This window comes from Glaciihabitans sp. UYNi722 (genome assembly GCF_040549465.1).
Classification (GTDB): domain Bacteria; phylum Actinomycetota; class Actinomycetes; order Actinomycetales; family Microbacteriaceae; genus Lacisediminihabitans.
Map to the genome: position 1 here is coordinate 57376 of NZ_JBEPTL010000003.1, position 113999 is coordinate 171374.

At 63.9% G+C, this 113999-nt stretch carries 115 protein-coding genes, 1 tRNA gene and 3 pseudogenes (2 of these 119 only partly in view); 79 read left to right on the forward strand and 40 right to left on the reverse strand.

What is annotated here, in order from left to right; translation table 11 throughout:
* On the reverse strand, positions 1-68 hold the beginning of the coding sequence (locus ABIB56_RS02800; RefSeq protein WP_354567351.1) for a DsbA family protein. It extends 826 nt beyond the left edge of the window; only the first 68 of its 894 coding nucleotides appear in the window; the start codon lies at positions 66-68; its stop codon lies off the left edge, out of view.
* Positions 69-139: 71 nt separating this feature from the next.
* Positions 140-1114: a vitamin K epoxide reductase family protein gene (locus tag ABIB56_RS02805; protein WP_354567352.1), complete on the reverse strand. Its 975-nt coding sequence runs from the start codon at positions 1112-1114 to the stop codon at positions 140-142.
* Positions 1115-1510: 396 nt separating this feature from the next.
* On the opposite strand from ABIB56_RS02805, the gene ABIB56_RS02810 reads away from it, so the two are divergent.
* Genes ABIB56_RS02810 through ABIB56_RS02830 form a run of 5 tightly spaced genes read left to right on the forward strand, consistent with a single transcriptional unit; the run spans position 1511 to position 6446 of the window.
* Entirely contained in the window at positions 1511-4120 is a 2610-nt protein-coding gene (locus ABIB56_RS02810; RefSeq protein WP_354567353.1) for an Rne/Rng family ribonuclease, read from the forward strand.
* Positions 4121-4165: 45 nt separating this feature from the next.
* Positions 4166-4567, forward strand: coding sequence for a hypothetical protein (locus tag ABIB56_RS02815; RefSeq protein ID WP_354567576.1), 402 nt, complete (start codon positions 4166-4168; stop codon positions 4565-4567).
* Positions 4468-4752: a permease gene (locus ABIB56_RS02820; RefSeq protein ID WP_354567564.1), complete on the forward strand. Its 285-nt coding sequence runs from the start codon at positions 4468-4470 to the stop codon at positions 4750-4752. Before ABIB56_RS02815 ends, ABIB56_RS02820 begins: the two co-directional genes overlap by 100 nt.
* Positions 4640-5053 carry a TIGR03943 family putative permease subunit gene (locus ABIB56_RS02825; RefSeq protein ID WP_354567354.1) on the forward strand — a complete coding sequence of 138 codons (414 nt, stop codon included), beginning with the start codon at positions 4640-4642 and terminating at the stop codon, positions 5051-5053. The genes ABIB56_RS02820 and ABIB56_RS02825 overlap by 113 nt, the downstream gene beginning before the upstream one ends.
* On the forward strand, positions 5034-6446 hold the full coding sequence (locus ABIB56_RS02830) for a hypothetical protein (protein WP_354567355.1): 1413 nt from the start codon (positions 5034-5036) through the stop codon (positions 6444-6446). Before ABIB56_RS02825 ends, ABIB56_RS02830 begins: the two co-directional genes overlap by 20 nt.
* Positions 6447-6452: 6 nt before the next feature.
* On the opposite strand, the gene ABIB56_RS02835 is transcribed toward ABIB56_RS02830, so the two are convergent.
* Positions 6453-6731 carry a DUF4031 domain-containing protein gene (locus ABIB56_RS02835; protein WP_354567356.1) on the reverse strand — a complete coding sequence of 93 codons (279 nt, stop codon included), beginning with the start codon at positions 6729-6731 and terminating at the stop codon, positions 6453-6455.
* A gap of 32 nt (positions 6732-6763) precedes the next feature.
* Between ABIB56_RS02835 and ABIB56_RS02840 the strand changes: the two genes are divergently transcribed.
* The 12 genes from ABIB56_RS02840 (at position 6764) to ABIB56_RS02895 (ending at position 16173) form a co-directional block, all read left to right on the forward strand.
* Positions 6764-7327, forward strand: coding sequence for a hypothetical protein (locus ABIB56_RS02840; protein WP_354567357.1), 564 nt, complete (start codon positions 6764-6766; stop codon positions 7325-7327).
* A gap of 139 nt (positions 7328-7466) precedes the next feature.
* Positions 7467-7775, forward strand: coding sequence for a 50S ribosomal protein L21 (gene rplU, locus ABIB56_RS02845; RefSeq protein ID WP_354567358.1), 309 nt, complete (start codon positions 7467-7469; stop codon positions 7773-7775).
* A gap of 51 nt (positions 7776-7826) precedes the next feature.
* Complete coding sequence (rpmA, locus tag ABIB56_RS02850; protein ID WP_354567359.1) at positions 7827-8084, forward strand: 50S ribosomal protein L27; 258 nt, start codon at positions 7827-7829, stop codon at positions 8082-8084.
* Positions 8085-8194: 110 nt separating this feature from the next.
* On the forward strand, positions 8195-9745 hold the full coding sequence (gene obgE, locus ABIB56_RS02855; protein ID WP_354567360.1) for a GTPase ObgE: 1551 nt from the start codon (positions 8195-8197) through the stop codon (positions 9743-9745).
* Positions 9738-10535: a glutamate 5-kinase gene (proB, locus tag ABIB56_RS02860; protein ID WP_354567362.1), complete on the forward strand. Its 798-nt coding sequence runs from the start codon at positions 9738-9740 to the stop codon at positions 10533-10535. The genes obgE and proB overlap by 8 nt, the downstream gene beginning before the upstream one ends.
* A 132-nt stretch (positions 10536-10667) precedes the next feature.
* Positions 10668-11936, forward strand: a complete 1269-nt coding sequence (locus ABIB56_RS02865; protein ID WP_354567363.1) for a glutamate-5-semialdehyde dehydrogenase — start codon at positions 10668-10670, stop codon at positions 11934-11936.
* Between the two features lie 69 nt (positions 11937-12005).
* Positions 12006-12197 carry a hypothetical protein gene (locus tag ABIB56_RS02870; RefSeq protein WP_354567365.1) on the forward strand — a complete coding sequence of 64 codons (192 nt, stop codon included), beginning with the start codon at positions 12006-12008 and terminating at the stop codon, positions 12195-12197.
* A gap of 14 nt (positions 12198-12211) precedes the next feature.
* Positions 12212-12802, forward strand: a complete 591-nt coding sequence (gene nadD, locus ABIB56_RS02875) for a nicotinate-nucleotide adenylyltransferase (RefSeq protein ID WP_354567367.1) — start codon at positions 12212-12214, stop codon at positions 12800-12802.
* A complete protein-coding gene (locus tag ABIB56_RS02880) occupies positions 12799-14616 on the forward strand; it encodes a hypothetical protein (RefSeq protein ID WP_354567368.1) in 1818 nt (605 codons plus the stop codon). The genes nadD and ABIB56_RS02880 overlap by 4 nt, the downstream gene beginning before the upstream one ends.
* Positions 14617-14658: 42 nt before the next feature.
* Entirely contained in the window at positions 14659-15036 is a 378-nt protein-coding gene (gene rsfS / locus ABIB56_RS02885) for a ribosome silencing factor (protein WP_354567369.1), read from the forward strand.
* Between the two features lie 17 nt (positions 15037-15053).
* Positions 15054-16004 (forward strand): hypothetical protein, encoded by a 951-nt coding sequence (locus ABIB56_RS02890; RefSeq protein WP_354567370.1) that lies wholly within the window; start codon positions 15054-15056, stop codon positions 16002-16004.
* A gap of 95 nt (positions 16005-16099) precedes the next feature.
* Positions 16100-16173: transfer RNA gene (locus ABIB56_RS02895), tRNA-Ala, on the forward strand.
* 127 nt (positions 16174-16300) lie between these two features.
* Here ABIB56_RS02895 and ABIB56_RS02900 read toward each other — a convergent pair.
* Positions 16301-17371, reverse strand: a complete 1071-nt coding sequence (locus ABIB56_RS02900) for a polyprenyl synthetase family protein (RefSeq protein ID WP_354567371.1) — start codon at positions 17369-17371, stop codon at positions 16301-16303.
* Positions 17372-17475: 104 nt separating this feature from the next.
* Entirely contained in the window at positions 17476-18258 is a 783-nt protein-coding gene (locus tag ABIB56_RS02905) for an SDR family NAD(P)-dependent oxidoreductase (RefSeq protein WP_354567372.1), read from the reverse strand.
* An 86-nt stretch (positions 18259-18344) separates the two neighbouring features.
* Here ABIB56_RS02905 and ABIB56_RS02910 point away from each other — a divergent pair, with 86 nt between their 5' ends.
* Positions 18345-19202 (forward strand): helix-turn-helix transcriptional regulator, encoded by an 858-nt coding sequence (locus tag ABIB56_RS02910; protein WP_354567374.1) that lies wholly within the window; start codon positions 18345-18347, stop codon positions 19200-19202.
* Between the two features lie 59 nt (positions 19203-19261).
* On the opposite strand, the gene ABIB56_RS02915 is transcribed toward ABIB56_RS02910, so the two are convergent.
* From ABIB56_RS02915 to ABIB56_RS02925, 3 genes are read right to left on the reverse strand one after another with little or no spacing between them, the layout of a single operon-like run.
* Complete coding sequence (locus ABIB56_RS02915) at positions 19262-20926, reverse strand: FAD-binding oxidoreductase (RefSeq protein WP_354567375.1); 1665 nt, start codon at positions 20924-20926, stop codon at positions 19262-19264.
* Positions 20923-21693, reverse strand: coding sequence for a lysophospholipid acyltransferase family protein (locus tag ABIB56_RS02920; protein WP_354567376.1), 771 nt, complete (start codon positions 21691-21693; stop codon positions 20923-20925). Before ABIB56_RS02920 ends, ABIB56_RS02915 begins: the two co-directional genes overlap by 4 nt.
* Positions 21690-22469 carry an SDR family NAD(P)-dependent oxidoreductase gene (locus ABIB56_RS02925; RefSeq protein ID WP_354567377.1) on the reverse strand — a complete coding sequence of 260 codons (780 nt, stop codon included), beginning with the start codon at positions 22467-22469 and terminating at the stop codon, positions 21690-21692. The genes ABIB56_RS02920 and ABIB56_RS02925 overlap by 4 nt, the downstream gene beginning before the upstream one ends.
* A 75-nt stretch (positions 22470-22544) precedes the next feature.
* Here ABIB56_RS02925 and ABIB56_RS02930 point away from each other — a divergent pair, with 75 nt between their 5' ends.
* The 5 genes from ABIB56_RS02930 (at position 22545) to ABIB56_RS02950 (ending at position 27922) form a co-directional block, all read left to right on the forward strand.
* A complete protein-coding gene (locus tag ABIB56_RS02930; RefSeq protein ID WP_354567378.1) occupies positions 22545-23381 on the forward strand; it encodes a hypothetical protein in 837 nt (278 codons plus the stop codon).
* Complete coding sequence (locus ABIB56_RS02935; RefSeq protein WP_354567379.1) at positions 23381-25693, forward strand: HAD-IB family hydrolase; 2313 nt, start codon at positions 23381-23383, stop codon at positions 25691-25693. The genes ABIB56_RS02930 and ABIB56_RS02935 overlap by 1 nt, the downstream gene beginning before the upstream one ends.
* A 28-nt stretch (positions 25694-25721) precedes the next feature.
* Positions 25722-26516, forward strand: coding sequence for a ferritin-like domain-containing protein (locus ABIB56_RS02940; RefSeq protein WP_354567380.1), 795 nt, complete (start codon positions 25722-25724; stop codon positions 26514-26516).
* Positions 26517-26627: 111 nt separating this feature from the next.
* Positions 26628-27437 carry a thymidylate synthase gene (locus tag ABIB56_RS02945; RefSeq protein WP_354567565.1) on the forward strand — a complete coding sequence of 270 codons (810 nt, stop codon included), beginning with the start codon at positions 26628-26630 and terminating at the stop codon, positions 27435-27437.
* Positions 27434-27922: a dihydrofolate reductase gene (locus ABIB56_RS02950; RefSeq protein WP_354567381.1), complete on the forward strand. Its 489-nt coding sequence runs from the start codon at positions 27434-27436 to the stop codon at positions 27920-27922. The genes ABIB56_RS02945 and ABIB56_RS02950 overlap by 4 nt, the downstream gene beginning before the upstream one ends.
* A 13-nt stretch (positions 27923-27935) precedes the next feature.
* On the opposite strand, the gene ABIB56_RS02955 is transcribed toward ABIB56_RS02950, so the two are convergent.
* Positions 27936-28652, reverse strand: a complete 717-nt coding sequence (locus ABIB56_RS02955; RefSeq protein WP_354567383.1) for an AAA family ATPase — start codon at positions 28650-28652, stop codon at positions 27936-27938.
* A 27-nt stretch (positions 28653-28679) separates the two neighbouring features.
* Positions 28680-29978, reverse strand: a pseudogene (locus ABIB56_RS02960) (AMP-binding protein); the annotation flags it as partial.
* A gap of 5 nt (positions 29979-29983) precedes the next feature.
* Here ABIB56_RS02960 and ABIB56_RS02965 point away from each other — a divergent pair.
* Complete coding sequence (locus ABIB56_RS02965) at positions 29984-30229, forward strand: MarR family winged helix-turn-helix transcriptional regulator (RefSeq protein WP_354567384.1); 246 nt, start codon at positions 29984-29986, stop codon at positions 30227-30229.
* Between the two features lie 89 nt (positions 30230-30318).
* On the opposite strand, the gene ABIB56_RS02970 is transcribed toward ABIB56_RS02965, so the two are convergent.
* Both ABIB56_RS02970 and ABIB56_RS02975 read right to left on the reverse strand, forming a co-directional pair.
* A complete protein-coding gene (locus ABIB56_RS02970; RefSeq protein ID WP_354567385.1) occupies positions 30319-31230 on the reverse strand; it encodes an SDR family NAD(P)-dependent oxidoreductase in 912 nt (303 codons plus the stop codon).
* Positions 31227-31868: an NAD(P)-dependent oxidoreductase gene (locus ABIB56_RS02975; RefSeq protein ID WP_354567387.1), complete on the reverse strand. Its 642-nt coding sequence runs from the start codon at positions 31866-31868 to the stop codon at positions 31227-31229. The genes ABIB56_RS02970 and ABIB56_RS02975 overlap by 4 nt, the downstream gene beginning before the upstream one ends.
* A 57-nt stretch (positions 31869-31925) precedes the next feature.
* Between ABIB56_RS02975 and ABIB56_RS02980 the strand changes: the two genes are divergently transcribed.
* The 6 genes from ABIB56_RS02980 to ABIB56_RS03005 all read left to right on the forward strand — a co-directional run bounded on the left by ABIB56_RS02980 (position 31926) and on the right by ABIB56_RS03005 (position 36713).
* A complete protein-coding gene (locus ABIB56_RS02980) occupies positions 31926-32489 on the forward strand; it encodes a TetR/AcrR family transcriptional regulator (protein ID WP_354567388.1) in 564 nt (187 codons plus the stop codon).
* A gap of 185 nt (positions 32490-32674) precedes the next feature.
* A complete protein-coding gene (locus ABIB56_RS02985; RefSeq protein WP_354567566.1) occupies positions 32675-33100 on the forward strand; it encodes a carbohydrate ABC transporter permease in 426 nt (141 codons plus the stop codon).
* 119 nt (positions 33101-33219) lie between these two features.
* On the forward strand, positions 33220-34293 hold the full coding sequence (locus ABIB56_RS02990) for a glycoside hydrolase family 38 N-terminal domain-containing protein (RefSeq protein ID WP_354567389.1): 1074 nt from the start codon (positions 33220-33222) through the stop codon (positions 34291-34293).
* Positions 34294-34418: 125 nt separating this feature from the next.
* Positions 34419-35111, forward strand: a complete 693-nt coding sequence (locus ABIB56_RS02995) for an ABC transporter ATP-binding protein (protein ID WP_354567391.1) — start codon at positions 34419-34421, stop codon at positions 35109-35111.
* Entirely contained in the window at positions 35108-36409 is a 1302-nt protein-coding gene (locus ABIB56_RS03000) for an ABC transporter permease (RefSeq protein ID WP_354567392.1), read from the forward strand. The genes ABIB56_RS02995 and ABIB56_RS03000 overlap by 4 nt, the downstream gene beginning before the upstream one ends.
* A 7-nt stretch (positions 36410-36416) precedes the next feature.
* Complete coding sequence (locus ABIB56_RS03005) at positions 36417-36713, forward strand: hypothetical protein (RefSeq protein WP_354567393.1); 297 nt, start codon at positions 36417-36419, stop codon at positions 36711-36713.
* A gap of 564 nt (positions 36714-37277) precedes the next feature.
* Here ABIB56_RS03005 and ABIB56_RS03010 read toward each other — a convergent pair.
* Complete coding sequence (locus tag ABIB56_RS03010; RefSeq protein ID WP_354567394.1) at positions 37278-37715, reverse strand: ester cyclase; 438 nt, start codon at positions 37713-37715, stop codon at positions 37278-37280.
* 113 nt (positions 37716-37828) lie between these two features.
* On the opposite strand from ABIB56_RS03010, the gene ABIB56_RS03015 reads away from it, so the two are divergent.
* Complete coding sequence (locus tag ABIB56_RS03015) at positions 37829-38401, forward strand: TetR/AcrR family transcriptional regulator (RefSeq protein WP_354567395.1); 573 nt, start codon at positions 37829-37831, stop codon at positions 38399-38401.
* A 230-nt stretch (positions 38402-38631) separates the two neighbouring features.
* On the opposite strand, the gene ABIB56_RS03020 is transcribed toward ABIB56_RS03015, so the two are convergent.
* Positions 38632-39540 (reverse strand): LysR family transcriptional regulator, encoded by a 909-nt coding sequence (locus ABIB56_RS03020; RefSeq protein ID WP_354567396.1) that lies wholly within the window; start codon positions 39538-39540, stop codon positions 38632-38634.
* 109 nt (positions 39541-39649) lie between these two features.
* Between ABIB56_RS03020 and ABIB56_RS03025 the strand changes: the two genes are divergently transcribed.
* Positions 39650-40480, forward strand: coding sequence for an SDR family NAD(P)-dependent oxidoreductase (locus ABIB56_RS03025; protein WP_354567397.1), 831 nt, complete (start codon positions 39650-39652; stop codon positions 40478-40480).
* A gap of 259 nt (positions 40481-40739) precedes the next feature.
* On the opposite strand, the gene ABIB56_RS03030 is transcribed toward ABIB56_RS03025, so the two are convergent.
* On the reverse strand, positions 40740-41951 hold the full coding sequence (locus tag ABIB56_RS03030; RefSeq protein WP_354567398.1) for an ROK family transcriptional regulator: 1212 nt from the start codon (positions 41949-41951) through the stop codon (positions 40740-40742).
* A gap of 255 nt (positions 41952-42206) precedes the next feature.
* Between ABIB56_RS03030 and ABIB56_RS03035 the strand changes: the two genes are divergently transcribed.
* From ABIB56_RS03035 to ABIB56_RS03080, 11 genes and pseudogenes are all read left to right on the forward strand, one after another.
* On the forward strand, positions 42207-43562 hold the full coding sequence (locus tag ABIB56_RS03035; protein ID WP_354567399.1) for an ABC transporter substrate-binding protein: 1356 nt from the start codon (positions 42207-42209) through the stop codon (positions 43560-43562).
* Positions 43562-44506 carry a carbohydrate ABC transporter permease gene (locus ABIB56_RS03040; RefSeq protein WP_354567401.1) on the forward strand — a complete coding sequence of 315 codons (945 nt, stop codon included), beginning with the start codon at positions 43562-43564 and terminating at the stop codon, positions 44504-44506. Before ABIB56_RS03035 ends, ABIB56_RS03040 begins: the two co-directional genes overlap by 1 nt.
* A 1-nt stretch (position 44507) precedes the next feature.
* Positions 44508-45398, forward strand: a complete 891-nt coding sequence (locus tag ABIB56_RS03045) for a carbohydrate ABC transporter permease (protein WP_354567402.1) — start codon at positions 44508-44510, stop codon at positions 45396-45398.
* A gap of 5 nt (positions 45399-45403) precedes the next feature.
* The gene (locus tag ABIB56_RS03050; RefSeq protein WP_354567403.1) at positions 45404-46564 is read left to right on the forward strand and encodes a Gfo/Idh/MocA family protein; all 1161 of its coding nucleotides are present in this window, start codon (positions 45404-45406) and stop codon (positions 46562-46564) included.
* Positions 46561-47379, forward strand: a complete 819-nt coding sequence (locus ABIB56_RS03055) for a ThuA domain-containing protein (protein WP_354567404.1) — start codon at positions 46561-46563, stop codon at positions 47377-47379. The genes ABIB56_RS03050 and ABIB56_RS03055 overlap by 4 nt, the downstream gene beginning before the upstream one ends.
* A gap of 59 nt (positions 47380-47438) precedes the next feature.
* Positions 47439-47870 (forward strand): annotated as a pseudogene (locus tag ABIB56_RS18465) (alpha-mannosidase); the annotation flags it as partial.
* Between the two features lie 316 nt (positions 47871-48186).
* A complete protein-coding gene (locus ABIB56_RS03060; RefSeq protein ID WP_354567405.1) occupies positions 48187-48522 on the forward strand; it encodes a hypothetical protein in 336 nt (111 codons plus the stop codon).
* A complete protein-coding gene (locus tag ABIB56_RS03065; protein ID WP_354567406.1) occupies positions 48417-49097 on the forward strand; it encodes a glycoside hydrolase family 38 C-terminal domain-containing protein in 681 nt (226 codons plus the stop codon). The genes ABIB56_RS03060 and ABIB56_RS03065 overlap by 106 nt, the downstream gene beginning before the upstream one ends.
* Before the next feature lie 22 nt (positions 49098-49119).
* The gene (locus ABIB56_RS03070) at positions 49120-49257 is read left to right on the forward strand and encodes a hypothetical protein (protein ID WP_354567407.1); all 138 of its coding nucleotides are present in this window, start codon (positions 49120-49122) and stop codon (positions 49255-49257) included.
* 105 nt (positions 49258-49362) lie between these two features.
* On the forward strand, positions 49363-50142 hold the full coding sequence (locus tag ABIB56_RS03075) for a GntR family transcriptional regulator (RefSeq protein WP_354567408.1): 780 nt from the start codon (positions 49363-49365) through the stop codon (positions 50140-50142).
* Positions 50132-50473 carry a hypothetical protein gene (locus ABIB56_RS03080; RefSeq protein ID WP_354567409.1) on the forward strand — a complete coding sequence of 114 codons (342 nt, stop codon included), beginning with the start codon at positions 50132-50134 and terminating at the stop codon, positions 50471-50473. Before ABIB56_RS03075 ends, ABIB56_RS03080 begins: the two co-directional genes overlap by 11 nt.
* A 9-nt stretch (positions 50474-50482) precedes the next feature.
* Here the strand turns inward: ABIB56_RS03080 and iolD are convergent, their stop codons facing one another.
* The 7 genes from iolD to ABIB56_RS03120 form a co-directional block, all read right to left on the reverse strand.
* On the reverse strand, positions 50483-52384 hold the full coding sequence (gene iolD / locus ABIB56_RS03085) for a 3D-(3,5/4)-trihydroxycyclohexane-1,2-dione acylhydrolase (decyclizing) (protein ID WP_354567410.1): 1902 nt from the start codon (positions 52382-52384) through the stop codon (positions 50483-50485).
* Positions 52381-53322, reverse strand: a complete 942-nt coding sequence (gene iolB / locus ABIB56_RS03090) for a 5-deoxy-glucuronate isomerase (protein ID WP_354567412.1) — start codon at positions 53320-53322, stop codon at positions 52381-52383. Before iolB ends, iolD begins: the two co-directional genes overlap by 4 nt.
* Positions 53323-53370: 48 nt before the next feature.
* Positions 53371-54864 carry a CoA-acylating methylmalonate-semialdehyde dehydrogenase gene (locus ABIB56_RS03095; protein WP_354567414.1) on the reverse strand — a complete coding sequence of 498 codons (1494 nt, stop codon included), beginning with the start codon at positions 54862-54864 and terminating at the stop codon, positions 53371-53373.
* Between the two features lie 40 nt (positions 54865-54904).
* Positions 54905-55786 (reverse strand): Cgl0159 family (beta/alpha)8-fold protein, encoded by an 882-nt coding sequence (locus tag ABIB56_RS03100; RefSeq protein WP_354567415.1) that lies wholly within the window; start codon positions 55784-55786, stop codon positions 54905-54907.
* Positions 55783-56742, reverse strand: coding sequence for a 5-dehydro-2-deoxygluconokinase (gene iolC, locus ABIB56_RS03105; RefSeq protein ID WP_354567416.1), 960 nt, complete (start codon positions 56740-56742; stop codon positions 55783-55785). Before iolC ends, ABIB56_RS03100 begins: the two co-directional genes overlap by 4 nt.
* A gap of 264 nt (positions 56743-57006) precedes the next feature.
* Positions 57007-57237: an aldo/keto reductase gene (locus tag ABIB56_RS03110; RefSeq protein ID WP_354567417.1), complete on the reverse strand. Its 231-nt coding sequence runs from the start codon at positions 57235-57237 to the stop codon at positions 57007-57009.
* An 830-nt stretch (positions 57238-58067) separates the two neighbouring features.
* Positions 58068-58286 (reverse strand): hypothetical protein, encoded by a 219-nt coding sequence (locus ABIB56_RS03120; protein WP_354567419.1) that lies wholly within the window; start codon positions 58284-58286, stop codon positions 58068-58070.
* A gap of 184 nt (positions 58287-58470) precedes the next feature.
* On the opposite strand from ABIB56_RS03120, the gene ABIB56_RS03125 reads away from it, so the two are divergent.
* The 5 genes from ABIB56_RS03125 (at position 58471) to ABIB56_RS03145 (ending at position 62671) form a co-directional block, all read left to right on the forward strand.
* Positions 58471-59238 (forward strand): helix-turn-helix domain-containing protein, encoded by a 768-nt coding sequence (locus tag ABIB56_RS03125; RefSeq protein ID WP_354567421.1) that lies wholly within the window; start codon positions 58471-58473, stop codon positions 59236-59238.
* A gap of 3 nt (positions 59239-59241) precedes the next feature.
* Positions 59242-60108, forward strand: coding sequence for a Fic family protein (locus ABIB56_RS03130; RefSeq protein WP_354567422.1), 867 nt, complete (start codon positions 59242-59244; stop codon positions 60106-60108).
* Between the two features lie 276 nt (positions 60109-60384).
* Positions 60385-60828, forward strand: coding sequence for an SRPBCC family protein (locus ABIB56_RS03135; RefSeq protein ID WP_354567423.1), 444 nt, complete (start codon positions 60385-60387; stop codon positions 60826-60828).
* A gap of 5 nt (positions 60829-60833) precedes the next feature.
* Positions 60834-61814 (forward strand): diacylglycerol/lipid kinase family protein, encoded by a 981-nt coding sequence (locus ABIB56_RS03140; protein WP_354567424.1) that lies wholly within the window; start codon positions 60834-60836, stop codon positions 61812-61814.
* Complete coding sequence (locus ABIB56_RS03145; protein ID WP_354567426.1) at positions 61811-62671, forward strand: phosphatase PAP2 family protein; 861 nt, start codon at positions 61811-61813, stop codon at positions 62669-62671. The genes ABIB56_RS03140 and ABIB56_RS03145 overlap by 4 nt, the downstream gene beginning before the upstream one ends.
* An 86-nt stretch (positions 62672-62757) precedes the next feature.
* Here ABIB56_RS03145 and ABIB56_RS03150 read toward each other — a convergent pair whose 3' ends face one another.
* Positions 62758-64761, reverse strand: a complete 2004-nt coding sequence (locus ABIB56_RS03150; protein WP_354567427.1) for a DUF262 domain-containing protein — start codon at positions 64759-64761, stop codon at positions 62758-62760.
* A gap of 192 nt (positions 64762-64953) precedes the next feature.
* Between ABIB56_RS03150 and ABIB56_RS03155 the strand changes: the two genes are divergently transcribed.
* From ABIB56_RS03155 to ABIB56_RS03180, 6 genes and pseudogenes are all read left to right on the forward strand, one after another.
* Positions 64954-65727, forward strand: a complete 774-nt coding sequence (locus ABIB56_RS03155) for a hypothetical protein (protein WP_354567567.1) — start codon at positions 64954-64956, stop codon at positions 65725-65727.
* Between the two features lie 96 nt (positions 65728-65823).
* A pseudogene (locus ABIB56_RS18470) lies at positions 65824-66123 on the forward strand (flap endonuclease); the annotation flags it as partial.
* Between the two features lie 268 nt (positions 66124-66391).
* On the forward strand, positions 66392-66724 hold the full coding sequence (locus ABIB56_RS03165) for an ArsR/SmtB family transcription factor (protein WP_354567428.1): 333 nt from the start codon (positions 66392-66394) through the stop codon (positions 66722-66724).
* 15 nt (positions 66725-66739) lie between these two features.
* The gene (locus tag ABIB56_RS03170; RefSeq protein WP_354567429.1) at positions 66740-67228 is read left to right on the forward strand and encodes an SRPBCC family protein; all 489 of its coding nucleotides are present in this window, start codon (positions 66740-66742) and stop codon (positions 67226-67228) included.
* 193 nt (positions 67229-67421) lie between these two features.
* Positions 67422-69431 carry an acyltransferase family protein gene (locus tag ABIB56_RS03175; protein WP_354567430.1) on the forward strand — a complete coding sequence of 670 codons (2010 nt, stop codon included), beginning with the start codon at positions 67422-67424 and terminating at the stop codon, positions 69429-69431.
* Between the two features lie 70 nt (positions 69432-69501).
* Complete coding sequence (locus ABIB56_RS03180; RefSeq protein ID WP_354567431.1) at positions 69502-70692, forward strand: MFS transporter; 1191 nt, start codon at positions 69502-69504, stop codon at positions 70690-70692.
* Positions 70693-70696: 4 nt separating this feature from the next.
* Here the strand turns inward: ABIB56_RS03180 and ABIB56_RS03185 are convergent, their stop codons facing one another.
* A complete protein-coding gene (locus ABIB56_RS03185) occupies positions 70697-71743 on the reverse strand; it encodes a helix-turn-helix domain-containing protein (RefSeq protein WP_354567432.1) in 1047 nt (348 codons plus the stop codon).
* A gap of 197 nt (positions 71744-71940) precedes the next feature.
* Between ABIB56_RS03185 and ABIB56_RS03190 the strand changes: the two genes are divergently transcribed.
* On the forward strand, positions 71941-72729 hold the full coding sequence (locus ABIB56_RS03190) for an inositol monophosphatase family protein (protein WP_354567433.1): 789 nt from the start codon (positions 71941-71943) through the stop codon (positions 72727-72729).
* A 4-nt stretch (positions 72730-72733) separates the two neighbouring features.
* On the opposite strand, the gene ABIB56_RS03195 is transcribed toward ABIB56_RS03190, so the two are convergent.
* From ABIB56_RS03195 to ABIB56_RS03220, 6 genes are all read right to left on the reverse strand, one after another.
* Positions 72734-73645 carry a hypothetical protein gene (locus tag ABIB56_RS03195; protein ID WP_354567434.1) on the reverse strand — a complete coding sequence of 304 codons (912 nt, stop codon included), beginning with the start codon at positions 73643-73645 and terminating at the stop codon, positions 72734-72736.
* A 135-nt stretch (positions 73646-73780) separates the two neighbouring features.
* Positions 73781-73912 carry a hypothetical protein gene (locus tag ABIB56_RS03200; protein WP_354567435.1) on the reverse strand — a complete coding sequence of 44 codons (132 nt, stop codon included), beginning with the start codon at positions 73910-73912 and terminating at the stop codon, positions 73781-73783.
* Between the two features lie 15 nt (positions 73913-73927).
* Entirely contained in the window at positions 73928-74602 is a 675-nt protein-coding gene (locus ABIB56_RS03205; RefSeq protein WP_354567570.1) for an endonuclease/exonuclease/phosphatase family protein, read from the reverse strand.
* Between the two features lie 158 nt (positions 74603-74760).
* A complete protein-coding gene (locus tag ABIB56_RS03210) occupies positions 74761-75186 on the reverse strand; it encodes a MarR family winged helix-turn-helix transcriptional regulator (protein ID WP_354567436.1) in 426 nt (141 codons plus the stop codon).
* Between the two features lie 18 nt (positions 75187-75204).
* Positions 75205-76950 (reverse strand): MFS transporter, encoded by a 1746-nt coding sequence (locus ABIB56_RS03215; RefSeq protein ID WP_354567437.1) that lies wholly within the window; start codon positions 76948-76950, stop codon positions 75205-75207.
* Between the two features lie 144 nt (positions 76951-77094).
* Positions 77095-78111, reverse strand: coding sequence for a LacI family DNA-binding transcriptional regulator (locus ABIB56_RS03220; protein WP_354567438.1), 1017 nt, complete (start codon positions 78109-78111; stop codon positions 77095-77097).
* Positions 78112-78200: 89 nt separating this feature from the next.
* Between ABIB56_RS03220 and ABIB56_RS03225 the strand changes: the two genes are divergently transcribed.
* The 4 genes from ABIB56_RS03225 (at position 78201) to ABIB56_RS03240 (ending at position 82463) form a co-directional block, all read left to right on the forward strand.
* Positions 78201-80201, forward strand: a complete 2001-nt coding sequence (locus ABIB56_RS03225) for an aldo/keto reductase (RefSeq protein ID WP_354567439.1) — start codon at positions 78201-78203, stop codon at positions 80199-80201.
* A gap of 70 nt (positions 80202-80271) precedes the next feature.
* Complete coding sequence (locus ABIB56_RS03230; RefSeq protein ID WP_354567440.1) at positions 80272-80757, forward strand: nitroreductase/quinone reductase family protein; 486 nt, start codon at positions 80272-80274, stop codon at positions 80755-80757.
* A 194-nt stretch (positions 80758-80951) separates the two neighbouring features.
* Entirely contained in the window at positions 80952-81920 is a 969-nt protein-coding gene (locus ABIB56_RS03235) for a helix-turn-helix transcriptional regulator (RefSeq protein WP_354567441.1), read from the forward strand.
* 30 nt (positions 81921-81950) lie between these two features.
* Positions 81951-82463, forward strand: coding sequence for a mycothiol transferase (locus tag ABIB56_RS03240; RefSeq protein WP_354567442.1), 513 nt, complete (start codon positions 81951-81953; stop codon positions 82461-82463).
* Here the strand turns inward: ABIB56_RS03240 and ABIB56_RS03245 are convergent.
* From ABIB56_RS03245 to ABIB56_RS03260, 4 genes are all read right to left on the reverse strand, one after another.
* The gene (locus ABIB56_RS03245; RefSeq protein ID WP_354567443.1) at positions 82460-82918 is read right to left on the reverse strand and encodes a nucleoside deaminase; all 459 of its coding nucleotides are present in this window, start codon (positions 82916-82918) and stop codon (positions 82460-82462) included. The genes ABIB56_RS03240 and ABIB56_RS03245 overlap by 4 nt on opposite strands.
* Positions 82915-84351 carry a purine-cytosine permease family protein gene (locus ABIB56_RS03250; RefSeq protein ID WP_354567444.1) on the reverse strand — a complete coding sequence of 479 codons (1437 nt, stop codon included), beginning with the start codon at positions 84349-84351 and terminating at the stop codon, positions 82915-82917. Before ABIB56_RS03250 ends, ABIB56_RS03245 begins: the two co-directional genes overlap by 4 nt.
* 78 nt (positions 84352-84429) lie before the next feature.
* Positions 84430-84801, reverse strand: a complete 372-nt coding sequence (locus tag ABIB56_RS03255) for an RNA-binding S4 domain-containing protein (protein WP_354567446.1) — start codon at positions 84799-84801, stop codon at positions 84430-84432.
* An 18-nt stretch (positions 84802-84819) separates the two neighbouring features.
* Positions 84820-85263 carry a hypothetical protein gene (locus ABIB56_RS03260; protein ID WP_354567447.1) on the reverse strand — a complete coding sequence of 148 codons (444 nt, stop codon included), beginning with the start codon at positions 85261-85263 and terminating at the stop codon, positions 84820-84822.
* A 158-nt stretch (positions 85264-85421) separates the two neighbouring features.
* Between ABIB56_RS03260 and ABIB56_RS03265 the strand changes: the two genes are divergently transcribed.
* Both ABIB56_RS03265 and ABIB56_RS03270 read left to right on the forward strand, forming a co-directional pair.
* Positions 85422-86327 carry a hypothetical protein gene (locus ABIB56_RS03265; protein ID WP_354567449.1) on the forward strand — a complete coding sequence of 302 codons (906 nt, stop codon included), beginning with the start codon at positions 85422-85424 and terminating at the stop codon, positions 86325-86327.
* Positions 86328-86680: 353 nt separating this feature from the next.
* The gene (locus ABIB56_RS03270; RefSeq protein WP_502917537.1) at positions 86681-87121 is read left to right on the forward strand and encodes a chaplin family protein; all 441 of its coding nucleotides are present in this window, start codon (positions 86681-86683) and stop codon (positions 87119-87121) included.
* On the opposite strand, the gene ABIB56_RS03275 is transcribed toward ABIB56_RS03270, so the two are convergent.
* Positions 87118-87942: a DUF1295 domain-containing protein gene (locus ABIB56_RS03275; RefSeq protein WP_354567451.1), complete on the reverse strand. Its 825-nt coding sequence runs from the start codon at positions 87940-87942 to the stop codon at positions 87118-87120. The genes ABIB56_RS03270 and ABIB56_RS03275 overlap by 4 nt on opposite strands.
* Positions 87943-87987: 45 nt before the next feature.
* Here ABIB56_RS03275 and ABIB56_RS03280 point away from each other — a divergent pair, with 45 nt between their 5' ends.
* The 4 genes from ABIB56_RS03280 to ABIB56_RS03295 all read left to right on the forward strand — a co-directional run bounded on the left by ABIB56_RS03280 (position 87988) and on the right by ABIB56_RS03295 (position 90526).
* Positions 87988-88605, forward strand: coding sequence for a CDP-alcohol phosphatidyltransferase family protein (locus ABIB56_RS03280; protein ID WP_354567453.1), 618 nt, complete (start codon positions 87988-87990; stop codon positions 88603-88605).
* Positions 88606-88629: 24 nt separating this feature from the next.
* Positions 88630-89106: an FHA domain-containing protein gene (locus ABIB56_RS03285; protein WP_354567455.1), complete on the forward strand. Its 477-nt coding sequence runs from the start codon at positions 88630-88632 to the stop codon at positions 89104-89106.
* Positions 89106-89807 carry a transcriptional regulator FtsR gene (gene ftsR, locus ABIB56_RS03290; RefSeq protein WP_354567457.1) on the forward strand — a complete coding sequence of 234 codons (702 nt, stop codon included), beginning with the start codon at positions 89106-89108 and terminating at the stop codon, positions 89805-89807. Before ABIB56_RS03285 ends, ftsR begins: the two co-directional genes overlap by 1 nt.
* A gap of 170 nt (positions 89808-89977) precedes the next feature.
* The gene (locus tag ABIB56_RS03295; RefSeq protein WP_354567459.1) at positions 89978-90526 is read left to right on the forward strand and encodes a MerR family transcriptional regulator; all 549 of its coding nucleotides are present in this window, start codon (positions 89978-89980) and stop codon (positions 90524-90526) included.
* 52 nt (positions 90527-90578) lie between these two features.
* Here the strand turns inward: ABIB56_RS03295 and ABIB56_RS03300 are convergent, their stop codons facing one another.
* Positions 90579-91385, reverse strand: coding sequence for a ParA family protein (locus ABIB56_RS03300; RefSeq protein WP_354567461.1), 807 nt, complete (start codon positions 91383-91385; stop codon positions 90579-90581).
* A gap of 120 nt (positions 91386-91505) precedes the next feature.
* Here ABIB56_RS03300 and ABIB56_RS03305 point away from each other — a divergent pair, with 120 nt between their 5' ends.
* From ABIB56_RS03305 to def, 4 genes are all read left to right on the forward strand, one after another.
* A complete protein-coding gene (locus ABIB56_RS03305) occupies positions 91506-94910 on the forward strand; it encodes a pyruvate carboxylase (RefSeq protein WP_354567463.1) in 3405 nt (1134 codons plus the stop codon).
* A gap of 95 nt (positions 94911-95005) precedes the next feature.
* Positions 95006-96319: a MinD/ParA family ATP-binding protein gene (locus tag ABIB56_RS03310; protein WP_354567465.1), complete on the forward strand. Its 1314-nt coding sequence runs from the start codon at positions 95006-95008 to the stop codon at positions 96317-96319.
* Complete coding sequence (locus tag ABIB56_RS03315; protein ID WP_354567467.1) at positions 96312-97745, forward strand: mycothione reductase; 1434 nt, start codon at positions 96312-96314, stop codon at positions 97743-97745. Before ABIB56_RS03310 ends, ABIB56_RS03315 begins: the two co-directional genes overlap by 8 nt.
* Complete coding sequence (gene def / locus ABIB56_RS03320; RefSeq protein WP_354567469.1) at positions 97742-98230, forward strand: peptide deformylase; 489 nt, start codon at positions 97742-97744, stop codon at positions 98228-98230. The genes ABIB56_RS03315 and def overlap by 4 nt, the downstream gene beginning before the upstream one ends.
* Before the next feature lie 54 nt (positions 98231-98284).
* Here the strand turns inward: def and ABIB56_RS03325 are convergent, their stop codons facing one another.
* Positions 98285-100105 (reverse strand): AMP-dependent synthetase/ligase, encoded by a 1821-nt coding sequence (locus ABIB56_RS03325; protein ID WP_354567471.1) that lies wholly within the window; start codon positions 100103-100105, stop codon positions 98285-98287.
* Between the two features lie 177 nt (positions 100106-100282).
* Between ABIB56_RS03325 and ABIB56_RS03330 the strand changes: the two genes are divergently transcribed.
* From ABIB56_RS03330 to ABIB56_RS03340, 3 genes are read left to right on the forward strand one after another with little or no spacing between them, the layout of a single operon-like run.
* Positions 100283-101230, forward strand: coding sequence for an ROK family glucokinase (locus ABIB56_RS03330; protein WP_354567473.1), 948 nt, complete (start codon positions 100283-100285; stop codon positions 101228-101230).
* A gap of 27 nt (positions 101231-101257) precedes the next feature.
* Positions 101258-101947 (forward strand): lysophospholipid acyltransferase family protein, encoded by a 690-nt coding sequence (locus ABIB56_RS03335; RefSeq protein ID WP_354567475.1) that lies wholly within the window; start codon positions 101258-101260, stop codon positions 101945-101947.
* A 60-nt stretch (positions 101948-102007) separates the two neighbouring features.
* Positions 102008-103381: a class II 3-deoxy-7-phosphoheptulonate synthase gene (locus ABIB56_RS03340; RefSeq protein WP_354567477.1), complete on the forward strand. Its 1374-nt coding sequence runs from the start codon at positions 102008-102010 to the stop codon at positions 103379-103381.
* Positions 103382-103424: 43 nt separating this feature from the next.
* Here ABIB56_RS03340 and pknB read toward each other — a convergent pair whose 3' ends face one another.
* Together pknB and ABIB56_RS03350 are read right to left on the reverse strand one after the other, a co-directional pair.
* Complete coding sequence (gene pknB / locus ABIB56_RS03345) at positions 103425-105380, reverse strand: Stk1 family PASTA domain-containing Ser/Thr kinase (protein ID WP_354567479.1); 1956 nt, start codon at positions 105378-105380, stop codon at positions 103425-103427.
* Between the two features lie 62 nt (positions 105381-105442).
* Positions 105443-106765 (reverse strand): LysM peptidoglycan-binding domain-containing protein, encoded by a 1323-nt coding sequence (locus tag ABIB56_RS03350; RefSeq protein WP_502917539.1) that lies wholly within the window; start codon positions 106763-106765, stop codon positions 105443-105445.
* A gap of 170 nt (positions 106766-106935) precedes the next feature.
* Between ABIB56_RS03350 and ABIB56_RS03355 the strand changes: the two genes are divergently transcribed.
* Positions 106936-107277, forward strand: a complete 342-nt coding sequence (locus tag ABIB56_RS03355) for an Rv2175c family DNA-binding protein (RefSeq protein ID WP_354567483.1) — start codon at positions 106936-106938, stop codon at positions 107275-107277.
* Positions 107278-107287: 10 nt separating this feature from the next.
* Here ABIB56_RS03355 and ABIB56_RS03360 read toward each other — a convergent pair whose 3' ends face one another.
* On the reverse strand, positions 107288-108409 hold the full coding sequence (locus ABIB56_RS03360) for a polyprenyl synthetase family protein (RefSeq protein WP_354567484.1): 1122 nt from the start codon (positions 108407-108409) through the stop codon (positions 107288-107290).
* 77 nt (positions 108410-108486) lie between these two features.
* Here ABIB56_RS03360 and ABIB56_RS03365 point away from each other — a divergent pair, with 77 nt between their 5' ends.
* From ABIB56_RS03365 to ABIB56_RS03390, 6 genes are all read left to right on the forward strand, one after another.
* Positions 108487-108855, forward strand: coding sequence for an SCO2097 family morphological protein (locus ABIB56_RS03365; protein WP_354567486.1), 369 nt, complete (start codon positions 108487-108489; stop codon positions 108853-108855).
* 220 nt (positions 108856-109075) lie between these two features.
* Positions 109076-109507, forward strand: coding sequence for a division/cell wall cluster transcriptional repressor MraZ (gene mraZ / locus ABIB56_RS03370; RefSeq protein WP_354567488.1), 432 nt, complete (start codon positions 109076-109078; stop codon positions 109505-109507).
* Positions 109508-109610: 103 nt separating this feature from the next.
* Complete coding sequence (gene rsmH / locus ABIB56_RS03375) at positions 109611-110564, forward strand: 16S rRNA (cytosine(1402)-N(4))-methyltransferase RsmH (protein ID WP_354567572.1); 954 nt, start codon at positions 109611-109613, stop codon at positions 110562-110564.
* On the forward strand, positions 110561-111160 hold the full coding sequence (gene ftsL, locus ABIB56_RS03380) for a cell division protein FtsL (RefSeq protein WP_354567490.1): 600 nt from the start codon (positions 110561-110563) through the stop codon (positions 111158-111160). The genes rsmH and ftsL overlap by 4 nt, the downstream gene beginning before the upstream one ends.
* 36 nt (positions 111161-111196) lie before the next feature.
* Positions 111197-112957, forward strand: coding sequence for a peptidoglycan D,D-transpeptidase FtsI family protein (locus ABIB56_RS03385; RefSeq protein WP_354567492.1), 1761 nt, complete (start codon positions 111197-111199; stop codon positions 112955-112957).
* Between the two features lie 16 nt (positions 112958-112973).
* On the forward strand, positions 112974-113999 hold the 5' portion of the coding sequence (locus ABIB56_RS03390) for a Mur ligase family protein (RefSeq protein WP_354567494.1). The gene runs 513 nt beyond the window's last position; 1026 of the gene's 1539 nt are visible here — the first part of the coding sequence; the start codon lies at positions 112974-112976; its stop codon lies beyond the right edge, outside the window.

Below are 113999 nucleotides of genomic sequence, written 5' to 3' on the forward strand. Positions count from 1 at the left end.
GCCGTCTCACGTGCCTGCTCGCGGCGATCCTTCTTGCCCTGAGGGGAGTTATTGCCGGAAGCGGCCATGTCGTGTGTCCATCGTTCTCGTGGGTGGGCAAATCGAGGCAAGTTTATGGGACCTGCCCCTGAGATTCTGCTTACAGGTGGTTGATCAGGTCGAGTCGCAGCTGGGCGATCACCGCGACGATCACGTAACAGACCAGTGTGATCAGTGGAATCCAGGTGAATGCGGATGCCGCGAAGCGACGAGCCCGATCCGGGAGAGGGATGTTGCCCGACCTGATGTTGTGGAGCGTCACGACCCAGAACGTGGGAATTACGACAGCCCAGGTCACCATGCACCATGGGCAGAGTGTGCTGAGCGCGAAGATGCTCTGGTAGATGAGCCAGATGACAAGGGCCAGCGCGCCGACGATGCCGACGTTGAGGGCGATCCAGAACCAGCGGGCGAAGCGGATGCCGGCCAGCAGCATGATCCCGACGGCCAGTGGCGCAATCCAGCCGCCAACGCCGAGTAGCGGGTTGGGGAAGCCGAAGATCGCCCCTTGCCACGATCCCAGATTCTTGCCGCACTGCACCAGAGCACTGGAGTTGCAGCTGAGCGGGCCTGTGGGATCGATGATGCTTGTCACCTTGTCGACGGTGAGCCGGAAAGCAGAGAAGAACCCGATCGTCGACGCGAGCACGAGGAACAGTCCCATGCCGATCGGCCTGTCGATTCGGCGCGCCGCAACGACGAGCGCGCCGACCACGAACACCAGCTGCACGAGCAGGAGCGGAGTAAAGGCGAGAGCGATCGCCCAGACCTCCACAATCACCCCGAGCGAGAGGATGATGACGAGCGCGATCCACCACCCCTGCGGTATCTGTGCTCCCGCGTAGAGTGCGACCGCGGTGGCCACTGCGATGGCGAAGATGGCCAGTGCCAGCGCCGATGAGGGGAATCCCAGTTCGTTGTCCGCGCCCACGAGGGTTCCCTTGTCGCCGAGATCTTCGAGGCCGATGAACGCGATCACGGTGGTCACAAAGGCCGCTATCACGCCGAGTCCTGAAGCGATCAGGAGCCAGAGCGCGGTGGATGTCGTGGGCTTTTCGGCTATGGTCGCTGACACCCTCGCGATTATTGCATGCACCAAATGCCGCGTTGCTGGCAATGCGTGCGATAATTTGAGCTAGTCACCCGGGCCGCGCCCGATGTGACGCCAAAGAATGCTTACCGAGCACACTGTACCTACCAGGTACAGCCGGGCCACGAAGAATCGGCACTGAAAATTCAGTGCCGCAACGAGAACGTGTCGGATAGCCAGTTCCGAGTAGTAGCACCACAAACGAGCGAGACCAGAGCCAGCGCCACCGCATCATGGAGATGCGCGGCCGAGGGCCGGTCTCGGAGCGTAAGGATTAGCGGCAGATTCGCTGAAGCGCAGATTCGCTGAAGTTGAGGGCCGCACGAGAGAGTACCCGGTGGGTAGCGCGGCTAGCCATTTCGGGCTAGGAGTGCACCAGAGATGGTGGAGAGAAATTCAGAGAACAATGACGGAGTTGCGAAAAACGAGGGTGGAAAGAAGCGCTCGCGCCTCTTCGGCGGGCGCAAGTCTGCCAAGTCGGCCGCCGCATCCGCTGCCCCGGTAGAAGCATCGCCCGTCGAGGCTCCCCAGGCCGAGACGCCACCGGTGGAGTCGCCTCGGGTGGAGGCTCCGCCAGTCGAAGCGTCACGGGTCGAAGCGCCGCCCGTTGCCGAGCAGCCGGAGGCGGATGCCGAGGCTTCGGTGAAGCGCACCTCCGGGCGCAGGGCCGCTGCTCCGAAGGCGGAGACGGATGCTGTGGCATCCGATTCGTCGCAGAACGTTCGAGAGCCGGCCAGCGCCGACGACCCGCCGAAGAACGCGCCGACCCGCAGCCGCGCTAAGAAGTCGAACGAAGCACCGGAGCGGTCAACACAGGTCGAGACGCCTACCGCACCCCCGCGACCCACCACTTCGCTGCTGTTCCAGGCCCCAGACATCCCGGTGCTCCCGCAGCGCCAGAACGGTCGCCAGAACAACCAGGATCTTCCCGACGAGAACGACGAGCCAGCGACCCTTCGTCGCCGTTCGCGCCGCCGCGCAGGCGACGAAGATCGCGACAACGGCGGCAATGGCGGTGGCAACAACAACCCGGCCAACACCGTGGTCAAGGTGCGTACCCCGCGTCCGCAGCCGGAACTGAGCAACGAACCGACCAAGGTTCGTGGCTCGACACGTCTCGAGGCTAAGAAACAGCGCCGTCGTGACGGTCGTGACGCAGGTCGCCGTCGTCCGGTCATCACAGAGGCAGAGTTCCTCGCCCGCCGCGAGAGTGTCGACCGTGCCATGGTCGTGCGCTCCAAGTTCGACCGCATCCAGATCGGCGTTCTCGAAGACGGCGTGCTCGTTGAGCACTATGTCGCCAAGGCCGCAGATGCCAGCCTCATCGGCAACGTCTACCTCGGTCGCGTGCAGAACGTGCTGCCGAGCATGGAGGCAGCCTTCGTCGATATCGGACGCGGGCGCAACGCTGTGCTCTACTCCGGCGAGGTGGACTGGGATGCCGCGGCCGAGAACTCGAGCGAGGGCAAGAACCAGGCCCGTCGCATCGAACTCGCACTCAAGCCGGGCGACAAGGTTCTCGTGCAGGTGACGAAGGATCCGGTCGGCCACAAGGGCGCACGTCTCACCAGCCAGGTCAGCCTTCCCGGCCGGTACCTCGTCTATGTGCCCAACGGCTCGATGAACGGTATCTCGCGTAAGCTGCCCGACACCGAGCGGGCGCGCCTCAAGAAGATCCTCAAAGAGGTTCTGCCGGAGAACGTCGGCGTGATCGTGCGCACGGCGGCCGAGGGCGCGACGGATGAGCAGTTGACACTCGATGTCAACCGCCTCACCGCCCAGTGGGCAGCCATCAGCGAGATCCTCGAATCGGTTCAGGCGCCCGCGCTGCTGCACAGCGAGCCCGATCTGCTGGTCAAGATCGTGCGCGATGTCTTTAATGAAGACTTCGACAAGCTCGTGATCGAGGGTGAAGACGCCCAGGCCACGATCACCACCTATCTCTCCCAGGTGGCCCCCGACCTCGTCGACCGTCTGCAGACCTACGAGGGCATCGTCGACTCCTTCGATGAGTACCGTATCACCGAGCAGATCGAGAAGGCTCTGGACCGCAAGGTCTGGCTGCCGTCCGGCGGTTCGCTCGTGATCGACCGCACGGAGGCCATGACCGTTGTCGACGTCAACACGGGCAAGTTCGTCGGGTCCGGCGGAAACCTCGAGGAGACAGTCACCAAGAACAACCTGGAGGCCGCGGAGGAGATCGTGCGCCAGCTCAGACTGCGCGACATCGGCGGCATCATCGTCGTCGACTTCATCGACATGGTGCTCGAGTCCAACCGCGACCTCGTGCTTCGACGACTCGTCGAGAACCTCAGCCGTGACCGTACCAAGCACCAGGTGGCCGAAGTCACCTCGCTCGGGCTGGTGCAGATGACGCGGAAGAAGCTCGGCCTTGGCCTCATCGAGTCGTTCAGCGAGCCCTGTGAGGTCTGTGCGGGGCGCGGCATCGTCATCCACCACGATCCTGTGACCAAGCACCGCCAGTCGGCCCAGCCGGAGACTCGTCGTGGGCGCAGCAAGGGCGGCAATGGGAACGGTGGCGACTCCGGCCGCCAGTCATCCAACGCCTCTGCGCCGAAGAACGGCATGAACGGCACCCACGCCATTACCGACGACGTGAAAAACGCTCTCGCCCAGATCGCCGCGAGCACCATCGCGCATGCGAACGAGACGAACGAGACCGACAGCACGCCGGAGAATCTCGAGATCGTCGTCGAGTCCGAGCCATCGCCGACCGCGATCGAGGAGGCGTCTGTGGCTGCCGCAGAGGCCGCAGTCGCGATTCTGGACATCCCGGTGAAGAAGAGTCAGCGGGCACCACGGCGCATCAGCACGCACGATGCGGAGCAGATCCTGGACTCCGTGCTCGACGCGCTGCCGGAGCCGAAGCAGCCTGGGCAGGGTCGCGCACGCACCTCGCGCCGGGCCTCAAGCTCCGGAACTGTCACTACAGCGAACCCGGAATCCACTCCGATTTCGCCGAACGACTAGCGAGGCGCGGACGCACGATGGCGTCGGCCACGTAGTATTCCGCGGGTGGGCACCGGACTAGCTGAGCGCAGACGAAGCGGCATCCGGATGCCCACCATCGTCGGCCTCGCCGTCGGCGTCGTGGGGATCATCGCCGTCTTCACGATCAGGGCTGTTACGCCTGCGCTGGGAACCTGGTCGCTGCCCAACCAGTTGCAGGATCTCCTGACGCTGAGCATCAGCGTCATCGTCGAGTCGCTGCCGTTCGTGATTCTCGGCATCCTGCTCTCGATCGTCGTGCAGGTCTGGTCCCTGATCGCTGGATCATGCGGATACTTCCGGCGAATCCGTTTCTGCGTCGTGGGGTTATCTCCTTCCTCGGTATCTTCCTCCCCGTCTGCGAGTGCGGGAACCTACCCCTGGCCCGGGGGCTCATCGTCAAGGGATTCACCGTCTCCGAATCGATGACCTTCCTGCTGGCGGCCCCGATCGTCAACCCGATCACTATCATCACCACTGGGCAGGCCTTCGGCTTCGGGCGTGGGCGTGGGCGCGGGTACGCAGAACGCGGCGTCTGCGGCATCCGCTCCCGCCGGGTCGTTCGCGAAGTTCACCGTGCTGGACTGGTCCTCGCTCCTACGCCAGACGACTGACGTCAGCTTCTACAGCGACAAGGCTGCGGATGTCACCGGTTTCATCACCGCGGACAAGAGCGACCCCGACAACGTCTTCTACGTGTCGCGCTTCGTGATCACCTGCTGCGCCGTGGATGCCCAACCCGTCGGTGTGCCGGTGTACCAGCCGGACTGGAAATCGAGTTTTGCGGCTGACGAATGGGTGCGGGTGAAGGGGGAGTTCGGTACTAATCCGAGCAGGAGCAGCCAGGAGTCGATAGCCCTCGTGCCCACCGCCACGAACAAGGTGAGCCAGCCCAGTGAGCCATACCTCTACTGAGGCTGAGGCGCGCCGGCGTAGGTTGCCATTCCGTCGCGCCCTCGCCGTCACGATTGCGGTGCTCATCGCCCTGGTGGCTGTTTTCGCTGGCCTGAACTACCTGCAGGGCCCCAAGCTATCCGGCGCCACCGTCGATACGAAGAGCGTAGTGGCGAATCCCGGTCAGCAGCTTCGGCTTTTCGCGAACCAGAACCTCTCGAAGGTGAAGAAATCGCAGGTCGCCATCGCGCCGGCGGTGCCGTTCAGCGTCAGTGCGAGCGGTGAGATCATCGCCCTGCAGTTCGAGCAGCGACTCCGTTACGACAGCGACTACCGCGTGACGGTCGACGGGGTGAGGAGCCTGTATCAGGACAGGCCGCAGACCTTCCACTATTCGTTCACCACGGCGAAGGCTGAGTTCTACTATCTCGACCGCGCAGATCCGAGCGTCGGCAGTGACCAGCTGGACGCGATCGTGCGAACCGGACTCTCGGGTAGTGATCGCACCGTCGTTTATTCGGCTCCGCACATCCAGGAATTCACCGTGTTTCCACAACTTGTCGCGGTGGCCGCACTGAACGACGACAACACCAGCTCGCTCTCGCTCGTGAGCTTCAGCGGAGGGCCGGTGGAGAAGATGAACCTCCCGGGCCCCGGAACGATCAGTCGTCTCGAGGCGGCGCCGGATGCCGGCATGCTCGGGTTCCTCTTCACCGGCGCCGGATCGGGCGAGTCATACTCGAACGATCTCATGCTGGCGGATCTCACGGGCACGCACCTCGTGCAGCCGGTGCTCGGTCTCGACTCCCAGCCTCTCGCCGTGATCGACTGGCAATTCCTGAATGGCAGCACGAGTTTCGTGGCGCAGACGCTCGATCAGACCGTGCTGCTCATCGACTCTAAGAAGCCGACGACCTCGGTGCCGCTCGGGCAGTACTCCGAGCTCGGCCGAAGTACACCGGATGGCACAACTCTCGTGGTGGGGGATGTCTTCGGCAGGATCGCCTATTCCCTCGGCGACGGCTCGGAGACGAGGTTGCCGCCGCTCCCTCTCGCGGGGGCGGAGACCTTCGGCGGCTCGCTCGAACTCCTCGGTTCCGGCGATGCGCGAGTGCAGCAGGTCGCGGTGCTCGACACCAGCGGTGGTAAGAGTTATCGGAGCTACCTCGTCTACGAGAAGGGCGCGAGTTCCCGCATCCTCTTCCAGACAGTGAACAACAAGGGCAGCATCGACGGCTTCAGCATCTCGCCCAACGGCCAATACGTTGCGGTGAACATCGTTCCGGATGTTGCCACCAGCGTCTCGGACGGTTATGCGGTCAACCCCAAGTCGACCTCCATCACGACAGCGTTCGTCGACATCGCCACCGGCAAGCTCGTGCGCAGCGTTTCCGGCTTCGACGAGAGCTGGTGACCCTGCCTAGTGCCTCGGCGCCCGACGCTCACGCTGTGAGACCCGCAGACCGCTCGCCGCGAGACGTTCCACGAGCTGTCGGATCGTGACCGGTTCCGCGCCCGCAGCGACCAACTCGTCGTAGCGGTGTTCTGGCACGTCATAGTGGTCCAGGTCGAATGCCCGTTGCGGGATGCCGCGGCCCTGCGCGAATTCGTGGAGCTCGTCCAGCGAGCTGTCGCTGACCAGGTGCGACCAGAGCGTGTCGTGCGCAGGCCACCTAGGCTGGTCTATCAACACGGTCATGGGCCGATTCTAGACAGGGGAGTCTTCGCGCAATGAGTTACATCGCCCACCGGGTCGTTCGGCAGCATGGATTCGTGGTGGCTCTGGTCTCGGCTGCGGCCGTGCTCGCGGTTCTGACGGTGCAGGCACTGCTGAATTTCCTGGTCTCGCAGCTCAGCTACATCGGTGCTGGTCCCGGCTACCAGTTGCAGTGGTGGGCTGCTTACGGGGGACAGTTCGTCGCGGTTGCGCTGCCGTTCGCCATCGGGATTCTATTGAGTTTCTGGTTCATCGCACCGCTTGCCGGCGAACTTCATATTGCGCACGTCGTCACCCGCAGTATTCTGGCGGCGGCCATCGGAGCGGTGCTGGTCTTTCTCCTCGTGACTGCTGTCTCATTCGTCGGCCTGATCAGCGGCGGACTGATGTCGAATCTGCTGGCGATCGCGCCGAGCGGAGAGAACATGCTCCGTGTCTTCGGATCCGCCGTGAACTCGGCGGCACAGCAGTTCATCTCCGGCACGCCGCTGGTGATCCTGGTGGGTGTTCTGCTGTGGATCTGGTTCGATAAGCATCCGTCGAAGCATCCGGTATCCGGTATCGTCGACCAGGCGTAATGACAGAGCACGCAGCGTTTGACCGAAGGGTCGATGATCGAGTATCGTTGACCTTTGGTGTGTGCTGGGCCAAGCCCGCAGAATTTACGCGCTAGGACTTCTCCCGGAATCTCCTCCGGTCACATAGTTAGGGTTACAAGTGGTTTACGCAGTTGTGCGCGCCGGTGGTCGGCAGGAAAAGGTTGAGGTCGGCACGATTGTCGTTCTCGACCGCATCAAGGCCGACAAAGACGGCAATGTCGAGCTCGCCCCCGTGCTGCTCGTTGACGGTGACAAGATCACGCACGACGTTGCGTCGCTCGCGAAGGTCAAGGTGACCGGTGAGGTCGTCGGTGACCTGCGCGGCCCGAAGATCGTCATCCAGAAGTTCAAGAACAAGACTGGATACAAGAAGCGCCAGGGTCACCGCCAGGAGCTCACCCGTATCAAGATCACCGGCATCAAGTAACTTCCGAGTTCACAGACAAAAACCTCGTTATAGACACTCAAGGATTTCGTAATGGCACACAAAAAGGGCGCAAGCTCCACCCGTAACGGTCGCGACTCCAACGCGCAGCGCCTCGGCGTCAAGCGCTTCGGCGGCCAGGTCGTCAGCGCAGGCGAGATCATCGTTCGCCAGCGCGGCACGCACTTCCACCCCGGCATCAACGTCGGCCGTGGCGGCGATGACACGCTGTTCGCACTCTCCGCCGGCGCGGTCGAGTTCGGCGCGAAGGGCGGCCGCAAGGTCATCAACATCGTGGCGGCAGCACAGTAGCTTTTCGCTCGGCCCTTGGCCGGCACATTTCATGGGTTCGAGCGGGCTTCGGCTCGCTCTCGCCTTTTAAGCAGTGGTTCTCATACTTTTAGCAATCGAAGGGATGCGTTGTGGCTACCTTCGTTGACCAGGTAACACTCCATCTCAGCGCCGGCGACGGTGGCGATGGCTGCGTCTCGGTGAAGCGTGAGAAGTTCAAGCCGCTCGCAGGTCCCGACGGCGGCAACGGCGGCGACGGCGGCGACATCGTGCTCGCGAGCGACAACGGCGTGACGACACTGCTCGGCTTCCACCGAGCGCCGCACCGCAAGTCCGACAAGGGCGGGCAGGGCATGGGCGACCACCGCAACGGTTTCACCGGCGAAGAGGTCGTGCTCGAGGTTCCCGTCGGTACCGTCGTGAAAGACGCCGAGGGCAACGAGCTCATCGACTTCTCCGAACCCGGCATGCGCTACGTCGTCGCCCAGGGCGGACAGGGTGGTCTCGGCAACGCGGCTCTCTCCTCCACGAAGCGCAAGGCGCCCGGTTTCGCACTTCTCGGCATCCCCGGCTGGGAGGGTGATGTCTTTCTCGAGTTGAAGGTCGTCGCGGATATCGCACTCGTCGGTTACCCCTCGGCGGGTAAGTCGAGCCTGGTTGCGGCGATCTCCGCGGCGAAGCCCAAGATCGCCGACTATCCGTTCACCACGCTGCACCCCAACCTCGGCGTCGTGCAGGCGGGGGAGACCCGCTACACCGTCGCGGATGTCCCAGGCCTCATCGAGGGGGCCAGCGAGGGCAAGGGCCTCGGGCTTGAATTCCTGCGTCATGTCGAGCGATGCTCCGCCCTCCTCCACGTGCTCGACTGCGCGACCCTGGAGCCGGGGCGCGACCCGCTGACCGACCTCGACGTCATCCTCGGCGAACTCGCCGCGTATCCCGTCCCCGAGGGCCAGCTTCCGCTTCTCGAGCGTCCACAGCTGATCGCCCTCAACAAGGTGGATGTTCCTGAGGGCCGTGAACTGGCCGACATGGTGCGGCCGGAACTCGAATCCCGCGGCTATCGTGTGTTCGAGATCTCAGCGGTGAGCCGTGAAGGTCTGCGCGACGTGTCCTTCGCCCTCGGCGAGCTCGTCGAGGCCGATCGTGCGGTCCGCGCCGCGGAGCCAGTCACGCAGCGAATCGTGTTGCGTCCGCGTGCGGCGAACGACGCCGGATTCAGCGTGAAGGTCGAAGGCGGCTCGGGCGGCAACATCTACCGCGTCGTCGGCGGCAAGCCGGAACGCTGGGTCGCCCAGACCGACTTCAACAACGAGGAGGCGATCGGCTTCCTCGCCGACCGTCTGGCCAAGTCCGGTGTGGAGAACGAGCTGTTCAAATCCGGGGCTGTCGCCGGATCGACAGTCATCATCGGTCCTGTCACCTTCGACTGGGAGCCGACCCTCACCTCGACCGCAGAGCTGCTTACCGCACCCCGCGGTACGGATCCGCGACTCGTGCAGAACGACCGTCCGACCAGCAAGACACGTCGCCAGGAGTATCTCGACCGCATGGACGGCAAGGCTGCGGCCCGTGCCGAACTCATCCGTGAGCGCGAGGCCGGCATGTGGAACGACGACGAGGGTTTCGCCGTCGCCGAGAAGGCGAGCGCGTCCACGGAGGATTCAGCCACGGATGACTAGGCCGATCGTCTCGCGCGCTGAGGTCCCCACCGCACGGCGCATCGTCGTCAAGGTGGGGTCGTCGTCCATCAGTGGCGCCAATGCGGGGCAGATCCGCCCGCTGGTCGATGCTCTCGCCGAAGCGCGGGCACGCGGTTCCGAGGTCATCCTGGTCTCGTCCGGTGCGATCGCGACCGGCATGCCCTATCTCAAGCTGGATGCCAGACCCTCAGACCTGGCAACCCAGCAGGCCGCGGCCGCCGTCGGCCAGAACCTACTGATCTACCGCTACCAGGAGAGTCTCGACCGCTACGACATCGTGGCTGCGCAGGTGCTTCTGACCGCAGGAGACCTCGAAAATTCGACGCCCCGCAGCAATGCCCAGCGGGCGATGGAGCGGCTCCTGGGCCTCAGGATCCTCCCGATCGTCAATGAGAACGACACCGTCGCCACCCACGAGATCCGTTTCGGCGACAACGACCGGCTGGCTGCCCTCGTCTCGCAGCTGGTGCGGGCCGACCTGCTGCTCCTGCTGTCGGATGTCGACGCCCTCTACACGAGGCCGCCAGACCAGCCCGGCGCCCGTCGCATCACTCATGTGCCGTTCACCGACGACCTGGCAGGTGTCGAGTTCGGCGATATCGGTGCGGCCGGGGTGGGGACCGGGGGAGCGGGAACGAAAGTGGCCGCAGCCAAGCTGGCCGCAGCATCCGGGACCCCGGTATTGCTCGCGGCGACCGGCGATGTCTCCGCTGCGCTCGGTGGTGCAGACCTCGGCACTTGGTTCGAAGCGGTCGCGCCCGCGGACTGACCGTGTCACCGCTCCCGTGTCGTTTCCTCTCCCGAGGGGACACGAATGGCTGCTCCGCGATGTATTCCAGAGCCATTTGTGACCCCTGAGAGTGATAACGAAACAGGCCGTGGCCGGAAGTAAACTGGCCGCATGCCCGAAACTGCTGTTGCGACGCGCTCCTTCACCGACAAGCTGACCGCCGCGCGCGATGCGTCGGTCATCCTCGCGACCGCCAATGCGGGGCTGAAGAACCGAGGGCTCGAAGCCATCGCCTCGGCTGTCGTCGACAATTCCGAGAGCATCATCGAGGCCAACGACCTCGACCTGGCCAACGGCAGGGACAACGGTTTGAGTGCCGGACTCCAGGACCGTCTGCGCCTCGACGAGAAGCGACTCTCCGGTCTCGCCGAAGCAGTCCGACTCGTCGCGACCCTCGTCGACCCTGTCGGAGAGTCGGTGCGTGGCAAGACGCTTCCCAACGGACTGCTGCTCAGCCAGGTGCGGGTGCCGTTCGGTGTGGTCGGCGTGATCTATGAGGCGCGCCCCAATGTCACCGTCGATATCGCGAGCCTCGCGCTGAAGAGCGGCAATGCCGCGGTGCTCCGGGGTGGAAGCGCGGCGGAGAACACCAATCGCGTACTCGTGCAGATCATCCAGAACGCCCTCGCGAGCGTCGGCCTGCCCGCCGACGCGGTGCAGACTATCGACGAGTTCGGTCGTGAGGGTGCGAAACAGCTCATGCAGGCCCGTGGCTACGTCGATGTGCTGATTCCGCGCGGCAGCGCCGAGCTGATCAACACGGTGGTGCTCGAGTCGAAGGTCCCGGTGATCGAGACCGGTGCCGGAGTGGTGCACGTCTTCCTCGACGAGTCGGCCGATCGTCAGTGGGCGATCGACATCGTGCAGAACTCCAAGGTCCAACGGCCGAGCGTGTGCAACGCCCTCGAGACGCTGCTCGTGCACGAGGCCGCCGCCGCGCGGCTGTTGCCCTCCGTGCTGGCCGACCTGAGGGCATCCGGAGTCACGGTCCACGGTGACGAGCGCACCCTGGCGATCTTCCCGGATGCCGTACCGGCGACCGAGGAGGACTGGACGACCGAATACATGTCGCTCGATCTCTCCGTGCGCGTCGTCGACGATCTCGACCAGGCGATCGACCACATCCGCCGTTACTCGACCCAGCACACCGAGTCCATCGTGACCAACGACCTGGCGAACACCGAGAGGTTCCTGGCGGAGGTGGACTCAGCCGTGGTCATGGTCAATGCGTCGACTCGTTTCACCGACGGTGGCGAGTTCGGCTTCGGCGCGGAGGTCGGGATCTCGACGCAGAAGCTCCATGCCCGCGGACCGATGGGGCTGAGCGAACTGACCAGCACCAAATGGATCGTGCGCGGCTCGGGACAGGTGCGCGCGTAGAGCACGGCGTGCTGGCACTCTGGCCGGTAGGCTTGTAGCACTGACAAGAAAGACTGGTGGAACCCGTTGTTGACCACGATTGTCCTGGCTGCTGAACAAGCGCCCGCGACCCTGATTTTTCCCAACTGGGTGTTCCCGCTCATCGCGGTCCTCGTTTTCCTGGTGCTCGGTTTCGTCGTGTGGAGCTTCCGTGACGTGGCCAACCGTCACAGCCACAAAACCGACAGGTCCGCCGCATCCGGACACACGACCGACCACTAGGTAGCGAGCGCATCGTGGCCGAACGCCCGAAGATCGGCGTCATGGGGGGAACATTCGATCCGATCCATCACGGGCACCTCGTGGCCGCGAGCGAGGTGGCGCAGTCCTTCGGCCTCGACGAGGTGATCTTCGTACCGACTGGGCAGCCCTACCAGAAACCGGGCGCCACCGAGAGCGAGCACCGCTATCTCATGACGGTGATCGCCACCGCAGCCAACCCGCGCTTCACGGTCAGCAGGGTCGACATCGACCGGCAGGGTCCCACCTACACCATCGATACCCTGCGGGACCTGCGGGCCCAACGCCCCGACGCGGAGCTCTACTTCATCTCCGGTGCCGACGCGATCGCACAGATTCTGGACTGGAAGGATGTGCGCGAGCTCTGGTCGCTGGCACACTTCGTAGCTGTGTCTCGGCCGGGACATCCGCTGACTATTTCCGGTTTGCCAGAGTCGGAAGTAAGCTTGCTGGAAGTGCCTGCGCTTGCGATTTCGTCTACTGACTGTCGCAGCAGGGTCAGCCGGGGTTTCCCGGTGTGGTATTTGGTCCCCGATGGTGTTGTTCAATACATCTCCAAGCACCATTTGTATCGGAGTATTACATGACAGCCTGGCAAGATCGACCGCCCGTTAGCAGGCGGCAAGTTCGGCAGAACGAGCGCGGCGACGCGGTGGACTCGCAGGTGAGCCTTGCCCAGAACCCCACCGACCAGGCCGAATTTGGGCCTTTTCCCCGCGAGGGCTGGAATACGGATGCCCGTGCCACCGCCGCTCCGGAGGCTCCCGCTCGCACCGACGGCGTCGTCGTCAGAGGGCGCCGCGCCCAATTGCAGTTCCCCTCGCTGGCTCCCAAAGACCAGGCCCCGAAAGACCAGACCCCGCAGACTGAGGACGAGGCACCACAACAGACTCCGGATGTTCCGACTCCCGAGCCCCTTTCGTACATCACCCAGGGCCGTCCCCAGGTGCCGAGCTACGACGGACCCTCATTCCGTGGCCGCTCGAACTCTGCCGCGCCGGACCAGCCGACGGATGCCTCCCAGGGCAGCGATGCCGAGAAGCCCTACCGCGAACGTGACTTCAGTCCGGAAGGTCGGCGTTCGACCTTCACCTCTGTTCCACGCGCCCAGGCCTGGACTCCGCCGGCAGCATCCACTGATGAGCCGAGCGAACTCGACTATCACACTCAGGCCGCTCCGGTTCCAGCCTCTGTGACGCCACCGCGTGTCGAAGAGCACCCTGCGAACAACGATGTGCCGCACAGCGAACGCACGATGACACGTCGCGAATTGCGTGCCCTCCAGCAGAGCAACGACCCGCTGCCCTTCGACGCACCCTCGTCGCACACGACCTCGGCAGACCCCATCCGTCCTCGCGAGCGCCACGATGCCAGCCTGGCACCGGCCACCGGTCAGATTCCCCGGCAGGCCGACGCCCTGGCGGAGTTCGACGCACTGACCCATGCCGAGCCTGAGACAGTTTCCGAGAAGCCGGTCCCTTCGGATGAGTCGGTTATTTCCGAAGAACAGGTCGCCTCGGAAAGATCAGTGGCGACCGATCCCCCCCAGCTTGTGGAGCCGCCCAAGCTCTCCTCATTCCCGCTTTTCGTCGCGCCTGTGGCTGCTACGCCGCCTCCTGCCACTGAAGCGCCGGCCGTGGCCTCGGTTTTCGTCGCCTCGACCGACCCGGACGCTGCCGCAGAGGTCGTCCCCGCGGAGATCGTGGATGACGAGCCGCATAACAAGCTTCCTGACTTCGATGACCTGCTCTTCCAGTCGCCGACAGCTGCGGAAACTCCTGTCGACGCTGAGTCCGTGGATGTCGAGCCCGTGGATGTCGAGCCGACACCCGTACCAGCCGACGTCGAAGAGAAGCCTTTCGGCCTTCTGCTCCAGGAGCCTGGCGAATCCGATGCCCATGAGGCCTACACGCCTCCGGTCGGCCACTGGTCGACCCAGGCATCCATCGACGATGGAGAGCAAGCGCGTGACGGTAGTTTCAGTCGCAACGTGGGCGCCACCAGCGGTGCGATCACCACAAACGCGCTGGTCTTGCCGTCCATCCCCACCTCCGACGACATCCTGAGTCCGCTCAGCAGCACCGGCGAGATCCTGGTCACTGGTTCGATCAACCTGCCGAGCAGCATGGGTACCACCGGCGCTCTGCCCGCCCGCTACGACCACTCCGACGTCGATGCGCTGTTGGCCGCCGACGACCGAGAAGACTCGTCAGACCCCGACTCAGCGCCTGTTCGCGCCATTCGCGCGATCAGCACTCATACCTCATCGGGAGCGGTGATCACCACCGTCAAGCCCAAGGGCAACAATAGAATGCTCACCGTCGTCGCCATCTCAGCCGCCGTCGTAGCCGCCGGCATCGTGGCGCTTCTCGTCGCCGGAGTGATCTTCAAGATCTTCTAACGTGACCTGTTTCTCTTTTCTCCCCTCATTCCAAAGGATCCTGTGACTGCGACCGACCACGCCCGCGAACTGCTCCAGATCGCTGCATCAGCGGCCGATGCGAAGCAGGCGGAGGATCTCGTAGCCCTCGACGTCTCAGGCCCGCTGCCGCTCACCGACATCTTCCTGTTGGCTACAGGGCGCAACGAGCGCAACGTGGTCTCCATCGCCGGCGAGATCGAAGACAAGCTGATCGAGAGCGGTGCCAAGCCGCTGCGCCGCGAGGGTCGCGCTGAGGGGCGCTGGATCCTGCTCGATTTCGGTGATCTCGTGGTGCACGTCTTCCATGAGGAAGACCGCATGTATTACTCGCTCGAGCGCCTCTGGAAAGACTGCCCGGTCATCCCGATCGATCTCCCCGTTCGCGAGAACGCCGAGTAGCTCCGGCTGCTGGCACGGTGTCTCCTGCGGTGCCGTCGTGGCAGGGGCCGACGGATGATCTCGAGCGCCTGCGAGCCGTCGTGGACCGTTGGGCTGCTGCGACCGCACTCGACGAACTGGTCGCGGCGTTCGGCGGGGTGGTTCCCTCCCTGACCGGCAGCGAACGCCTTCGCTGGCTCGATTCCTTCTCGGCTGCGCACTGGGATTTTCGTCGCGGCCGTGAGCGTAACCTCGCGGATGCCGTCGCGCTCGAACCTGCACAGGAGCGACTGGTACTCGCACTCGCGCCGGAACTCGGGCTCGCCGACATCCACCAGCCGTCGCGCGCACGCTACGAGAGTGTGCTGATGACCGGTGGGATGATCCGGGCGGGGATCGTGAAGCCGCGGTTCGTGGCCGAACTGCTCGATGCCGGACTCGACATCGGCACCGTTACCTTTCTCGGCGGCTTTCGCGATTTCGCCGGTGACGAGATCGAGCTCGCCCGTGCCCTCGGAGTCAGGGGCGACAACGAGTTCGACGCGATGGTAGCCGGTATGGAACTCGCCTTCGGCCCGCTCGGCGAACCCGAAGTCGAGGAGTTCCTGGGCGAGAGCAGCAACGCCTCCTGGTGCGAATACTCCTGGCAGACGGGCAGTACTCGGCTCAGCGTGATCGCTGCGCCCTCATCCGCGCCGAAGGTTCGACGCGCCAATACCGCCGACACCTACAGGTTCTGGGCAGAGCACCGTCGGGCGAATGTTGACAGCTCCGTGCTGCTCGTCACCACCCCGATCTACGTCCCGTACCAGGGGGCAGGCGCCGTCGAGATACTGGGCCTCGACTACGGACTCGCCGTGGAGACCGTCGGGGTCAGCGCGACTGCGAGTGATCTGGGGGAGTACAGCCAGCCCTTCCTGCCTCGCCATCATCTGCAGGAGTTGCGGGCGGCCATCGGCGCGATGCTGTCACTGCGCGCGCGACTCTGATGGGTTGTGCCGCTTCCGGTTTGGCGCACCGGCGAGATGTAGTAATCTTGACAAGTTGTCTCGTCCGCCGGTTCGTTCGGCGGGCTCGACGGTATGGGTCCATGGCGCAGCCTGGTAGCGCACCTGCATGGCATGCAGGGGGTCAGGGGTTCGAATCCCCTTGGATCCACCCGGAATCGATTGGTGTAAAGTCCCCGTGATCGTCAGATCGTGGGGACTTTCTCGCTGTCGGGCGCCCCACTTATTCGGGCGTTGCGGCGACCTCAGGGGACTTCACAACATCCCGGTGCTGGATGCTAGCGCGCGCGGTCCAACACTGCGTCGATCATCGGGTTCACGGCATCACGGAGCGCGGTATCGATCATTGGCCGGTCGAGTACTGCCCTTGCCCGTCGCGCGTGTTCCTGCACCAAACCCTCGGCGAAGGCGCGGGCGCCGCAGATTTCCAGCCGGCCTCGCACATGCTCGGCTTCCCGCTCGTTCAGGTCGGATTTGCCGATGAACGGCTTGATACTGAACCAGGCATTTGTCGTGGCAGCGTGCGCCACGAGGACCGTGCGTTTGCCCTCGCGCAGGTCGCTCAGGGTGGACTTGCCGGTCAGGTGCTCCGATCCGAAGACCCCGAGCAGGTCGTCGACGACCTGGTAGGCGACGCCGAGTTCACGGCCGAAGTCACCGAGAGCGCGGACGACAGCGTCCGAGGCATGGGCCAGCACGGCCCCCGACTGTAACGGTGCCTCGAAGGAGTAGACCGCTGTTTTCGCCCTGCCCACCCGGAGGATGTTCTCGACCGTCGGCATCTCTTCGGACAGGGACAGTTCCACATCGAGCATTTCGCCGCCGGCGCTCTCGAAGATCGCCTCGTCGAAGATATCCCGCAGCCGGGCGCGAACTCCGTCCTGGCACTCGAGCGCGTCGAACAAGCGGCTGGCTCCGGCCAGTGCGAGGTCGCCAGCGATGATCGCTGCCGACCGTCCGCGGTGCTCAGCGATCGGTGTGGGGATTCCAGCCGTGGTGGCGGAATCCCGATAGCTTCCCGACACGTTGGGGATGCCGCGTCGAAAGAAGTCGCGATCGATCACGTCGTCATGCACGAGCAGTGCCGCATGCAGCAACTCGAATGCCGCGCCCACCCGTGAGGCAGCCCGATGATCCGCGCCACCCAGCGCTTCGTAGACAGCTAGCACCAGGCGAGGACGAAAGTGCTTGCCGCCTGCCGTACTGCGCTCCAGCACCGTCCAGAGCTCGACGTACTCAGACCCGAGGGAGGCGGCCCGCCGCTTCGCGACACTGAAGAAACCGTCGAGAACCGCATCGACGCCATCCAAGCGTGCCCCTGTGTCCACCGGCAAGGGGAGTCTTTCCATCTCTCCAGAATAGGCCACGACGGCGAACTAATCAGCTGGCTGAGCATCGGATTCTTCGGGATCCTTCTTCTTCGGCGGTGCTCACCTGGTGATGCGCGCTCCTTTCAGGCGCCCGCGCCGCCGTCGACCGGCACGATCGCGCCGGTCACCATGGACGCGCGATCGCTCAGCAGCCACGCAGCCGCCTCTGCAACCTCGCGGGGCTCGGCCATCCTGCCGAGTGGGATCGACGCGTTGATGTGCTTGACGATGCCGGGGGTCGCCGCCTCCCACGAGGCGATCATCTCGGTAGCGGTTCCGCCAGGGGTGATGCCGTTCACCCGAATACCGTGAGGGGCCCAGCTCACGGCGGCGCTCTCCGTGATGCTGTTGAGCGCACGCTTCATGGCGCCGTATGCGGGGAGGTCGGGGTTTGCACGCCGGCTGCCGATGCTCGAGGTGTTGACGATCGCCCCGCCGCCGTTCCGGCGCATGAGCGCGGCCTCGGCGGTCATGGCGGTCCAGTGCGCGCGGAAGTTCACGGCGAACTGCTCGTCGATGTCCTCGTCGCTGGTGGCGTCGAGCGGGCCGGGCTGCTGGATGGCCGCGCCGTTGTTGAAGGCACCATCGAGCCGTCCGTGCAGCTCATCGACGCGGTCGACGGCGGCGCGGATGCTGGCGCGGTCGGCGAGGTCCAGAGTGACAGCGTCGGCGACACCGCCATCCTCGCGGATCTCGGTGACGAGCGCCGCGAGGGCGTCGGTGCTGCGGGCGGCGAGCACGACGGCGGCGCCCTCCCGGGTGAAGAGCCGGGCCGCAGCTGCCCCGATGCCGCGGCTGGCGCCGGTGATGAGGACGACCTTGCCGGTGAGCAGGCCGATGGGTGTGTTGTCTGTGTTGTGTGTCATGAACACAGTGTCAGTCCGGCCGCCAGGCCGGATGCAGGCACAGACAGTACTAGGGTCCGCCTCTGTGCAGCGTGCAGACTGGGAAGATGGATAAGCAGGAACTCGCGGCATTTCTCCGCAGCCGACGCGAGCGGCTCCGGCCGGAGGACGTTGGCCTCAGGTCGGGTCCGCGGCGGAGAACCCCAGGGCTCCGCCGTGAGGAGGTTGCGGTGCTTGCGCATATTTCCACCGAGTACTACATCCGACTCGAGCAGGGTACGGCGCCACGCCCGTCGAGCGAGGTTCTCGCCGGGATCGCGGGCGCGCTGCGACTCACTGATGCGGAGTCCAGTCACCTCCACGTTCTTGCGGGCACCGCACCGATCCTGACCGGCTTACACCGCCGCGATGTCCGTCCGAGTATCCTCGCCCTCCTTGAGCGGCTTCCTCAGACTGCTGCTTTCGTGACGTCCGCGGCGTTCGAGGTGCTGGCGTGGAACGATCTCGCGGCTGCACTGATGGAGGACTTCGCCAGTCTTGCCCCCGAGGATCGCAACCTCGCGCGGACGGCATTCCTCGGGCCGGCGCGATCCGACGTGAATCTGTATGGGGTCTCCGACGCTGCCGAGTTCCGGCGCCACGTCGTTATGGAGCTCCGTGCAGCCCTCGCCCGGTATCCCTCGGATCCGGCGATAGCCGACCTCGTGACGGAACTTCGCGACGGCAGCACGGAGTTCGCCCGACTCTGGGAACGGCACGACGTGCAGTCGACACCGATGCTCACGAAGACATTCCGGCACCGCACCGTCGGGGAGATCACCGTCGATTGCGACTCCCTGACGCTCTCCGACAGCGACCAGCACCTCGTGCTGTACACCGCGCCACAGGGATCCCGCGACGCCGAGGCGCTGGCTCTTCTGAATGTCCTGGGGATCGAGAGCGTCAACGCCGGCAGATCGCGGTGACTGGATGAACCCTCAGGGGAGGTAGTACGCGGGAATCAGCAGCGTCACCGCGCTTTCGATCAGCGGGCGATGATCTTTCCGGGGTTGAAGGTGCCCTTCGGATCGGTGGCGTCGAACAGTCCCTGCATCACTGCGACGCCGCCGGAGGAGATGTCCTGTTCGAGCCATGGCGCATGCTCCAGCCCGACACCGTGATGGTGCGAGATGGTGGCGCCGGAGTCGATGAAGGACTGTTGGATGGAGCTCTTCACGACGTCATACTGCGCAAGCGGCTCGTCGTTGTGGGCGAACGCGAAGGTGAAGTAGAGGCAGGCGCCGGTGTGGTAGGAGTGCGAGAGGTGGGCCATGATCCACCCGTCGACGCCGATCTCCTTGTACGCGCCATTGGCCGCGGCGAACGCGTTGTCATACACGGTGGCGAGCTTCGCCCACGGTGCTGCCGTCTCGGAGACATCCGCCGCCGCACCGCGGTCGAGCAGGAAGTCACGCAGGTACGGGGTGTCGAATTTCTTCTGGTCGTAAAGAACGCCGGGGCCTTTGCCGATCGCAATGCCTCCGTGCTTCTTGACGATGGCGCCGACGATTTTCTTCTGTCGGGCCACATGGGACGCGCTGCCCTCGTAGCCGATGAAGGAGAGGCACATCTGGTCGATCTTCCAGCCCTTCGCCTTCAGGAAGCGCTGCAGACCCTGGGTGACCATCTTGGAGATGCCTTTGCTCTCCTTGCTGGTGGCGAAGGAGAAGCCGGTCTCGCGGGCATCGGAGACACGGGTGACGGATGGCGTCGCGTCACTCTCCGAGATCGCGTGCATCGCTTCCAGGCCCGCCTTCCAGTTCGGGAAGAGGTAGGCGATGATCTCACGCACCGCAGGAATTCGGTGCACCTGCACGGTGACCTCGGTGATCACACCGAGGCGTCCCTCGCTGCCGACGATCATCTCGCGCACGTTCGGACCCGTCGACGCACTCGGGATCGCACGGATGACGAGGGTTCCGTCCGGACGCACCACCCGCAGACCGCGGGCGATGTCGGCGATGTCGCCGTACTTGTCAGACTGCATGCCGGAAGAACGGGTCGCCACCCAGCCGCCGAGCGTGGAGTGCGTGAAGCTGTCGGGGAAGTGACCGAGCGTCCAGCCCTTCGCGGTGAGCTGCGCTTCGAGGTCGGGGCCGAGAGCGCCGGCCTCGATGCGGGCCAGACCTGACCCCTCGTCGATGTCGAGCACCCTGTTCAGCCGGCCGAGGTCGAGGGAGATGACAGTTCGCGCCTCGGTGGCCAGCGGTTCAAGGCTACCGACGATATTGCTACCACCGCCGAAGGGGATGATGACAGCATCCGCTGCCACCGCGGCATCCACGATCTGCTGCACTTCGGCCTCGTCGGCCGGGTAGACGACGACATCGGGTGTGCGGTCGAGGCGGCCCGAGCGCACGCGGATGAGATCGCGGACGCTCTTGCCGAAGGTGTGCACGACACGCTCCATGGCATCCGTGGTGGCGTTCGACTCGCCGACGATTCCGCGCAGCGTCGTCACGAACTCGCTGGACGCGCGGCTCTCTGGCACCGTGACGTCGTCGAAAGAGGCCAGTGCACTGGCCGTGCTGTTGACGTCGATGCCGACCGCCATCTGCACGAAAGGCGCGAAACCCGGCTTGTCTTCGTGGTGGAAACCTACCCCGTCGACGCCCCAGCCCCACCACTTCATGTGTTTGACGTGGGTCACTTCGCTGCCCCCTCTGATGGCAATTGTCCATTGGTCGATCCGGACTGACCAAGAATACGGGCAGAGTTCGCATCCCGCAGGCGCAGGATCTCGAGTCGTACACGTTCGGTGAAATCGGTGGCTGATTCGCCTATCGCGGCGGTCATCGGTTCGCCGAATACCACGCCCACAGGATGCCGTCCACGCTTCGGCCAATTCGTACCCCGAGGGTGTGCAATGTGGACGCCGATCAGCGCAACGGGCAGGCAGGGTAAAGAGCAGGAGGTGGCGAGGGCCGCGGCTCCCGGCTTGAAGTGACCGAACTCGCCATCCTTGGAACGCGTGCCCTCCGGGAAAATCAACAGAGGGATGCCGCGCTGGAGCAGAGATTTCGCGCTGATACTGCGCGGAACCTTACGCGTCCGTTCCACGGGAAAGGCGTTGAAGAATAGCGCAGTGAGACCGCGTCGCCACCAGACGTCGAAGAAGTAGTCGGCTGCCGCGCCCGCGGCCAGGTAACGGGCGAGCCGGCGGGGGAGGGCTCCGAAGATGAGTGGGGTGTCGAGGTGGCTACCGTGGTTGGCCACGACGATGAAACCACCCTTCACGTTCTTCACGTTCTGCTGTCCGGTGACGGTGACGCGGGTCAGCCGCCAGACGAGTGGTTTCAACAGGCCCCGCTGGGCCACGAAACGGGCGGCCGCGTGCGACCGAGAGGTGAAACGGTCACGCACGGGCGTGGCCGTCGAACGAACGCTTCCCGCGTTCGGGTGTGTTCCTGTGGTCATGAGGCAACTGCATCCTTGCGGCTGGAAGAAATGGAACCCGAGATGGCCCGAATCGTCCTTCTCGGCAAATGTCGAGCGAACCAGATGAGCACTCGGTAACGAAGAGTAGGTATGGAAATCACCTTGCCTTTATCTGCGTCACGCAAACACGCTCGCACTAGTGGTTCGGCGTCGAGCCACAGAGCGTTTGGAATACTGCTGGAACGGATGCCGGCACGTTGATGGAACTCTGTGCGCACCCACCCGGGGCAGAGCGTCGTGACGCCGACGCCCGTACCTCGAAGTTCGACGGCGAGACCTTCGCTGAACGAAGTCACCCACGACTTGATGGCGGAGTAGCTCCCCATGGTGATGAATCCGGCGGTACTCGACACATTGATTATTCTGCCGTGTCCGCGGGTGCGCATTCCTCGCGCCGCCGCGCCGGACAGCACGAGCACCGCGCGACACATCACGTCGAAGGCGCGGTCGTGCACCGCGACATCCGGATCCGCCAGCTTGCTGTGCACGCCGAACCCGGCGTTGTTCACGAGCAGGTCGATCGGTCGCTCCGGGTCTTCGAGACGAGCGGCCACCATGCTGACGGCGTCGCGATCGCTGAGATCCGCGCTGATTATTTCGACCGACCTTCCGCTGGCGCGCAGTTCTGCCGCCATCGCTTCGAGCCTGTCGGTGGACCTCGCGACGAGCACGAGATCGTCCCCTCGCGCGGCGATAGCTCTGGCGAACGCGGCACCTATGCCCGACGTTCCTCCGGTCACGAGAGCAACACCCATGGCACTTACGATACGGTGCTATCAGGTACTCCGCGCACCTGCCCACTTTTCCGTGCCACCAAGGTTTGAGTTTTCATGACCATGAATGATGAGACCATTGCGGCGACAGACCGCACAGCCGGCTTCAATGTGAAGGACTTCGCCCGCACTGCGCGCGGCAACCATCGCGCGGACTTGCAGTTGGCGGAATACTCCGATAGGCCGCTCTCAGCCGACACCCTCAACCTGGTGCGCTATCTCGGCCAGCTCGAGAGTGCCACCATGCAGCATCTGCGCAACGTGTTGGTCACCGCCACCCACAAAGATGCCCGCGTCACCGCGTTCCTGGTGACCTGGGCGTTCGAGAAGTTCTGGCTGGCCGACGCACTCGAAGCCGTGCTCGAAGCCAACGGTGTTCCAGGCATCACCAGAGAATGGGCCACCTCCGAGAAGCGCCGCCGACCGATGTCCGAGGCTGCAGAGCGCCGAGGACCGATCTCGCGCGCGATCTCCGGGATCATCATCGGCACCCCGATCGTGGCGGTGCACATGACCATCGGGCTGGTCGACGAATGGATAACCCGAGCGGCATATAAGCACCTCTCCGAATCGGCGGGGAGTGCAGCACTCGCCTCGACCCTCGAGATGGTGCTTGATGTGAAACAACGCCACTCGCTCTTCTTCGATGACGAATCTCGTCGCCGTCTCAGCTTGTCGCCGAAAGCCGTACGGCTGACCCGCAAAGCGTTGAGCGGCGCAGCCTGGCCCCTCGGCGCCATCGATCGTTCCGACGACGACCGCTCCTTCTTCGAACAATTCACCTTCGGAGGGTCGGAAGGCCACGCCCGTGCCGCAGCGATCGGGGCGGCCGTCGCCACCCTGCCGGGCATCGGCAATGATGTCGCCGCGACGATCACTGCGCGGCTCGGCTGATGGCGCGCAAGGCGACCACCTTCGATCTCGGCGGTGCGCACGTCCTCCTGACCGGAGCGACGGGTTTCGTGGGCCAGGCAGTGCTTGAGCGGCTCATTACTGCGCATCCGAAAACCACGGTGTCACTGCTGGTGCGGCCGAAGGGCAGTGCGAGTGGCGAGGACAGGCTTCGCACTCTGCTTCGCAAGCCGGTGTTTCGCGTGTGGCGTGAGAAGGTCGGCGACGAGGAAGTGGAGCGGGTGGCGCGCGAGCGCCTGCGGGTCATCGAGGGCGACCTTGGCACCGTCTCCGGGCTTCCCTCGGATATCGACATCGTCATCCACGGTGCCTCGACGGTGTCTTTCGACCCGCCAATCGACCAGGCATTCGACACGAATGTCGGCGGGGCCATCGGTCTTTACGGTGCTCTGGCGGCGAGCGGGAGCAAACCGCATGTCGTGCACGTCTCCACCGCCTACGTCGGTGGAATCCGCAAGGGAATCGTGCCGGAGGCGAGCCTCGAGCACGAGGTGGACTGGCGCGCGGAGTACGAGGCCGCCAAGGACGCCCGCAACAGGGTCCAGATGGCCTCCAGGCAGCCGGAGACGCTTCGGAAGTTCATCACGGATGCACGTGCGCACCATGGCAAAGAAGGCCCTCAGGCGGTCTCCAAGGCCGCGGAGGCAACTCGCGTGGAGTGGGTGCAGAGCCGACTTGTTGACTACGGCCGCACTCGCGCTGAAAGCCTCGGCTGGACCGATGTCTACACGCTGACCAAGGCGTTCTCCGAGAGGGCAGCGGAAGAGCTCTGGGCCGCCACCGGGCACCAGCTGTCCATCGTGCGTCCCGCCATCATCGAAAGTTCGCTGCACCATCCGTATCCCGGCTGGATCGATGGCTTCAAGGTCGCCGATCCGCTGATTCTCGCTTACGGCCGCGGCATGCTTCCGGAGTTTCCCGGGCTTCCCGACAGCGTTCTCGACGTCATCCCCGTCGACTACGTGGTGAACGTGATCCTCGCGGCAGCCGCTACCCCGACCCCGGCGGGGGAAACCCGATACTTCCATGTGAGTTCCGGCGCGAGCAATCCGCTGCCGTTCCATCGCATGTTCCAGAATGTGAACCAGTTCTTCCTGGAGAACCCGATGCCCAAAGAGGGCGAGGGGCATATTCTCGTGCCCACCTGGAAGTTCCCCGGCGGCAGGAAGATCGAGCGTTCGCTGCTGCTTAAGGAGAAGCTCAACAACCAACAGGGTCGACTGATCGAGCGACTGCCGTCCACCGCCAGAACGCGCAAGTGGATCGCGACGGTGCAGCAGAACAGCCACGACCTCGAGTCGCTGCGCACGTTCACCAACCTCTATCGCGCCTACGTGCAGACCGAGATCATCTTCGATGACCGCCGCACCAGGGAGCTTCACGCATCCCTGCCCGCCGCCCTCAAGGCGGATCGCGGTTTCGACGTCGAAGAGATCGACTGGGAGGACTACTTCCAGCGCGTGCATTTCCCATCGATCACCGCGATGACGCATGCGTTCACGAAGCGCAAACAGTCCAACGAGAAGACTGCCGCGAAGGCACTCCCTGAGCGTTCGGACGTGATCGCAGTCTTCGACTTCGAGGGAACCGTCATCGACTCGAACATCGTCGAGCAGTACCTCTGGGTGCGTTCGGCCGGTTATCGCAAGGCCGCGTGGCCTGGCGAGGCCATCAGCCTGCTGACCACGCTGCCGCGCTACCTTCGGGCCGAGCGTCGCGACCGTGGCGAGTTCATCCGCCTGTTCCTTCGTCGTTATCGCGGGATGCCGAGCGCACGCCTGCAGAAGGTCGTTTCTCGCGGGTACAGCGAACTGATGCTCCGCCGGATCATGCCGGAGGCCGTCGAACGCATCCGAGCCCACCGCGCTGCCGGCCACCGCACCGTGCTGGTGAGCGGCTCGATCGGGATTCTCATCGAGCCGATCGCCGGACTCTTCGACGAGGTCGTCGCCGGAACGATGCACGAACGCAACGGTGTGCTCACCGGCTACCTCGCCAAACCGCCGCTGGTGGACGAGGCGCGTGCGGCCTGGCTGCGCCAGTATGCGGAGACCCACGGCATCGACCTGTCGAAGTCCTACGGCTATGGCGACAGCCATTCCGACCTGGTCTGGCTCGAGTTGCTGGGAAATCCCCATGCGATCAACCCCGACACCAATCTGTCCAAGGAAGCACAACGAAGACGGTGGAGTATCGAAGACTGGAAGCGTGGCGCACACGGCCTCGCAAATGGTGTGAGTATTTCAGATAGGCAGAATTCGCTGGACGAAGCTTCGAAGGGAGCGAAGGAGTAGGCGCCACGGCCCCCACCCCTCAACAGGCATGGCATTCGACGTAGACAAATACACCGCGACCTCGGTCAGCGTGAACTGGGACGATCTCGATTTCGAGCAGTTCCGTACCGAGCCGTTGCCGGAGTCCTCACTGCGCACGCTGCGCTACATGGCGGATGTCGAGTACCACACGGTCTGCTACACCCGCGACCTGCTCACCACCCCCTCCCACAAGGAGAAGGACGTCAGCGCGTTCATGACCATGTGGAACCGCGAGGAGTTCTGGCACGGTGAAGCTCTCGCTGCGGTGCTCGGCGTGCATGGCATCACTGTCGACTACGACGAACTGAAGGCCAACCGCCTCAAGCTGGGCTGGAAAGACCGCCTCGACCCAATCAAACAGTCGGTGGGCGGCAAGCTCGTCGGCATGGACTTCGTGGCGGTGCACATGGCTTGGGGGGCCGCCAACGAGTGGTCAGCCATCACCGCATACAACCGCATGGCAGAGTTGGAAGAGAACCCGGTGCTCGCCGAGTTGCTGCGCCGGATCGCGAAGCAGGAGGCGCGCCACGTGGCGTTCTACACCTCCCAGGCCCGTGATCGCCTGGCCAAGAGTAAGAAAGCCCAGGTGATCGCCCGCTTCGCCCTGAAGAAATTCTGGGCGCCTGTCGGTTCGAGCATCATGGAGAAGACCGAGGTCGTCCACGTGATGAATCACCTGATGAGCGGCGCTGAGGGTCGCGCCGCCGCGCGCAAGATCGACAGCCACATCGCTGGGCTTCCCGGCATGCAGGGCCTGACCATCGTCGAAGACTCGCTCAACGGCCTCGGGGTAGCGGCTTAGGTCCTCGGACGCTGGCAGGACGCTCTCGCACCGGTGGCGATCGCAAACGAAGTTCAGGCGGATGCTCGTGCCGCACTGCCGACGCATGATTTTGCCCGTACGCTCGAATACGTGACTACGACGATCCCCACCCCCTACGAGGATCTGCTCCGCGAGACGCTCGAACAGGGCAGCGTGAAGTCAGACCGTACGGGTACCGGCACGAGAAGTGTCTTCGGGCGCCAGCTGCGCTTCGACCTGAGCAAGGGCTTTCCCCTCATTACCACCAAGAGGGTGCACTTCCGATCGGTCGTCTACGAACTTCTCTGGTTCCTGCGCGGCGAAGGCAACGCGACCTGGCTGCAAGACCAAGGCGTGACCATTTGGGACGAATGGGCGGATGCCGACGGTGACCTCGGTCCCGTTTATGGCGTGCAGTGGCGATCATGGCCGACCCCTTCCGGTGAGCACATCGATCAGATTTCCGAGGTCATCCAGGCCATCAGGACCAATCCAGATTCGCGGCGTCTCATCGTCTCGGCCTGGAATGTTGCGGACATCCCGAACATGGCTCTCGCTCCGTGCCACGCGCTGTTCCAGTTCTACGTCGCCGACGGCAAGCTCTCCTGCCAGCTCTACCAGCGCAGCGCGGACCTCTTCCTCGGCGTGCCGTTCAACATCGCGAGCTACGCGCTCCTCACGCATATGGTCGCTGCGCAGACCGGCCTCGAGGTCGGGGACTTCGTCTGGACCGGCGGTGACTGCCACATCTACGATAACCACGTCGAGCAGGTGACGGAACAGCTGAGCCGCGACCCCTATCCCGCTCCGCAGCTGAGGATCACGAGGGAGCGTGCGAGCGTCTTCGACTACGAGTTCGAGGACTTCGAAGTGGTCGACTACGTGCACCACCCGGCGATCAAGGCACCCGTCGCGGTATGAGTGTTGCGCTCATCTGGGCTGAAGCGCACGAAGGAGTCATCGGTCGTGACGGGGAGATCCCGTGGCACATTCCCGAAGACCTGGCGCACTTCAAGGAACTGACCGGCAGCGGCGTCGTCGTGATGGGGCGTCGCACCTGGGATTCGATTCCTGAGCGTTTTCGGCCGCTGCCGGGGCGTCGCAATATCGTCGTCACCAGGCAGCTCGACTGGACGGCGCCCGGTGCGGAGGTCGTCCACTCGATCGACGAGCGGCTGTTCGCGGGTCTGCCCGACGATGTCTGGGTGATGGGCGGTGGCGAGATCTATCGCCAATCCCTGCCTTTCGCGTCACGTCTCGAGGTCACCGAGGTCGATCTCGAGGTGGAAGGGAAGACCGTGGCACCCTCCATCGACGATTCCTGGCAGCGCACGCAGGATCCGATCAATGGGTGGCATCTGTCCCGCACCGGAACCCTCTACCGCTTCGCGAGTTTCCGGCGCTGATCGTCGGCACGCTCTACAACTGTCGGAGGTATCGCTCGGGAGAATCGAGGAAGTTCCGCCAGTTGGTGATGAGATCGAGATCACCCCAGCCGCTTCGGCGGAGTCCCCATTCGCCGACTTCGTAGATTTCGGCACCCGCGAGCGCCGCAAGTACGGGGGAGTGGGTCGACATCACCACCTGCGATCTACCCGTGGACAGCAGTTCGGTCAGGATTCCCAGCAGTGCGAGGCATCCGGCGAAGGACAGCGCCGACTCCGGCTCGTCGAGAAGCCAGAGACCCGGGCCGCGGAACCGGTCGACGGTGAGGCCGATGAAGGATTCCCCGTGGGACATCTCGTGGAATGCGACATCGTGTCCGCTCGGATTGTGTTCGAGGTAGGTGAACAGTCCATGCATGGTCTCGGCTCGCAGAAAGTAGCCTCGCTTGGAGGCTCCGGCATTGCGCACCAGTTGCAGGTGATCGCCGAGCTCGGATTCGGTGGAGCGTGTGCGGTGATTGGCCCCGGTCGATCCACCCTCCGGCGAGAGCCCGTAGGCCATCGCGATACCCTCGACCAGCGTGGATTTGCCGGAACCGTTCTCGCCGACGAAGACCGTAGCAGCGCCGAGAACCAGGCCATTGTCGAGCACCTGCCTCACCGGCGGAAGGGTGGCTGGCCAGACATCGCGGTCCATCAGATTCAGCGGGTGCTCATCCAGGCGGCGAATCGGATACCTATCGAGCTGCATTCCGCCATTCTCGCAGGCCCCGCCGACCTACAGTATGCGATCCTCGAGGATCTCTCGGATGCGCATCGGCACCGTCTCGTCCTGTAGAGAGGTTGTGTCGCCGAGAGCGCGACCGTCGACCAGGTCGCCGAGCAGTCGTCGCATGATCTTGCCTGAGCGGGTTTTCGGCAGGTCGGGAACGATCACCACCTCGCGAGGCTTCGCGATCGCACCGATCTCGTGGGAGACATGTGCGCGCAGGAGGGCTGACAGTTCACCCTCGAGTTCGCGCCAGGTCTCCAGGTCGGCCGCCTGCTCCGCCGAGATACTGCGTGACGGGATCACGAAGGCCGTGATCGCTTCACCGGTTCGGGGATCGCTGACCCCGACCACGCCCGTCTCACCGACCGAGGGATGCGCGACCAGAGCCGACTCGATCTCGATGGTGGAGAATCGATGACCTGAGACGTTAATCACATCGTCAACCCGACCGAGGAGCCAGATGTATCCGTCGTCGTCGTATTTCGCACCGTCGCCGGCGAAGAAATAGCCGCGGGAGGCGTACTTCTTCCAATAGGAATCCCGATAGCGCTCGGGATTTCCCCAGACGGTGCGTGCCATCGAAGGCCAGGTTCCGTCGATCACGAGATAGCCGCCGGAACCCTTCGGCACCTGTTCGCCATCCTCGTCCACGATGCGCACGGACAGGCCAGGAAGGGCGTGGGTGGCGGAACCGGGCTTCAGCGTCGTGACGCCGGGGAACGGCGCGACAATGGCCGAGCCGGTCTCCGACTGCCACCAGGTATCCACCACCGGAGCGCTGCCGGCGCCGATGTTATCCCGGAACCACATCCAGGCCTCGGGGTTGATTGGCTCGCCGACCGAGCCGAGGAGACGGATGCTGGAGAGATCCCAGGTCGCAGGGATGCCATCAGGGAACCAGGTCATGAACGTGCGGATCAGCGTCGGTGCTGTGTAGTACGTGGTCACGCCGTAGCGCTCCATGATTTCGAAGTGGCGACCAGCGTGCGGGGTGTCAGGCGTTCCTTCGTAGATCACGGACCTGGCGCCGTTGGAGAAGGGACCGTAGAGCACGTAAGTGTGGGCGGTCACCCAGGCAAGGTCGGCCGTGCACCAGTACACGTCGCTGTCTTTGGCGTCGAAGACCGCCCAGTGGCTCCAGGACGCCTGCACGAGATAGCCGCCTGCGGTGTGGACCAAACCTTTCGGCTTACCCGTGGTTCCCGAGGTGTAGATGATGAAGAGTGGCGTCTCGGAGTCGAAGAACTCCGGCTCGTGGATGTCGGATGCGGTCTCGACGACATCGTGCCACCAGACATCGCGGCCCCCTGATGAGCCAACTCGACCGACTCGAAGAGCAGGGCCTCATCGTCCGCCTCCCGGACCCCCGCGACCGCCGTGCTCGCATTCCTGGACTCACCACGATAGGAAACAAGCGTCGCGCCCAGGTCGCTAATGCCAGCGACGAGGCCGAGAAAGAGGCGCTGAGCCGCTTCACCGCAGACGACATTCACACGTTCCGCCGGATCCTCGTAGAACTCATCGGCGACAGCGCAGATCCCGGCTCGTGCCTTTGACCGAAAACCGATGCCAGTCCAACAGGCCATAGCCAAGACCGGTTGGCCGAGGTCACATCGACGATGCGCACCCGATCGACATGGAACCTTTAGGCGCCGGTCAGGAAGCGCCGGCTGCTGTCGCGAAGTTGCTGCTGGATCGTGGTGTCGTACGAGACGGTCGGGGTGGTGACTTCGATGTCGCGGACGAAGTATCGTCCGCTGATGCCCGCCAGTGATTCGTCGGTGGCAAGCCGCAACGCTGCTGCTGCACCCTGCTCAGGAGTCAGCATGAAGCGGCGGATCAGTGACCCTACCGGGCGCAGGATCGGGGGGATCAGGTCGTCCACAATGTCGGTGGCCACGATGCCTGGGTGCACGGCATTCACCGTGACACCATCGGTGCCGAGGGTGTGGGCCTGGTCGTAGCCGGCGATGACGGTCAGGAGCTTTGCCCGTGCGTAGGCTTCGAAGGGGACGAATCCTGCAGCCGTGTTCAGTCGGGTGAGGTCGTCGAGGTCGCGCGGGTCGATTGTCGCGGGCCGGGGGCGACCAAGGAGTTTTACCTGGCGGGTGTCACGAATCGTGTCGGAGGCAATATTCACCACACGTGCTTTTCCGCGGCGGAGTGCCTCCTCCAGCAGGGAGGTCATCGCGAAGGCAGGAAAGTAGTCGACGGCGATGTGCATTTCCAGTCCGTCCGCCGAGAGGCGGTGCCTGGTGAAGTGAGCACCGGCATTATTGATCAAGATATGAATCGCATCGTGCTGTGCGGTGATCGCGGTGGCGGAAGCGATCAGACCGTTTGTGTGGGATAGGTCCCCAGTGATCACGTCGAGCTGGCCCGGGCCGGGATCGTTGGCGATCTGGTCGCGGAGGGTGTCTGCTCGGTGTGGATCGCGGGCGACGGTGATGACGTGGGCACCCGATCGGGCGAGTGTCCGGGCGATGACCTGGCCCATCCCCCCGGTTGCTCCGGTCACCACCGCCACCTGGCCTTCGAGCGGCGCCGGCGCGGTCATCGGTGGATCCTCGGGTAGCCGCGGATGAACTGCGGATTCTCGGCTTCCTCAACGAGGAAGGAGGCAAGATCCTCCCGGCCGATGGAGTGCCACAGCCGGATCGGCAGGTTTGCCCCCACCTGGTAGGTGCCGGTTGCGCGGGTGTCTTTCAGCATTGGTGGCCGGACGATGGTCCAGGCGATGCTCGATGCGGTGATCAGCGCCTCCATGGACTCCTTGTCCTTCATTTTCTCGGCCACCCCAGACCACACGGCCTTCGAGTATAGGGAGCGGTCATGGGTCTCCAGCACTCCATGGGCGCTGACCACGATCAACCGCGACATGCTGTCCTGACCCATTGCAGCGAGGGCGGCCCTGATCCCGTCGGTGCACACCGTGGTCGGGCCTTTCGCTGCACCCCCGAGCGCGCTGATGACCACATCGACGCCGGCCAATGCCGACGCCAGGCCGGCGACATGAGTCGGTGCCGACCATACCGCTTCGGATAAACGGTCGGTGCGCTCAAACGATCCCGGCCGGCGAACAACCGCCACAACATTGTGCCCGCGTTCAAGCGCCTGTGTGACCACGTGACGGCCCGTGCCGCCGGTCGCTCCGAGGACGGCGATTCTCAACGCTTGCGATACTTTCTGTCTCATAGCGTCGATCGTGTCACTTCTATCGCTACGAGTCAAGTTGTCTCGTAAGCTCGCCGTGTGAGCGTTCAGACTGATCCGAGATTCCTTCGCAGTAGGGAGGCGATGTTGAGCGCGGCGACGGAGCTTTTGCGCAGCGGAGGACCCGCCGCCGTGACGCATGCGCAGGTTGCCGCACGTGCGGGCATCGGCCGTGCGACGGTCTACCGGCACTGGCCGCGCGCCGATCAGCTTCTCGCGGAAGCGATGACCACGGTCCCGATGCCCTTTTTCGCCAGCGCCGCCACGCCCGACCGGAGCTGGTTTCGAAACGAGCTGATGTCACTAGCCCGACAGCTCGAGCAAGACGACGTGCGGGCAGTCACCACCACGCTTGCCAACGCTGCGCTGTGGGATGCGAAAATTGATGCACGAAGACAGCAGTTTGCGGCGACCCTGGCCCAGCGTCTCGCCGCCGCTCTCGCCACAGCGCAAGCCCGGGGTGAGGTCGTCTTGCCCGTTCCGACGGAGGCTGCTGCAGCTCTGCTGATCGGTCCTCTCTATTACAGGAGCACCATCGAACGTCGTGCCGTCGACAGCGTCCTCATTGACGCCGTCCTCGAGGGGGTAGGAGCATGGCGATGATCAGCTGACGGAGAGGCTGTCAGCACGGCCATCATCTGTCTGCTGGGTGCACTCACCGCGTATCCGTTGGCCAGACGCACCACGCTCGGCAACCGAGTGGTCTTCAGCGCAATCGTCGGACTCATCATGATCCCGCCGCTCAGCATCCTGGTGCCGCTCTTGGCCTGCTTAACCAGCTTGGAGGAATCAACACGTACTGGGGTGCAATCGTCATTATGGTGGTTACCCAATTGCCGCTGAGCGTCTTCCTCTATGCGGCGTTCATGAGGGGCTTGCCCATCGCCATCGAAGAGGCTGCCACCGTCGATGGGGCAAGCACGACCCAGACGCTGTTCCAGGTGGTTTTTCCGATGCTCAAGCCGGTGACGGCAACAGTCATCATTCTTACCAGTGTGTCTATCTGGAACGAGTATGCGTTGAGTGTCTTCGTGCTCCGCAGTCCCGATGTGCGAACAATTGCCCCGACCATCAGCACCTTCGTCGCAAGTCAGGGCAGCAATCTCGGCGCTGCAGCAGCAGCGGCTCTCATTTCGGTAGTTCCGGTCTTACTTGCCTACCTCGTGCTGCAGCGCTACTTCCTCAAGGGAATGGTGGCAGGGGCAGAGAAATGACGATTCACTCGTTGCGATACTGGAGAGCCCATGCATGACCGTTCGAATCTCATCCTGCCTCGGCTGGTTCGCTTCCTGCGTGATCGAGCGCCCTTGCCGTACACGGTGCTGAGGTTAAAGTGCATATCGAGGCCTGGGAAGCACCGGGGGAGCCGGTGCCGTTCTCAGAGGCGGTCCTGCAGCAATTCGAAGAGTTCACCATCGGCGCGCCATGGGGTATGACCTGGTTTCACGTCACCGGCACGGTACCGACGCAATGGGACATCCCGTCGAGCGACCGGGTGGAGCTTGTTGTCGACCTCGGATTCATTGACGGAATTCCAGGCTTTCAGGCGGAGGCACTTATCTGGAGTGCCGACGGTGACATCATCTCGGCCATCGAGCCGCTCAATCGGGCGGTCACACTTGGCGCAGAACCGGGGCAGAGCGTTGAGCTATACATCGAGGCGGCCAGCAACCCGGATATCGGACGGGGCTTCTCCTTCGAACAAACACCGTTCGCCGAGCGGCCCGTCATCCCGGGTGAGCCGCTTTACCGCCTGCGCCGTCTCGCAATCGCGCACTGGAATCGCCAGGTGTGGGAATTCCTTCAGGATCTCGCTGTGCTCGCAGGTCTCGCCGAGCAACTGCCGGACTCCCTTCCTCGCCGAGCCAAGATTTTGTATGCAATAGATGCGGCGCTCGATCTGATTGATCCGCAGGATGTGGTGGGTACCGTCGGGAGTGCTCGCGCCCCTCTGTTGGAGGCGCTTGCCCACCCGGCTCACGCATCGGCCCACCGCATCCATGCGGTCGGCCACGCGCACATCGACAGCGCCTGGTTGTGGCCGATCTGGGAGACGCGCCGCAAGGTTGCCCGCACCTTTAGCAACGTGCTGAGATTGCTCGAGGAAAACGGCGACTTCACCTTTTCGGCGAGCTCCGCCCAGCAGTATGCCTGGCTCAAGCAGGACCATCCCGCACTGTTTGCCCGAGTGAAGCAACGTCTGGCGGAGGGCCGCTTCGTGCCGGTCGGTGGGCAGTGGGTAGAGCCGGATTCAAATCTGCCGAGTGGCGAATCTTTGGCAAGGCAGTTCCTCCAGGGTAAGCAGTTCTTCCTCGAAGAGTTCGGCATCGAGCCGACGGAAGTGTGGATTCCTGACTCGTCCGGATACAGCGGAGCGCTGCCGCAGATTGCCGCAGCAGACCGGTAGGCCGAAATACTCCAATGGTGGTAGGCACGTGTCTCCGCCGGGCGGATGCCGAACCCGCGGGCAGCGGGCACTCTAAGTAGAGCACCGGGATCGGTGCACACCACTGAGCACTTCCGGAGAGGCACATGTCTGAAGCGGTTTTGGAAACTAAGGATCTTCACAAGTCATACGGAAAGGGGTCCAACCGTTTCGATGCGCTCAAAGGCGTCACCTTGTCCATTGGGCGGGGGGAGAGCCTAGCCATCGTCGGCAAAAGCGGATCCGGTAAATCCACCCTCATGCACCTACTCGCGCTTCTCGACCGGCCGACATCCGGAGAAATCCTCCTGAACGGGGATGATGCTGCACGGCTCAAAGGGCGCATCTTGAACACGACGCGAAACCACACCTTCGGTTTTGTTTTCCAACAATTCTTCCTCGTCCCCAACACCAGCGTCCTCGACAACGTCATGTTGCCGTTGAAGATCGCCGGCATCGGGTCACGAGCCCGCAAAATACAAGCCATGGAGGCGCTGGATGCGCTGGACATGTCCGACAAAGCCAAAAGCAATGCAACCGATCTGTCCGGCGGACAGAAGCAGCGAGTCGTCATCGCTCGTGCGCTGGTCAATGAACCGAGCGTCATCTTCGCCGATGAGCCCACCGGCAACCTTGACTCCGCTACCGGAGCCGTCGTCGAGGACATCCTTCTCGACCTGAAAAAAGACCGCGGCATCACATTGGTTCTCGTCACCCACGACGCGGACCTCGCGGCGCGCTGCGATCGCAGCATATTTGTCAAAGACGGCCTCATTCTCGAGCAGGAGCTTTCCGCATGAAATTCCAAGACATCCTCACTACAGCTATCGCCAGCACTTTCCGCAGCAAACTTCGCACCACCCTCACTGTTGTTGCCATCTTCATCGGCGCCTTCACCCTCACCATCACCTCCGCGATCGGTACCGGCGTCTCGGACTACATCAACACTCAGGTGTCCTCGATCGGCGCAACCAATGTCATGACCGTGACAAAAGCCGCCGACGCATCCAGTTCAACGAACACCGGCCCGAAAAAATACGACCCTAAGACCAGCGGCGCAACAACTCAAGGCAGAGTCCAAGGCCCCCCTACCGATACAAACGTGCTTACCGCTAGCGACATCACGAAAATCAAACCGATTAGCGGAGTGCTTACCGTCGCGCCATCAGTCCAGGTGAGCCCGGACTACATCCAAGCCCCCGGACACGGGAAATATGTCATGAGCCTCAACGACAACGCAGCACTCACCAAAGCCGACCTGGCCAGCGGCCGTCAACTGGACAACAGCACATCCGCGTCCGAAGTGCTCCTCCCCACCACCTACCTGCACAATGTCGGTTTCACCAGCGCAAAAGAGGCGATCGGACAATCGGTTACCGTGGGAATCACCGACTATGCCGGTGCGCAGCATGTTGTGAACGCGACGGTGGTTGGGGTGCAAAACGCCACACTATTCGGCGGCGGCGTCTCAGCCAACACCGCATTGACCAACAAATTGGAGAACGTTCAAGCTACGGGCAAACCGGCGACCGTCACGTCCAGCTACGCATCAGCCACGATTACCTTCGACTCCTCCTCCAGTCCGGCGCAGATCACCGCGCTGAAGAAGGCACTTGCTGACAAAAGCTACTCTGCGCAAACTGTGGCGGACCAACTCGGGTCCTTTGAAACGGTCATCAACGGCATTGTCGGAGTCCTCGACGCATTCGCGATCATCGCCCTGATCGCGGCTGGGTTTGGCATCATCAACACGCTGCTGATGAGCGTGCAAGAACGCACCCGCGAAATCGGACTCATGAAAGCCATGGGAATGGGCGGAGGCAGAATATTCACCCTCTTCAGCCTCGAAGCTGTCTTCATCGGCTTCCTCGGAAGCGCCATCGGGGCGGGAGTGGCGATCGGAATCGGAACTCTTATCAGCGGAGCTCTCGCCGGTGGACTCCTCTCCGGCCTACCCGGACTGCACCTCCTACAGTTCGCACCCACCTCAATCGCAACCATCATCATCGTCGTCATGCTGATCGCGTTCCTCGCAGGAACACTCCCCGCCCGGCGCGCATCCAGGCAGAACCCCATCGAGGCGCTCCGCTACGAATGACGTAGTGGTGAGAGTGATCGACCTCGCCGCCAGCGCAGCAGCAGGTGTGCTCGCCGCGATCGGCGGGAACCTTCCCCAAGCCCTCGCTGCAGGAATCGCTCTCGTTCTACTGCTCGTGTGGACCGTGCTCTACCCACGCATCAGCGCGCCCATCAACCGCGTTCTGACTGCGTCCGCCGATGCGCACGAGACCCCGGCCAACACCCGGGCTCTTCAAGCTGGCTGGGATCGCATCATCGTGCTCCGTGCGATGTTGCAAGGCGCGGCGGTCCTCGCGCTCGGAATCAGCCTCATCGTCAGCTAACCCGACCGCGGACTACGTCTGCCCTCAGCATTAATCCCAGTACCTCCGTGACCCGGGTGCGGTCGTCCCATTTCAAACGGTGGCACTGGCTCTATGACCGGAACAGGCACCAACAGACACGGTGTCGCGAGTAGTCCGACGCAGAGGGACATGATCGCGACCATCGCGGCCATCTGCGGGTATTGCCGGCAGGCCGAGGGATAGCGCCACCGACTTCGAGCGGTCAGACGGGCTCAAGATGCACGCGCGCGGAGGGCCCCTCTACGTACGCTGGCGGAATGGAGCTCCGGGTCGCTGGCTGGCGCGTTTCAAGGTCAACGCGTTCGACAGCAGTCCCAACCGACAGCAGACCCGTTATCGCCCATCACCAGACGTGGTGATAAGGCGGTGGCGAGTGGGTTTGCGGCGAGACCATCGACGTACCGTCCCTCAATAAACGCGGGCAAATGCAGGGATGAGAGAAGTTTGCTGATGCCCTTAGGGACCGTTTCGCGTCTCGGCCGCCTCCGCGATCGTTCCGCTGATGGCTCGCTGAGAGAGAGCAGATACGTGGTCCCGGTCGGATCAAGCCCGTAACCGTGGGCGAGGGCTTCCAGGATCTTGGGGGATGACCCCCACCTGTTGGAAAACCTCTAGGAGGTTCAGTTCGTCCCAGTGCTCAACGAACAAGCCGTCCTTGACGCGCCAGATGTCGATGCTGCGCATCTCCACCTTGTTGCCGCTGGCTGGGATGCCGAGAAGCTCAGCCGCATGGGTCCCGCGGTAGATGAAGCGACCAACGACACGGTCGCCGGAGATGATGAGGTCCTCCATCGTTGCGGTCAGATCTGAGAGGCCGGCGAAGAACGCGGTCCAGAACTCCCTGTTGGCTTCACGTCCGTCGGCAACGGTCGGGTTGTGGTTGATGTAGTCCTCGGCGACGAACTCGTCGACCAAGTCGGGCTCGTGTGTATTGAGCATTTTGAGGTAGGTCCGGGCTAGTGCCTCTTCGTTCATCGCCATGTTCTGCTCCCTCTCGATAGATGGCTAGCGCCGCTAACCACTAGCAACGCTAACCATTCACAAAGGCAGTGTCAATAGCGACGCTCTCACGACTAGCGCTGCTACTATTACATATGACCATCGACGATCGTCGCCTCCGCGAGCGAACTGCGCAGCGCCGTCTCATCACGTCGACCGCCCGGGCATTGGCGGAGAAGGAGAGTTGGGATGTCGTCACGACACGCCGATTGTCGGCAGAGATCGAGTACAGCCAGCCCGTCATCTACAAGCACTTCGCGTCGCTCGAGGATCTCGCCGAAGCGGTCGCCCTCGAAGGCTTCGACGAGCTCACCGATGCCCTTACCCATGCACGACGCGATGCCTCCCCGGAGGACGCCGTCGGAGCAGTTGCCCGCGCTTACACCTCCTACGCCATCGAGAACCCGGCCCTCTACGATGTGATGTTCACTAGGGTCACCCGTCTGAGCTTCGGCGGTGATGACGCACCCCCGCCACTGCCGGCCGCTTACGGCGAGCTGCGGGCGGCCGTGGCCATGATCGCGGTGGAGCGGGACATCGATATTCTCACCGAAGTTCTTTGGGCCGCGTTACACGGGCTGATTATGCTTGGCCGTAACGGAAGGATCCGGCCAGATAAATTCAATGAACGCATCAGCCGCCTCATCGACCAGTTCAGCGCCCGGTAGTCGGACTTAGGGCCTGCGAGCACTCCCACGCCACCATTGTTAGCGATACGGCCGCGAACGTGTGGTCATGCGTTTGACCCGCTCGACGTAAAGCGGGATGATCGCGCCTCCTACGGACGAGCTGAAGGTGTGAGTCGCAGGGCTGGGTGGCTTAGTTTTCGCATTGATAAGTGGCCGGACCTAGAACACGCCGGGAACGGTCGTTGGGGTTGGACACGGGCCAATCCTGATTAGTCGCTCGCGTGGAGTTGGGCTGCTGTGAGGGCTACGGCGTTTGCGACGAGAGCGGTCGCATCAGAGCGGTCGTCCCGGGTCGCGACGACCGAGTGCCGACCCTTCCAAGACGGATCATCGACGCGAACCGTGCGGATGCCTCGGGGCACGCTGGTACTGGCGATGGCGGGGATTGTTGTTATGCCCAGCCTCGCTTCGACGAAGCCGAATCGGGTTGGCCAATCCCGAACGGTGAAGGCGATGTGAGGCGAAACCAGTGTTGGCCACGCCCCAAACTGAGGGTCGTCCCGCGCGCCGCCACCGACTATCCAAGGTTGGTCCTCGAGATCGGCAACCGGCACCCACCGGGCCCGCGCGAACGGATGGTCCTCGGGGACGGCGATCATGAGTGGCCCGCCGGCTATCTCGTCAGTGCGAAGGCCAGCGAAATCGTAGTCAGCCAATCCGGTGCCAACCGCGACGATGGCCACGTCGAGGCTGCCGGCGCGCAGGCGGCCGAGTTGAGTGGGAGATGACGCCTCCTGGAATTCCAGGGTCAGATCCGGGTGGTCGAGGCGGAGCTGCTTGATGACCAGCGGAACGAGACGCATTGCCGCTGTCGGGAAGGCGCCGAGCGCTACCTTGCCTGAGATCTCGTTGGAGAGTCCCGAAAGCTCGCGGCTCGCCGCATCCAACTCGTTAAGAACTGTTGCGGAGCGTGAGGCCAGCACCTGCCCGGCGACCGTGAGCTCGACGCCGCGGGGTGTGCGCCGGAAGAGGACGGTACCAGTAGCGAGCTCCAGGGTGTGCATCTGCTTGGAGACGGCGGATTGGGTGTATCCGAGGGTTTCGGCGGCCGCGGTGAACGAGCCGGTGTCGGTTACCGCACGGAGAACACGAAGTCCGGTGATGCTGGGATCTGGCATGTACTCAGGATCTCGCAGTCCGTTATGGAATGTCCGCTATTCGAGGTTGTCGCTGGTGGAATATCGTACTTTCCCAGAGTCTTGGATGGTCGATTGAAAGGATACCCCGATGACCAAGACGTGGTTCATTACCGGGAGTTCGAGCGGATTCGGACGGATTTGGGCGGAAGCGGCCCTCAACCGGGGCGATCGCGTGGCAGCGACGGCCCGCTCTCTCCGGTCGATCCAGGACCTGGCGGAACAGTACGGAGACCGCGTGCTGACCCTCGAACTCGATGTCACCGACCGCGCGCAAGTTTTCGCCGCCGTGCAGCGCACCGCCGAACACTTCGGCTCGCTCGATGTTGTGATCAACAATGCTGGCTACGGTCACTTCGGGATGGTGGAAGAGGTTACCGAGCAGGAGCTACGCAACCAGCTCGAGACGAACCTCTTCGGCGCGGTGTGGGTAACGCAGGCTGCCCTGCCCATCATGCGCGAGCAGGGACACGGCCATATTCTCCAGATCACCAGTGAAGGCGGCATTCGGGCGTTCCCCGGAATTGGTGCGTACCACGCCTCGAAGTGGGCGCTCGAGGGACTGTCCGAAGCCCTGTGGCAGGAGGTGGAACCGTTCGGTATCCGCATAACGAATGTTGAGCCGGGGCCGTATGCCACCAACTGGTTAGGGCGCGGCTCCGTTTCCAGTGCACCGAACCCGGCCTACGACTCTATCCGGGAGGCCTCCGAACACGAGTGGGAGGTAGGGGACCCGAAGGCGACTGCGCAGGCAATACTTGAGCTGGTCGACTCGGTAGAGCCTCCCCACCGGCTGCTACTGGGCAAATCATTTGGGTCGATCGCCGCCATCTATGCGAACCGGGTTCAGACTTGGGAAAAATGGCAGCCAACCGCGTTACGGGCATTCGAAGTATCGTCCGACATCCCTGGAAACGACTGACATCCGCGAGTAGGGAAGTCGCAGCGCCCACACCGCGATCCCTTCCCGCCATACGGTTGCGTCCGTCAATGACCGTCCGCAGGACACTCCCGCAACGCGGCTCAAAAACGGCGTGTTGTGTCTCGTAGCCCGTGTCCGGGATCTATGTTCCGCGAGGAGAATCGCAAACCGAAACTCGCGATCGACGTCATCCGACGTCTCGTCGAAGGTCGCTATAGGATGCTCCACTGATGCTGTCAGCGTGGAATGAGCAGCGGCGTCAGCCCATGACCAGAACGCTCGCCCTGGGGGCGAGGAAGTGATCGAGCACCAGTTCGGCGGCGCCCTGAGCGGCAGTGTGTTCGCCGACGGACGAACCCACCACGCGGAGCGCCTCGCGGGAGACCACGAGTTCGCTGCGCACAGCTTCTTCGAGCACGGGGAGGAAGGTGGCGCTGAGGCGATTCCAGGTGGGCCCCCCGAGCACGACCCGCGGCACGTCGAGGAAGTTGACGAGCACACCGATCCCCACTGCGACCCGCCTCGCGGCGCGACACAGGATGGCGGACGCCGCGACCTCGCCGGCTGCGGCCAATTCGCAGAGTGCGGTGCACGCGTCATCGATAGCGAGGTAGTCGGTCAGGTTGGGAAGCGGCAGAAGGCGCGCCTCAGCGGCCTGTATGACCAGCGCCTCTGGCACGCAGGCGGCGGCGAGCCCTCCGCGCCGGCCGCTCCAGCCCAGATCTTCCGCTGCGGCGTCGACGAGGATGTCGCCGATCTCGCCGATGTTGTTGCTCGCGCCACGAAGCACCTGGCCCTGCGTGACCACCGAGGCGCCGACCCCGGATCCGAGGTACACGAACAGGAAGTCAGCAAAGGCGGACGTGCGCAACTCCGCGACCGCCGCCGCAGTGACATCCTTGTCGAGGAGCACGGGCATGCCGGTCGCGTCGTGGAGGTCGGCGCGCAACCGCACGTCACGCCACTTGGGCAACTGAGGCGGGTCCAGAACGACGCCGGTGCGCACGTCGAGTGGTCCGGGCACGGCGATCCCGAGCCCCAGCACACGATCGCGGTCCACGCCGGCTTCGCGGATGAGGCGACCTGTGGTCACGGCCAGAAGTGCCGTCATCTCGCTCGGCCCGGCGGCCTGGGGAGTTCGAAGCTGACGCAGCTGACGTACCTCGCCTGCGACGTCGAGGAGCAGAACAGTGAGCCGCGCGGGGTCCATATGCACACCAACAGCGAAGGCACCGCCGCCGTTGACGACGAGCGGGATGCTGGGTCGCCCCCGAGCGGGGTCGCTTCGCTCGCCCTCGCTGACCAGTTCAGCATCGATGAGTCGACGCGTGATGTTCGAGACGGTCTGAGAGGCCAGGCCCGAGGTTCGTTGCAGGTCGGCCCGGCTCTGCCCGGGGTCACGACGAATCAGGTCGAGAACCACGGCCTGGTTGTAGTCAGCAAGACGAGGGAGATTGCTGCCCCTGAACATCGTGCCTCCCGCAATGCGTTGACCGTGCGCCCTGCGGACCCGCTGTGCCGACCGCGCCGTCCCGCATTCACAACCCTATCGAATCGATTTAAGACAGGTGAACGTTATTCCGGCTCAAGGATTCTCTTAGACAAAGAATGTCACTAATTGCAGTCATCTTGACCACACCCAAACTTTGTCCTAACATGAAATCCACGCTTTATCCCATCGAATAGGCAAAGTAGCCAAAGGGAGAAAGCGGAGAGAGGTACCGCAATGAAGCGCACTCGCGTGATCGCGGCCGTCGTTGCTACCCTGGTCGTCGCGGGCGGGCTCACTGCCTGCTCCGCGAGCAGCGGCAGCAGCAGCACCGACGGTAGCAATGGCCCTGTGACAATCACCATCCTCGAGCAGAAGCAGACCCGAATCGATGACCTCAAGAAACTGATTCCTGGCTTCGAGTCGGCGATGAAGAAGCAGGGGAAGAGCATCAAAGTCAAGCTCATTGAAGACGTGCTGACCGATGACCAGTTCAAGACCAAGATCACCCAGCAGTTCATCTCCGGCCAAGCTCCCGACATCGTCGATATGGGCGAGAACATGATCCCCGGATTCGCGGCGGCGGGCTATCTCGCCCCGCTTGGCAGCTACCTCGACAAGTGGAGCGGCTGGGATCACTACCTCCCGCAGTTCCGTAAGGCGATGGTCCGCCAGGACGGCAAGATCTACAGCCTCATGCACGACACCGGCGTCTCGAACTTCTTCTACCGCAAAGATATCCTCACGCAATCTGGTATTTCCACCGCCCAGCCGGCGACGTGGAAGGATCTGATCGCCCGTCTCGTCGAGATCAAGGACAAGACGGGTGAACCGCCGCTCGTCGTCCCGGCAGGCAGCGCATGGGGTGGAGGCACGTGGACCGAAGGCTTCCAGCCGATCCTCAGTGGCACCGATCCGAAATACTACAACGTCAAGTCGGGCAAGTGGGACCTCAAGAGCCCCGGATGGCTCGCGACGTTCAACCTTTACAGCGAGCTCGTGACCAAGGGCCTCCTCCCCGTGCAAGACCTCGAAAACCCGAACCCGTGGGAGCCCACGAAGTACGACAAGTTCCCGGCCGGTAAACTCCAGGTCTCCGCTCAGGGGACGTGGGGCTGGAAGTACGACTGGGGCCCCCAGGGCCAGTCGCCGATCGCCGACCTCTACCAGAAGGTCGACACCTGGCAGTACCCGGCTCTCAAGAGCGGAGACAAGCCCTACGGCTGGAGCAGCCTCGGGTTCGGCTACACGATCCCGGAGAAGTCTCAGCGCAAGGACGCCGCCATGCTGTTTGCGGAATACCTCACCACCGGGGTGCCCCTCGCCGAGCAGCTCCAGTCCGCCGGAGCCGCGTCGCCGCGAGACGACCTCACGAACGTGAAGCCCTTCTCTGAGGAGCCCAAGCTGCTGCAGGCCACGAAGGACCTCAAAACGAGCGTCTACGTGGCGACAGGAGACGGTTCAGATCAGATTTCGCAGGCTGTCGCCAGCGCGACCGAACTGATTCTCTCTGGCAAAGCGTCCGGTGCCGAAGCATACAAGTCCTTCGTGAAGAATGCGACGGACCTGCTCGGTCCAGATTTGGTCAAGTAGTGACCTCGATTATCAACCCACCCGCTTCGGCGGCGACGGCCACTCGGCCGGCGTCGCCAAAGCGGCGCGGCAAGCAGCGCACATGGCCCTTCGTGCTCATTCTGCTCGGCCCGGCCGCAGCGCTCATCGCACTATTCATCGTGGCGCCCGCGATTTACAGTTTCTACCTCAGCTTCACCAACACGCAGCTGACGGGATTCGCTGCGCGAGACCCGAAGTTCGTCGGTTTCCAGAACTACGTCTACCTGCTGACGAACGCTGACTTCCTCAGCTCGCTCGGCCAGACCGGCCAGTTCGTGCTCTATTCGGCCATCATCGGCCAGACCGTGCTCGGCATGGTCGCGGCGATCCTGCTCAGCCGGCCATGGCTACGCGGCAAAGGCATCTTCGGCGCCGCCGTGCTCATGCCCATGGTGGTGCCGGAGGTGGTGGCCTCGCTCACCTGGGCGAGCGTGCTGTCGAACAACTCGTCCGGCACGTTGAACCAGCTGACCTCACTCTTCGGGGGCGCTCCGACCGACTGGCTCCAGGTGGTGCCGCTTGCCTCGGTCATCATCGTCAACATCTGGCGCGGGGTCGCGTTCGCCATGATCATGTTCCAGGCAGCTCTCGAAGAAGTGCCAGCCGAACTCATCGAGGCTGCACGCATAGACGGTGCCAAGGCACTGCAGGTCTTCCGCTACGTGACACTCCCGCTCATCCGCGGACCGGTATTCCTCTACCTCCTTTTGACGACGATCAGCACCGTCGGCGTTTTCGGACTCGTCTACTTCCTCACCCAGGGCGGCCCGGGCGGCCAGACGCGAATCGCGGCCATCTACATCTACGAACGCGCACTGCAGTTCTCCCAGATCGGGATCGGTAGCGCGGCCTCGATAATCCTGCTGATCATCGTGCTGGTGCTCGGTCTGTCCTACGTACGGCTCTCGAAAGTGGAGGTATGAAATGACATCTATCGCCACTCGTCGGGCCAAACAAGACGTGGCTCCTGTGCGGCGCTACCGGCGGCGTCCGCTGCGGCCCGTCACCGTCGTGCAAAGGGTTTTGGGCTATGTTCTCATCGCGCTGCTAGTGCTCTTCTGCGTAGTGCCGTTCGCGTGGGTGGTGCTGAGTTCTGTGGATGGGAACGCCGGGCCGAATGTGCAATGGCCGGCATGGTCTTTCGAGAATTTCGTGGGCTTCTTTACGAACTCCGGAACTCCGCGGCTGCTGGTCAATAGCCTCATTATCGGGATCGGCGCGACCGCGCTCAACCTCGTCCTGGGACTCGCGGGTGGGTACGCCCTGGCCCGTTTCCAGTTTCCCGGGCGACGCGCGTTCATGTTCGGCATCCTGCTGATCAGGGTGATCCCGGCACCGGCCACGATCGTGGCTCTCTACCTGATCATGGTGAACCTGAACCTCACAGACACTCTGTATGGGCTCATCCTGGTCGAGGCCGTACTGCAGCTTCCGGTGACGCTGTGGCTGCTCAAAGGCACGATCTCGGCCGTACCCATCGAACTGGAGGAGGCCGCCTGGGTCGACGGGAATACGCGCTTCCAGGCGATCCGACGGATCGTCTTACCGCTTGCCGGGCCAGGTCTCGGTGCCGCTGCGATGCTCACCTTCATGGGCGTGTGGGGAGACTTCCTCACCCCGCTCGTGATGCTGCAGAACCAGGACCTCTACCCCCTGTCGATCGGTCTGTTCCGCGCCTTCAGCGAGCACAATCAGGTCGATTGGGGCCTCCTCGCCGCGAGCGCGATCGTTTACGTCATTCCGCCGGCCGTGCTCTACATTTTCGTACGCAAGAACCTGCTCCGCTCCAGCCTCGGCGGGGCGGTGAAAGGATGACCACTGTGAACGATCCCGCGAACGACTCGAGCTCGCTGGACGATCGTTTGCCGGTGGTCGTGGTGGGCGCCGGTGCCATGGGTAAAGAGTGGTTGCGCATGCTGGTGAAGTCGCACAGCGCGGCGCCCGTCGGCGTTGTGGACCTGGATCTTGACCTCGCGGCCGCTGCCGTCGCTTCCCTGGGACTCGACATCGTGGTGGGTGCCTCGGTTGTTGAGGTCGCCGAGCGGGCAGGCGCCCAGGCAGTGGTGAACGTGACAATCCCGCAGGCCCACCGAATCGTCAACGAGCAGGCGTTGCGCGCGGGACTTCCTGTGTTGTGCGAGAAACCATTGGCGCCCACAGTGGCCGAGGCGCTGCGCCAGGTGGCGCTCGCGGACCTCACCGGCAGTTTGCTCATGGTGAGCCAGTCGCGTCGATATTTCAATCACCTTGCCGCGTATCGCGAGGCCGTCGGCGCCCTCGGGTCGCTTGGCGCGATCCACGCCGAATTCTTTCACGCCGACCACGAGCCGGGCTTCCGCGAGCAAATGGATCATCCGCTCCTCGTGGACATGTCCATCCACCATTTCGACCAGCTCCGCTACCTCGTCAACGATGAGCCAATAGCGGTGCGATGCAGTTCGTGGAATCCACCGTGGAGCTGGTTCGCCGGCCACGCTGCTGCCACTGCCGAGTTCGAACTGGCCTCGGGGGCGCGATTTGTCTATGCGGGAAGCCGGGCCACTCCAGGTCTGCAGACCTCCTGGAACGCGGATTGGCACGTCTACGCCGAGCGCGGTGCTGCGGCGTGGGACGGCGACACCGTCGTGCGTGTCGACGCGGAAGACATCCCGTTCAACGTGCCCGATCGGCGAGAGGGCATCGAGGGTTCGCTCGAGGAGTTCGTGGTATCCCTGCGTGCGGGCACCACACCGCAGAACGAGGTACGCGCCAACCTGCTCAGTCTCGCGATGGTGGAGGGGGCCATCCGTAGCAGCGAGCGCGGAGGCGACCGCGTTGTCCTAGACGACCTGCTCGAAGAGTCGCTCGCCCAGGCCATAGTCGACGAGCAGCGCGATGATGTGGCCGAGCTACTTCGCTCCTGGTCCAGCGCCGCTGAGGCCATCACCAGCCCGGCATGGGGATCCGTTCCTGCCGATATCGCGTCAGGAGGCGCTCTGTGACCAATACCGAACCGATCCGAGTAGTCGTCTGGGGCGAGAACCGACACGAGCAGATCAACCCTGTCGTGCTCGGAATCTACCCCGATGGCATGCACAGCACGATCGCGGAAGGCATTCGAAGCATGCTCGGTGACAATGTCGTCGTGTCGACGCGGGTTCTCGACGAGCCCGAGCACGGCATGACCGAGGAGACTCTCGCTGCCACCGATGTGCTTCTCTGGTGGGGCCACACCGCTCACGAGGAGGTCGAGGATGAGGTGGTCGAACGCATCCATCGTCACGTGCTCGAGGGCATGGGGATCATCGTGTTGCATTCGGGGCACCACTCCAAGATCTTCCGTCGGCTTATGGGCACCACGTGCAGTCTGCGTTGGCGCAATGACGGCGACAGCGAGCTGGTCTGGACCATTGCGCCGCGGCATCCGATTACCGAGGGCGTGCCCCAGCCGATCGTCATTCCCGGGCAGGAAATGTACGGCGAGTACTTCGACATCCCGGAACCCGACGAGCTCGTGTTTATCAGCAGCTTTTCGGGCGGTGAGGTGTTCCGGAGCGGTGTGACCTACCGGCGAGGGTACGGGCGCGTCTTCTACTTCAGCCCTGGCGACGAGATTTATCCGGTGTATCACCACCCGGATGTGCAGCGAGTCATCGCGAACGGCGTGCAGTGGGCGCGTCCCGAGAAAGCTCGCGAACCCTATGTCGTTACTCCTATGTACCTGACGGGTGAATTCGACCGGCCCGTGCTGCCCGCGCCGGGCGGACAACTCATCGACTACTACACTCGCGAGCCCATCGCGCCGCGGAATAGCTGAGCGTGACAGAGGGATCCGCCGAGGGAGGACAGCTGCTGCGGGATGCGACTGCGCTCACCATGCTCCGCATTCGCCCGTTCGCCCGGTTCCGCATCAATCCGGCCGCGTACCGGGAGACGCGGGCGGTGGACGTGCGCGCTTGGGCGGTCGGCTCACGTTGGGACCGGCCGTGGGACACTGTGTGGTTCGATGTCAGAGGCAAAGTGCCCACAGAATGGGCGGCAGGTGAGGCGGAGCTTGTCGTTGACCTCGGGTTCACCGGCACTCAGCCGGGATTTCAAGCCGAGGCGACGGTCTACCGCATCGACGGGTCGATTGTGAAAGCAATCGAGCCGCTCAACTCCTGGGTGCCGGTATCGGAGCCGGGTTCGTTCCGGTTCCTGGTGGAGGCGGCGGCAAACCCGATGCTGCAGGTCCCGTACGGGTACGAGCCGACGCTTCTTGGTGACAGGGCCACCTCCGGCGGTGAACCGCACTACCGTCTAGAACGACTGGAACTTGCCCGTCGCGATCTTGTCGTCGGGGAACTGCTTCAGGATGTCGCCACTCTCGACGGGTTAGTAGACGTTCTGCCCTGCGAGGGAATGCGGCGCGGGGGCGATGGCGGCGGTGGCACGCGCGAGATGCTTGCGCAGGCCGCGCGTAAACGTGACCTCGAGGGCTCGCCCCGAGTCGAATTATCCGACTCGCATTCCTTCTTTCGGGCCGCGGAAGCCGAACTGACCCACCCTGCGGTGTGGGTCGGCGAGCTGCACGCTTGTATCCCAGCACAAGACGAAACAGGGCAACCGCCGCAGCGAGGCACTCTTGCGGCAGGCCGAGGTGCGGGCGTCGACGGCCGCCATCCTGCGAGGTACGCCGTATCCCGCGGACCAGTTGAGGGACGCCTGGCGTACGGTATTGCTCCTGCAGTTCCACGACATCCCGCCCGGCACCTCGATCGCGTGGATTCATCAGGATGCCGAGGCGGGGTACGCGCGGGTCGCGGCGTCGCTCGGTGACGTCATCGACGCGTCGCTTGAGGCGCTGGCGGGGGAGTGCTGCAGTTGCTGCGCGACACCCCGCGGGAGTGGGAAGGATGGGACATCAACGAGGAAGACCAGCGCTCGGGGCGCGAGCTGCTCGACCCTGTTTCCGTGCTGATGGACGACGATACGGTGGCGATTCGCCACGAGTTCGGCGCCGCTGTCGCAGAAGTGCGTATCAGGGTCGTTGACGGACGAGTCGATCTGGCGTACGCCATCGACTGGCACGAATCGCAGAAGTTGCTGAAACTCGCCTTCCCCGTCGACGTTCGCGTAGATCGCGCGGCGTCGGAGATCCAGTTCGGTCACCTGGACCGCCCGATTCACCACAATACTTCGTGGGACGCAGCCCGGTTCGAGATCATCGCGCATCGATGGATACAGATCGGCGAGCCGTCATGGGGCGTGGCTATCGCCAACAATGTCGTCTACGGACATGACATCCGCACGGCCACCGCGCCGTCCGGTCGCCCGAAGGCCGTGGCGAGGCTATCGCTCTCGCGAGCGCCGCGATACCCGGACCCGGGCGCAGACCGGGGAGAGTATGAGTTCACTGTGAGCCTGCGCCCGGGCGGAATTCCGGAGGCCATCGCTGACGGGTATCGGCAAAGTCTGCCCTCGGGGCCGATGGCAGTGGCGATCTCGTGGTCCGCCTCTATGATGCGCACGGTAACCGTTCCGCGGCGCCCCTGACACCTCGATCGACTAGGGCCACGTGTCTGCGACCGACCTGTTGGAGCGTGCGATGCAGGGGACAGCGATTAAGGACGTCGCCACGCGTCGGATCGAGCTCTCCCTCCGTCCGTTCGAGCTGCTGGCTCTGCGTTTCCGTGCGCCACGTGTCGCCGCCTGACCTTCCCGCCCGGGTTAGCTCTTCGATAATATGTTCGTACATATCGACCGGAAAGAAGTCGCTGAAATCTCTGACCTGAAGCCCGCAGTGCCGCGGCAAGCACACATGCTCCCGAGCAGTCTCCTCACGGATCTGGACCGGTCGGGGCCAGTTCCGCTTTACTTCCAGATCGCGACCCGTATCGAGAGCGCCATCCTCGACGGGCGTATTCCTCCCGGATCTCGGCTTGAGAACGAGGTAGCCCTCGGCGAACGACTCGGGTTGTCCCGTCCGACTATTCGACAGGCAATCCAGGACCTGGTGGATAAAGGTCTCCTTGTGCGTCGTCGCGGGATTGGCACCCAGGTCGTGCACGGGCAGGTCACCCGCAAGGTCGAGCTCACAAGTCTTTACGAAGACCTCGCCCGCGACAATCGCGCTCCCACTACGGATTTGCTCTTGCATGAGGTGATCGCGGCGGATGCCCGCGCGGTGGAGCGACTCGGCGTTGAGCTCGATTCGCCCGTGCTCCGCATAAAACGGCTTCGACGGGCAGACGGGGTGCCGCTCGCCCTGCTGGAGAACTTCCTTCCGGAAGAGTTCACCGACATAAGTGAAGCGGTTCTCCAGCAGCACGGCCTCTATCAGGTGCTCAGAGACCGCGGGGTCTCCATCCGCGTTGCTCGTCAAAACATCGGTGCGAGGCGCGCGAGTTCTTCGGAAAGCCAGCTGCTCCAGGTGGACAAGCACGGGCCTGTGCTGACCATGGATCGCGCGGCATACGACAACGCGGGTCAGGCGGTCGAATTCGGCCACCACGCTTACCGCCCCGACCTGTATTCGTTCGAGATCACCCTTGTCGATAAGTACCTCAGCCCGACCCACGATTCCAAGGATGAGACTTGATGACAGCTGCGCGCCCGGTGATTTCCTTTTCATGCTTGCCGCGCCCGGGCGTCCACTCTCCCAGCCATACGGCCGAGTTCCACTGCCGGGGCTCGACACTGATTCCATCTATCACTTCAGCGTGCAGGCGCCCGGCGATGGATATCCCCAACTCACGAGCCGACCCGGTTGGATGCGCCTCGAGGGTGTGGAGCTCAGCGGCCGCGCTCTCGAAGACGTCGGGCTAGATCTGCCCCCGCTGCATCCCGATCGCCTGGTATTGGTTCGCGCAACCAAGACGAGCGTCACGCAACCGGTGTCGCGCAGCCTGGTTGCGAGACACCGCGATTGACATCGTGGCTTAGGAAGGACCGAAATACGCCCTCTGGCTCTTGCGTTGCTCCACGTACTCGGCGCGAGCGTTGCGCGTGCTGTCGAGTGTAGAAACTTCCGCAACGGGAACGTCCCACCACCCCTGGCCGTCGGGCGAGTAGAGCAGGGGATCGCTGTTGATGTGGATCAGCGTCGCGCGGTCGGAGGCCTTCGCGTCTGCGACGGCCTCGGCGAGATCAACGATGGCGCCGGGCCCAGGCTCGACCCTGATCACTCGGATTCCCAGGCTCTCTGCGTTCGTCGCGAGGTCGATCGGCAGGATGTCGCCCGACCCGACGGCGCCGTGCGCGTCGCGATAGCGGTACTGGGTGCCGAAACGCTGCGAGCCGAGGGTCTCACTCAGGTGCCCAATCGACGCATAGCCGTGGTTCTGGACAAGAACGATGATGAGCTTGATGCGCTCGGCGACCGCTGAAACGATCTCCGTGTGCATCATCAGGTACGAGCCGTCGCCGACCATCACAATCGCATCGCGCGTACTGTCAGCCCGCGCAACGCCAATTCCCCCAGCAATCTCATAGCCCATGCAGGAGTAGCCGTATTCGACGTGGTAGCCGAGGTCGTCCCGAGCCCGCCAGAGCTTATGCAGGTCGCCCGGCAGGGATCCCGCCGCGGCGACCACCACATCACGGGGATCCGAGGCTGCCTGGACGGCGCCAATGATTTCGGACTGGCTCGGCAGATCCCGGCCGCTCGGTGCGAGTGCTGCATCGACGACGTCGTTCCACAGCCTCTTCTGGTGCGAATACTCGGCGACGAAGCCCGCGTTGACGCGGTGCCCGGCGAGGCCCAGATTAAGCTGGATGATCGCTTCGCGGGCGTCGGCCACCACGGGGATGGCGCTGCCATGCTTGGCCGCGTCGAATGAGGCGACATTGATATTGACGAAACGCACACCGGGGTTCTGGAACGCACTTCGACTGGCGGTGGTGAAGTCGCCGTAGCGTGTGCCAATGCCGATAACGAGGTCTGCTTCCGCTGCGGCGCGGTTCGCTGCAACGGTCCCCGTGGCGCCGACAGACCCGAGATATTGCGGGTGGTCCCACGGCAGTGTGCCGACGCCGGCCTGCGAGACGCCAACAGGGATGCCCGTTGACTCGACGAGCGTGCGAAGGGCTGCCGCGGCATCCGAGTAGATCACGCCCCCGCCGGCGACAATAAGGGGTCGCGACGAACCGCGGATCGCGCGCACGACCTCCGCTATGACCCCGGCGTCGGGCCGAGGACGACGCAGTCGCCACTCGCGATCGGCGAGGAACTCCGCCGGCACATCGACGACCTCGGCCTGAACGTCCTCGGGAAGGGCAATCGTGACTGCGCCGGTCTCGACGGGATCGGTAAGCACGCGCATCGCGCCGAGCGCCGCCGAGAACAACTGCTCGGGTCGCTGCACCCGGTCGAAGAACCGCGACAGTGGCTTGAACGCGTCGTTGACGCTGATGCTCGCATCCTGAGGGAGTTCGAGTTGCTGGAGCACGGGGTCGGAGACTCGGGTGGCGAACGTGTCCGAGGGCAACAGGAGAACCGGGAGGCGGTTGACTGTGGCGAGCGCTGCACCGGTGAGCATGTTGGTGGCGCCCGGACCGACGGAGGATGCACACGCGAAGGTAGAGCGACGCCGGGTCATGCGTGAGTAGCCCACTGATTCGTGCACCATCGCCTGCTCGTTGCGTGCCTGGTGATAGGGCATCAGGCCGGGCTCGTCATGCGCGAGCTGCCCGAGTGCCTGACCGATACCCGAGACATTGCCGTGGCCGAAGATGCCGAACGTGCCCGCGATCGTTCGTTCCCGATGGTCGCCATCCACTGTCCACTGGTGAGCGAGGAATTCGATGAGCGCCTGGCTGACAGTCATTCTGCGAGTAGTCATGGGAGTGTGCCTGTCTGTGGTGCTGCGACGGATGCTGCGGTGTAGGGAAGCCGGCCATCGACATCCTGACCCACCCAGGTGCGGCGAATCCAGGCGTGCTCAGGCGAGTCGGTGATCAGCCAGCTGCGTTCGGCGTCCGGACCCGCCATCACGTTGAGGTAGTAGAGGTCGTAACCGGGAGCCGCGACACACGGCCCGTGCCAGCCGTACGGAACGAGCGCGATGTCTCCGGTGTGCACCTCGGCGAGCGTATCGATCGGGCCGGCCGAAGAGGCGGACGTGCGCATATAGCCGAAGGGCGCGGCCTCAGGGGGCGCGATCGCCCCACGGGTCACTGCCGTCTCGAAGTAGTAGACCTCCTCGAGGCGTGATTCGCGGCCAGCGATCGACTCGTCGTGCTTGTGCGGCGGATAGCTCGACCAGTTCTCCGCGGGGGTGATGACTTCGCAGACGATCAGGCTGTCGGCCGTGAGCGAGTCAGGTGTGCCGAAGTTGTGCACCTGCCGACTCGAGCGTCCGGCGCCGCGCAACTCCACGGGCACCTCCGATGCCGGAATGTAGGCCACGGGATGCGCGACTGCCGCCGGCGCCTCCGCCACGGCGACGCGCCCACTGCCCGTTATCACCGCGCTCGTGCCGATCGAAAGATAGAGCACATCGGTCGGCCCGTCGAAGACGGAGGCGCGACCTGCGAGCGCCTGAACGGCCACGGCGGCCGACGCGTCCGTTCGGTAGCTCACGCTGAACGAACCGCTGAGTGGCACGATCACGCGTTCGACGGCGTCAGCCTCGAGCACGGCCTCGGCGTGGTCTAGCGCGGTGACCCGGATACCGGTATACCTCCACGAGTCGATCGACGAGTCGACCACAGACTCCCACCCGTCACGAGCCAACTGCCCGCGACTGAAGAACCAGTGACCGTCTGCGGTGTTAGGCACCTTGAGCCCTTCGTGTCGTATGTGATTTGTTGGCGGGCTCCGGCGGCTCTAGGCCTGGGGAAATCCCAGGTTGATTCCGCCCTGGCTGGGGTCTGGCCAGCGACTCGTGATTGCCTTCTCCCTCGTGAAGAAGTGGAAACCCTGCAGCCCGTAGGCCTTCGAGTCGCCGAATGCCGAGTCCTTGAACCCGCCGAACGAGTAGTATGCCACCGGCACCGGGATCGGCACGTTGATGCCGATCATGCCCACTTCGATCTCGTTCTGGAAACGGCGGGCGGCCCTGCCGTCGTTCGTGAAGATCGCAGTGCCGTTGCCGTACTGGCTCGCATTGATGAGGGCGACGCCCTCCTCGTAGGTCTTCACCCGCACCACAGAGAGCAACGGGCCGAAGATCTCGTCTGTGTAGACGCGGGAGGTCGTCGGTACATTGTCGATGAGAGTCGGACCGAGCCAGAATCCGTTCGGGTCGCCGTCGACCTCGATCCCGCGGCCGTCGACGACCACCGTCGCGCCGTCCTCCGCTGCGATGTCGATGTAGGAGGCGACTTTGTCGCGATGCACCTCGGTGACCAGCGGCCCCATGTCGCAGGAGCGTCGACCGTCTCCGATCGTGAGTGCCGCGATGCGTGTCGCGATCTTCTCGATCAGCGCGTCGGCGACGGGTTCGACGGCGACCACCACAGAGATCGCCATACAGCGCTCGCCGGCTGAGCCGAATCCCGCGTTGATAGCGGCATCGGCCGTAAGCTCCAGGTCTGCGTCGGGGAGCACCAGCATGTGATTCTTCGCTCCGCCAAGCGCCTGCACTCGCTTGCCGTTCCTGGACGCCGTCTCGTAGACGTATTTCGCGATCGGGGTGGAACCCACGAACGAGATCGACTTGACGTCTGGATGCTCGAGCAGCCCGTCGACGGCGATTTTGTCACCGTGCAGCACGTTGAAGACACCGTCAGGCAGGCCGGCCTCGGTGAAGAGCGCGGCGAGCCAATTTGCGGCAGACGGGTCCTTTTCCGAAGGCTTGAGCACCACGGTGTTGCCCGCCGCGACAGCGATCGGGAAGAACCACATTGGTACCATCGCGGGAAAGTTGAACGGGCTGATGATGCCGACGACCCCGAGCGGGCCCTTCGTGGAGTACACGTCGACGTCGGTAGAGACGTTCTCAGAGAACTCGCCCTTGATGAGGTGAGGGAAGCCGGTCGCGAGTTCCACCACCTCGAGACCGCGGGTGATCTCGCCGAGCGCGTCGGAGACGACCTTCCCGTGCTCGGAGGTGAGGATGAGAGCGAGCTCGCTCTTGCGCTCGTTGAGAAGCTCCCTGAAGCGGAACATGATCTGCTGGCGCTTGGTGATCGAGAGATTGCGCCAGATCGGGAAGGCGGCCTTGGCCGATGCCACCGCCTCATTGAGCTCTGCCTCGTCGGCGAGGGCGACGAGTCTCGTCGGGACGCCGAAGGCGGGATCGAAGACGGGTGCAGTGCGGCCGGACGTGCCCGGGCGCTGGACGCCGCCGATCCAGTGCGGGAGAACGGGAAGCGTCATTGTGTTCTGCTTTCTTCTGAATTCTCTGGGGTGGTGCGACTCACGCGCCGTGCACGAGGGAGGCCGCGATGTCGATCGCAGCGGCGACGTCGCCCTCCCGCGGATAGAGGATGCTGCGCCCGACGACGAGGCCACGCACGCCGGGCAGCTGAAGTGACGAATCCCAGGCAGCAAAGGTGTCGGACTGGTGCCCGGTCGGGTCTCCGCCGAGAAGCAAGGTCGGGAGGGTCGTCGATGCCATCACGCGATCCATGTCCCGCACGACAGGCAGCTTGAGCCAGGCGTGCGAGCTCGAGTTGCCGAGGCCGGATGCTATGGCGATCGAGAGGATCACGGCATCCGTCGACAGATTGTTGCGGATGGCACCGTCAACCCATTCGCTCATGAATGGCTCGAGCATGATCGGAACGCCGGCGTCGGCCGCCTCGCTGACCGCGGCCGCGGTGGACTCTAGGGTGAGCGTGGTGCCCGGGTCGGTGAGGTTGACGCGCACGAGGGTTTTGGCGAAATCCAGCTCGTCACGCACGATGCCGTGGATGTCGTAGGCCGTGTAACGGTCGTCCATCTCGAACGACGCGCCCTTGAGTCCGCCGCGGTTCATCGACCCGACGACGATCTTGTCGTCGAGCAGACCGAGCAGGGCCAGGTCCGCGATGATGTCGGGCGTGCCGAGCACGCCGTCGACACCGGGGCGAGCGAGCGCGAGGGCGAGACGCTCGAGCAGCAGGTAGCGATCGGCCATTGCGTGCTCGTTCGAGCCGACCCCGAGTGCGCCGCGGGCCGGATGGTCTGCAGCGACGATGAACAGCTTGCCGTCATCCTTGATCAGCGGTCGACGCACGCGGGCAGCGAAAATCTCGGCGAGCCGCTCGGGGTGGGCCGCGCGGGTCTCGCGCAGTGCGGCGAAATCGAGAGTGGTCATGCTGCGATCCTCTCGAGGATCTGCTCGACCTCGGCCGTCGTGGGCATCGCGGTCGAGCACTCGCGACGTCCTGCCACGATCGCGCCGGCAATGTTGGCGAAGCGCAGGATTCGCTCGAGCTCCCAACCCTGGAGGAGGCCGAAGCACAGGGCGCCTCCGAAGCTGTCGCCCGCACCGAGGCCGTTGACGACCTCGATGACGTACGGCGGCACCTCGACGGTCTGGTGGCGGGTCTTGGCCAGAACGCCCTTCGGTCCCTGTTTGACTATCGCGAGTTCTACACCCCGCTCGAGCAGCGCGTCCGCCGCTCGCTGCGGGTCGGTCTCTCCCACTGCCACCGCGCACTCCTCGCGATTGCCCACTGCGACGCTGACGTGAGCGAGCGCAACGGCGATTTCGGCGGTCGCAGCGTGCACCGATTCCCAGAACATAGGGCGGTAGTCCAAATCGAGAATGGTGAGCGGCGCTCGACCGCGGGCGTCCCAGGCGGCAAGGTGCGCGCTTCGGCTCGGCTCCTCCGAGAGACCGGTCACCGTCGACCAGTAGATTCCGGCGTTCGTAATGGCGTCGAGGTCGAGCTCAGAAGGATTAATCACCAGATCGGGAGCTTTCGGCTGGCGGTAGAAATAGAGCGGGAATTCGTCGGGCGGAAACAGTTCACAGAACACGACCGGCGTCTGCAGGCCTTCGACGCCCGACACGAATTCGTCACTCACGCCGAGGCGGAGGAGTTCCCGGTGGATGTAGTTGCCGAACGGGTCATCGCCTGTCCGGGTGATGACCGCCGACTTCAGGCCGTGTCGCGCCACGGCGACTGCGACGTTGGTCGCAGTGCCCCCCAGATACTTGCCGAAGGTAGAGACGTCCTCGAGATGGCCGTTCTGCAGCGGATAGATGTCGACGCCGACTCGTCCGATAGTGACCACGTCGTAGCGGTAGGGATTGTGAACGGTCATACTTCGTTGTGCAGCTTCCTGAAAGTGTGGACTCGAGAGATGCGGGGCATACATTGTAAGGACATATGCGCAACAAAACTCTACGGTTGATCCAGTACTTCCGCAACTCGGATGCGGCGACCCTGAGACTCGCTACGTCCCCGAGCAATGTGTGTTCAGTTAGAATTTTACTGAGTAAATCTCTCTATTACCATGCCCTGATGCCCCGGCGATCCCGCAATCACACGAGGGTGCCCGGTGTGCCGTCGACGCTCTCAGCGGATTTCACCAATCTGAATCGAGTTCATCAAGATCGGCTCGAGTTAGCGCGATCGACTGGGCGGCAACGTTCTGTTCGAGGTAGGAAATCGACCCCCTGCCGGGGATTGCAAGGGTGGTGGGTGACAGCGCGAGGCCCCACCCAATGGCAACCTGGTGCACGGTTGCGCCGTGGCCGGCTGCTATCCGAGCGAGACCCTCGTGGGCGTCACCCGTGGCGAGAGGTGCGAACGGCACAGAGGCGATGGCGGCGCCTCGTCCAGATGAGCGCGGTCGCTGTTACTGAGGCCCAGGTGCCGGATGACTCCTTCCTGTTGAAGCTGTGCCAAGACCTCGATGAATCGCCTCGGTGTGTCCGGGGACTGTGATCCTTGGGAAGGATGGAGTTGTGTCGTCGAATACGTCGCGGTGGTATCTGCAGGAGTTGCGTGAGCGGGCGGTGCGGATGGTCGCGGAGTCGCGGCCTGATCACAGTTCGGAGTGGGAGACGATAACCTCGGTCGCGTCGAAGTTAGGGGTCGGCTCGGCTGAGACGATCCGACATTGGGTGCGAGCGGCGGAGGCGGCCGGGAATCCGAAAGCGGTTGTTGCGGCGGAGGAATCCATGGAGGTGCGAAAGCTGCGTGCTGAGGTTCGCGGCCCTCGGTGCGCTGACCCCTTGAACCCGCCGATCCGAATAGGTGACTTCTAAACGTTTCCTGTGGTTTAGCTATCGAAACCCTCAGGAGGCGCGCGACCAGCGAGCACTCAAATAGAGGAAGATCCGTTTTGGTACGGAGGAAAATGTGTTGCCTCCCCTAATTTTGGGCCTGGATCCGCGTGCCAGATTGAGTTCTTGGAACAGCCCACGGTTGCAACAAAAGAAGAGGCCTGCCCGCAAGGGCGGCCTCTTCTTTTTTGCAACCTGCGATTGTCAAGCGGGGTGGCCGCTGGCCTTACGACGTGGTGCGCTTCCGTCTCACCGAGCGTGGGGCCTAACCGGGCACCGTGGCATCCGAGCCAGTGGGGCCGGCCGCCCGGCTCACACAGAAAAGCCGTTCTGCGGAGTGGTGGTCTGCTTGACGGTGCTATTTGTGCGAGCGACCGCTACCTGGTCGGCGAATCCCAACCACCAACAGGATGACCCCGACGATCAGGAGGACAACGCCGACATAGAGCCACGTCCGATCGCCGGTCATGACACTTCCCGGGATCAGATTCGCGCCCTGCCCGGCGAACACCGCTCCGACAAGCAGAGCGATCACGCCGACGATGATGAGGGCGATGCGCCCGACTTTGCTGTTCATGGTGTCAACCTACTCTCGACACGGTTGCGATAGGGTGCCGTGCGCGGTACCGCATAAGGTACATCTAGATACTTCGTACCCTATCCGGTACAATATTTCATATGTACCGTATCTGGTACCCTGGGTGCAGTCGTACCGCATCCGGTACGAAGCGGACTCGATAAACGTGAGGGAGGAACCGACCATGGCCAGAAAAGACGCGCGCGGGCTTGTCATTGAACTACGCGAGCGCAGCGGAATGTCACCGACGCTGCTCCGCACCCGGTCGGGTGTCTCCCGCGCGACCCAGCGCCGCATCGACACGGGGGAGTCCGACGTCACCCTCGGCACCCTTCGCGAGCTCGCGATCGCCGCAGGCCTCGATATCGCCCTTGATCTCGTGCCATTGTCCGACCCGGAAGCCGCCACTGGCGCCCGAGCGCTCCTCGACGACACCGTCGACACGGAGACCATCAGCCCTGCCGCAGCAGCCTGGTCGGAACGCCTCCTCCGGCTTACCGCGGACCCACTTCACCAGACGAACAACCCGCTCGAAATCATCACCGAAGCAGGCCGCGCGGCCGCGCCGCTGAACCGATACGGCGCACTTCTGTTCCGAGGCGAGTGGAGTGACCTGAAACTCGCCGACGCCGGTATGGCCAGCCGAGCACAGTGGCTCCTGTCTGGCATGAGCGCCCTCACCGCCCTCACCGACGAGTCATTGCCGACCGGAGGAGTGGGCATCCTCTATTCCGCCGACCCCCCCGCGGTCGCGCGGCACCTCGTGCACCTTCGACCAACGCGTCCGTCCACTGCGAACGTCGTCATCCTCCCGCTCACCGAGTCCGTCGACATCGACAGCTGGCAGGAAGGGCCCCTCCATTTCGTATCGCCAATCCAGGCGATTATCGACGGTATTGGTGTCGGTGGGACGACGGCCGAAACCGCATTTGCCATTGCCAGGAAGTGGTGAACGATGACTGCCAATCGAGGCTGGGACAGAGGCTCCAACCACTACCAGAAGCGCATCAAACCCAGCGCGGGGCTCGGACTCCCGAGTACGCACTCGATCGCTCTCGGCGCGAGCGGACACGCCGCTGACCAGCTGGCACTCACCGGCATCACCTGGGACCCCACCGCGCTCGATTTCGACCTGATTCAGGAACCCACGCCGCAACGGGTCCGTTCGCGGTTTCGCGCCCAGTTGCCGGAATTCATTTGGGACGCCGCCGCCCTCGAAGGCAACCCCTACACGCTGCCAGAAGTGCAGACCCTCCTCGCGGGCATCACCGTCACCGGGCACAAGCTCGAAGACCAGAACCAAATTCTTGCCCTGAACGAGGGTTACAACCATGTCGATACGCTCGTAGAAACCGGCGCGTTCTCCCTCGACAAGTCGACCAGCGATGAAATCCACGGCCTCGTCGCCGTGCACGAAGCCATCGAATCCGGACACTTCCGTGGCGAAGGTCAAGTTGGTGGCGGCGGACACGTCAGCATCGGCGAGCGTGGTGCCTACGTCGCATCCGACCCCGGAGAACGCGGAGAAACCCTCATCGAAGAGTTCGGCGACCTCATCGACTACCTCGACACCGTCGAGGACCCGCGCGAGCGGGCCATCGCCTACTTCGCCGCCGCAACCCACCGACAGTTCTACTTCGACGGCAACAAGCGAACCGCCAGAATCCTGATGACCGGCACCCTCATGAGCGCCGGCTACGACGCAATCAGTGTGTCCGCTAACCGCCGCCTCGAATTCAACACCCATCTGGGCGAACTCTTCGTCGACCACGATGCCACCAACCTGATGCGCTTCATTATCGATAGCCGCCCCGGCGAATGACGCGGCTCACAGGAAACAATCGGGTCTCGGCGTACTGCCCGGGCTCTCGGGGTAGCGTGCCCGCAGCCGCCGAGCGATGACCTCCTGCCTCGGCTCGAACAGGAACGCATCGGCTGGGAGTTCGCGCTCGGGCAGTTGGCCGACATGAAAGAACGACATCGAACACACGGCGCACCTCATCTTGGGGCCCGCCCATAGCGCATCGGCGGATATGCAACCCCCTGTGCAAAGCGGAAGCGACCCCGCAAGATGAACATGACCACCAGAAAGGCTTCCATGTCGATCAATGTCCGCGTGATGCGGTGTTCGCCCGACGACGTTTTCCGAGTGCTCGACGATGGATGGCTCTTCGTCGGCTGGGTCGTCGGTGCTTCACGCATGAGAGATGTCGAAGACACCGGGCCGGCCGTGGGCTCTCAACTCCACCACTCCTTCGGGGTCTGGCCTCTCGTCATCAACGATGCGACGACCGTGTTGGAGTATTCGCCCCCGCATCACATGGTCATACAGCCGAAAGGCTGGCCGATCGGTGAGGCTCTGGTGACCATCGACATTCGTCCACATCGCCGAGGATGCATTGTGCGCATCCAGGAAGAGCCGGTGACCGGACCAGCCAGACTCATCCCTCCTAGACTTCTCAACATCGCTCTCCACATCCGCAACGTCGAAACCCTCCGAAGGTTGAGTTACATGGCCGAAAATCGTGAAAGGGCCAATTGAACGGCATGAACACACCTCCCGCACAGACACAGAAGCGCGCGGCGGTCGTCTACAACCCGATCAAGGTCGACCTCGAGGCCATCCGTTCCGTCGTCGGACACGAAGAGCAAGCGAACGGATGGGGCGAGACCATGTGGTTTCCCACGAGCGAGGATGATCCGGGTCAGGGCCCGTGTCGCGAGGCTGTCTCCGCCGGCGCTTCCCTGGTCATCGCCGCCGGAGGGGATGGCACTGTCCGAGCCGTCGCCGAAGGCTTGCGTGGCGTTTCGACGCCGATGGCACTACTTCCGTCGGGCACGGGAAATCTGCTCGCGCGCAATCTCGACCTCACGCTCGACGATCTCGAGCACTCCATCCACACGGCGTTCACGGGCGACGACCGCGAGATCGATGTGGGGATCATCGATCTCGTGCGTCAGGACAGCGCGGATTCCACTCATGTCTTCGTCGTCATGGCTGGACTCGGACTTGACGCGAAAATGCTCGTCAACACCGACGAGGACCTCAAGAAGAAGGCGGGCTGGCTCGCCTATGTGAAAGCGCTCGCTACCACGCTGCGGGACAAGAACGAGCTTCGCTTCACCTACAGCCTCGATAAAGGCCCGACTCGCGCGATTCGGGCCCACACGATCATCGTGGGCAATTGCGGCGCCCTCCCGGCGAACATCATGCTTCTCCCCGATGCGGCAGTGGATGACGGCCAGTTCGACATTGTGCTCCTTCGGCCTGAAGGACTCGTGGGCTGGATCCAGATTTTCGTCAAAGTGCTCTGGGAAAACGGGGTTCTGCGTCGGACGAAAGCGGGCCGGGCGCTTATGACACAGGAGGTCAGTGCGCTGCGTTACGTCGAAGCCACCGAGCTCACAGTCACGCTGGAGCGACCGGAAGAAATCGAACTCGACGGGGACGAATTCGGAATTACGACCGGATTCCGCACCTGGGTCGACCAGGGCGGAATCACCATCAAAGTTCCGGCAGCAGCATGACCGACGGTCACGAGCCCCGAGCGGTGCGGTCATTCCGAGAGTCACAACGGGAGGGCGACGAAGAAGAGCTTCGGATTGACAGAACCGTCGGCTCTGTCGATCTCACGCACTGGTACACGCCGCTCGGACGCGTTCTCGCTTCGGTCATCCAGCGGTTGAGCGCCGCGATCGGTTCGCGGGCTGCCCTGCTGCTCACCCTCGTGATCGGGGCCGGGATCGCCCTTCTGCTCAGTTTCATCAGCTCCCGCATCTACGACGCCATCACGGAGTCCGATGGCGTGGCGGGGTTGGACCGTCCGCTGCTGCAGGCTGCGATGAGAGCCAGGTCGCCGGTGCTCGACGCTATCGTCACGGGCTACACCGACATCGCGGGTCCCATCGGAATGCCCATCCTCGCCGTCGTGGCGTTGCTCATCCTCTCGCTCCGTCGCAAGTCGTGGACTCCTGCCATTCTCATCGTCGCGGCAGGGCTCGGCTCGCTCCTTATGACCATCGCGGGCAAAGACGTCATCGACCGCGAGCGTCCACCGCTGATCGATGCTGTTCCGCCCTACGAGTACTCTCCGTCCTTTCCGAGCGGCCACACGCTGAACGCGATCGTGGTCGCCGGAATCATCGCCTACCTGGTGATATTGCGACGGCGTTCGACCCACGCCCGAATTCTCACCGTCTCCGTCGCAGTTCTCTTCGCGCTCACCATCGGACTGAGCCGGGTATTCCTCGGACACCACTGGTTCACCGATGTGGTCGCCGGCTGGACGCTGGGAGGCGCTTGGCTCGCGATCATCATCACCGCACATCGGCTCTACCTCACCTCATCCCGTCACTCGCCGCCGCACGAGACAACCGAAGGATGATCATGGCCAAGCCGCAGCCCATTTGTGCAGGTTCTCGAGGCCACAGCTCGCAGGCTGGCACCGGGCACCGGGTCGCGACCGCAAAACTACATTGCGTTCCCGATGTATGAGTAAATCACGAACACCTCGGATGCGATGCCCGCCTCTTCGAGAACACCCTGCACCGCGGTGAGCATGTACTTCGAGTCCCAGCCCATGTAGAGGAAATGCGCGTCGTCGAAGGCATCCCAGTGCCCGTTCCAGGCCTGCGCCTCGAAGATTGGGCCGCCGCGTCGGGTGCTGAAGCCGATGACGCTCTCGCGGGAATCCGCCCAGAGCCGCTTGAAGATCCGATTGAAGAGGTATCTGACGTCGGGGACTTCCCAGTGCTCGCCGCGGTATTCGACGTAGTCGAACTCTCGCTGCCAGCCGGCGGGCCAGCCGCGCCTTCGCTGGGCGTCGAGGATCGGGGTGAGTCCGTCGTCATCGATGTCGACAGTCGCCGAACGTGCCCAGATCCGCAGGAAGTCGGTGGTGAGCCGAGCGGTGCGCTCCGCAATCGCGGCGGTTCCCCATGCGGGAGTGCCGACGAGGTCGCTCGTGGCAGGGACCGCACTTCTCGTGTAAACAGCCGACCGTTTTTCCGGGAACGATACGTCGGCAGCCCGCTCGGCCAGCGGTCGCTCGAGAAGGGTGAGGTTGCCGAGCGACGGGGCGAGAGCTCGGTGGCTGTTCTGTTCGTCTTCGCTGTAGTCGGCCCATTCCCGCTCTCCATCGCCGCTCCAGGCGTCACCAGGTGCCAGCGGAAAGATATGCTCCACGTCCAATTCAGCCAGACTGTCGACATCCGCGAGGCGCCCGAGTACGTAGGCGGCGTGGGGGAGCGCACTGTACTTCAGTGCGATGCGTACTCGCTCGTCCGATGGGGTGATGCGGGCGATCGCGCCAGCCAGGCTGTCGGATCCGGTGTCCCGGGAGCGGCAGAGTCGAGCCACCAGCCGATCGTTGGACAGCCCGACCACAGTTCTGCGGATGAGCAGCGCCTGCACGTGTTCGAGAGTCTCGATCAGGGCATCCCTGGTGATGGCCACACGCGAATAGTCGCGGTAGGCGTGCATCACGAGCGGGTACATCCCGCGCCCGAAGGTGTTGACGTAGTCGAGTTGGCGCGCGACTTCTGCATCGTCGGCGAGCGCAGGCTCGGTGAGGATGCGGTAGACCGCCGAATACTCTCTCCACTCGGTGGCAAGGGTGCGCAGCGTGTCGAGACTGAGTCGGGGAAACTCGTGCCGGAAAGCGTCGTACACCCCTCGTCCGCCCTGCACGTCGATCTCGCGACCGGTCGTCATGATCAGGTAGTGGCGCCAGAAACTGGCGATGGATTCCCCGGTGTTTTGCTCGATCGGCAGCCAGTAAGAATCCTCGATCTCGCTCTGCTCCGCATGGGACAGCCCCATCAGCACATAGTTATGGATCAGTTCGTGGTCGCGCAGCGGCTCGCCTGTGGAGTTGAGGCTCTCGAAGATCTGCTGGGCATTGGCATCCGCGCTGAGGGTGATGGCGACGTGTTCGAGTCGCTGTAGTCCTTTCCAGATTCGAGGAACCTCCTCGACAGGAACCTGGCTGCGGAAGAAGGCGTAGTTGTCGTCGAACCGGGAGTCTCGCTGCTCATCGCCCGCGAGTCGTCGGTCGAGCACCACGCTCTCGAAGACCTCCGCCCATGCCCGGTGCGGACGCAGCTTCGTGTGATCCGAGTCGTCAGCGCGCACCAGCACTATCTCGAGCTGGGCGGCGAGTGTGGAATCGTCGTCTCTCACAGCGTGATAGAGAGCGGCGATCAGCAGCATCAGCGTCGTGATGCGCTGCTGCCCGTCGATGAGAACGAGCTCGGCCGCCTCAGTGCTGTTTGTGGAGAGAATCGAGCCGATGAAGTGTGTGTGTCTGGTATCTGAGTCGGCGACGGCACGGATGTCAGCGAGTAACTGCTCGCATCCGTCGATGTCCCAGCGGTACTGGCGCTGGTAGACGGGCACGACAATGGTCGTTTCTGCGGCGGAAAGCCAGCGGATCGTGTTGACCGCGGTCGCATCGATATTCGTGGCAGTGACCATAGTGTTGCTTCGCCCTTCGGAACGCCCCAGCCAGTGTATTCGGCTGCCACTGGGCATCCCTCTCAGACACACTCACCGCGAGGACGAACCGATGAGGCTGCTCGCCTCACACGAATACCTCGATGTTAGGCTTACCTAAGTTGGGCCTGTAAAAACGTGCTGGCCCTGTGACGAAAGGACATGATCCAGACCATGGGTTATCTCAAATCAGCCGCTCTCGAAGAGACCGGTTATGTTGTGCTCGACCGCTACAACCAGGTGGCCGACCCCCGGGAGTGGGCCGACATCGAATACGTCGACTGGAAGTCGTCGGGCGAGACCCAGTTCGCACCACTCGCCAGTGCGAAGGGCGAGATCGAGGTCAACGGCTTCTGGAACCACAAGCCGCCGCGTACCGACAAAGATGGGGTCTGGATACCGTCGCAGGTCGAGAAGGCGCCTGACCTCACCCGTCGCGCACAGGAGCCGGGCGCTAACGTCGGCCGCTGCCGTGTGATCGAACTGCAGCCGAACACCTATGCGGACGCCCTCTACAACCTTCACCAGGACGACAACAACCGACTCAACCCCGACGGCACCGGCTGGGTCGTGCGCGGTTTCTTCAACCTCACCGACGATCCAGACAGCTACTTCGTGCTGCGTGACAACCGCACCGACCCGAGCGTCGAGTACCGCATCGCGCTACCGGCGGGTGCCCAGCTCATCGTCGACACCCAGCGGCTCTGGCACGCCACGTCACACAACGGTAGCGAGGCACGCTACAGCCTGATCACCTCCTGGGAGTCGGGCCCAGAACTCGATGCCTACATCGAGAAGTACAACGGTATGAGCCGCGTGCCCAACGTCGAGGTACCGCAGGACGTTCTGGATACCGGCCAGGCAGAACAGAGCCGTCGCATCGCGGCGCGTGCTGCCTACTACGCCGCCAAGGGTCAGGCCGAGAAAACGGCGATGAGCGAAGCCTGATTCTCGAGTCGTTTCACTGAGAGGCCTCGGTCGTGAGACCGAGGCCTCTCGTCGATGTGGGAGGATGCCGCCGTGGCCAATCAACGCGAACGCCGGATGCTCCTCGACACGGCTGCGCTGTATTTCCGGGCATTTTACGGTGTGCCCGATACGGTGCACGGGCCGAACGGGATGCCAGTGAATGCGATTCGCGGGCTGCTCGACATCATCGCGCGGCTCGTCTCCGAGTTCCAGCCCACAGAAATTGTGGCGTGCTGGGACGACAGCTGGCGACCTCAGTGGCGCGTGGATCTCATCCCGACCTACAAGGCTCACCGCGTCGCCGAAGTGGCAGGTGCGAGTTCTTCGATCGAGGATGTTCCCGACCTGCTTACCCCGCAGGTCGCAGTCATCCGTGCAGGTGACTACCTCGCGGTGGCCCCGACGGTCGTGAAAGTTGTGCGCGACCTCGAGTTGCCAGAATTTGACGCTCGCATTCGTGCGTGCAGCGACGAACGGACAGCCGAACTGGATCGGCTGTCCGTCGATTGGGGGCTCGGTTCCTCGATGAAGCGTGCTCAAAGTGCTCTGGGCGCATTGGCAACGTAGCTCCGCGAGGACGTGCGTTGCTCGCTATCACGCGCTTGGTTGCGATGCCATCTCTGTTGCGGTAACGTACAACCAAATGGTTGTACAAAATATGAGCGATTCCGATGTCGACAGTATCTTCCACGCGCTGGCGGATACGACCCGTCGTGACATCGTGACGCGGGTGATGGCGCGCGAGCAGTCGGTCTCCGACCTGGCAGGCGCCTACGCCATGAGCTTTGCCGCGGTACAGAAACATGTGGCAGTGCTCGAGCGGGCGATGTTAATCACGAAGGACCGGCGGGGGAGGGAGCAGATCGTGCATGGAGATCTGAACACGCTCCGCAAGGCCGCTCGGCTGCTCGAAGCGTACGAGGAGATCTGGCGCACCCGCGCCGATCGTATGGACGACATTCTCACCGAGGATTGAGAGAGGAACGAAGTCATGCCAGTAATAAGCACCGACAGGGACGTCGAAGCCCTGACCCTGACTTTCGTCGCCGAGTTCGACGCGACAGTCGAGCGTGTGTGGCAGCTGTGGAAGGATCCCCGCCAACTGGAGCGCTGGTGGGGCCCGCCAACCTGGCCCGCGACATTCGATGAACTTGATTTCGTCGTGGACGGGAAAGCCCGGTACTACATGACCGGGCCGGGGGGGGACAGGGCCCACGGATGGTGGACGATCACCGCCATCGACGAGCCGAGCAGATTCGAATTCGACGACGGGTTTGCCGATGCAGACGGCAATCCCGTGACGCCCATCGATTCCGCCCATGGAGTGGTGACCCTCGACCCGGTCGGCGACGGGACGCGGATGACCGTGGTGTCGTACTTCGACAGCCCAGAGCAGCTCGAACGCATGGTGAACCTGGGCATGGAGGAGGGCATGGGACTGGCGCTCGGTCAGATCGACGGAATTCTGTCCGAGGTCTGAGCCTGACGCGCGGCCGTCCCGGTCACCCATTCCGGTCAGGTGTGGGTTAACACCGGGTTAAACAAAGGCGACAACCCCCGGATGGGGGCCATCCGTATGGAAGGGTGTAAACACTCGCACGTCGACCGCTTACCCAACCGACACGCCGCACCGCAGAGCCTCTCGGGGCCGAGCTATGTCTTTGGGAGAAGCCTTGACCACGAGTATTACGCGCACCTTCCGGCCGGACATTCAGGGCATACGTGCGATTGCGGTGCTGCTGGTGCTGGTGTATCACGCCGGCGTCGTATTCGTTCCAGGCGGTTACATCGGGGTTGACGTGTTCTTCGTCGTCTCCGGCTTTCTGATCACCGGGCATCTGCTCAGTCAGCTCGAGCGCAAGGCGCGGATTAACTTCGTCGACTTCTATGCCCGCCGGGTGCGGCGTATCCTTCCGGCGTCGATGGCGGTACTCGCGCTGACAGTGCTCGCGGCAATGGTCGTTGTGCCCCCGCTGCAACGCGAAGCCGTGCTGCGCGACGCACTGGCAACCGCGCTCTACGTGCCGAACTACTTCTTCGCTATGCAGGGAACAAACTACCTCGCTGCGGAAACGCCTTCGATGTTCCAGCACTACTGGTCGCTCGGCGTCGAGGAGCAGTTCTATCTCTTCTGGCCTGCGATCCTCGGGCTCGGCTATCTGCTTTTGCGTCGCTCGCGGCGAAGCCTGTTTGTGCTGATGGCCTTGCTGGTCGTCGCCTCCTTCGGGTTCAGCGTGTGGCTACTGGGGCAGTCCCAGCCGTGGGCGTTCTTCTCGCTGCCCTCGCGAGCCTGGGAGTTCGGGGCGGGCGGTCTGCTCGCTTTCGCTCTCACGAAGGGTGCGCGCTGGGTGCAGGGTGTACCCGTCGCGATCCTCGGTTGGGTCGGACTTGGCGGCCTGCTAGCGCTCGCCGCCGTCTACAACGGGTCCACAGTGTTCCCGGGTGTAAACGCCCTGCTCCCCGTCGCCGCTACCACAGCGCTTATCGTCGGATGCACCGCTGAGCACGCGTGGAGTCCGACCAGGATGCTGAGCCTCGCACCGATGCAGTGGTTCGGGATGATCTCGTACTCGCTCTATCTCGTGCACTGGCCGATACTCATGCTGGCGCAGGCCGCGATCGGGCTGAACGTGCCCATGTTTCCCTGGTTCAGGCTAGCCCTCGCTCTGGTGTCGATCCCCGTCGCGCACTTCCTCTATGTCGTCATCGAAAACCCCGCCCGTACGGCCGAGTTCTGGAACAATGCACGGCCGCGCCGTACCCTCGTGATCGGTCTCACCGCATCCGTCGCCGTGCTCACTCTCAGCGCCGGGTCGCTCGTGCTGACCACCAATACCGCGTTGAGTACCAATCAGGCCGCCGCGTCGACGGGCACGGAACTGGGCCCTCAAGGCACGGCATATGTGCCGTCGAACCTCAAGCCATCGCTGCAGGACTCCGTCACCGACAACCCCGTTGTTTACGCCAACGGATGCCACCGTGATTTCAATTCCACGGATGCGAGCGGATGCCAGGTTGGTTCGAACCCGTCGGCGCCGGTCGTCGCGCTCTTTGGCGACTCACATGCCGCCCAGTGGTATCCGGCGCTCATCGGGCTGGCCGACGCCGGTGAAATCAGGCTCGACATGAACACGAAGAGCTCGTGCCCCTCGGTTTCGGTCGAACTGCTGCGCGACGGATCTACCTATACCCAGTGCGAGCAGTGGAGGACCGGAGTGATCAAGAGGCTCGCAACCGAGCAGCCGGCTCTGGTGTTACTCGCCAACTACGGGCGCGCCGAGCTGAAGAACGCCAGTGACAACGAATTCGCTTCACGGTGGGGCACGGGTCTGCAGAAGACCATCGATGCGCTCGCGCCGTCCACGGTGGCGGTCCTCTCCGATACGCCGGATATGGGATCGCCCCCGGCGATCTGCCTGTCGTCGCACCTCGACGATGCCGCCGCATGCGCGCGACCGGCGAACGAAGCGATCAACGGACGTGTGCGCAAGGTGGAGCAGGCGGTTTCGGGGGCGACATACCTGGACTTCATCGGCTACTTCTGCGACCAGAAGACCTGCCCGGCGGTCATCGGCAGCACCCTCGTCTACCGCGACTCTCACCACATGACGGCGACGTTCAGTTCCGGGCTGAGCAAGGTGGTCGGCAGGCAGGTGAAGAAATTGCTCGGGATTACGGGATAGGCGGACGCTCGATCATCCCGGGGCGATGAATGGTCAGGTGCGTTCCGCGCTCGGCGCCCAGGCTGAAACCATGACAATCCGTGATTCTGTCTCCGTACCCGCTGCACCTGATGCTTCGGCCGCCCGTGCCTCCTGGGCAGGGGTCGTCACGCTCATGCTCGGTGTCTTCGCCCTGGTGACGAGCGAGTTCCTACCGGCGAGCCTTCTCTCGCTGATGGCGACCGACCTGGGGATCAGTGAGGGGACAGCGGGACAGGTCGTCACTGCCACCGCGGTGGTGGGAGCGATCGCCGGACCCACGATCGGGATACTCTTTCCCCGGCTCGACCGCCGCACACTCATGATCGGGCTCACGCTGCTGGCCGCGGCATCCAATCTGCTGGTCGCGATCTCGCCCGCGTTCTGGCTGCTCCTCATCGCTCGGCTACTGCTTGGCGCCGCGATCGCCGGATTCTGGTCGATGGCGCTCGCCGTGTCGGCACAGCTCGTGCCCTCGGAACACCTGGGCCGCGCGATGATGATCGTCAACACCGGAGTTTCCGTCGCGATAGTCGCCGCCGTGCCGCTCGGTTCCTACCTCGGATCGTTACTGGGCTGGCGATCGGTGTTCCTTCTCGTCGCCGGCCTCGCGGTACTCGCCGCCATCGTTCAGGCCATCTGGTTACGCTCGGTCGCGGCCTCGAGCACGGCGGGGTTCCGCAGCCTCCTTGGGGCGCTTCGGTCGCCGGTGATGATCGTAGGCCTCGGCGGGATCCTGTTGCTCGCCGGTGGGCACTTCGCCGGTTTCACCTACATCCAGCCGGCCGCCGTGAATATTCCCGGGCTCACCGCCGGGGGACTGGCCATCCTCCTGGCCACCTATGGCGTCGGCGGATTCGTCGGTAACATCGTCGCAGGAATCGTGGCCGATCGACGGCTGCGCCTGGCGCTCATCGCAATGCCCGCACTGCTCGGGGTGGCGGTTGCGAGCTTCGCACTGTTCTCGCAGGTCGTCCCGCTGGCGTTCGTGGCCGTAGCTCTCTGGGGTGTCGGGTTCGGCGGCGTCCCGACGATCGTGCAGACGTGGGTAGCGCGCGCCGAACCGGATCGCTTGGAGAGCGCTGGGGGACTGGTCGTCTCGACATTCCAGATAGCCATTGCGCTCGGCGCCGTCGTCGGCGGCCTGCTCGTGGACGGAGCCGGTGTCACCGTGGCTCTGGTCTCCGGTGGTGTCTCCGCCGTGGTCGGAGGGATGCTGCTGAGCGCCGCGCGTCGCCGCTGACGGGTCAGGCCCCGGCCGTGAGGAGCGCCGTGCGGCGCCACAGCGCAGGGCTGGCCCCCGTGTACCGGCGGAACGCGCGACTGAACGCGGCCTCCGATCCGTACCCGAGGCGCAGCGCGGTCTCCGCAACGCTGAGCTGTTCGCGGCGAAGAAGTTCCTTGGCGCGGTCCATGCGGATCCGAGCCAGGTAGCGTGCAGGCGGGTCGCCGACGACCTCGTGGAAACGTTCGGCGAATGCGGAACGGGATGCTCGCGCGATGTGGGCGAGGCTCTCCACCGTCCATGGCGATCCGGGATCGTCGTTCATCGCCGCGATGGCGCGGGCGATGTGTGGATCTTCGACGGCCACCAGCCAGTGGTCTGGCGCGCTTCCGTCCTCGACCCACGCCCGCACCGCGGCGGAGGCGATGATTGTCGCGAGACGGCTGCCGATTACCGAAGCTCCGGCGCGCATCCCGCTGTATTCGCTGGCCAGACCCTCCATGAGGGATGCCAGGTGAGGTTCCCGTGCCAGGAAGCAGCAGGCCACGAGCGCGTCAGGCAGCGCCTCGACCAGCGAATCCCCGGCCGGGGAGGAAAGCACGAGTTCACCGGTGGCGACCACCGAGTGCTCGAGCGCCCGCATCCGGTAGGCGCCTGCGCGGGGCAGGAGGAGAAGGGCACCGGTGCCCAGCGTGACCGGTTCGGCCGCGCCGAGCACCTCGATCGATCCCGAGACTACGTGATGGAATCCGACGCGTCCCCTCGCCAGTTCGAGCGACCGGGTCGGTGGAAGTTCGACTCGCCGGAAATCGACGAGCGTCCATTCGAGCCGAGCGAGCAGTTGATCGAAGAGGATCATGTCGACCGAGGTCGAGCGTGCCGCTGCCCGTACTGCTGACTCGGTCGCAGGCGGGGCGAGCACAGTATCGAGCAGTTCCATGGAAGCGACAACCTGTGCGCGGTCGTCGTCATTCCCTTCTGATCGTTCGAAACCCGAACAGTCCGAGGCAGACATCAGTACGGCAAATCCTTCAACCAGGTGCTCGGCCACGCGGAACGCGTTTGCCACGATCGTGAGGGTCGGATTCACACTTCCGTTCGTCGGGGTGCAGGGAAGAGTCGCAGACCACTATCCGGCTGGTGCCGTGCGATGATTCTGAGAGCATCCGTGTAGCGATCGAGGGCGATTTCGCGGGCGCCACACGAGCGATGACCCGGTCATCGTGCTCGCGGTGCGCGATTTCCTGGAGGGGCAGTGATCGGCGGATGAGCCAGCTCGAGACACCGAGGTATTCTGCAGAACTCGATTTCGCGATCGACATCGCGCGAGCCGCTGGGGCGCTCCTGCTCCGATATCGAGAGCGAGCGCTGAGCGTCACTACCAAGTCGTCGTCTTCAGATCCTGTCAGCGAGGCAGATCGTGACTCGGAGAGTCTTGTCGTCGATGCAATTCGTACCCGCTTTCCCCTCGATTCGATCCTCGGCGAGGAAGGCGCGTCGGTCGAAGGCTCCTCGGGCCGCCAGTGGATCATCGACCCGCTCGACGGCACCGTGAACTATCTTTACGGCCGGGATGAATGGGCTGTCAGCATCGCCCTCTGGGATGGCGACCAGCCCGTGGTCGGAGTGGTCTATCAACCGACCACCGAGACCTGTTATGCGGCGGGCAGGGGTGGCGGCGCGACGCGCAATGGCTCCGTTATCCGGATTGCCACGACCCAGGAGCTGGGCGGATGCCTCATCGCCACAGGTTTCGCCTACGAGCCCCGACTGCGGGAGCGCCAGGCCGCCGAGATCGCGGCGCTGTTGCCGCGGGTGAGGGACATTCGTCGTGGCGGCTCAGCCGCGCTCGACCTGTGCAGCGTCGCAGACGGTCGAGCAGACGTGTACTTCGAGCGCTTTGTGCGTACCTGGGATGTTGCGGCTGGCCACCTTGTCGTCGAAGAGGCCGGCGGCCAGGTCGTGTCGCTGGCATCCGAGGCCGGTTATGTCGGCGTGATCGCGGGAGTTGCCGGCACCGTCGAGCACGTGCTTTCAGCTCTCGCCCGGCCCTGAGCAGTTACCGGCCAGAGCGAACAAGCGAGCGGGTATGTATCGTGCTGCCCGTTCCGTCCAGAACGAGCGCGAGGGTGGTCTCGGCGCTGGTGGGCAGGGTGAGTACTTCGAGCGGCTCCTGTGTTCCGGCCAGCACGAGTTCGACGGGGAGCCCGGTCTCGTAGACGCGAACGCCGGGCAGCTCTCTCACGGCCCCCATCGTCTTCGCCGTTTCGCGGCGATGGGGCAGGTAGGCCAGTGGGGACTCTCGTGCCTCATCCGCGACCCAACGAAGATAGCGATCGAACGGAATCCGGCCGTCAATGGGCAGCGCGCTGCCGAGCAGTATCCGATTGCCTGGCACCGCGATCGGGCGGGCTGTTTGTCGAATCCACTCGAGTCGATGCCTCGTGGCCCGGATGCCGCGGTCCGCAAGAGCGGCGAGCCGCTCGGCTCCGAGGTTGAAGGCTGTCGTGATCTCCAGGAGTTCGCGGGCCGCCATGCCGAGCATCCGATCGCGGATGAGGCTGCCAAGGAGAGTCGCGGCTGACGATTCGTGCAGTCCGGGGCGCGCGTAGGGACTTCGTCCGAGAAGCGCATCCGCTACCGCGAGCGTCTGCGCCCCGTCGTCGAGAAGGGTCAGTGCGCGCGGGGTGATGAGAGTGCCGGCCAGCCTGAACTGGCCGGAGAAACCGTCCCCGACAGCCCATTTGCGATGCTGCGAAAGCAACTGCCACGGGATGCCGAAGTATGGCACGCACCGGGCGAACCGTGCACCGCGCGAGAGAAGCTCCTCGGCGGTACCAGACATCTGCGGACCGGTGATCCGTAATGCGACGACGATCGGCTCGTCCTGCGTTGTTGCCCATTCCGCTGCGGCCACGAGTTGCAGTGGAGACTCGACCCAGGCGATCGGAGCATTCGCAGCCTGGCCCATACGACCCTCGTCTCCCGGCACCGTCAGCCATGCCCGGTTACCACCCTCGCGACCGACAGTGAGCAGCCGGCATCTCTACGGTGAGCGCAGAGTGTCAGGACGGTAAACGGCGGAGGTTACTCGCCGGCTGAGGGGCTAGCGACTGATGGCGAGGATGAAACCCTGGGCAACCACGTTGCCCGATGCCGGATGGATGAACTGCGGAATCAACGCCAGGTACATGATTGCGGCCTGGGGATTCAACAGGTTGGTGATGCTCCGCGACACGAATGGACGTCGCTGTCAGGCAGCCGTCACCTGGGCGAACAGGCTGATAGCGCGATGATCAGAAGCGCCACGCGGCAATACATCGACCCTGTCGACGCGAAAACCGTTTGAGGTCACGAAGTCGAAGTAACCCGTGAAGAACTTGTACCGGGCGTAGGTGGGCTCTGTGGTGCGAATGAGTTCGTAGCCTGAGGTCTGCAGGCGCCTCTTGAGGGCCTTAGAGAACAGTGGATAGTTGAAGTCACCGACCATAACGGCTGGCAGCTCTTCAGCCAGCGATCGCATGCCGATGTGGGCGGAGGCGATCTGCTTGCGACGCAGGGAATTGGATGCAGTGAGCGGCGCCGCGTGGAATGAACCCACCAGCACCTCCTGCTCCGTCTCGCGATTCACCAGGTGTGCCGCGAGCAGGCGCTCGTTCGCGGGAGCCAGCACCCGGTCGTGCAGCGACTTGTGCAGCGCGAAGACCCTTGTCGCCCGCACATCGTACAGTTCGTCGCGCGCGTAGATGGCAAGGCCAAGCCGGTTCGTCTCGGTGGCGCCGACCAGTGCAAGGTGGCGGAGTCGCTGGGGCAGGGCATCGGTGTCGCACTCCTGAAGACAGAGCACGTCGACGTCATGGTTCTCGACGATCGCGCCGAGTTCTCCAATCGCCGCGTGCTTGCGCAGGTTGTAGCTGACGATTCTCAGTTCGTTTCCTTACTCTCTGGATGAACGTTCCAAGATCATCTTCGTAGCGCTCGACGGCTCGGATGGCCGACATCAGCCTAGACAGTATGACAAGAGGGTGTTGCACAATCGGCACGGCTGGCCGATCACGCGGCTCGTCAACATCACGCAGCGTCTGCCTAATCCTCGCCGATCATCCGTTCGAGCGCCGGTATGGCCGACCTAATGGATGCGACCTCGTCATCGTTGAGTTCGCCCAGCATGCCTGAGGCGACGGCGGCTCTCGCGGCACGCGCCTGAAGTACCGCTTCCGCTCCATCCGTCGTCACCTCGATGAGTACTGCCCGGCCGTCGTCGGGGTCGGCTTTACGCGCGACGAGCCCTCTCGTCTCCAGTTCTGCGATCATGCGGGTGATGCTTGGCGCCGATACCGACTCCACCTGGGCGAGTTCGGCGAGCCTGATCGGCCCATGTTTCGTCACCGATGCGAGAGCGGACAGCAGACCATGACTTAGGCCGCCTGTTGCCGAGCGCAGTCGTCGATTGAAGCGACCAACCACGAACGCGAGGCGTGCGGCCGTATCGGTCGAAGCGGCTGTGTTCATGGCTGACTCTGCTCTCTGTTAGACGTCGCTCAGCACTTCGGCTGGGTTGTTCCGAAGCGGCTCTTCGACGTGAACATACTTGCCGCCCATTGCGAGCGATGCAACCGCACCGATCACCGACATGACGGCGGCGGCGATGAAGACGATCACGAGCCCGGCGTGGAACGGATCGGATATCAGCTGCGGGAAGAACGCCTTGCCGGTGAGCGCGGCGGCATTCGAGGAGGTCAGCGATTTGAGTACCCCAGTCGGCCCGAGGATGGATTCGATCGGGTTGTAACCGAGGAAGGCCGCGAAGAGGCTGCCCACCGGGGGAGTAGCGGCGACCTGGTCGGCGACGGTGCTGCTCACGCCGTGAGACGTGAGACCTGCGCGCATCGCGTTCGGCAGGGTGACCGAGAGCCCGGCGATCATCAGCGAGAAGAAGATGCCGATCGAGAGCGAGTTTCCCGCGTTCTGGAAGGTGCCGGTCATCCCGGATGCAGCTCCACGCTGGTTCGCCGGAACACTGTTCATGATCGCCGTGCGGTTGGGCGCCGCGAACATGCCGGAGCCGACGCCGTTGAGGAAGGTGAGCATGGCGAATATCCAATACTCGAAGTTGACCGGGATGAAGAGCAGGGCCACGAAGGTCAGGCCGACAAGCAACAGTCCGGCTGTGGCGAAGGTGCGGGCGCCGAAACGATCGGAGAGGGTCCCGGAAATCGGTCCGGAGACGAGGAATCCCACGGTCAGCGGCAGTAGGTAGATGCCAGCCCAGAGCGGGGTGCTCTCGTACGAATAGCCGTGCAGCGGGAGCCAGATGCCCTGCAACCAGATGATGAGCATGAACTGGAGTCCACCCCGGCCGATGGAGGCGAGCAGCCCGGCGAAGTTGCCGAAAGCGAAAGCCCTGATGCGGAAGAGCCGCATATTGAACATCGGATCTTTCACCCGCAGCTCGAGGAAGACGAAGAAGACGAGCAGTATGGCGCCACCGATGATGCCGGCGAGCACCCAGGGATTGGTCCATCCGGTCGAGCTGTCGCCGTAAGGCTGGATGCCATAGGTGATGCCGGAGAGGAGAGCGATGAGCCCGATACCGAAGACGATGTTTCCCGGCCAGTCGACCTTTCCGGTCGCCCGCGTACCGACCTCGTGCAGAGATTTGTACGACCAGATGGTGCCGAGGATGCCGAAGGGCACGCTCACGATGAAGACGGCACGCCAGTCGAGTTCGGCCAACACCCCTCCGACGATCAGGCCGAGGAAGGTTCCGGCGATTCCGGCGACCTGGTTGATGCCGAGGGCGAATCCTCGGCGTTCGATCGGGAAGGCGTCGGTGAGAATGGCCGTGGAGTTGGCGAAGAGCATCGCACCTCCGACGGCCTGCACCACGCGCCATCCGATCAGCCAGAGCGCACCGGCTCCCGAGGTGAAGGGGTCGAAAACCAGGAAGATCGCCGAGATCGTAAAGATGACGAAGCCGAGGTTATAGATGCGCACGCGGCCGTAGAGGTCGCCGAGGCGACCGAAGCTGACCACCAGCACCGCGGTCACCAGGATGTAGCCGGTCAGCATCCAGAGCAGGTAGCTCACATTGCCCGGTTCGAGCGGGTTGAGCTTGATGCCCTTGAAGATCGCGGGCAGCGAGATCAGCACGATCGATCCGTTGATCGTGGCCATCAGAATGCCCAGCGTGGTGTTGCTCAGCGCGATCCACTTGTATTTCGGGTGGTCCTTGTTGAACATGCCCGTGCGTTCGCGAACAGCTTTTTCAGCCACGATTCCTCCGATTACCGGCGTCATCGTTGCGCGCCAAACAGTTAGTTGTTGTGTGCTAACTATATCGCAGGGTATGAGGCCCACCACTCATCGCGGCGACGTCGCACAGTGGACCAAACTCTGCGCCCGCTGGCTCGAGAACCTCTAGGCAGACTCTCGCCTCACGAGGGTGTGTGTCATCCTCGGCTGGGAGTGCGGACCCGAGAGTGGCAGGGTGCCGGAGAGTATTCCTTCGATCAGTTCGAGTGCGACATGGGCGACTTCGGTCTTGTCGAGCGCGAGACTCGTCAGCTCCGGCGTGACGAGCTGGCCGATGTCGAGGCCGTCAATGCCGATGACCGCCATGTCCTGCGGCACCCGCACTCCGGCTCGAGCGAACCCTTTGAGCGCACCCACGGCCATGACGTCATTGAAGACCAGCACCGCGTCGGCGGCGGGATACTGTTCGTGGAGAAGGCGCGCCGCATCCACGCCACCCTGGTGCGTATCCTGCGCCGACACCTCGGAAGCGTTCGACCATGGCAGGCCGTGATCGCGCAGGTAGTCTCGATAGATCAGTCGTCGACGGGATGGTTCCCCGCCCGCATCGATCATCGCGACGTTGCGCCGCCCTGAAGCTACGAGGTAGTCGAGCGCTTCGGTGATTCCGACGGCGTAGTCGATCTCGATGCGCGCCCGATTCTCGTCGAACTGTGCGTCGTCGAGAATCACCGTCGGCACCGAAGCGAGCAGGTCGTCCCAGATCCAGCGATCGTGGGGGAGATGGCCGACAACGGCATCCACTCGGCGCACCAGCGATTCGAGCGCCAGGTTGCCGCTGGCCGGTTGTCGACCGAGGTCACAGACGATCACGCTCCAGTCGCGTTCCGCCGCAAGTCGCACGAGAGAGGAGGCGAGCTCCGGATAGTAGGGGTTTCGCAGGTCGTTGACAACGAATCCGATGGCGACGCTGCGCCCACCGACCAGGCTCTGGGCCGCACGATTGGGGCGGTAGTTGAGTTTCTTCGCCGCATCGAGCACCCTGGTGCGGGTCTGCTGGCTGATGTCCGGAAGCCCATTAAGTGCCCTGGTCACCGTCTGTCGAGAGACTCCGGCAGCCTGCGCGACGTCGATGATCGTGGGGCGGCGGAGGTTCGATTGGTCGTTCTCGGCACTGGGCATAGAAGGCATCGTACTGATAAGCTTGTGCCGTGAACGTTCACGGCAACAAAGCTGACGGTGACAATGCTACACAATCGAGGAGCAGGACAGTGGCTCAAGCCCACCTTCGTTGGGGAATCATCGGACCGGGGTCCATAGCCCACCGGTTCGCCGAGCAACTCCCATCGAGCGCCACCGGCAGGCTCGTCGCGGTCGCCAGTCGAGATCTCTCCCGAGCTGAAGCTTTTGTCGGTGAGTTCGCCACCGGCAATGTAGCGCCGGTGGCCTACGGGTCCTACGCCGAACTCTTGGCGGACACCGACGTCGATGCCGTCTACATCGCCACCGTGCACACCGAGCACGTCCGGCTGGTGATCGAGGCCGCCGAGGCCGGAAAGCACATCATCAGCGAGAAGCCGCTCGCGGTGAATCATGCCGGCGTCATGGTCGCCATCGAAGCTGCTCGCCGTAACGGCGTATACCTCGCCGAGGGGTTCATGTACCGCTTCCATCCGCAGGTCGCGCGGGTTCTCGAGCTGCTGCGCTCCGGCGCGATCGGCGATATCCAGCACGTCGAAGCGTCGTTCTCGTTCTCCGGCGACTTTCCCGCCGATCACCGCCTGAAGAATCCGGATCTCGCCGGTGGCGGCATCCTCGATGTCGGGGGATACCCGGTCTCCGCAGCACGACTGGTCGCGGGAGTCGCCGCAGGGCAGTTGTTTGTTGACCCGGTTTCGCTGACGGCATCCGGCACCATTGGTTCGACCGGTGTCGACGAATGGGCGAGTGCCTCGCTCACTTTCGCGTCAGGGGTCACCGCGCATGTCACCAGTGGCGTCGGTCTCCAGGGCAGGAACGAGGTCGTCGTCTTCGGATCGGCCGGACGCCTCACCCTGCCGGAACCATGGTTGCCGAACATCGTGGATGGCTCGACCATCGAGATCGCCCGAGTGGGTGAACCGGTGGAGGTCATCGCCGTGGCGCCCGCCCATGCCTACGCCCTGCAGGCGGACGCCGCCGCAGAATTTGCGGCAGAGGGCCAGGCTCCGCAGATGAACTGGGCCGACAGTCTCGGCAATGCTCGCACCCTCGACCAGTGGCGTGCAGCAGTCGGCCTGGTCTACCCCTTCGAGCAGCCGACGGCGCTGGTTCCGACAGCCAGCGGATTGCCGCTCGCGGTCGATGCGGGCAACGTCATGCCCTATGGGCAGATCGCCGGGATAGACAAGCGGATGTCGCGCCTGATTCTCGGATGCGACAACCAGACGACCCTGCCGCACGCCTCAGCCATGTTCGACGACTTCGTCGAGCGCGGCGGCAACGCCTTCGACACCGGATACATCTACGGTAACGGCCTGATGGAGAAGCTGCTCGGGCAGTGGGTGACCAATCGTGGCATCCGCGACGACATCGTGATCGTCGGCAAGGGAGCGCACACGCCCTACTGTGATCCGGAATCGCTGACCCGTCAGCTGCTCGAGACTCTCGACCGGTTGCAGACCGACCATCTCGATCTTTACCTGATGCACCGGGACAACCCGGACATCCCGGTCGGCGACTTCGTCGATGTGCTCGACGAGCACGCGAGAGCAGGACGCATCAGCGCGTTCGGGGGATCGAACTGGACCATTCCACGCTTCGAGGCGGCCAATGAGTACGCCCGCGCCAACGACAAGCAAGGCTTCGCCGCGCTGAGCAACCATTTCGGTCTGGCCAGGGCACTGGACGTGCCGTGGGCGGGTTGCGAGCACGCGACCGATCCCGAGTCGAAGAAATGGCTGGAGGAGACTCTCACCCCGCTGCTGCCATGGTCGTCGCAGGCCCGTGGATTCTTCACCGGTCGCGCAGATCCCGCTGACAGGTCGGATGCCGAACTGGTGCGTTGCTACTACAGCGACGACAATTTCGAGCGGCTGGCGCGTGCTCGCTGGCTCGGTGCGGAGCGGGGAGTCGCACCCACGGCGATAGCGCTGGCGTATGTACTCGCACAGAAGTTCCCGACCTTCGCCCTGATCGGCCCACGGAGCATCGAGGAGACGCGAACATCCATGGAGGGTCTGCGCGTCGAACTCAGTGACGAGCAGGTGCGCTGGCTCGACCTGCGCGACTAGGCATCATCTCCGCTTACGACGTGCAATAGCCCGATTGGTGCGGCTGGGAGGGGACGGCAAGAATACCGGCATGCCATCCCCGGTTCGCGGAGTCCGTATCGCCGTCGCCCGCTTTTCCCGCTCGCGCTTCTTCCGGCGCTTCGGCCCGACCATCATGCCGCCGCTGGAGAAAGGGATCGCCTGGGTCACGCGCGGACGCGTGCAGATGAGTGGTCTGCTCGTGCCGTCGCTGGTGCTCCACACCAGCGGCGCCAAGTCGGGCCTCGAACGGCATACCACGCTCATGTACTGTCCGGAGGGTGCGAGCCGGATGCTGGTGACCGGAAGCAATTTCGCCCGTGACAACCATCCGGCTTGGACAGCCAACCTGCTCGCCAACCCCGACGCGGCGGTCAGCGTGCACGGCCGCCGCATCCGGGTGACAGCGACACTGATCGGCGATGACGAGCGCGAGGGCGTCTGGCGCTTCATCGAGCGCCAGTGGCCGGGCTATCGGGGATACGAGCGCGCCTCCGGTCGGATCCTGCGCATTTTCCGACTCACGCCGACTGGTTAGTCGCGCCCAGCGACGGCTCCCACCGTCTCTTTGGCATGATGGCAGGGAACGCGACGCTGCACGTCCTGCTGCTGGGTATCTCGCGCAGCAGCGCGTGGCCTGAGGCCGCATATAGCGACCATGGTGCCATTGTCGGGGCCTCGCTAGTAGTCAAACAGGTCGCCTTCAGTCCTGATTACGACCAAGATTGATGGGTGGCAAAAACAACCTCCAGGGTGCTCGCCCTACTCAACCTCCTGCAGACCCACCGGCAGTGGTCGGGACCACAGCTGGCCGAGCGGCTGAGCGTCACAGAACGCACGCTTCGACGCGATGTCGAACGACTCCGCGCACTCGGATACCGCATCGAAGCCGCCAGGGGAGCGACCGGCGGCTATCGTCTTGAGGCTGGATCCCAGCTCCCTCCGTTGCTGCTCACTGACGACGAAGCGGTGACCATGGCCATCGGACTCCGCGTCGCGGCCAGCCAGGGCATCGTCGAAGGCGAGCAGACCACCCTCAGTGCGATGGCGAAGTTCGAGCAGATTCTCCCTTCTGCGCTTCGCGAGCGGGTCAACGCGATCGCCGGGCTCGCCCGATCCGAGACCCCGCGGAGTGCTGCCGCAGTCTCGCCCGACATGCTCGGCCAGCTCGCTCTCGCCTGCCGCGATGGCGAGCGGATCCGCTTCCATTACGTTGCTGCGAACGGCGATGAAACCGATCGCGTGGTCGAGCCGCACTCCCTCGTCGCGGCCGAACACAGCTGGTTCCTGGTCTGCTGGGATCTTCGTCGTGACGATTGGCGCACCTTTCGTATCGACAGAATGAGCCGCTTCTTCGGCACACGTCTTCGCTTCGAGTCACGCGACCTGCCCGCGGAGAATGCCGCAGAGTTCGTCGCTGCTGCGGTCGCCTCACTTCGGCGGCGTCACAACGCGGAGGTCCTGATCGCACTGCCGCTCGAGGAGATGGTCGAGTATTTCGGGCCGTGGTCGAAGGGCGTGACCCGCGTCGACGACGAGACCACGAGCTGGCCGATCGGTGGTGACAGCTTCGAGCTGATGTTGATGGTCCTGCTCTGGATTCCAGCCGGAGTCGAGTACGAGCTCCGTGGCTCGGATGAATTCCTTGCCTTCGCGCACGAAGCCACTGGTCGGCTGAATAGGTCGCTCCGAGCCACTTGATCGAGGCTCCGATGAGCGTAGGTTCGAATCATGTCTGTTTCTACGAACCTTCTCGTCGACGCCTACGACCGCATCCGGGACAACCTTCATCGTGTGGTTTCCGGCCTCGACGAAGAACAACTCGCCGCCCGTCCGGATGACGAAGGCAACTCGATCGCCTGGCTCGTCTGGCACCTCACACGGGTACAGGACGACCACATCGCTGACACTGCCGGCAGTGAGCAGCTGTGGACCTCCCACGGATGGGAGAAGCGGTTCGGCCTGCCATTCGAGACGGGCGCGACGGGGTATGGCCAGTCGTCGGGCGAGGTCGGTTCCGTGCGGGGACTCAGCGCGGAGCAGCTCGCCGGCTATCACGACGCTGTCCACCAGCGCACCGTCGAGTACATCACCGGCCTGAACGACAGTGACCTCGAGCAGGTGGTCGATGAGGCGTGGGACCCGCCGGTGACCCGCGCGATTCGACTGGTCAGCGTGATCTCCGACGACCTCCAGCACGTCGGCCAGGCGGCCATGGTGCGCGGGCTGATCGGTCGCCGCTAGTCCTCCCCGATGTCCTCGTTCCAGAGCTCCGGGTTGTCGGTGATGAATGTACTCATCATGGAAACGAGTTCCGGGTCGTTCACGACCGTCAGCTGCACGCCATTCTCCGCGAGCCAATCCTGGCCGCCCAAGAAATTTGTGTCGTCGCCGACAACCACGTGACCGATGCCGAACTGGCGCACGAGTCCTGAGCAGTACCAGCAGGGCGACAGGGTCGTGACCATCACCGTGTCACGATAGCTCCGCTGCCGTCCCGCGTTGTGGAACGCGTTCGTCTCGGCGTGCATCGCAGCATCGCCGTCCTGCACCCGACGGTTGTGACCGCTGCCGAGCAGGGTGCCGTCCGAGGCGAAGAGCGCCGCGCCGATCGGGATACCGCCCTCCGCCGCGCCCATCGCGGCCTCAGCGACGGCGACGGCCAGCTTCTCGGCATTGGTTGCGTAGACGGTGGTCATGCGACCTCGTCCGCCGCATCCACACCGATGACGACCGATGGCGTCTCGCTGAGCGAGCCGCCGAGTCGAGGTTTGATGGCCAGGAAGATCAGCAGGTAGGTCACCGCGGCCAGCACGAAACCGACGATCGCGGTGAGGTCGCCAATCGCCGGGGCGGCCTTCACGACCAGCCCGGAATAGAAGGCCTGGTTGGAGAACAGCACGATGGAGACGACAAGCCCGATGAGGAAGGCGATGATGCCGGCCGCATTCCGATACTTCGCCTGATCGGTGACGATCGACGAGATCTCCGTTCCCCGTCGCAGGTAGCGGTCGACGAGCACGACGCCGAGCCACGGCGCGATCCAGTAGGCGATCACCAGCAGGAAATTCTCGTAGGTGTGCCCGGCGTCCGGAAGGGCGCTCCAGGCGATGAAGAAACCGACGACACCGAAGCTGAGCGCGATGATCGCCCTGCGCAGCGCGAAGGGAATCTTGATCCCCGCGGCGAGGAAGGACATGGCTCCCGAGTAGATGTTGAGCGCGTTGGCGGCGATGGCGCCGACCGCGATCGCCACCAGGGTGAGGTCGCGGATGACGACAGGCATGCTCGCGGTGAAGGAGGTGGTCGGGTCATCCGGGTTGAATCCGGCGATCGTCGCGGCGGCGGCACCCGCGCCCATGAGTACGACGCAGGAGATGAAGTTGCCGAGGCCGGCAGCCCAGCCGATCGTGGCCTTGCGTGTCGCGGCCTTCAGGTAGCGGCTGTAATCGGAGGCGTAGGGATTCCATCCGGCGGCATAGCCGAAGGCGGCACCCGCAGCGAGAGTGAAACCACCGAAGCTAAAGCCTCCGCCCTTGACCTCTCCGCCGATGTTCGCGTGCATGAAGATCGTGACCGTGGCGACGATGAAGATCGCGCCGAGGATGTAGCTGGAGTACCGCTCGAAGACCTGCACCAGGTCATGGCCGATGAACGCGACAGCGACCTCGATGACCACGACGATGAGCAGCGACAGCACCGTCGGCATCCCGGTGAGGGTGGAGAGCGCGAAGGCGCCGCTGACCGAGTTGACGGCGAACCAGCCGAGCCCGGCCATCACCGTGTTCAGCGCGGCCGGAAGGATGTTGCCGCGATACCCGAAGGCGGTGCGGCTGAGCACCATCTGGGCGAGTCCCTCGCGCGGGCCCCAGGTGGAGAGGATTCCCTGCGTCAGGGCGCCGGCGGCTGTACCGAGCACGAGTGCGGCCATTGCCTGCCAGAAGCCGAGTCCGAAGAAGGCGACGGCGATCACGCCGACGAAGATGGTGGCGAACTCGAGATTGGGGGCGGTCCAGGTGGCGAAGAGTTGCCATGGCGAACCGTGTCGTTTATCGGAGGGGATGGCTTCGATGCCACCCGGTTCGATGATCGGCGCCTTGACGGAATGGAGGGTGGCGGTTGCATCAGTCATTCCCGAATCCTAGGGATTCGCGGGGTCGGCCACGAACGGGAACGGCAATACTTCACACGGTGTTTACATGACGCGGCGTCAGTGCCCGCGTAGCCTCTCGATGTCGCGCCTGTCGCGTTTGGTCGGTCGGCCTGCGCCGCGATCCCTGACCACGCGCAGGGCGACTTCTTCGCGCGGCGGCGGAGGAGGCGTGAGGTCCACAAAACACTCCGCGGCGACGGCCGCGCTGACCCGCTTCGTGATGAGGCGTGCCACCCGGAGGGTGCGCTCGGTCTCGCTGGTGCGCACCCGCACCTCGTCGCCGACGTGCAGCGGCTGGGCGGCTTTGACCCTCTCGCCGTTCACCTGCACGTGACCGGCGCGGCAGGCAGTCGTCGCCGCAGAACGGGTCTTGGCAACGCGCACGGCCCAGACCCAACTGTCGACACGAACGCTCGATCCGGTATCCACTTCTCGAGCCTAGGCCGGTCAGGCGTCGGAGAGGGCGCCCTTCCAGGCGACCAGGCCGCGCACGGTGTCGCTTGGATCGTCCGCGAGCCGCTCCATGGCATCGGCCGGTACGAAGAAGTTGAGCGCGAGAAAGCCGCGCACCCGTTCTGACGCATCGTCGACGAGGGAGCGCAGCACATCGCAGGGGGCAGCCTCATTGCGGGCGACACAGGAGCGAACGCCGTCGTCGGTGTCCTTCGCCAGAGTCTCGAAGAGATCCTGCGGGGTGTTGTGGCTGCTCGCCACGCTCTCGCGGATTTTGGGATTCCGGTCGGAGGCAAGCAGCCGAAGACGCCGGATCTTGCTCTCGGTCACCGGGGGAGCGGGATGTTGGGCCGCGACCTCTTCCGGAGTCAGCATGACGGGGCGGTGGTCGCGCATCGCCTGGCGCTGAGCCGGCGTATTGAATCGGATGCAGGACATCCTTCGACGCTACTCTCTCGGTCTCGAGACAGGGAGGAGGCACCCCGGGAGCGTCCTTCTGTATGTCGCCCGTAAACTTCGATTTTTTTGATTCGGGGATAGACAGGCCCGTTGTGACATGCCTGCTCTGGGGGCAATCAACCGGTGGGGTGATTGACATGGTTGTCGTGGAAATTCATGAGCCTGTCAGTCACGCGCGTTTCCTCCTCGGCGCTCTCGCCGGTGCGGGTTTTGTTGTCGCCGGGATATTCCTCCTTGCCGTCTCTCCAGCGCATGCGGATGAAGGCGACACGGCGACCGGAGCGGTGTCTTCGTTTCTTTCTGAAGTGACACACCCCGTCTCAAACCTTCTCGACTCTACCCGTGACGCGGTAAGCGGTCTCACCCAGGGTGTGACGGCGGCTGTTCCTCAGCCCGTCGTAGCCGCAGTCCAACCGGTCGCGACGCCCGTTACACGGGCCGTTTGCCCTGTAGTGGCCAGCGTTCCTACCCAGCCTGTGGCGCGGCTGCTGCAGCCGGTCACCAGCCTCGTGGATCCCATCGTCAGCAGCATTCCTGTGGTGAGCGACCTGCTCGGTGCAAATGCCACACAGACACTGACCGATCCCGTGGCCGACCTCGTTGACAACGCGATGCGCTCGATCACATCCGAGCTCGTCACCGAGCTCCCTGGGGCTGATGCCCCGGCGGGTCCGTCACTCGGTGCTACCGAACCAACGATCCTGCCCCAGGCAACCGCAGACGTCTTTGTCGACCAGGCGAGTGTCGCAGTCGCTTCGCCATCGTCGATACGCAACTTCGACACGGTTTCTTCGGATTCTTCCGCTCTCACCAGGCCGTTCCGGCCCAATACTCCACACGCTCCCGACGGGCAGCCAGCTGTAGCGCCGGCTCCCGCTGGCAGCGGCAGTTCTGCGCCCTCCGGCGGCGCGCTCGGAGCGGTGGCATCTGACGCCCAGCACGCTTCGCTGTTCCTGCACGCGGCCATGGCGCTGCGTGCCCTCGACTCCGACGATGCGCTTCCGTCATCGCCGATCTTCGATCTCGGTTCAACCCGCGACTGAGTGAGTTCGCGCCTGCCTGGATTCCGGGGCAGGACACGCGAACCACGTCTCCCGCTTCGTGGGAGCACGCTCACTCATCCATTTTGGAGTTGAATCACAATGAAAAAGCTTGTGAAAAAGCTACTTCTGAGAGGGTTGTACCTGACTCTCGCCGTCGGAGGGCTCACGCTCCTCGCCGCGACCGCGGCCAACGCCGCGGACAACACGACAACAGGCGATGGCGGCCTGCTTTCCGGAACGCAGGCCGTCCTCGGTCTGAACATTCCGCTCGACCTGTCGGGTAACGCGATCTCCCTGCTCGGGAATTCCGCCTCGTCGAACTCGACGACCGCCCGGCTGCGGCTGCCGCTCCGGTGGGTACGACGTCCGGACAGGACGGCGCAGCATCCGGCACCCAGGCGCTGGTCAATGTGGCCGTCCCGATCGATCTCTCCGGTAACGCGATCAGCGTTCTCGGCGACTCGAATTCTTCGGATTCGACCACTGCCGCCGCTCCTGCGGTAGCACCCGCACCGGCCGCCGCGGCCCCTGCAACGACGAATGGCGGCGACTCGCTACTCGGCGGAACACAGGGACTCATCGGTCTCGACATCCCAGTGACCGTCGGAGGCACCGCCATCTCGGTACTCGGCGAATCGAGCAGCTCAGGCTCGACGAGCAACCAGGGATCGACGGATGCCGCCACCCCAGCCGACTTCACCAACGCCTCGACCACGGGTGACGACGGAATCCTCGGCGGCACACAGATCGCTCCGGATGATGATGGCTCGGCAGAGGCCTGCCCGAAAAGTTAGGCGACGGCCGACTCTGCGGTTTCGTGGCCCGGCACCCACGGCACGATCGGCGAGGTGCGCTTCTGATAAGACGCGTACTCCGGGTACTTCTTGAGAGTGATGCTCTCGGTGAAGATCGTCGAGCCGATGAAGAGGCCGGTGAGCAGCAGCGGGCCGAGCACCGTCCACTGTAGAACCGAGCCCGCAGCTGAGGTGCCGAAGAAGAACAGCACCCACCATTGCGCCTGCTCGAAGAAGAAGTTGGGATGGCGCGAGAACCTGAACAGCCCCGACTGCAGGAAGCGCGGGCTCGGCTCGCGGCCCGCCGCTACCTCCGCACGCTTCCAGCCGTGGAAGTTCCACTGCTGCTGGTCGGCCACCGTCTCGCCGGCCAGGAAGGCTAGGAAGATCAGTGTGAGGACCAGGTCCAGGATGTCGAACGGGCGCGCCCGGTTGGTATAGGCGGTCTGCGCAGGCAGGGTGATGAGAAGAAGGATGGCGTTCTGGTAGAGCACTATGAAGAACAGGTTGAACAGCTGGAACTGCCACGGCTTCATCCGTGCCCTGAGGATCGGCCAGCGGTAGTCCTCAACCCCGTTGTAGCCGCCCTTGCGGGCAAAGTTGAAGGTCAGCCGCGCACCCCAGAGGGTGACGAGGATCGCCATGACGTCCAACCGGGCATCCGCGAGGTCCGCGAAGAGCGCAAAAATCCAGACATAGATCACGGGCACGATCGACCAGATACGGTCAACCCATGAGGTGTCTCTGGTGATGAGCGAGGCGATCCAGGCGAAGACGCAAAACAGGCCCGCGAGAATCAGCACGACGATAACGGGAGTCATCGTCGAATCTTATCGCCGCCCTTCCCCTCGATAGACTCGGTGACTGTGGAGTCTCAACAGCAGAACCAGGTGAGTTCGAGAATCCTCACGATCCCGAACGGACTCAGCTTCATCAGGCTGCTGCTCGTTCCTGTCTTCCTCGATCTGATCATCATCGGGCAGGACGGGTTGGCACTGCTCGTACTCGTTATTTCAAGCGTGACGGACTACCTGGACGGCATGATCGCCCGCGGCCTCAACCAGGTGTCCCGGCTCGGTCAATTGCTCGACCCGGCTGCGGACCGGCTGTTCATCTTCGCCGCACTCGTCGGTCTCGCCATCCGTGAGGTCATCCCGTGGTGGCTCTTCGTGGTGATCGTCGGTCGCGATGTGATGCTTATCGTGCTCGGCATCGTGCTCGCCAATCACGGATACGGTCCACTACCCGTGCACCATCTCGGCAAGGTCGCGACTTTCAGCCTCTTCTATGCCCTTCCCATCCTGATGATCGGCCAGGCCTTCCCCGGCGCTGTCTGGTTGACATCGCCGATCGGCTGGGCTTTCGCGCTCTGGGGAGCCTTCCTCTACTGGTGGGCCGGAATCATCTACCTGCTCGAAACTGTGAGGGTGGTCACAATTCCGCGGGTGGATGCGGCCGCCGAATCAGATACGCTTGGGCGCTAAGCAAAAGCAAGGGAGGTGTGCGCCATGACCGATTCAGATGAGAATGACCAGGACGCGAAGAATCCTCCTCGCGAGGACGACACGACTCTCCACCTGAGCGCAGAATTCGAGGCACAACTCGCCGCGCTCGAGGGCGAAGTGTCACCGGAAGAGCAGCAGGCGATCGCCGCGCTACCCTCCGGTTCAGCGCTGTTAGTCGTTCGACGGGGGCCGAACATGGGTGCACGATTCTTGTTGGATGCGGATGTGACGGCGGCTGGTCGGCATCCGGATGCCGATATCTTTCTCGATGACGTGACGGTCTCGCGTCGCCACAGCCAGTTTCTGCGCCACGGCACCGCGTTTGAGATCAGGGACCTCGGCTCCCTCAACGGTACTTATTTCGATGGCGTGCGCATCGACACTGCGCTCCTGAGCGATGGGGCCGAGGTGCAGGTCGGCAAGTTCCGACTCACCTTTTACGCGTCCCGAGTAGATCTCGCGCACCGAGCGAGCAAGTAGTGGCACGGTCCGCCGCCCAGGCCAGAGTGCCTGGGGCCACGAACCTACTCAGTATCGGACAGGTGCTCGCCAGACTCACCGCCGAATTTCCGGATCTCACCCCGTCGAAGCTGCGGTTTCTCGAGGAACGCCAGCTGATCTGCCCGGCGCGCACCGAGTCCGGCTACCGCAAATTCTCGTCGACCGATCTTGACCGCCTTCGTTTCGTCCTCACAATGCAGCGCGATCACTACCTGCCGCTCAAGGTGATTCGCGGATATCTCGACGACATCGACGCGGGACGGCCTCCGGCACTCCCTGGCGGCTCCACCTTCGCCTCGCCGTCGATTCTCTCCAGCGAGCGTCGCCTGCACCGGGACGAACTGATCCGTGAGTCGGGCGCTACGCCGCAGCTGTTGAACGACGCGGTCTCCTCTTCTCTCATCGCCGCAGCCGACCTGTACGGTGAGGAGGCCCTCGCGGTGCTCCGTTCGCTCGTCGAACTCCAGCGCTCCGGTATCGAACCGCGACACCTTCGCGGCTTTCGGGCAGCTGCCGAACGCGAGCTCGGTCTCATCGAAAGCGCCCTCATTCCGGTGTCGCGCCGAAAAGACGCGTCGAGCAGGGCGAAGGCGGCGGAACTCGCGCGCGAGATCGCCGGACAACTGGAGATCGTGCGCGGCAGCCTGATTCGCTCTGCGCTCTCGAGGCTCGACACGTAAGCTGGATGTTCCAGACAGGGTCGTCTCGGGAAGCAATCTCACCGACACGCCGGGGCAGTAGGAGAGCAAAGACGACGTTCAGGGCACACCGCTCGGTAACGTGGTCCACGACAGAAGTATCAACCACTCCTTGAACGTTGGAAGTGGTCGACGAGGTGGAAGGCAGTCAGATGAGCGAACTCAGTACCCGTAGCGAGGATTCTCGTTACGACCTCGGTTTGCTCTTCACCGACGGCCTCCCCGATCTCGATGACGCTGCCGGATATCGCGGCGCGATCGCTGCTCGGGCGGCAGGCATCAGCTACCGCCAGCTGGACTACTGGGCACGTACGGAACTCGTGGAGCCGACGGTGCGTGGTGCTGCCGGTTCCGGTTCCCAGAGGTTGTACGGGTTTCGCGACATCCTCGTTCTCAAACTCGTCAAGCGCCTGCTCGATACCGGAATTTCGCTGCAGCAGATCCGTACCGCGGTCAACCAGCTCCGCGAAGCCGGCGTGAGCGACCTGGCCCAGACCACTCTCATGAGCGACGGCGCCAGCGTCTACCTCTGCACCTCCAACGACGAGGTCATCGATCTCGTCAGCCGCGGCCAGGGTGTCTTCGGTATCGCCGTGGGCAAGGTGCTCCGCGAGGTGGAGACCAGCCTCGTGGAACTCGACTCAGAGCGTCCGGATGCCGCTGACGAGTTGGCGGCCCGTCGCGCCTCGAAGGCTTCCTGACCTCAACCGTGTCGTCGTTACGATGAACGCTGTTTCGGGGCGGTAGCTTCGACTAGGCGGTAACCGCGTACTCGCCCATCTTCGCCGTGCGAAGAACCCGGTCGAGCAGCAGGTCGAAGTTGTGGGCCATCTCCTGTGCGCTCTCACCGGGCCATACGTGCAGGGGCTTGGCTGCACCCTGAGCCTGCTGAAGTGACGTGCGCTCCGGCAGCTGGGGGCTGAGCACGAGAGGTCCGAACATGTCGCGGAGTTCCTTGATGCGGAACTGATGCTCAAGCGACTGCACGCGAGCACGGTTCACGATGATGCCGAGCGGCTGGAGCCTGGGGGAGAGCCCGCGACGGATCTCTTCGATCGCGCGGAGAGCCCGGTCGGCGGCCGCGACGGAGAAGAGACCCGGCTCGGTGACGACGGCGACGCGATCACTCGCAGCCCACGCTGTACGGGTGAGCGCGTTGAGCGACGGAGCGCAGTCGATGAGCACGAGGTCGTAGTCGGCCTCGACATTGGCGAGAGCTTCTTCGAGCTTCCAGATGTCACGGATGCTCGGGTGCGGTCCGTCGAAGTTGATCGCTGACGGACTGCCGATCATCACGTCGATCTTGCCGGCGTGAGCCCTTGTCCATCCGCTCGGCGCGATGGCCGCGCGAACGATCTTCTCCTTGGGGGAGGCGAGAACGTCGGCGACATTGAGATGACCGGCGACGTTGATGTCCATACCGGTCGAGACATCCGACTGCGGATCGAGGTCAACGACAAGAGTGCGAAGCCCCTTCGCGAAAGCGGCCGAGGCGAGCCCAAGCGTTACCGTGGTCTTTCCCACTCCTCCTTTGAGGGAGCTGACGCTGAGTACATGCACAAGAAGAGACGATACCTTCACTAGTCTGAAAGAACCTAAATCTTCGCTGTGCGGATACAGCAAATGCGGCTGGGCTCCTTCTGCCCCCGCTCTAAGCTGGCCGGAGTCGGAAAGGACCAGATGTTCACAAAGATCCTCGTGGCCAATCGCGGCGAAATCGCGATTCGCGCCTTCCGCGCCGCCTATGAGCTCGGCGCCTCGACGGTGGCTGTTTTCCCGTATGAGGATCGCAACTCGATGCACCGTCTGAAAGCCGACGAGGCCTACCAGATCGGCGAGCCGGGGCATCCGGTGCGCGCCTACCTCGACGTGTCGGAGATCATCCGTGTCGCGCTCGAATGCGGTGCCGATGCGATCTACCCCGGCTACGGGTTCCTCTCAGAAAACCCGGAGTTGGCCGAGGCCGCCGCCGCCGCCGGGATCACGTTCATTGGTCCTGGCCAGCACGTGCTCGAGATGGCGGGCAATAAAGTCACCGCGAAGGAGCATGCGATCGCCGCGGGTGTTCCCGTGCTCAAATCGACCCCGGCGTCCAAAGACCTCGACGAGTTGCTCGGCGGCGCCGACGAGATTGGTTTCCCGATCTTCGCTAAGGCGGTCGCGGGCGGCGGTGGGCGTGGCATGCGTCGCGTTGAGAAGAAAGAAGATTTGAAGGCCGCCCTCGAGGAGGCCATGCGTGAAGCCGACAGTGCGTTCGGTGACCCGACGATGTTCCTCGAGCAGGCTGTGGTGCGTCCCCGTCATATCGAGGTGCAGATCCTCGCGGATTCCACTGGCGAGACCGTGCACCTCTTCGAGCGCGACTGCTCGGTGCAGCGTCGTCACCAGAAGGTCGTGGAGATCGCTCCGGCGCCGAACCTGGACGAAGACACCCGCCAGGCCATGTACCGCGATGCCATCGCTTTCGCGAAGTCGATCGGCTACGTCAACGCGGGCACCGTCGAGTTTCTGCTCGACACCGCGGGGGAGCGCAAAGGCCAGCACGTCTTCATAGAGATGAACCCGCGTATCCAGGTCGAGCACACGGTGACCGAGGAGGTCACCGACGTCGACCTCGTGCAGTCACAGATGCGGATCGCCTACGGCCAGACGCTCAAGGAGCTCGGCCTGCAGCAGGGCGACCTCCGCCTGCGCGGTGCCGCGCTGCAGTGCCGCATCACCACCGAGGACCCGGCCGCGGGCTTCCGGCCTGATACCGGCAAGATCACCACCTACCGCTCGCCCGGCGGCGGCGGCATCCGTCTCGACGGTGGAACCATCGATCCCGGCACCCAGATCAGTCCGCACTTCGACTCGATGCTGGTGAAGATGACCTGCCGCGGCCGGGACTTCGCCGCCGCCGTCGCGCGGGCCAAGCGCGGTCTCGCTGAGTTCCGCATCCGTGGTGTCTCCACCAACATCCCCTTCCTGCAGGCCGTGCTCGACGACCCGTCGTTCGCCGCTGGAGATCTCAGCACCGCCTTCATCGAGGAACGCCCACAGCTCTTCCACACCCACCAGTCCAAGGACCGCGGTACCAAGATCCTCAACTGGATCGCGGATGTCACCGTCAACCGCCCCTATGGCGACGGCGAGGGCATCATCAACCCGTCCATCAAGCTGCCGAAGGTCGACCTTGCACAGCCGGCGCCCGCTGGATCGCGCCAGCGCCTGCTCGAGCTCGGCCCGGCAGGATTCGCTTCGGCGCTTCGCCAGCAGACAGCTCTCGCAGTGACCGAGACAACCTTCCGCGATGCCCACCAGTCGCTGCTCGCCACCCGGGTACGCACCAGGGATCTCGTGGCCGTCGCGCCGTATGTCGCGCGACTGACGCCTGAACTGCTATCCGTAGAGGCCTGGGGGGGAGCGACCTACGATGTCGCACTGCGCTTCCTCGGTGAAGATCCGTGGGATCGTCTCGCCAGCCTGCGCGAGGCTCTGCCGAACGTTGCCATCCAGATGCTGCTGCGCGGGCGCAACACCGTCGGGTACACGCCGTATCCCACCGAGGTCACGGACGCCTTCGTTCGCGAGGCTGCCTCCACGGGCGTTGACATCTTCCGCATCTTCGACGCCCTCAACGACGTCTCGCAGATGCGCCCCGCCATTGACGCCGTCCTCGCTACCGGGAGTGCTGTCGCGGAAGTGGCAGTCTGCTACACCGGCGACCTGCTCGACCCGTCGGAAGACCTCTACACGCTCGACTACTACCTGAAACTGGCCGAGCAGATCGTCGAGGCTGGCGCTCACATCCTCGCCGTCAAGGACATGGCAGGCCTGCTGCGCGCGAACGCCGCCGAGAAGCTGGTAACCGCCCTGCGCGATCGTTTCGACCTTCCTGTGCACGTGCACACCCACGACACCGCCGGCGGCCAGCTGGCCACCCTGCTCGCTGCCAGCCGTGCTGGAGCAGACGCAGTGGATGTGGCGAGCGCGCCGATGGCCGGAACCACCAGCCAGCCATCAGCATCCGCGCTCGTCGCCGCGCTCGCGCACACCGAACGCGACACCGGACTCTCCCTGCAGGCGGTCTCGGACCTCGAGCCGTACTGGGAGGCCGTGCGCCACGCGTACAAGCCTTTCGAGTCCGGCCTGCCAGGCCCCACCGGTCGCGTTTATCATCACGAGATTCCCGGCGGGCAGCTCAGTAATCTTCGCCAGCAGGCGATCGCTCTCGGTCTCGCGGACCAGTTCGAAAAGATCGAGGACCTGTACGCGGCGGCCAACAGGATTCTCGGCCGTCCCCCCAAGGTCACGCCGTCGTCGAAGGTGGTCGGCGATCTCGCGCTCGCCCTCGCGGCGGCGAATGCGGACCCCGACGACTTCGAGCAGAACCCCGACAAGTACGACATCCCGGACTCGGTGATCGGCTTCATGGCCGGCGAGCTCGGCGATTTGCCCGGCGGCTGGCCTGAACCATTCCGCACCAAGGTGCTGGCCGGACGCAAAGTTAAGATCGGGGTCGAGGAGATCAGCGAGGACGACCGCGCTGGTCTCGCCGGCGACGCGAAGTCCCGGCGGTCGACGCTCAATCGACTGCTGTTCCCTGGCCCGACCAAGCAGTTCGAGCAGGTACGCGAGCTCTACGGCGACCTCTCGGTCGTCGATACCGTCGACTACCTCTACGGCCTGCGCCAGGGGTCGGAGCAGATCATCGAGATCAGCAAGGGTGTGAGCCTCTACGTGGGTCTCGAGGCGATCGGCGAGGCCGACGACAAGGGCATGCGCACGGTCATGACGATCCTCAATGGCCAGCTGCGTCCGGTGTTCATCCGCGATCGCGGCATTGCCGTAGAGAACAAGTCTGCTGAGAAAGCGGATGCCGCAAAGCCAGGCCATGTCGCGGCCCCGTTCTCCGGTGTGGTCACCCTGCAGGTCGCGGAGGGCGACACCGTCGAACTCGGACAGAGCGTTGCGTCGATCGAAGCCATGAAGATGGAGGCGGCCATCACCGCCGCCCTCGGTGGCACCGTGCGTCGTCTGGCTGTACCGAAAACCCAACAGGTGGACGGTGGCGACCTTCTCCTCGAAATCGCGCCGGCCTAAGAACTGCACCTAGGCTGCGCCCGCGGCCGCGAGTACCGTTCCCAACGACGGCTCGCGGTAAACTAGAGGGTTGAAACAACGGAAGGTGCTGCTCAATGGCAATCAGAGACAGGCAGTCTGACGAGCACGGGGGATACCCGGGTTCTGAAGACGATGTCGACCTGGTCGACACGCGGTCCGACGACCTCGCTTCCAGCCTGCCCGAGAGTCTCACCATCGAGGTGAGCCTGCCGAACACGGTCCACGCCGCCCCGGAGGACGAACTTGCGGTGGCGATCGTCGAGGTGCCGGTCAACCCGGGATTCGTCGAGGTCACCGAGCCGACCACCACCTCCATTCCCGTCGTGGCGCCGCAGGCAGCACCGGAGCCGGAGCCTGAGGCACCGTTCATCCCGGACCTGCCGAGCAACGACGATCGCGCCCTCAGCCGACGCGACAGGATGCGCGCCGAAGTCTCGAACACGCCGGAAGCGGCGGGCATGCTCACCGCCGATCGCCTGATCGACAAGCGCAGGAATAAGCGCGTCAAGCCGGAGGGTGGACTGAACGCCTTCCTCTATGCGATCACGCTCCATGCGGTCAATCGCGGCGACTCCCGGAAAGTACGCGCACGCAAAGCCGTCGAGGCGCGCATCGACAAGAAGTTCGAGGGCGGAGCCCGCTTCATCCCGGTGCTGACCCGTAAGGGCGGTGTCGGCAAGACCACTATCACCGCACTGCTCGGCATGGCCATGTCTGACGCTCGCGAAGACCGGGTAATCGCGATCGACGCGAACCCGGATCGTGGAACCCTCTCCGAGCGCGTCAACAAACAGACCAGATCCACGGTTCGCGACGTCGTGACCATGGCGCCGTCGATCACCAGCTTCAACGACTTCACGACGATGGTCTCCCGCGACGAAACCCGTCTCGACATCCTCGCCTCCGACACCGACCCGCTGCTCTCCGAGGCCTTCGATGAGAACGACTACAACGTGGTCGCAGATCTCGCCGCCCGGTTCTATTCGATCGTGTTGACCGACTGCGGCACGGGCATCGTGCACTCCGTTATGCGGGCAACACTGCAGCGCGCAGACTCCGTGGTGATCGTTTCAGGCGGCAGCGTCGACGAGGCCCGTCTCGCTTCGGAGACTCTGACCTGGCTGGAGGCCAACGGATACGGTGCGCTCGTGCGCAACGCTGTGGTCGCTCTCAACACAGGAACCCAGGGAACCAACCTCGTGAAGCTCGAGGAGATCGAGGCCCACTTCAAGTCGCGGGTGCGCGAGATCGTACGGATTCCCTACGACCCGCAGCTCGCCGCCGGTTCGGTGATCAACTACAAGGAACTCAGACCGCTCACCAAGGCATCCGCTCGGGAACTCGCCGCCCTCGTGACGGACGGCCTGCCGGCTCGCCAGGGTGCCTGAGCGTGTCGAGCCCGACGACCGGGCACCGCGGCAGTTCGACCTCGTCATCATCGGTGGCGGTTCGGGCAACTCGATCATCAACAGGGAGTTCTCCCACCTGTCGATCGCGCTCATCGATGACGGCGCCCACTTCGGTGGCACCTGCCTCAACGCGGGATGCATCCCGACCAAGATGTTCGTGCACGTGGCGGATGTCGCGGCCGATGCCGCGGACGGCTCGAGACTCGGACTCCATTCGTTACCTCCCCGAGTGGAGTGGGAGAGCATCCGTGATCGCGTATTCACGCGTACCGACGGCCTGAGCGAAGCCGGGTTCCGCAACCGCGACGTGAAGATCCCCAACGTCACGGTGTTCCGGGAAAGCTTCGGCTTCGAGAGCCGGCACGTGCTAGTGAGTGCGAGTGGCGAGAGGATTCGTGGCGAACGGATCGTCATCGCCGCGGGGTCGCGCCCGCGCCCGCTAGTCGCCGCCTACGAGCCAGGGCCGGGCATCCACGACTCCGACTCGATCATGAGAATCGACGAGCTGCCTACCTCACTGGTGATCATCGGCGGAGGAGCTGTCGCCGTCGAGTTCGCGCACATCTTCTCTGCCCTGGGTGTCGAGGTCACCCAGGTCATTCGTGGCCAACGGCTGCTCAGCTCGATGGACGTCGACGTCTCAGCCCGCTTCACCGAGTTCGCAGCGACCCAGTGGCGACTGCTGACGGGCACGACAGTCGAGTCGATCGAGAGGGGCGACCGGCTGAGTCTCCAACTCGATAAGGGTGACACCCTCGAAGCCGAAAGCGTGCTGGTCGCGCTCGGTCGCATCCCGAACACCGACACGCTCGCCCTCGAAGCGGCAGGTTTCGACCTACATGCCGACGGGCGTCTCGCTGTCGACGATCGACAGCGCGCCCTGGTCGGTGGCCGGCCAGCGGCGGGTATCTACGGCCTCGGTGACGTGTCGTCCGAATGGCAGCTCAAACATGTCGCCAATCACCAGGCGCGCATCGTGCAGAACAACCTGCTGCACCCGGATGACCAGGTAGGGGGCGGGGACCCTGGTCCGGTCCCCGCGGCGATCTTCAGTCGTCCCCAGGTCGCCCACTTCGGTCTCACCGAGGTCGAGGCGCCGAACGCAGTCGTCGTCACCCGCGATTACTCGTCCACCGCCTACGGCTGGGCGCTCGAAGACACCACCAGTTTCTGCAAGCTCGTGGTCGACAGCGGAAGCGGACTCATTCTCGGCGCGCATATTATTGGGCCGGAAGCCAGCATCCTTATCCAGCCGCTCGTGCTCGCCGCGAGCCGTGGCCTGTCGATTCGTGGTCTGGCCCGCTCGATGTACTGGCCGCACCCGGCCGCGAGCGAGGTCGTGGAGAATGCCCTGTTGGATGCAGAGAAAGAACTCGCACAAGAGAGAGTGAGCACGCAGGAATGACGGAACGACAGATCAGGCTCTTCGGCGATCCAGTGCTGAAGACGGTCTCGGATCCCATCACGCTGACCGACGACGTCACCGGCCTCGTCGAAGACCTCGTGGAGACGGTGAAAGTACCAGGCCGAGCCGGTGTCGCGGCACCGCAGATCGGGGTGAACCAGCGCGCGTTCAGCTACAACGTCGACGGCGAGGTTGGCTACATCATCAATCCGGTGATCGCCGATCTCTCTGGCGAGCCCGAGCTCATGGACGAGGGCTGTCTCTCGGTGCCCGGCTTCTACTTTCCGCGACTGCGCTACCCCAATGCCCGTGTCACGGGGCAAGACCTGCAGGGTAATCCCATCGAGTTGAGTGGCACCGGTGTGATGGCCCAGGCGCTGCAACACGAGACCGACCACCTCAATGGCAAGCTCTACATCGACGGCCTGGAAAAAGATGTGAAGCGTGAGGCCATGCGCCTCATCCGCGAGTCAGACTGGTTCTAGCCGAGGGTCGCTAATTCAGCCTGCCGATGTCCCGACAGGCTGGAACGACCGGGTCTAGTGCGCGACGCCCTCGGAGGCCGGAGCGCCCTGGTACATGCCCTCGATCACGTCGGCGAAATCCTCGAGGATGACGTTGCGCTTGATGCTGAGCTTCGGTGTCAGGTGTCCGCTCGCCTCCGTGAGGTCCTTGGGCAGGATCACGAACTTGCGGATGGACTCAGCCCTCGAGACTGTCGAGTTGGCGGCATCCACGGCACGCTGCACCTCGGCGATCACCTTCGGGTTGGTCATCGCCTCGGAGAGGCTCATGGTGGCGTCTTCTCCGTTGTTGTGCAGCCAGACCGGGAGCATCTCCTCGTCGAGAGTGACGAGGGCGGAGATGAACGGCTTCTGCTCGCCGACCGCGATCACCTGGCCAATGATCGGATTGGCGCGGATGGGATCCTCGAGCTGGGCGGGGGAGACGTTCTTGCCGCCCGCCGTGACGATAATCTCCTTCTTGCGGCCGGTGATGGTGAGGTAGCCCTCGTTGTCGATTTCACCGATGTCACCGGTCTTAAACCAGTCACCATCGAAGACCTTCGCGGTCTCCTCGGGGTTGTTCCAGTAGCCATCGAAGATGTCGATTCCCTTGGCCTGGATCTCGCCGTCGGCCGCGATGCGCACCGACATGCCGGGCAGCGGCGGACCGACCTTGCCGATCTTGAAGTTCGATGGCAGATTCACCGAGATCGGTGCCGTCGTCTCGGTAAGGCCGTAGCCCTCGAGGATGGTGATGCCGAGGCTGCGGTAGAAGTGTCCGAGGCGCAGTCCGAGTGGGGCAGATCCAGAGACCGCGTACTTGACGTTGCCGCCCATTGCCGTGCGGATCTTGGAGAGCACCAGTCGGTCGAGCACGGCGAACTTCACTCGCAGGCCGAAGGGGACCTTGCCGGCGTCCAGCGCTTTGGAGTGTGCGATCGCGACGGTGGCCGCCGTGCGGAAGATCGCGCCCCTGCCACCGGATTCCGCCTTCTGCTCCGAGGAGTTGTAGACCTTCTCGAACACCCGCGGAACCGCCAGCAGGAAGGTCGGCTTGAAGGATGTCATGGCCGGTAGCAGTTGTTTCGTGTCGGCCTGGTGACCAACCTTCACCCCGCCGTGCACGCTCAGTACCGCGATGAAGCGGGCGAAGATGTGGGCGGTGGTGATGAACAGCAGCGTGCTGGAGTTGGGGTTGACCACCTCGGAGATCGCCTGTGCCGCGTTGCGGCTCAGCTCCACGAAGTTCGAGTGCGTCAGCACACATCCCTTCGGTCGGCCCGTCGTGCCCGCCGTATAGATCAGGGTCGCCATGTCGGAACCCTTGGCGAGCGTGCGGCGGCGCTCGATCTCCTCGTCGGGAACGTCAGTACCGGAGGCCGCGAGCTTGTCGAGGTCGCCGAGGTTGATCTTCCAAACGTGCTCGATGAGCGGGAGGTCGGCGTGCACCTCGTCGAAGCGGGCGAAGTGGTCGGGCGTCTCGGTGATCATGCCGATCGCGCCGGAGTCGGTGAGGTTCCACTGCACCTGGCTCGGGGACGACGTCTCGTACACCGGAACCAGGATCGCGCCGGCAAACCAGGTGGCGAAGTCGATGAGGGTCCACTCATAGCGCGTCTTGCACATGAGGCCGATCTTGTCGCCCGGCTGGATGCCAGAGGCGACGAGTCCCTTCGACAGAGCGACGACCTGGCGCAGGAACTCTTTCGCGCTCACGTCTTCCCAGCCGCCATTGGCTGTAGGAAGCGCGAAGAGCGCGAGGTCGGGGGTAGCGGCGACGCGATCCACGAGCAGATCGCTTGCGTTGGCATCCGGGTCTGCTGTGACCACAGCGGGTGCGTCGAACTGTTCCACGGCAACTCCTTCGGTACCGGTGCGGTAGGTGCTGTCAGCCTACCGGGGCGATGCGGGTGACCCGCCGTAAATAGCGTGTGGCACCAGCCTTGCCTAAACTCTAGGTGGTGCGTCTGGGGAACCAATGAGGATTCGACCCGCGCCATTCACTCGCAGACAAGAAGAGGTCTCTCGCTCGTGCACGCTATTGGAATCGACATCGGCGGCACCAAGATCGCCGGAGCGCTGGTCTCCGAACTCGGGGATATCATCGCCGAGGACCGCCTGCCAACCCCGGCCGGCGACTCCGAGGCGATCGTCGATGCCGTCGTCGCCATGATCGAGAAGCTCCGTGACGGGCACGAAGTCGCGGCGGCCGGTGTCGCTGCGCCCGGTTTCATCGATGCGGCCCAGTCCACTGTGTATTACACGCCTAACATCAGCTGGCGACACGAGCCGCTCCGGCAGCGCCTGATGGAGCGCCTCGACCTCGACATCACCATCGACAACGACGCGAATGCCGCCGGTTGGGCGGAGTTCCGCTTCGGCGCCGGCCGGCTCGTGAGCGACATGACCATGCTCACCATCGGTACAGGCGTCGGCGGTGCGATCGTCACCCAGGACCGCCTGTTCCGCGGCGGTTTCGGTACCGGAGCCGAACTCGGTCATATGCGCATCGTGCCGGACGGACTGCCGTGCGGCTGCGGTGCACGCGGCTGCATCGAACAGTACGGCTCGGGCAGGGCGCTCCTACGCATGGCGAACGAGATCGCGGATGTCGGCGGCATCGGTCTCGGCCTCGCTGCCGTGCGGCAGCAGAAGGGCGTGCTCGATGGCCCCGATGTCGCGGCACTCATCGTGAACGGCGACCCGGGTGCCGTGCAAGCGCTCCGCAAGCTTGGCGGCTGGCTCGGCGAGGCATGCGCGTCACTCAGCGCGGTGCTCGATCCACAGCTCTTCGTCTTCGGCGGAGGAGTGGCGGCAGCCGGCGACCTGCTGCTCGACCCGATCCGCGAGGCTTACCTCTCCCACCTTCCCGCCCGCGGTTATCACCCCGAACCGGAGTTCGTGATCGCCGAACTCGTCAACGACGCCGGTGTCGTCGGGGCCGCTGACCTCGCCCGGCTGCACGTCGAGTCGCGGTAGAGTTTGATCTGTCGAAGGCGGGTCTGAATGTTCTACTGGTTCATGAAGAACCTGGTCGCGGGGCCGATTTTGAAGACGGTCTTCCGTCCATGGGTCACCGGCCACGAGAACATCCCGAAGACTGGTGGCGTCATTTTGGCGAGCAACCACCTCTCGTTCATCGACTCGGTGTTCCTCCCACTCGTCATAGACCGCCGCATCAGTTTTCTGGCGAAGAGCGACTACTACACGGCGCGCGGACCCAGGGGCTGGTTTATCAAGAATTTCCTCAAGGCCACCGGCATGCTGCCGATCGATCGCTCGGGCGGCAAAGCGTCGGAGGCCTCCCTCCAGACCGGTCTCACAGTGTTGGCCCATGGTGAGATGCTCGGCATCTACCCCGAGGGCACTCGCAGCCCCGATGGCAAGCTCTACCGCGGCCGCACCGGTGTCGCGCGCATGATTCTCGAGGGCGGTGTACCAGTCGTACCCGTCGCCATGATCGATACGGAGAAGGTGATGCCCATCGGGCAGCGGCTTCCGAAGGTGCGTCGTATCGGCATCGTAATCGGCGAGCCTCTCGACTTTTCCCGCTTCGAGGGCATGGAGGGCGACCGCTTCATCCTGCGTTCGATCACCGACGAGATCATGTACGAACTCGACCGCCTGAGCGGTCAGGAATATGTGGATGTCTACGCCTCTTCGGTTAAGGAGAAGCAGGGCTCGTCCAGCCGGTAGGCTGGCAAATCGGGTCTTTTGCCCGTCGTCTCCACCCGTCCCACCGAAGGAACACAGCCCGTGTTTGATCCGTCCGAAGATCCTGTCGTACTCGCCGATCCATCCGTGATCTCCGGGCTCGACTATTGGCGGACACTCCCGATCAAGCAGCAGCCACAGTGGCCGGATGCCTCGGCAGTCCAGGCGGCGTCCGATGAGCTCGCCACCCTCCCGCCCCTCGTCTTCGCTGGCGAGGTCGACGTGCTGCGTGAGCGTCTCGCCGCTGCCGCGCGCGGGCAGGCTTTCCTGCTGCAGGGCGGCGACTGCGCGGAGACCTTTGCCGGCGCCACGGCCGATCAGATCCGCAACCGCGTGAAGACGGTGCTGCAGATGGCTGTCGTATTGACCTACGGCGCATCCACGCCTGTCATCAAGATGGGCCGCATGGCCGGCCAGTTCGCGAAGCCCCGGTCGAGCGACACCGAGACCCGTGGCGACGTGACGCTGCCCGCCTATCGCGGCGATATCGTCAACGGCTACGACTTTACGCCCGAGTCGCGCGAAGCCGATCCGCGTCGCCTCGTGCAGGGTTACCACACCTCCGCCTCGACGCTCAATCTGGTGCGCGCCTTCACCCAGGGTGGTTTCGCCGACCTGCGCGAGGTGCATCGCTGGAACCAGGGCTTCGCCCGCAACCCGGCCAACGCGCGCTACGAGCAGATGGCACGCGACATCGATAAGGCGATCAAGTTCATGGAGGCGGCAGGCGCTGACTTCGAGGAACTCAGGCGGGTCGAGTTCTACACCAGCCACGAGGGCCTGCTCATGGACTACGAACGCCCGATGACGCGCGTCGATTCCCGCAACGGAACGCCGGTCAACACCTCGGCCCACTTCCTCTGGATCGGCGAGCGCACCCGCGACCTGGACGGCGCCCATGTCGACTACATGTCGCGCGTGCGTAATCCGATCGGGGTGAAGCTCGGCCCGACGACCACGGCAGACGACATGCGCCGCTTGATCGAGAAGCTTGATCCGAACCGCGAGCCAGGCCGCCTGACCTTCATCACTCGCATGGGCGCCGGCAAGGTTCGGGATGCTCTTCCTCCGCTGCTCGAGGCCATCAAGCAGGAGGACGCCAACCCGCTGTGGGTCAGCGACCCGATGCACGGCAACGGCCTGACCACGCCGAACGGCTATAAAACGCGCCGCTTCGACGACGTCGTTGACGAGGTCAAAGGGTTCTTCGAAGCGCACCGCGCTGCGGGAACCTACCCCGGCGGCATCCACATCGAGCTCACCGGCGACGACGTCACGGAGTGCCTCGGCGGCTCGGAGCAGATCGACGAGGCAACCCTCGCCACCCGTTACGAGTCACTGTGCGACCCGCGGCTCAATCACATGCAATCGCTGGAACTCGCGTTCCTCGTGGCCGAGGAACTCAGCGCTCGCTAGCGGATGCGCTCCGGTCACTATGCGCTGAGTCGCTGTTCCGACATTAGCCGCCGCCAGCCTGCAGAGCGATAGTCACGGTCGATCCCTTATCAACGGTCTCATCAGCCTTCGGGTTCACCGAACTGACCGTCACACTGTTCGGTGCTGCCGAGAGGAATTCGCTGATGCCATTTTTAAATTTGACCTGTAGGCCGACGTCGGCGATCACTTGTTTCGCGACTGTCCACGTCTTTCCGACGACATCCGGCACCTGCACCTGCGGCTTGCCCGAGGAAATGATGAGGTCGACGGTGCTGCCTTCGGTCACCGCCTTGCCGTTGTTCTGAGCCTGGGCACGGATGACCAGGCCTTTGGCGACGGTGTCGCTGGCTTCCTGCGTTGCGGCCGGTACGCCGGTGAGGTTCTTGCCGGACAGGATCGTCTTCGCCTCGCCGACCGCCTGGCCGGAGACATCCGGGATCGCACCGAGCGAGACAACGAGGGTGATCGGCTGCTTCTCGCCGTAGTTCTGCCCCTCGGTCAGCGCTGAACCGTCAGCACCGAGAGCGGAGATCACCAGGCCCTCGGCAATCTTCTGGTCGAACTGTTTGGTGGAGTCCTTCGAGGCGAATTTCGCCGAGGCAATCTTCTGCTTCGCATCGTCCTCCGTGAGACCAACGAGCTTGGGAACCGGAATGAGCTGCGGACCGCCGGAGACCACGAGACTCACCTGAGTTCCGTGGGCGAGCTGCGTTCCCGCTTTGGGTGTCGTTCCGACAACCAGGTCTTTCGCCACTGTCGTGGAGAAAACAGATGTGGTGGTGTCGCTCACGACGAGATCCTGAGCCTTCAAGGCGGCGCGCGCGGCATCCTGGGTCTGCCCTGAGACGCTCTGCACCGTGACCTTGGCACCCGGCCCTGCGCCGAAGTACCAGCCGGTTCCGCCGGCCGCCGCCGTGAGAAGGATGACCAGCGCGAAGAGCCAGAACCCCTTACGTCGACGTCGATCGCTTTTCGCCGCAAGTTCCGTCATGGACTCGGTGAGGACCGGGCCGGTGCGATGCCGCGCCTTGGGGGTGAGAATCTGGGTTTCAGCGGTCGACGATGGTGAGTCGACAGCGGTGGGCAGCACCATCGTGCGCTGGACGGCCGTCGCGCCGGTCACTCCGTCATCCTGGCGCAGCAGCGCCTCGGTCTCATGCAACTGTTCGAGCATCGCTCTCGCATCGCGGGGGCGCTGGTCGGGATCCCGTGCGGTCGCCCACAGAACGAGTTCGTCGAGTTCAGCCGGAACGCGAGGATTCTTGCTGCTCGGTGTCGGAACGGTGTCATTGGCGTGTTGGTGGGCGATCTGGAATGCCTGCTCGCCCTTGAAGGGCTGTTCGCCGGCAAGCATCTCGTAGAGCATGATGCCCACGGCGTAGATGTCGCTGCGGGTATCGGCCACTCCGCGGGTCACGAGCTCGGGGGAGAGGTAGGCGATCGTACCGAGCAGCGCATTGCCGGTGGCCGTGTTGGCGCTGGCCGCCCTCGCCAGGCCGAAGTCACCGATCTTGATACGTCCGTCATCCGCCAGCAGCACATTCTCGGGCTTCAGGTCCCTGTGCACGATGCCGTTCTTGTGCGCGGCGGCCAGCCCGGAAAGGAGTGCGTCCATGATGTCCATGGTCTGCACGGTGGTGAGCACTTTATGTTCCTGCAGCAGGTCGCGCAGGGTGATCCCCGGCAGGTACTCCATGACGAGGTAGGCGGTCTCGCCGTCCTGGCCCTGGTCATAGACGTTCACGACATTCGGATGCGCCAACCTCGCGGCCGAGCGCGCCTCCTGGATGAACCGTGCCTTGTACTGTGAATCGTCGGCGAGGTGACCGTGCATCACCTTGATCGCGACTCGGCGTTCGAGGCGCAGATCGGTCGCAAGATAGACGGTGGCCATACCTCCGCGAGCGATGCGTGAGCGCACCTGGTATCGGCCGTCGATGAGACGTCCGATCAACGGATCAGTGCTATTGGTACTCACGACCTGAGTCTAAAGTTGGCTGGCCAAAGCATCTCGTCAAAACACCGTGAGTGGCTAAAGCGTTACCTCAGGGCCGCCAGCCAGGAGCGCGCGGTTGTCTCCCACTTGGCGTAGGCATCGGGGTATCCGGAGAGTTGCACGGCCTGGGCCACCTGAGTCACGGTCTTCGACTGCCATCCGGAGATGTCGAGCAGGCCGCGGGTGTAACCCTTGTTCGGGTTGCTGGCTCCGCCGAAGAAGAGGCGGGCGGCGTAGGTCGTGTCGAGAATCTGGGCCGGCTTGCCCCATCCGGTGCTCGGACGCTGTTGGAACAGGCCGAGCGAGTCGCGGTCGCCGTAGTTGAGGTTGCGGAGCCCGGACTCTTGTGCGGCTGCGGCCAGCGCGATGACCAGTCCGTACTCCGGAACGCCAAGCGACTGTCCGACCTTGATGATGGTCTTCGCGTTGCCGGCCATTTCGGCGGTGAGCACTGTCGACTGCGGAATTATGGCCTGCGTGCTCGATGCGGGGACGATTGCTGCAGCGCCGGGGATGGCCAGGGTGCGGCCGGTGTAGATGATGCTCGACCAACCGAGTCCGTTTGCGGTGAGGAGCGCTTGCGTGGTCACGCCGAATTTGGCGGCGATCTTGCTGATCGTGTCGCCAGTGGCGATCACGTAGTTCGATGCGGTCGAAGGCTTCACGGAGACGACGGGTGTGAGGGCGACGGGTGTGATCGCGACCGGGCGCGCCGGAGCGACGGATGCCGACGCAGCACCGGGGATCGCAAGGGTCTGCCCTGGGTAGATGATGCTCGACCAGCCGAGTCCGTTGGCGCTCAGGAGGTTCTGCGTCGAAACGCCGAACTTCGCGGCGATGTGGCCGATGGTGTCGCCCCTGTGGATCGTGTACCTGCTGGTCGAAGCGGGTGCGGGTGCGGGTGCGGCCACGACGGCGACCGCACCTCCCGTGCTGAGCTTGAGGGTCTGCCCGGGGAAGATTGTCGACTTCCAGCCGAGGCCGTTGAGCGCGAGTACGGATGCCGTGGCGAGCCCGTAACGTCCGGCGATGCTGCTGATGGTGTCGCCCGCGACAACCCGGTACGTGGCCGGTGCAACCGCAATTGCCGTTTCGGCCGTGGAGACGGGAGCAGCGTTCGGATTGGTCGAGGCGCGCGCCGCCGCGGTGAAAGCATCGCGGATGGTCTTGCCGAGTTCCGAAGGAATCGATCGAGGCTTGTCGCCGCGCGGCTTGGCCTCCGCGGTCTGGATCGGCCCGGTCAGGGTTGTGCTGATAGCCATCGAGCCGGCGAGAACGATCGGCAAAGTCGTGAACAGGCTCTTGCTCAAACGACTCTGTTCCTTCGGCGTCGAATGTCGAGATTCATATCCTGGTGTGCTTGTCATGTGGTTCCCCGTCAACTCCCGGCCCCGAGCAGGCGTACTACTGCAATCAACCAACGCTGGCACAGATGTAACTCACTGTCAATTATCGTGACTGATGGGGTTTGAGTTAATTTGTTGGAAACATCCAAGTCCATGTTTGCGTCCGTCTACAGTTCTGGCAGGCTTGCAGGGTGACTACTGCCCCCGACATACGTTGGCTCACCATTCCCGATCTCGTCGACATCCTTGGAATCGGTGTCAGCAAAGTACGCCGCCTGATCGAAGACAAACAGCTGCTCGCCGTCAAAGTCGATGGAGCATGGAAGGTGCCGGAGTCCTTTGTGAGGGACAATGAACCACTCGGTGAACTTCGCGGCACCCTCCTTGTACTCCACGACAGCGGCTTCACCGACGATGAAGCGATGCACTGGCTGCTCTCCGACGAGGAGAGTCTGGGCACGGCTCCGATCGAAGCGCTCCGCTCGGGGCGCAAGGCCGAAGTGCGTCGCGTAGCGCAGGCGCTCGGCTTCTAGGTTCGAACGGCTACGCCGAGCGCTTGATCACTGTGTCGGCGAGTTGAACCAGCTGGTGCCGCGCCGCGCCGCTGATCGGGGAGTCGGTGATGGCTGCGACAGCGAGTTTCACGTTGTGGTCGATGATCCGTTCGACGTGTTCGACGGCTCCGCTATTGCGGATCGACGCCTGCAGCATCGAGATCTGCTGGGCGGAGAGATCCGCATCGCCGAGCAGTTCATCGAGAAGACTTGTCGCGTTCGTCGGCAGCTTGGTGCGCGCGAGTGCGATCAGCACCGTCCGCTTTCCTTCGCGAAGATCATCACCGGCGGGCTTGCCGGTCGTTTCCGGATCACCGAAGACGCCCAACAGGTCGTCCCGCAACTGGTACGCGATGCCGAGCGGCAGGCCGAAATCGCGCAACGCGATTACCTGTTCCGCACTGCCGCCTCCGAGCGCGGCCCCGATCGCCAGGGGAGCCTCGATGCTGTACTTGGCCGATTTGTAGACGATCACCCGGTGTGCCCTGCTGAGCAATTCCGGTTCGGGGTAGCTCTGCCACGAGCGCTCTTCGAGCACATCGAGGTATTGGCCAAGGGTGACCTCGGTACGCATCCGGTTGAATTCGAATCGCGCAGCATCACGCGCCTCGGTGCTGGCGAGACGTCTCGTGCCGGCGTCGAACAGCTCGTCGCTCCAGCCGAGAAGCAGATCGCCGAGGAGCAGGGCGGCGGACTGGCCAAAACTCTGCGCTTCGCCCGTCCATTCGCCTTCGTCGTGCAGGGATTCAAAGCGCTTGTGGGCAGACGCCAGACCGCGTCGCGTGTCTGAGTTATCCATAATGTCGTCGTGGACGAGAGCTGCAGCGTGGAAGATCTCGAGTGCACTCGCTGCGCCGACAACGGCCGAAAGGTCACTCGGCGGGGTGCTCTCGGTGATGACATCGGAACTGGTCGATTGTCCGGTGACGGCCTGCCATCCCCAGTAACAGAAGAGCGCACGGAACCTTTTGCCGCCGCGGAGTAGATCGCGTGAGAAATCGATGAAGGGAGAAAGATCGCCGCCGATGGATGCGAGGAGCGGTTGCCGCTCGTCAAGAAAGGCATCGATGTCCGCTTGGACCAGATCAACTAACCGCGTACTCTCAGCCACGGATATAGCCTAGCCACGCACGGGCGCATACAATTGAGAGTTAGCATGCGTCGGTCTCAATCATGAGAGGAGTCACCATGCCGCTGTCGGAACAGGAACAACGTCTCCTGGAGGAGATGGAGCGCAGTCTCTATCACAACGACGCCGATTTCGTCGCGACTGTAGGGACTCATCGAGGGCGCCCGAATGTCCGCACCGTCGTGATCGGCATCCTGATCGGAGTTTTCGGTATCGCCGTGATCGTGACAGGCGTGGTACTCCGTCTCCCGATCCTCGGCATCGCAGGCTTTGTCATCATGTTCGTCGGTGTTCTGATGGCCATCTCTTCTCCCCGGCGGGGCGCAGCCTCTCCGGCACCCGCGGAGCCCGCAGCTCGTCAACGCGCCAGTTTTATGGATCGTATGAATGAGCGTTGGGACAAGCGCCAGGACGGGCACGACGAGTAACACAGTTTTTCAGTAGGGCCGACCGCGAGGTCGGCCCTTTCTTTTTGCCCAAATTCGCGCCGTTCTTCTCCACAACCCTCCACCGGGTACTTACCTTTGTTTGCAGGGTGCGGTGCCCCAATATGGGGCACATTCACGCGAATATCGTTGTTTTGTGGTGGAGAGTGGAGTAAAGTGGAGCGTACCTGAATCCAGGCCGGAGAATAAGGGGGAGTGGCCGATGTTTCTTGGCACCCACACCCCGAAGCTCGACGACAAAGGCCGCGTTATTCTTCCGGCGAAATTCTGGTCGGAACTGGAATCCGGCATCGTGGTCACTCGCGGCCAGGAGCGCTGCCTCTACGTGTTCAGCACTCGTGAATTCGAGGAACTGCACGATCGCATCCGCCAGGCTCCCGTTACGAGCAAGCAGGCACGCGACTACCTGCGTCTTTTCCTTTCCGGCGCCAACGCCGAAGTGCCCGACAGTCAGCACCGCGTGACCATCCCCGCAGCGCTTCGCACCTACGCCGGCCTCGGCCGCGAACTCACGGTGATCGGCGCGGGCAACCGCGCGGAGATCTGGGACACCGCCGCGTGGGAGACCTACTACTCCGAGCAGGAGAGTGCTTTCGCCGAGACGACCGAGGAGGTGATCCCCGGGCTCTTCTAGCGCCTTGCTTCTGACTCCCAGCCGATCACACGCCCTGCCGCACTTCCCCGGTGGCAGGTCGGACCGGATGGGGATCAGGGACAAGGGGCCGGTACCGGTCACCATGGTCGAGAACCAGATCCACACCCCAGTCATGCTCGAACGCACCGTCGAGTTGCTCAGTCCAGCGCTCGGGCGACCCTCCGCCGTGCTCGTGGACGCCACGCTCGGCATGGCCGGCCACGCTGAGGCTTTCCTTGAGCGCTTCCCGGAGCTCACCCTCGTCGGGCTCGACCGCGACACTGACGCACTCGCCATCGCGGCGGAGCGGCTGGCGCGCTTCGGCGACCGTGTGCACCTGGTTCACACGGTCTACGACCGGTTCTCGGAGGCTCTCGACTCACTCGGCATCGACAAGGTTTCCGGTATCCTCTTCGACCTCGGCGTCTCGTCGCTTCAGCTCGACAGGGTGGAGCGCGGCTTCTCCTACTCGAAGGATGCCCCGCTCGACATGCGGATGGATGCGACCTCACCGCTCACCGCCGAGCGCATCCTCGCCGACTACAGCCAGACCGAACTGCGCCGCATCTTCTGGGAATACGGCGAGGAACGACTTGCCCAGCGGTACGCGAAGCGCATCGTCGAAAGCCGAGCGACGACCCCGCTCGTCCGCTCCGCCCAGCTCGTCGAACTCATCACGGCCGCCACCCCGGTGGCCGTGCAGCGCAACGGGCATCCGGCGAAGCGGGTCTTTCAGGCTCTTCGCATCGAGGTCAACCAGGAGCTGTCGGTGCTCGAAAGGGCCATTCCCGCGGCCATCGATGCGCTCGAAGTGAAGGGTCGCATCGTGGTGCTCGCGTACCAGTCGCTCGAAGACCGCATCGTCAAGCGGGCGCTTGCCGCGGCATCCTCCTCGACTACCCCCGCCGGACTTCCCATCGAGCTTCCGGAGCATCGTGCAGAACTCACGCTGCTCCTTCGTGGGGCAGAGCTTGCGACAGACGACGAAAAAGATATCAATCCACGGTCCGCGCCGGTTCGCCTGCGCGCAGCAGAGAGAGTGCGGAAGGCAGCATGAGCGGTAATCTCGCGGTTTCCCTCCCGACCCGCGCCCCGCGCGAGGTCGAGGAACACCCCCGTCATATCGAGGTCATCTCGACTAGGGCACAGCGCAAAGCACGGCCGCGCGTGGTGTACGCGCTCGTGGCGGTCGCCGGCCTCTTCGTCATCCTGATGTCTCAACTGCTGCTGAGCATCCTTCTATCGGATGGTGCCTACCAGATCGCTTCGCTCCAGCAGAATCACACTGAACTGGCACGCGACCAGCAGACGCTGACCGAGGAGCTGCACGTGCTGCATTCCCCGCAGAACCTGTCCGCTCAGGCGGCGGCGCTCGGGATGATCGCCAACGGCAGCGGCGCGGGATGGTTCAGGCTCTCCGACGGTACTGTGCTCCAGCCAGCGTCACCGGCCAGGGCAGCGGTCACCGGAACTACCGAGGCACCGCCGGTCGCCAACCAGTTGATCACGCCGCAGATCGCCGGGCTCGGCGCCACCGATCCAAACGCCACCGACCCAAACGGCCTGGCGGCGAATGGCGCGCCTGCCGGTACAACCGGAACCGGCTCTGTACCGTCGGGTCCGGGAGTACTGCCATCGCCCCAGACCCACTAGCGCGGCATCGGCATACCGAGAGTTAGGAAGCACCAGGTGAACAACCCTCGCATGAACCGTCGGCGCCTCGCCCTCTCGATCGTGGTGGTCTTCGTGGTCGTCGCGGTCTTCGCCGGCCGGCTGGTGGACATCCAGCTGGTGCGGGCGGATCAACTCAACAAAGATTCGCTCAGCAAGCGTGCAATCGCCGCTGTCACCTATGCGCCGCGCGGTCAGATCATCGACTCGAACGGGGTGATACTCGCCGACACCGTCACTCGCTACGACGTGACAGCGTCGCCGCGGACCATGCAGGGCGGATTCGACCGTAAGGCGAAGAACGGCACTGTCACGAAGGTCTCGCTGATGGATGTCGCGAACGAGATCGCAACCATCACGAAGCAGGATCCCTCTGCTGTCTATCTCTCGCTCTCGAAGAACCCCAAATCAGACTACGCGGTTGTCAGCAAGACCGTCGATACGACGAGCATGCGAGCGATTCGCGCCCTCAAGATCCCCGGCCTCTACTTTCCCTCGCACCCGATCCGCACCTACCCGACCGGCGCGGTCGCCGGAAACCTCACCGGATATATGAATACTGACGGGGCCGGCGGAGGTCTCGAACTCGGTTACGACAAGAGTTGCCTCGCGAGCGCCAACGGGACGTCCACCTACGAGAGGGGCGAGGACGGAGTGCAGATCCCCGGCAGCACGGTGACGAAGACGGCGGCCAAGCCCGGCGGCACGCTCAAGCTGACCATCGACGACGACCTGCAGTTCTTCACGGATCAGGCGATTGCCCAACAGGCGACGGCCATCGGAGCCACCTCGGCCACCGCGATCGTGTTCAGGATCAAGGACGCGCACATCATGGCGATGTCAGACTGGCCGAACGTCGATCCGAACAATGTTGACGGCACGCCGATTGACAATGTCGGCTCGCTCGCCTTCACTGCTCAGTACGAGCCGGGGTCGACGTTCAAGGCGATGTCCGCGGCGATCCTCATCGACACCGGAAAGGCCACACCCACGACACCGGGCGTGACCGTGCCGTCGGCGTGGAAGACGCCGGAGGGCGGCATGATCCACGACGCCGGGGCGCATGCGCCGGAGCGGCTCACGCTGACCGGGGTGCTGCAGCAGTCGTCCAACGTCGGAATCTCGATGCTCGGCTCGACGGTTTCCCCCAGCGTTCGCTACGACTACATGAAGAAATTCGGACTTGGCGAGAAGACGGCCGTCAACTTCCTCGGAGAGGCATCCGGCAGCCTCGCCAAGCATTGGGACGACCAGACCAAATACAACGTGCTCTACGGACAGGGCGTCTCGGCCACGCTGCCCCAGCTCGCCGGTATCTTCCAGACAATCGGAAACGGCGGGGTCAGGCTGCCATTGACGCTGGTCGAGGGCTGCACTCACCCCGACGGAACGGTGACCGATCTGCCGCAGACGGCAGGCGCCCGCGTGGTCGCCGAGTCGTCGGCCAAGACCGTGGTCAACATGCTCGAGAGTGTGGTCACCGGCGGCGAGTTGTCGAGGTCGCTGCAAATTCCCGGTTATCGGGTCGCGGCCAAGAGCGGCACGGCGGAGGTCGCGGAGCACGGCGTCTACTCGAGCGATCGCATCGTCTCGCTCGCAGGTCTCGCGCCAGCCGAGAATCCTCAGTACGGCGTTATCGTCACCTACACGAAGCCGGTTATCATGAAGTCTTCGGCCGCCGCGGCGCCGACCTTCCAGAAGATCATGACCGAGGTACTCACGAAGTACCGAGTCAGCCCGTCGACGACACCATCCACTAGTCCAGCGACGAACTGGTAAGAAATATGAGGACGCTTTGACCGCACGGATTCCCCCGGTTCTTCGGCCGGAGCATCCGCTAGCCAGGCCACTCGCCGGACTCGCCGCCGAATTCGGGCTTGACTCGCGCGGTTCCCTCGACGGCATCGAGATCACCGGCGTCACCCTTCGGAGTACCGAGGTGGAAGCCGGAGACCTGTATGTCGGTATCCAGGGCGGCAACAGTCATGGCGCGAGCTTTGCAGCGCAGGCCGCCGAGAGCGGAGCGGTCGCCGTACTGACCGACTTGGCCGGAGTCGACCTCGCGGCGAACAGCGGGCTGCCCATCGTGATCGTCGAGTCTCCGCGGGCTGCGCTCGGGGATGTCTCGGCCTGGGTCTACCGCACCAACGAGCATCCGCCCCTTCTGCTCGGAGTCACGGGAACGAACGGCAAAACGTCAACCTCGTACATCGTCGAGGCGATCCTCAAGCAGCTCGGACTCGTGTCCGGCCTCAGCTCTACCGCCGAGCGTCACATCGGCGACCTCACGGTGGTCAGCCGACTGACCACGCCGGAGGCCAGCGAGATGCACGCGCTCCTGGCCAGGATGCGGGAGAGCGAGGTACGAGCGGTCGCCGTCGAGGTGAGCGCGCAGGCACTCAGCCGTAACCGCGTTGACGGGCTGGTCTTCGACGTCGTCGCTTTCACCAACCTCAGCCACGACCACCTCGATGACTACGCCGACATGGACGAATACTTCGCGGCAAAGCTCGCCTTCTTCGACCCGGAGCGTGGCAAGCGCGGCGTTGTCTCCCTCGACACGGCGTGGGGCGAGAAGGTCGTCGCGGGCTCGCGCATTCCCGTAACCACCATCTCGGCGACGCCGGGCGTCGTCGGCGAATGGAACACCGAGATACTGGACGAGCAGTCGAGCTATACGAAGTTCAGGCTGACCGGGCCGGAGGGTCGCTCGCTCGTCACCAGCGTGCCGCTGATCGGCTGGCACATGGCTGCGAACGCGGCTCTCGCCATCGTCATGCTGGTGGAGGCGGGGTTCGCGGTCGAGGCGATCGGCCAGGCC

Coding starts and splice junctions, on each gene's coding strand:
- ABIB56_RS02970 (WP_354567385.1), bottom strand. CDS start 31,230: ATGACCGCGCCGGCGCCGCTCGAAGGCCAGGTGGCGGTGGTGACCGGA.
- ABIB56_RS03030 (WP_354567398.1), bottom strand. CDS start 41,951: ATGTTCAGGGGCAGCAATCTCCCTCGTCTTGCTGACTACAACCAGGCC.
- ABIB56_RS03125 (WP_354567421.1), top strand. CDS start 58,471: ATGGCCAGAAAAGACGCGCGCGGGCTTGTCATTGAACTACGCGAGCGC.
- ABIB56_RS03045 (WP_354567402.1), top strand. CDS start 44,508: ATGACATCTATCGCCACTCGTCGGGCCAAACAAGACGTGGCTCCTGTG.
- ABIB56_RS03120 (WP_354567419.1), bottom strand. CDS start 58,286: ATGAACAGCAAAGTCGGGCGCATCGCCCTCATCATCGTCGGCGTGATC.
- ABIB56_RS03025 (WP_354567397.1), top strand. CDS start 39,650: ATGACCAAGACGTGGTTCATTACCGGGAGTTCGAGCGGATTCGGACGG.
- ftsL (WP_354567490.1), top strand. CDS start 110,561: ATGAGCGGTAATCTCGCGGTTTCCCTCCCGACCCGCGCCCCGCGCGAG.
- ABIB56_RS02975 (WP_354567387.1), bottom strand. CDS start 31,868: ATGAGACAGAAAGTATCGCAAGCGTTGAGAATCGCCGTCCTCGGAGCG.
- ABIB56_RS02835 (WP_354567356.1), bottom strand. CDS start 6,731: ATGACCGTGTTGATAGACCAGCCTAGGTGGCCTGCGCACGACACGCTC.
- ABIB56_RS03190 (WP_354567433.1), top strand. CDS start 71,941: ATGAGCCAGCTCGAGACACCGAGGTATTCTGCAGAACTCGATTTCGCG.
- rsmH (WP_354567572.1), top strand. CDS start 109,611: ATGGTCGAGAACCAGATCCACACCCCAGTCATGCTCGAACGCACCGTC.
- ABIB56_RS02810 (WP_354567353.1), top strand. CDS start 1,511: ATGGTGGAGAGAAATTCAGAGAACAATGACGGAGTTGCGAAAAACGAG.
- mraZ (WP_354567488.1), top strand. CDS start 109,076: ATGTTTCTTGGCACCCACACCCCGAAGCTCGACGACAAAGGCCGCGTT.
- ABIB56_RS03260 (WP_354567447.1), bottom strand. CDS start 85,263: ATGTCCTGCATCCGATTCAATACGCCGGCTCAGCGCCAGGCGATGCGC.
- ABIB56_RS03170 (WP_354567429.1), top strand. CDS start 66,740: ATGCCAGTAATAAGCACCGACAGGGACGTCGAAGCCCTGACCCTGACT.
- ABIB56_RS03020 (WP_354567396.1), bottom strand. CDS start 39,540: ATGCCAGATCCCAGCATCACCGGACTTCGTGTTCTCCGTGCGGTAACC.
- ABIB56_RS03195 (WP_354567434.1), bottom strand. CDS start 73,645: ATGGGCCAGGCTGCGAATGCTCCGATCGCCTGGGTCGAGTCTCCACTG.
- ABIB56_RS03250 (WP_354567444.1), bottom strand. CDS start 84,351: ATGACTGATGCAACCGCCACCCTCCATTCCGTCAAGGCGCCGATCATC.
- ABIB56_RS02965 (WP_354567384.1), top strand. CDS start 29,984: ATGAGCCAACTCGACCGACTCGAAGAGCAGGGCCTCATCGTCCGCCTC.
- ABIB56_RS03075 (WP_354567408.1), top strand. CDS start 49,363: ATGCTCCCGAGCAGTCTCCTCACGGATCTGGACCGGTCGGGGCCAGTT.
- ABIB56_RS02925 (WP_354567377.1), bottom strand. CDS start 22,469: ATGGGTGTTGCTCTCGTGACCGGAGGAACGTCGGGCATAGGTGCCGCG.
- ABIB56_RS02940 (WP_354567380.1), top strand. CDS start 25,722: ATGGCATTCGACGTAGACAAATACACCGCGACCTCGGTCAGCGTGAAC.
- ABIB56_RS03165 (WP_354567428.1), top strand. CDS start 66,392: ATGGTTGTACAAAATATGAGCGATTCCGATGTCGACAGTATCTTCCAC.
- rpmA (WP_354567359.1), top strand. CDS start 7,827: ATGGCACACAAAAAGGGCGCAAGCTCCACCCGTAACGGTCGCGACTCC.
- ABIB56_RS03000 (WP_354567392.1), top strand. CDS start 35,108: ATGAAATTCCAAGACATCCTCACTACAGCTATCGCCAGCACTTTCCGC.
- ABIB56_RS03210 (WP_354567436.1), bottom strand. CDS start 75,186: ATGAACACAGCCGCTTCGACCGATACGGCCGCACGCCTCGCGTTCGTG.
- ABIB56_RS03230 (WP_354567440.1), top strand. CDS start 80,272: ATGCCATCCCCGGTTCGCGGAGTCCGTATCGCCGTCGCCCGCTTTTCC.
- ABIB56_RS03350 (WP_502917539.1), bottom strand. CDS start 106,765: ATGACAAGCACACCAGGATATGAATCTCGACATTCGACGCCGAAGGAA.
- ABIB56_RS03310 (WP_354567465.1), top strand. CDS start 95,006: ATGGCAATCAGAGACAGGCAGTCTGACGAGCACGGGGGATACCCGGGT.
- iolD (WP_354567410.1), bottom strand. CDS start 52,384: ATGACTACTCGCAGAATGACTGTCAGCCAGGCGCTCATCGAATTCCTC.
- ABIB56_RS03335 (WP_354567475.1), top strand. CDS start 101,258: ATGTTCTACTGGTTCATGAAGAACCTGGTCGCGGGGCCGATTTTGAAG.
- ABIB56_RS03155 (WP_354567567.1), top strand. CDS start 64,954: ATGGGTTATCTCAAATCAGCCGCTCTCGAAGAGACCGGTTATGTTGTG.
- ABIB56_RS03220 (WP_354567438.1), bottom strand. CDS start 78,111: ATGCCCAGTGCCGAGAACGACCAATCGAACCTCCGCCGCCCCACGATC.
- ABIB56_RS02910 (WP_354567374.1), top strand. CDS start 18,345: ATGGATAAGCAGGAACTCGCGGCATTTCTCCGCAGCCGACGCGAGCGG.
- ABIB56_RS02880 (WP_354567368.1), top strand. CDS start 12,799: ATGACAGCCTGGCAAGATCGACCGCCCGTTAGCAGGCGGCAAGTTCGG.
- ABIB56_RS03295 (WP_354567459.1), top strand. CDS start 89,978: ATGAGCGAACTCAGTACCCGTAGCGAGGATTCTCGTTACGACCTCGGT.
- ABIB56_RS02930 (WP_354567378.1), top strand. CDS start 22,545: ATGACCATGAATGATGAGACCATTGCGGCGACAGACCGCACAGCCGGC.
- ABIB56_RS03145 (WP_354567426.1), top strand. CDS start 61,811: ATGACCGACGGTCACGAGCCCCGAGCGGTGCGGTCATTCCGAGAGTCA.
- ABIB56_RS02900 (WP_354567371.1), bottom strand. CDS start 17,371: ATGGAAAGACTCCCCTTGCCGGTGGACACAGGGGCACGCTTGGATGGC.
- ABIB56_RS03095 (WP_354567414.1), bottom strand. CDS start 54,864: ATGACGCTTCCCGTTCTCCCGCACTGGATCGGCGGCGTCCAGCGCCCG.
- ABIB56_RS03100 (WP_354567415.1), bottom strand. CDS start 55,786: ATGACCACTCTCGATTTCGCCGCACTGCGCGAGACCCGCGCGGCCCAC.
- ABIB56_RS02995 (WP_354567391.1), top strand. CDS start 34,419: ATGTCTGAAGCGGTTTTGGAAACTAAGGATCTTCACAAGTCATACGGA.
- ABIB56_RS03130 (WP_354567422.1), top strand. CDS start 59,242: ATGACTGCCAATCGAGGCTGGGACAGAGGCTCCAACCACTACCAGAAG.
- proB (WP_354567362.1), top strand. CDS start 9,738: ATGACTAGGCCGATCGTCTCGCGCGCTGAGGTCCCCACCGCACGGCGC.
- ABIB56_RS03275 (WP_354567451.1), bottom strand. CDS start 87,942: ATGACTCCCGTTATCGTCGTGCTGATTCTCGCGGGCCTGTTTTGCGTC.
- ABIB56_RS03240 (WP_354567442.1), top strand. CDS start 81,951: ATGTCTGTTTCTACGAACCTTCTCGTCGACGCCTACGACCGCATCCGG.
- ABIB56_RS02865 (WP_354567363.1), top strand. CDS start 10,668: ATGCCCGAAACTGCTGTTGCGACGCGCTCCTTCACCGACAAGCTGACC.
- ABIB56_RS03135 (WP_354567423.1), top strand. CDS start 60,385: ATGTCGATCAATGTCCGCGTGATGCGGTGTTCGCCCGACGACGTTTTC.
- ABIB56_RS03265 (WP_354567449.1), top strand. CDS start 85,422: ATGGTTGTCGTGGAAATTCATGAGCCTGTCAGTCACGCGCGTTTCCTC.
- ABIB56_RS03245 (WP_354567443.1), bottom strand. CDS start 82,918: ATGACCACCGTCTACGCAACCAATGCCGAGAAGCTGGCCGTCGCCGTC.
- ABIB56_RS03080 (WP_354567409.1), top strand. CDS start 50,132: ATGAGACTTGATGACAGCTGCGCGCCCGGTGATTTCCTTTTCATGCTT.
- ABIB56_RS02950 (WP_354567381.1), top strand. CDS start 27,434: ATGAGTGTTGCGCTCATCTGGGCTGAAGCGCACGAAGGAGTCATCGGT.
- ABIB56_RS03285 (WP_354567455.1), top strand. CDS start 88,630: ATGACCGATTCAGATGAGAATGACCAGGACGCGAAGAATCCTCCTCGC.
- ABIB56_RS03180 (WP_354567431.1), top strand. CDS start 69,502: ATGACAATCCGTGATTCTGTCTCCGTACCCGCTGCACCTGATGCTTCG.
- ABIB56_RS02955 (WP_354567383.1), bottom strand. CDS start 28,652: ATGCAGCTCGATAGGTATCCGATTCGCCGCCTGGATGAGCACCCGCTG.
- ABIB56_RS03305 (WP_354567463.1), top strand. CDS start 91,506: ATGTTCACAAAGATCCTCGTGGCCAATCGCGGCGAAATCGCGATTCGC.
- ABIB56_RS02905 (WP_354567372.1), bottom strand. CDS start 18,258: ATGACACACAACACAGACAACACACCCATCGGCCTGCTCACCGGCAAG.
- ABIB56_RS03015 (WP_354567395.1), top strand. CDS start 37,829: ATGACCATCGACGATCGTCGCCTCCGCGAGCGAACTGCGCAGCGCCGT.
- ABIB56_RS03150 (WP_354567427.1), bottom strand. CDS start 64,761: ATGGTCACTGCCACGAATATCGATGCGACCGCGGTCAACACGATCCGC.
- iolC (WP_354567416.1), bottom strand. CDS start 56,742: ATGACCGTTCACAATCCCTACCGCTACGACGTGGTCACTATCGGACGA.
- ABIB56_RS02840 (WP_354567357.1), top strand. CDS start 6,764: ATGAGTTACATCGCCCACCGGGTCGTTCGGCAGCATGGATTCGTGGTG.
- ABIB56_RS02920 (WP_354567376.1), bottom strand. CDS start 21,693: ATGACCACAGGAACACACCCGAACGCGGGAAGCGTTCGTTCGACGGCC.
- def (WP_354567469.1), top strand. CDS start 97,742: ATGACGGAACGACAGATCAGGCTCTTCGGCGATCCAGTGCTGAAGACG.
- ABIB56_RS03010 (WP_354567394.1), bottom strand. CDS start 37,715: ATGGCGATGAACGAAGAGGCACTAGCCCGGACCTACCTCAAAATGCTC.
- ABIB56_RS03035 (WP_354567399.1), top strand. CDS start 42,207: ATGAAGCGCACTCGCGTGATCGCGGCCGTCGTTGCTACCCTGGTCGTC.
- ABIB56_RS03140 (WP_354567424.1), top strand. CDS start 60,834: ATGAACACACCTCCCGCACAGACACAGAAGCGCGCGGCGGTCGTCTAC.
- ABIB56_RS02935 (WP_354567379.1), top strand. CDS start 23,381: ATGGCGCGCAAGGCGACCACCTTCGATCTCGGCGGTGCGCACGTCCTC.
- ABIB56_RS03365 (WP_354567486.1), top strand. CDS start 108,487: ATGCCGCTGTCGGAACAGGAACAACGTCTCCTGGAGGAGATGGAGCGC.